Source organism: Flavobacterium sp. PL02, from assembly GCF_035013205.1.
Lineage (GTDB): Bacteria > Bacteroidota > Bacteroidia > Flavobacteriales > Flavobacteriaceae > Flavobacterium.
Window position 1 is genome coordinate 980,413 of record NZ_JAYGJP010000001.1, and the last position, 115,343, is coordinate 1,095,755.

Genomic DNA, 115,343 nt, shown 5'->3' on the forward strand with positions numbered 1-115,343 from the left:
AACTCTAATTACAGAATTGAAAGAGAATAAATAAGAAATTTAAAAAAATATAGAAAGTATGGCAAATAAAGAAGCATATAAAAGTAATGACGTTGATACTGCAGTATTAGAACGTAAAGTAACAGGAGGTTCTTCTATTGAAAAAAACGTTGAAAAACTAGCTAAATACGGTGGGTTTGATTTGTTGGAAATGTCTATTGAAGGAATTCAAAATCTTAATCCAGAGAGAAAAGCAAGAAGAAAAATTTTCCTTGGAGAAGTAAACAAAGCTAAAGAAAGAGAAACACTTTTAAAAACATTAGAACTTTGGGCTTCGGTTTTAAGTAACAATGAAGCTTTGACTGATATGGTGGCTCAAAGTGAAGACAAATGCAAAGAGTCTGAAGTATTATTAAAAAAGAATTTAGTAAAAGCTGTTGAAGATACAAGAGAAATCGAGGCTGCTTATAGAACTGTTGCTTTGTTTTTCAAAAATACTGAAACAGATAAAGTAAAAAATGTTACCATCGTAAATGCCGATTTAGAGCAATTAAAAGACCTTGATAATACTCGTTTTATTGATGCAATTCACTCAGAATTAGTTGATAACTACGATCGTTTAGATCTTAAAAACAACTACGGTATCCTTGTTATTCCTGGTTATTTAGGATCAAATAAAGTAATCGAAAAATGGGCAAAAATTGCACATGAGAACAAAGTAATGTTGGTTACAGATTTTGAACATTTAGATGAACCGGATGATGTAATGGAAATGTTTGATGCTGCCTCTTTAACAGGAGGAGATGTATATCGCTCAAATGTAATTATGACATGTAACTGGTTAGTAGGACGTGGAAGATTTGACCAAATTGGTGAAAACGAAGATTTGCACATTGCTCCATCTGCAGCACTTGCAGGGAAAATTTACAAAACATTAATGTCTCAGGTTACTGCTGGTAAAAAATTCGGTGGAATCAATGAAGTTGATGGTGTAAAATTTGATCTTAAGAAAAGTGAAATTGCAAATCTTGAAAACTTAGGATTAGTTCCTATGGTAAACGAGTATGGTAAAGTAATGGCTTTCTCTGCAAAAACATTATTTAACGGAGACAACTTAGGATTGCAAACATATTCAGTAGTTCGTGTATTTGATTATGTGACTAAAGTATTAATGGATTTCCTTAATCGTCGTGCATTCGAAAACTTTACTGCTAAGACTCGTAAAGAGATAATGAACCAAATCGTTGCTTTCCTTGATGGTATTACAGGTCCAGACAAATTAATCGAGAACTTCGAGATTAGAAGATTTGAGCAAGATCCAATCCAAAAGGATAGAATATATATGGATATCCATATGAAACCATATTTCCCAGCCAAAAATTTCCTTATAAAAATGGATGGTCATAAAGGAGATGATGGAACAGAATGGGATACAGATTACGAACAAAAATAATTGTTGTATAGTAAATTCAAAAAAGGAAACACATATGTTTTGTGTTTCCTTTTTTAAACAAAATATTGATCTTTTGAATGATCAAACCAAATAATTCAAATTCATGAACGTACTTAAAATTTTACTTTTAATCGCATTATTTTCAATTTCAAGTTCGGCTAATGCTCAAAAAATAAGAGCAATTGATACTTTAAATTGCCCTATTTCGCAAAATGAATTATTGCTTTCGGGTAAACTTTTTGCAAGTGCGACACCAATTTTGCTACGTGTTTTTAATGAAGATTATGAATATGCAGTATTTCAACTTGGGAAAAGAAGAAGTAGCATATACTTATATTTTAAAATCTTCACAGATAATGTGTGTGTGAAACAACAGCAACCATTGGAAATTTATTTTAAAAATGGAGAAAGATATATCCTGAAAAATTCATTTGCTGTAAACTGTGATGGGACAGCTGCTTTGGAGCTCAGAAGAAGAGATATAAAGAAATTAATGGCTAATGATATTAATACCATCAAATTTTATACACTTAAAAGAGATTATGAATTTAGTCCAAGTGCTAACGATAATAAAAATATAAAAGAATATTTACATTGTCTGAAATTGTATAGAATCAAGAAAAAATAGAATGAATTTATAATTTCAAAAATAGAGATAATAAGCACCATTCTTAAAAACAAAACTAAAGTTTAATTTATTTAAAAGACTAAATATGCCAATTCCAGAATTAAATCTCTCATTAGGACTTACAGACAATGATGGTTCTGTTTTTTATGCAGGAAGTGGCGAAGGTAAAGTTATTGTTCGTACAGATTCTGCATTGAAACAGCATACTATTAGTATTACAATCTCTGAACAGCAAATAGGATCGGTGAATTTAAAAACACACTTTAAAGGTGCTGAAATTCCTGCTGAAATTGAGATTCCAACGTATCAGATGATAGTTACTGATGATAAAACAGATGAAAAAGAAATATATAAAGTTACCCGAGATACCTATTTCTTTAAAGAACAAACTACCAAAAAAGGATTATGGAGCTTTTTGGGATTAAAATTTTTAGCTACTAAAAATTTCCTATTCGAGAATATTCCTTTTGAACCTTTAAAAGAAGAAATAGAGACATTTGATATTTCTAGATATAGAAAATTAAATCATGATGAACTTACTTATACTTTTCAAAAAGAAAATCAGAATATACAAATTTTTGCAGGAGATATAAATACGCTTAAAGTAGAAAAAGGAACAAGTTATTTTGTTATTGTCGATGAAAAAAAAGGACAACGCTTTATAGGAGATATTCTATATCGAGAGAAATTTTTAAAGCTTACGCCAAAGGTAAAGCTTCACGTAATTAAGAGAAAGCAAGTTTCGAAGGCTATGGAAACAAATAAGCAAGGACAAACAGATCGATTGATTTATATTTAAAAATTAAATAAATGAAAGGAGCTTTTTATAAACTGCCTATAGATTTTAATGCTATAATTCAGAAAAAAGAACTAGAAAAAACTTCTATAGAACATTCTATTGCCCAACAAGTAATATTGTTGGCAACAACCACTTTTGGAGAATGTAAATTTGATGAAACCTTTGGTTCTAAAATCTGGGAGATTGATTTTGATTTGTTAATGAATGAAAATACATTAAAAGAAATAATTTCTAAAACCATGAAACAATCATTACTTCTTCATGAAGGAAGGATTAAAGTTAATGAGCTTAAAGTGGAATTAACCGAGGCAAAATATGTAGTTGATGATGTGAGCAGAGCCAAGAAAAGAGTCGATATTATTATTGAAGCAACAATAAAAAGTACTAATAGGAATTTTGATTTTAGAGGATATTTTTTTGTAGGACCATTATCTTATAAATAAAAGTTACTCGTCTGAGTACTAAATACAAGGGTTCAGCTATGTTTTGATTGCTAAATTCTTAAAATATTGATAATGTAAATAAAATTTTATTAAAAAATATATTATAATAAGATTTTTTTTATATATATTTACAGGATAAATAAATAAATTAATAATTAAAAAATTTTTATTATGTCGTTTTTAACATCGTTGTCAGTAGCCGGAAAGGACTACAAAGTATTAAATGTAAGTTATGATTTAGCTCAAGAAACTGATGCTTCTGGGCGTCCATCTACAGTAACACGTGGTGGTAGAATCATGATCGAAGTAGAATCAACTGGTAGCACAGAATTGTTCGAATGGATGACCAATAATTTCGAAAGAAAAGATGGGTCAGTAAAATTCATCAAACGTGATTCGAATGCTACTTTAAAAGAGTTGAAGTTCACAGAAGCTTACATGGTTAAGTACAAAGAGAATTTTGATCATAACAGTGCTACTCCGTTAACGGAAACTTTTATGATCTCAGCTCGTAGAATCTCGATGGGCGGAGGAGAATTTGATAATGCTTGGGTTTAATCCTTTGGACTTTATCAAACTTAATTAAGCTTGAAACTATTAAAGGAAGTCCATTTATTGGACTTCCTTTTTTGTTTTGATGTGACTACTTAAATCTTTTTTAAGTAGAAGCTTAAACCTTATAACACTACTTTTTAACAATCTAAAAATCAACAAATGAGTTTTTTATCAAAATTACACATAGACGGGGAAGAATATAATGTCCTGGAATTTAATATTAGTTTTAAACAAAAAATCGATACAACAAGTAAACCTACCGGTGATGCCAAAGGTGGTGTTATAAGAATGATTATCGAGGCAAGTCAGAATAGTCATTTTCTATCATGGATGTTAAATAGTGATTTAACTAAAGATGGAAAAATTGTTTTTTATAGAAGAGATGCTTTGAGCAAAATGAAAGAACTTACGTTTGTAAAAGCATTTTGTATTGGTTATGATGAGCAATTTACAAGCACAACCGAAGTACCAATGAAAATAACAATGGAGTTGGTAGCCAAAGAATTGACTTTTGGAGATGCTAAATTTTCAAACAACTGGATTGCTTTAGATTAATTGTAAAGGCTAATTAAAAACAAGGACGCATTATTATGGCACACTTTTCAGAACAAGTACATATATCTATAGGAAGTTTTACCCAAAACGTTGTTTATTATGATTTAAAGCTATCGCAAAAGATGGCTGATCATCATCATTTTTCGTTTATTTGGCAATACACAGGTAAAGCAATAATTAAACCAGCAGACCAAGCAAAAGCTTTAAGAGGTTACTTAGGAGATGAAGTTATTTTTACTTTTAAAAGCCTTACCGGAATAAGATTGATGAGTAAAGGTATCATTACAGAGCTTTCGTCTGTAGATCTTCATGGAAGCCCAGTGGGTTTACACGTAACAGGTGTGAGTCATAGTATTGTTCTCGATGATATGAAAAAAACAAGATCATATCAGGAACGAGGAATGGATGATATTGTACTTAGTATCTTAGCCGAAGGGCCAGGAGAATTTTATCAAAGAGATTCTATAAGATCAACTTATCTTAAGGAATTAAAATACATAGCACAGTATAATGAAACCAGTTTTGAATTTCTTAAAAGACTGGCAACACGTTACGGACAATGGTTTTATTTTGATGGTATGCGTATGCAATTTGGACAAACAAAAACTAGTAAAGTAAAACTCATCAATGGAGCTTCTTTACACAGTTTTAAGATACAGACCAATATGGTGTCGCACAAAATTTCCTTAACAGGTTATGACTATGAAAGTGGAGCTACAATCCGTAATGCAGCTGCAAGAACTTCTGTGGGTAGTAAAGATAGTTTTTCGGCTATTGTAGGCTATAATCAAGGAACTGTTGCACAATCAGATTTAAGTATTAGTGCCTATACAACCAACTCACAGAATAAAGAAGAAATTGATGAAATGGTTACGTTGCAAACAGGAGGTAGCGATGCCAATAGTGTGTATTATAGCGGAATCTCTTATTTTCCTTTAGGAGTAGGTCAAGTTTTTACGATAGTAAATCAAACTGTAGAACATGAACTTATTGTTATAGAAGCCATACACCATTCTGAGGTTCACGGTAACTATTCTTGTGAGTTCAAAGCTATTCCTGCAGATGTTGCTGTACCACATTATACTAATGTACATGTTTTTGCTAAAGCAGAGAGTCAGCCAGCACAGGTAAAAGATAATAGTGATCCCGAAGGATTAGGACGAGTTATAGTACAGTTTTATGGAACAAGTGGCAATGCTGTAAGTCCATGGATACGTATGATACAACCTCATTCGGGTGCAGGAAAAGGATTTTATTTTATTCCCGAAATAGGAGAAGAAGTATTGGTAGGTTTTGAAGGAAATAATGCCCAGAATCCTTACGTAATAGGAACACAATACAACGGACAAGATAAAAGTGGGTATGCAGATGCTCAAAATAATATAAAAGCCATTCATACCCGTAGCGGGCATATAATCAAGTTTACAGAAGAAGAGAGCATAATAATTGCAGATCAAAACGGCAACGAAATACAACTCGATACTGTAGGTGGAAATATAAATATTACCGCATCAAATACAATAACAATGAATGCTACTAACATTATTATGAATGCTTCTGAAAATGTTACGACTACAGCAGGAATGAGTATTATGGAAAGTGCAGGAGCAGACAAAACTACTATGGTAGCAATGATGCTAAATACTAGTGTTGGAGGAGATAATATGCTAAATGTGACGGGGAACTTCACGGAAAATATTCAAGGTAATTTAGAATCTCATACCGAGAAAGAGAGACAAGAAATAGCAGTGAAAGGAATTGATACAAGCAGCGAAGGAGGTATAAATAAGCATTCTAAAAAAGAAATGCAGAATAATAGTGCTGAAAAATCTAAATCTCATTAATACATGAGCAGAATAAGAATTGTAGGAGGTACAATAACAAAAACTACTGTTGGAGATCATAATATATACTCTGAAGGAAATATTGTTTATAATTCAGGTAAAGCAATTACAGAAACAAGCGATGTAGGTATTAGTTATGGGGAACCGAAAGATGCTCCGCCTCCTGAAAAAATCGCAAAATGTTTAGTTGAATATAGACCTTGTAAGGATTGGAAAGGTGAATTCGGTATTGATTGGCCTAGAAAAAAAGACAGTAAAATGGCTGTTGATGTTCCTTATAATGGAATTATAGGGAAATATGGTGCAACTTACGGATCAGAACCTACTGCAATCTTTACTCCAGAGAATAAAGCTTATCTAAACCATTTAAATCAATATAGTTTTTTTAATTGTTATAAAGGAAAATATTATATTCCCAATGTTACTCTTATGAAGGGACAAACAGCCTTTTTTGATGTAATAACTGAAGTTGAAGAAGAACCAGAGAAATTGCATTATGTCTATGATACAGCTGTTTTTGAACTTACGATCTTAAAAAAGTTAACTTCAACAAAAGGGAAACACTATGATGAAAAAGCTTTGAAAATTAAATGTTTAAAACAATTTGATAAAAAACAAAGCATCCGTATTATAGCAACAAAGAAAAAATATTTAGAGAAAGTAGGAGAAATATTCATTTTACCTAACAATAATGTAAAAGAAATTAAAATTCTGTTCATCCCTGTTAGCCATAACGGTATAAAAGGAAGTATAAAAGGAAATGAAGTACAAATTCTTGGTAATGCTTTAAATCAATCTTATATAAAAGGGGATATAAAAAGCATGAAAGAAATAAAAGTTGGGGGTTGGTGGTATGATTTGTTTTTTACTTCAAAGGATAAAAAAGGAAATAAAGTAATGGACACTTCTAATGTAAAATCTATTCATAAAACACTTGATGAGGTATTTTTTGAAAATGAAGAAAATGAAATTTATAAAGATTGTTATAGATTATACATGCTTCCTAATGGTAAATTAAATGGTATAGCAGAAAATGTGGGTGGTAACTCCAGAGTAGCTGTTGTTTATCAAAATAGGAATGATTCTACCGCTCCTCATGAGTTAATGCATGCCATGGGATTGTATCACACTTTTGATAACGATGGTTTGTTTACTTACAAGTTTTGTAAAACAGATAATATAATGGATTATACACATCAAATTGGTAAAGCACGTTTTTCAACAAATAAATGGCAATGGAAGATTCTTAATTCCAGCATACGATGAAAAAAATAAAAAGTATAATATGTCTATGCATTATTGCATTTAATTTAATGTCTTGTGGTGGGCAAACAGAAAAAGGAGTTTATTATCCTAAAGAAAAAATTATGACAACTGATAAGTTTGATTTTGTTAAATATAACCGAATTGTTGAAGAGAAAAGAAAATTAGGAGAGTTTGATCTTTATAATCATATTGAGGTTTTAGCAAATGGAAATGTGGTTGAAAGTTCTCAGGCACAAGATAAATCGGCAACAGTAATAATTTTACCGCCTGTTCCAGAATTAATAGAAACGCATAAAAGTTATCATAAAAATGGTTTCTTAGAATCTGAAACCCGAAGATATATAGGATTGCAGTTAGGTTCTGATATTGTTAAATTTGGTACTTCTAAGTATTATGATAATAATGGTCAATTAGTAAAGGAAGTGGATGAAGCAGCTAAATATGAAAACATAAAAGTGAAGCCACTTAATTTATTTGAAATTTTAAAGAAAGAACCTTTGTTTGTAAATCTAAGCAAAGAAGAGCAAGTTCTTTTTAAAGCTATTTTTGATTTACCACAAAAAGAAAATGAAATTTCACCAGATATCATTTCTAAAATTCTAAAAAAATATACGATACTTAATCCTGCAGATAGAGAAGATGTTAAAAATACGTTTTTAACATTAAGTAATGATGAGAATATGTGGGAGGTGGTTAAAGATATCTATCCTTTTGGAAGAATTGAGTATAATGTAGATTCAAACTCTGGTAAGATAATTAAAAGGAACTATATAAAAGAGACAAGACCATAATGATAATTACGTCTTTGTTTTTGAAAGTTTAAATTTCATTATAGGATAAAAGTAAATCTGAATTTTAAATATTTGGATTGAATTTAAGCTGGATTTTCTTTAGGAAACTATGATTTATCTCGATTAATGAGATAAAAAGAAATCAATAGAGATTAATTGATTTGATATATTTAATACATGTATAAGAGTATAATTATTCCTGCTGTTGCCATTTTCATGCAACTGATGGGCTTTATTCATTTGTATTTAACCTATAAAAATGGAAATAGTCATATACCTGCTGCTTTTATCGAATTGAATTTTTTAGCAGCTTTTAATGCAGTAGTTTTATTGATTGCTTATTTTTTCTTTTTCAAAGCTGCAAGTAAAACAAATTGGTGGGTAGTTTCAATTGGATTATCTGTACTGACTATATTATTTTTAATTATTACGTATTCAATAATGTTCTTTTCTAAATATAAATAAAGAAGATAAGTAAACGAACAATAATTATTTCTGGTTTAAAAAATCTAAATCACACTAAATAAAATTATGAGCAGAATAAGAATTGTAGGAGGTACAATAACAAAAACTACTGTTGGCGACCATAATATCTACTCTGAAGGGAATATTGTTTATAATTCAGGTAAAGCTATTACAGAAACAAGCGATGTAGGTATTAGTTATGGAGAGCCGAAAAGCCCTCCTAAACAAGAAATTGTCGAAAGTAAATATAAACTTGAAAGTACTTACGCACATGATCAACTTTCAGCTTTAGCAAAACAATTAGATGAATTGCCTTTCATGTTTTTTATGGTTGGAGTTTTTGGAGAAGAAATTGAAGCAAGTGCACTAAGTAAGTTATATAGAGGCTTAAGTGATAAATCAATAGTTTCACCAGAAATTATAGTTACTAAGTTTCCTGTAAGAGGAAGAATTGCCAATTATAGCAATAGCCAAAAAAAAATATTGATTTGGGAATATACTTTAGAATTGGCAATAAAAGACAATGACAAGAAAACAGAACTTTTGGCTGCACTGGTTGAAGAATATGGGCATCATATTGATAACCTTCTTCGTACAGAGCTGTCTACTAAGGGGAAAGATGATACAGATAATATTGATGAAGGAGCAAAATTTGCATATGCTTTGTTTAATTTTGATATTTTTACAGAAACAAATCTTAATTATGCCAAAACAGAAACACCTAATTATACAGGGGATTTAATTATCGATTTTTCTACTATACATAAACAGATTAAAGAATATGTAGCAGAAGACCAACAATATGATGCCAACCCTAGTGAAAATGAGGATGGTTTTGGGGCAGGATTTGAGGCTGGTATGCATGGTGGTATTGAAAGAGAAGCATTAAAAGGCCTATTTTCAAGAGAAGAAATGAACCAAATTTATTATGGCAATTGGCTAAGGGATTATTCTCAGGTTATTTTAGAAACTACTATTCGATTAGAGAAGCCTGATATCGACAAAATCAAACAGTCTAAATCAAAACATTTAAATGATTTACTAAAAAGTAATCCCAATAAATTTTCGCATGATACTTGGGTTAAACTATTAGAATTGTTAGCAGCCAAAGAATTTGTGTTTGGTGAGGATAAATTCGCAGATCATAAAAGGTATCTTGATTTGTTCAGAAAACAATATGGTCCATTAACTAAGGATATATTGGGACTTTATAGACCTGAAGAACATATAGATAACCCAAAAGGTTTGAACGATTTTAGTAGCCTAAGTATATCATTTAATTATGAGTATGCCAAGGGATTAACTAAACCCGTAAAGCTCTATGCAGGCGAAATAGCCCAATCTATAGAAGTAGACCCAGAATTTAATATCAAAAATTATATCCATAAACATGGTATTCCAGAAAGGCCATCATCTGATGGGTATATGTGGGATCAAATAAAACTTGCTGTTCAGTACGGTAAAAACAAAGACGGATTTAGACATCTAGGAGCTGCGTTCCATGTATTGGAAGATTATTTTTCACATTCTAATTTTTGCGAATTAATGCTGATAAAAGTCGGGAGTTTACCACAATATCAGATCAATAAAGAGTTATCTAAAAACCTGAAATTGGTCTATCCTTGGGTTGAGGGTATGCAAGGACATGATTATAAAACAATTCCGATTGTAACAGGTAAATTTTTAATGGATGATACCCTAGCCAGCGTATTGCCAAAGGTTGGTGACAAAATGTTTCCTATAGGTATACAAGATTACATACAAAGAAAACCAGGAGATAGAACCTTTACTGATGCTTTTATATTGACTACCCTAGAAGATTTATCCAAAGGGCAAAAAACTGATGGAGTAGAAAATGATCCCGTTTATATGGGTATGACAACATCAGAGTGGCTAGTAGCATATAATAACTACTTAAAATTACTTGATATTAAATCGGCAGGAATGCAATTTCTAGGACCACTAGGAAGATTTATTGACAGAAGCATGAGTTATTTAGGGGATAGTTTGGCTACGTTTTCTAACATTGGTTTTAATTTATTCTTATCTTCGGTAGATGAAGATATAAAAGAAGAACAAACGCTTAATAGTAACAAAAATTATGGAACTGACCCTACTCATACCCAAATAGCTAAAGATGCACTTAACCATCCTTTAAATCCTCTTGCAGCTGAATTAGCAAAAGTAGCAGTTATGGACGTAGCTACACTTATAATGGAAGAGTGGAAAACAAGGAAAGAACCTTCAGGAAAAGAGCTTGCAAAATATGTAGCTAATAAATATACATTACATCCTAAAGACTCCAGAACGGAATGGGCAAACAGTATTGTTTATAAATGGGCAGACGCAAATCCTGATGCTATAATTCGTCTTCAAAGTGCTACTGTGTATGAGCATGCCGAAAAAGTTACAGAACGAGCTATAAACAATGATAAAATACAAGAAATTTTAAAATATTTCAATTGATGAAAACCTTAAAAATAATTGCTTTACTATTTTACACATGTTTGGCTTTGCAATGTCAGACAAAAAAAGAATCAAAAAAAATGGACTCAGAATTTACAATTAATACTCAAAAAGTAAGTTACAAAGACATAGAACTTCCATTAGGGAAGTCACTAAATGAATGGGTAAAAATACTAGGGAAGTATGACAGAGTATTGCCTCCTTTAGAAAAGAAATATATTGTAGAGAGAACCTATACTTGGGATAAATTAGGGATTATGGTTGTCGAATTCGGAGAAGATAATGAAGTAAAAATAATCCCTGAGCTTTATATTTTTTTTAACAATTTAGATAGTCCTGTAGGACAAGCAGGCAAATTGGAATTCGCAAAAGGAAGAGAATCTGCTATTCATACTAAAGAGCGAAATGAAAAACTTGGTTACAAAACTAATATGGAAAGCTACAAACGAATGTTAGAAGAAGAAACAACAGGGTCAGAGGCTCCTAAGAATTATCCATATCCTTTTACTACATATAAAAAATCTCTGAATATAGAAGGAATTGAGATAAGAGAAGGAATGACTATTTCGCAAATTAACAAATTGAGGGAAGAGGCAGATTTACCATTAATAAAATATTGGGATACTGATATGAACAGGAAAGAGGAAGATGGTTCTACGACGACTAAATCTAACGGTTATTTTACTTATTTGTATCCACATAAATTTACATTTGATGAAGGTGAGAAAGCTAACAAATACAATATTTTGTATCGTTATACCGAGCAAGAGCTTGAATATATAAGAGTTGTACATGATACAGGACAAGAATATTAAGTTTAAAAAGTATTTTTTAGCAAATGAAAATTGTCAAAATTCTTAAAAGTAATGATATAACGATTAAAAAATAATTTTCACATTTGGATTGTCAATATTGTTCTTTTTGTTTTTGTTCTTTTCTTTCGTTGATTCTTGGAAAAAAGGAGGTCCAGGAAATCAAAAACCAGCTGAAGATCCGAATTTAACTAAAGGCATAACATTTGTTAACAATGCTGAAAAATCAATAATGGTTATCGTTAATTTTAAATATAGCGATAATGAGTTTGTTGAAAAATCAGCTATTAATATTAAATACAATAAGATTGATAGTCTTTACATTAAAAAAGATAGGGGAGGATACTATTTACTTCCTATTTTTTATAAGGATACAATTAAATTTCCTGAAAAATTTAATATCAAAATTAAAGATTCTTTAGGGAGTATTATAAAGGAGTATGATAATGAAGAGTTCTTTAATAGTATCGAAAAATTAAAATATACAAAGATTAATGATATAGAATGTAAAGAGACAAGTTGGACATTAAAAATAAAATAATATTAACTGGTAAGTTATTATATTAGATATGCAGAAATTAAGCAAATGAAGAGAATAGCTTTAGGTTTGTTAGGAATAATAATTGTCTTTTTTGTGTTTCGCTTTTTTCTTATTACAGTAAGTGATTATACAAATGGAAAAAAATGTAATTCATCCAAATTTGTTGCAGATGGAGGAAGAATTTATATACGTTTATTGAATGTTAGTAATATAGAAACGATAAGGAAATTCTCTATAGTTCTTATAGGAAAAGATGGTGAAATAAAAAAGATAAAATACCAAGAAGAGGCAGGTTTTATAAATACATATTATACATATTATAAGATTTTAAAGTCTGATACTTTATTGATTGAAGACGGGAAAAATCATAAATATAAAATTTATGATTTTAGAAATATAGCAAAACGAATAAAGGCAGGAAAAGATAGAGGTGAATACTATTGTAGTCTTAGTTATAAAGGTGATTATTCTGAAAATGATAACTCATCCAAAGGTGGTTCAGATTCTATTGATACCATAGATATATATTATGACATATTAGATAAAAATTAGAATATATAAAGGCAACACAAGTCCCAATAAAAAAATATAATAATGAGACAAGAACGAATAAAAGATAGAGTATTAAAAAGAGCAGCGAGATCATGGGGCTTTTCGGATGTAGAGATGGAAACATCATTTGATCCTGTTGTATCAATGATGCTAAATGCATTATCGTATGAGCTTGAAAAAGTAGCTCATGAACTTGAAGATTCTAAAACTCGTGTGGTCGAAAGAGTTCTTGAAATTATGTTTCCAGAAGTTAGCGCTGGAGCCAAACCCGCGAGAGCAATCATGCATGCTTTACCTATAGATAATAATATGAAAGTTTCTTTGCTAAACCAAATGTCGGTAAGCAGGAGAATTCATAATATTTATAATCCGTTAGCACCGATCACTAAAGAGATAACGCTTTCGCCAACATTAGAGGTGAAATTAGCTTCTTGTGAGGTTAAGTACATTGCTTACGAAAGAAATCTATACGAAGTTTCAAATCTATTTTACAAAGACTCAGTTCGCGATTATAAAAACTCACTACCTTCAGGAATAGTGTTTTTAGGAATAGAATTAAATAATACTAGCGTAGAAGAACTAGAGGATTTAATGTTGTTTATAGATATTAAAAACACCCACCAAAAAGAAATGTTCCATTATTATTTAAAGCAAATGAAATGCTTTCATGATGATGAGGAAATTAAGATAGAGGAGGGATATAATGTTCCTGTAAACAATCTAGATATCGAAAGTATCATAAACAGAAATTATACTCATCTTAGTGAGTTGATGCAAGAAGTAAATGAATTTTACTTTGATAATTTTTATACGCTAAAAGGAGCATTGAAACATAAGAACATAAGAGATTATGGCTCAGAATATAGATGTTTTGATGAGGTAACAAACAATAATGATAATTCTGTTATTTGGATTAAAATGGTTTTTCCAGAGTCATTAATTCCTCAAATAATAGACAATGTATCTTTTACAGCAAATTGCTTTCCAGTAATTAATAAAAGACGACATATCATAAATAAAACACTTGGAGGTTTCTTGTCTTATGTATCCTTAGATACGGGTAATAATATATATCTTGATGTAGATACCGTAGTTGATCCATTTGATAACCACTATGAAATAAAAGAGTTTAAAGACGGGGTTATCGAAGAAGGAAATGCTGTATTACGTACAGGAGGAGTTTCTCGATTTGATTCCAGAACGGCTTCTGAATTACTTCAGAATGTATTAGACTTATTAAAAGACGAGAGTTCATCGTTTTCGGGTTTAGGAAAAGATTTCATGAATAGTTCATTGGTCGAAATTAATCAACTATTGGCTTCGGTAGAACAACAGGCGAAAGAAAGTAGTTTTTCTAAAAATAACGATCCGTATTTAATGATTAAACCAAAAATTGATGAATCAGTTGGGAAATCATTTATAATAAGTTATTGGTCGACTTGTGCCGAAGAAGGAAATGATATTAAAGCAGGTACAGTCTTAGAGTCTAAAGAAGATTTGTTTTTTGTGAGTAAAGAAGCGGTATTAGTTACTAATACGGTTGGCGGAATGAATAAACAGAATAACAAAGACCGTATTCTGGCTTATCGTAATGCATTATTAACACGAGGACGAATTGTAACTTTTGCAGATATAAAAGCATTCGCTTTTAACCATTTTAAAAGTTGTATTACCGATGTTAAAATAGAAAAAGGAACACGAAAAGAAATCTCTGTAAAAGCAGGTTTCAGTCGAACAGTAGATATTTATCTAAAAATTAATGCAGCCGAAAAAGAACATTTATCGGTAACCGAGTGGGATTATTTGTGTGAGAGTTTTATGAAGAATTTAAAAAACAGATCATCAAATGTATTCCCGTATCGATTATTTATCGAGGATTAATTTTAGGAAACAAATAAATACAAAAAAAGCGCTAAGATATCTTAGCGCTTTTTTTGTTATAAATTAAATCAGTTATGATTTCGATCTCTTTCTCATCTTCATATTAATAAACTCAACTGCCAATGAGAATGATATAGCAAAGTACAAGTAACCTTTTGGTACAGCCCCGATATGTTCTCCTATTAAAGAAGCATTGGATAAGTGCATACTTTCAGTAATAAGCATAAACCCAATTAAGATTAAAAAAGCAAGTCCTAAAATCTGAATAGAAGGGTTTGCATTTACAAAATTTCCAACAGGAACTGCAAACAACATCATAACTGCTACCGAAATAACAACAGCAGTAATCATAATTGTTAAAGCGCCAGTAACACCATTTGTCATTCCTACTGCAGTTAAAATAGAATCTACTGAGAAGATTAAATCGATTAGTAAAATTTGTACAATTACATTCGAGAAGGATTGTTTTGCAACATCTTTTAATGTTTTTTCTTCATCGCCTTTATGGTCAACTTTTTCGCTAATTTCTTTGGTGCTTTTATAAATCAAGAATAATCCACCACCTAATAAAATCAAGGCTTGTCCAGTAAAGTCAGCATTTAGCCAACCCCATTTAATGCTAAAAACTGTTGCTTTCATAGCAATTAAGTATGAAATACCCATTAGCAAAGCAATACGCATGAACATGGCTAAAAACAAACCAATTCTAGTTGCTTTTTTACGACTTTCAGGAGGTAATTTTCCTGTTACTATCGATATGAAAATAATATTGTCGATTCCTAAAATAATTTCAAGAAAAGTCAGTGTTAATAAGGCAACCCAAGCGTCAGGGTTTAAGAATACTTCCATTTAAAAAAGGTGTTAATTAAGGGGTATTAGTATAAAAAATGTAATTTAATCTACTCGAACAACTTTTCCGCGTTGTTTTTGGGTAGAACCAACCATTCCGAACTCAAAAGTATAAGAATCTTTGGTTGTACTCAAAATTTTCATTCCGATAGCTTTCTCTTCTGCTTTGTTCTTTGGATGTTTCTTTTCCAGAACATATTCGCAATCACTTACCCAGCGAATTGTTGCCGTGTCGGTTTTTCCTTCAAAAGTTTCGATTTCAATATCATCTTTTCTTTCAAAAATAGTTGTTTTTTTTACTCCATCAACTTCGTATTCAAATTTGAATTTTCCAGTTTTAAAATCCTTGCAATTGTGTTCCGTATTATAACAAGATGCAACAATAAGTAATAAAGGGAGTAATAGTAATTTTTTCATAATAAGTAATTTGTTTATTTAGGAGCTAATCCTGCTTTTCATTTCAATCTTTTATGTCGAACCCCGACATAAAAGGATTTCCATTGCAATCAGGGCTAGTTTGCAATTGGTTCACAAGAACCATTAGTATTATATTGATTTATTAAGTTTTAAATTTTCTGGATATAAAACTCTTTTAATTTTTTAGATTCTTTAACTTCTTCTCTAATTTCTTCTTTAGATTCGCTTTTTGCTGCTTTTGGCCAGATATGAAAACCACCTTTTGTCATCGCTTTGGCTTGTTGGAAAATTTCTGGTGAAATATCAGCAAAAAAACTCAAATCTTCAGGATTATCCCAAACGCCCCAAATACCATTTTCGTCAATATCTCCGTTATAATTGATGATATGCGTAGGGTAAGTTTTGACCATTTTTAGCTTAAAATGCTCCAGATTATAAGAACCATTCCATCTAAAGGAATTTACATCGTCAGTTCCAGAGCCGGAGATAATAGAATTTGCAAAATTTAATTCAATAGACATTTTATGTTGTGCCGGTGAATTAGAATAACAATAAAATCCTTCCCATTCTCCACTAGGCAAAAAATGATGTGTCTCATTTTTGTTGTCTTTCATATTTATAATTCTGAAATAAATATAATAATAGATTTTATGCTTTCGACTCCGTGTAGTTTTAGAAATATTGTTATTTTAATCTCTTTAACTCATCATCGGTAAAGTTCTTAATTTCTTTTTCTTTAGCAAACTTTCCTGCATTGTAATTTTTAGATTCTTTTCTTGGAATCGATAGACTTTCCCAGCTGCTGTTTTTTAATTGTTTGGCATAAAATACAATTTGACCAACATGATAAGGATAATGTGCTAATTGTCTGTTGATAGCTTCAATAACCGTATGTCCTTCATTTCGGATATATATAATGTCTGAAAGTTGATTGGCTTGTAAATCATTTAGAGCGTCAAAAAGACATTTCCAACCTTTTTCCCAAGCAGTCATTATTTCTTCTTTAGATTGGAAATCATTTTCAAATTCTTCATCACGGTTGCGCCATTCTTTTTCGCCATCGGTAGTAAGGAAATCAGTCCAACGAGAAAGCATGTTGCCCGAAAGATGCTTTACAATAGTTGCTATACTATTTGTATCTTCATTTGTTGTAACAAGAAGTTGCTCTGGCTCGAGTTGTGCGATTGATTTTTCGCCCAGTGTTTTATAATATAAAAATTGTTTTTTTACACTTTCTAAATACGCTTCGGTTGCATTCATAATTATACAATTTTAATGTCATATTTATCTAAAAGGCCTAAAATTCCCTCGGTCGAGAATTGAGCTTTTTTCATGGGATTAAATTCCGGATCAATTTTAAAATTATATGCTGTTTTAAAATTAACACCAGCCAATTGAGTTTCGTTAAAAATTGCTCCTTCCAGATTGCAGTTATCAAAAACAGAACTGGTTAAATTAGTTCCTATAAAAGTTGTTTCTTTCATAGAGCAATTTACAAATTTAGTTTTTGGCATTTTTTTATTAGAAAATAAGGCATAGTCTAAAACCGATTCTTCAAAATATACCTGGAATAAGAAATCTTCACATTCATTAAATGCAATTCCTAGCAATTTACAGTTCTTAAATGTTACATTTTTTAAACTTGTACCTTTTAGACTAGTCATAGATAAATTGCAATCGATAAATTCGCAATCTAAAAAGGTATTGTAAGCAAAATTACTATTAGAGAAATCACAATTTTTAAATACACAATCCTCAAATTCGCGGTTGTTTATTTTTTTATCAATGTAGATAACCTTATCGAATGTTTTTTGAATATGAATTAGACTTTCCATGAATGTTTTTTGGATTTTAGGGCATTATGTCTTACTCGAAGAATTTGGATTGTACGATTGATGATTCGGTATGAAATGCTATAATTATAAATGCTATAAACTCTAAAACTACCATCATTATTAGTTTTTTGTTTGTCAAGTTTAAAAATTTCAGGTTGCGTTTTTAGTATTTCAGTGCTTTCAAAAATATCACTTACTACTTTATCAGCAATATGGATTGACTTACTTTCGAAAAAAATATAAAAATGAATATTTTCTAATTGTTTTAAAGCACTGTTGGACCAAATTATTTTCGACCCCATTTTTTTGCTATTTCTTTGGCTTCCTTTTCAGAATAAAAGTCCCCCTTTTTTATATCTTCCATAGCATTTTCTATGTCTATATTATAAGCTGCATCAGAATCAAGAGTTTGGTTATTGATAGATTGTAAAAGACTTTTTAGTTTTTCAACAAAAGTTGGGTCTTTTACTTTATCAATTTCTTGATGAATCCAATTTATTTCGGCTTGAATATCCATAATTAGCAATTTTAGTAAAGATACAAATTAGTCGTTAAAGAGCCCCCTCATGATTGTTTTTAAACCATAAAAGATTAAAAACATTCCCGCTAAACAGGCAATTATGCCAATAGCCAGAACTAAGTAATGCCAAACGTTTTGTTTGTTCATAAACGCATTGTAAATTACTGCAGGGCCAATAAATAATAGGGGCAAAGAACCCGATAAGTATTTAATTCCTTTTCCTATTAACTCTTTATTTGTTCCCATTTTTTTATTCTTAAAAGTTTAAGGTTTGAAGTTTAAAGTTACGAGAACTAAAAAACTTCTATTTGTTGTTGCATGACAGATAGTATATCCTTGCAATATTTTTATTGAGACTAGTACCAGTAACTGTGACTGAATTACTGTGACTGAAAATTATCTACAGCATTTCTTACACTTCCATATTTGTGTAATAAATCTGATGCTTGCTCGTATGTAACAGGAATTTCTCCCATAATCATTTTTACTCCACGATCAATTAATTTGCTGTTGCTTAATTGCATATCCACCATTTTGTTGCCTTTTACTTTTCCTAGTTTTATCATGGTTGCTGTCGAAATCATGTTAAGAACTAATTTTTGTGCAGTTCCAGCTTTCATTCGAGAGCTTCCTGTAACAAATTCTGGACCTACAACTACTTCTATAGGATATTGGGCTGTTTGCGAAAGCGGACTTTCAGCATTACAGGTTATGCAACCTGTGATTATGTTGTTTTTATTACAAATCTCTAAACCACCAATTACATAAGGTGTTGTTCCCGAAGCAGCAATTCCTATCACAACATCATTTTCGGAGATATTATGCGCTTGCAAATCTATCCAGGCTTGCTTGGGATTATCTTCGGCATTTTCTACCGCTTGGCGAATGGCTTTATCTCCTCCGGCAATGATTCCGTTTACTAAAAATGCTGGAACGCCAAAAGTAGGAGGGCATTCGGATGCATCTAAGATTCCTAAACGACCAGATGTTCCTGCACCTATATAAAATAAGCGTCCACCAAGTTTTAGTTTGGCTACGATTTGATCTACCAAAGCTTCTATTTGTGGAATTGCTTTTTCTACGGCATATGGAACTGTTTTGTCTTCCTGATTTATATTAATCATTAAGTCATGAACACTCATATTTTCCAGATGTTCATATTTTGAGGACTGTTCTGTAGTTTTTGTGAAGGTCATTTTTCGTATAATATCTTGCCCAAAATTAATCTTTTTTCTCGCGATTTCGAAATTTAGAACGTAAGAATTAAAAGATAAAAAAAACTTTTTCTCTTTTAATTTTTATGCAACGATTGCTTTCTGAAATCTCATTAAAAGAACTAAAATATTATATTTGTTAAATAATCAAAAAAATAAATGAATATAGATAGCTTTTTGGGTGTTATGGGCTGGATGTCAGTTTTTGTTTCACTATTGCTGGCATTCTTTTTACTCACTGTGAAAACCCAAAATAAATCAGCAAACCGACTGTTTGTGGCATACTTACTGCTTTTTGCAATTGATAATTCTGGAATTTTTATTAATGAAGCTTTCGTTAAAGACCATCTTAATTTAGAATTTTTCAGATGGGCTAGTTGTGCTTTGATACTTCCTGCTTTTTATCTGTATATAGTATCAGTTTGCTTCACTGATTTTCGATTAAAAACCAAGCATCTAATTCATGCAATTCCATTTATAATCATAAATGCAGTTTTCATACTCAGGATTTACTTTTTAAATGATGTAGATAAAATGCAGTTTTATAATCATCGTAGTGAAATGCCTGAATTTTACGGTTTCCAGTTAATGTTAGGTATGCAAATCGTATTGTATAGTATTGGTGTATTTTGGGTTTTAAAAAAGTATAGAGAAATATATCAGGAAAATTATACCAATCCTAAAACTTCTATTTTTAAATGGTTATTTCAAATATCAATTGTACTCTTTATTTTGTATTATTTATCAATAGCTAAGAATTTTATAAGATATACCGATTTTAATTTACTGTGGATTTGGGCAAATGTAGTAATGCAATTTCTGGCTTTAGTAGTAACCTGCTGGTTTGTCTTAAAGGCTTTAAATTATCCCGAACTTTTTAGAGGAATTGATTCTAAATTGCAATTAGCAAGAGACATTGTTCCTGAGGAAAATGAAAATACGATCGAAATAAAAGAGAATAAAAACGAAGTGATTACGGCTCAAATTTCGACATTGAAACAATATATGACTGAAAAAGAACCTTTTCTTCATCCGTCGCTCACGATTCAGGAACTCTCCAATCAAATCGATATTCCTGTTCGGGATTTATCAGTTTTGATTAATCATCATATGGATCAGCATTTTTTTGATTTTGTAAACGAATATCGCATCCAAAAAGCTATGAGTATTTTAAAAAATCCTTTAAAAAGTGATTTAACAGTTTTAGAAATTCTATACGAAGTAGGTTTTAACTCAAAATCTTCGTTTAATACTTCTTTTAAAAAATATACTAATCTTACACCTACGGCTTACCGAAACGCTTCGTAATTAGCGGTTTGTAAAAAGTCGTACTTCATGCTTAATAAAGTCGAACTGATTTCCTAAAAAGAAATTGGTTCGACTTTTTTTGTCGGTCGCATATCGAAAATTTCTAAGGCAACTTTGCTTCAAATTAATCAAACAAGTTAAAACTAGAAATTATGAAAAAAGTATGCCTCTTTATTTTTATGCTATTGCCTCTCTTTTGTTTAGCACAAACATCCTTTAAATTAAATGGAAAAATTGCCGATGAAAAAACAGCAGTAGCCTGGACAGATGTCGTAATCTTAAATCAAGACGGAAAAATTATAAATGGAGCAACCACAAAAGAAGATGGTAGTTTTGAATTGATTTTGAATAAAGGATCTTATAAAGTAAAAATTAGTTCACAAGGATATTCGGAATTTGATAAAGAAATTACGATTGAAAAAGATACCAATTTGGGTTTGATTATCTTAAAGGAAAATGTAACAAATTTGGGAGAAGTTGTCATTCAATCCAGAAAAAATACGATTGAGCAAAAAACAGATCGTTTGGTTTATAATCTTGAAAATAATGTAACAAACGTTGCTGGCGATGCTTTGAGCGCTATAAATACTGCACCAGGAGTTGCGGTACAAAATGATGTTATTAATATATTAGGAAAGGGAGCTTCTCGTGTGATGATTGATGGAAGAATGATTGAATTAACTGGCGAAGAATTAAACGATTTCTTGAAAACTATCTCGGCAAGTGATATTAAGAATATCGAAATTATAAGTAATCCTTCGTCAAAATATGAGGCTGAAGGAACTGGTGGATTGATTAATGTTGTTATGAAAAAAGGGGCTCGTAATTCTTGGAAAAACACAACAACAGTTTCTTATGATCAAAATAAATACGGAATTTATACTTTAAGGAATAATTTCTTTTATAATAAAAATAAGTTTAGGTTTTCGGCGAGTGTTAATGGAAAAACAGGTTATAAAAATATTAATGAAACTTTGGATATGTATTTCGTTGAAGGGCCTACGAAAATGGATGTGATAACAAAATTAAATGAGGAAAATGTATCTGGAAAGTTAGCTTTAGATTATGATTTTTCAGAAAGAACAACAATTGGTTTTCAATTTTTAAAAGATAAAAGCAATCCGGATTTTGACTCGGATATTAGAATTAATAAATACAATTCTCAAGAGGAATTGGATAGTTATATAATCAATGAGAGCTTTTTAGACAGGAAATCTGGCAATCAAACGTATAATTTACATTTGATTACAAAACTGGATTCTCTCAACCGAAAATTGTCATTTGATGTAGATTACTTTGATTATAATTCAAAATTTGATAGAGATTTTATAGCAAACAATTATTCATCAGATGGAACCTTTATCGATGTAGATCAATCAGGACGTAATCTTTCGAATCAGGATATTGATAATTTAAGTTTTAAGGCAGATATGGAACATCCGCTTCAAGCCGTAAACTTATCTTATGGGGCGAAAGTAAGTTTTACAAAAAGCAATAGCGATGTTATTTTCTTTAATACGATTACTGGAACTCCAGAATTAGATATAAACCAAACAAACCAATTTAAATACACCGAAAATAATCAGGCAGTTTATATTAGTGCTGATAAAAGAATCAATGAAAAATGGAATTTTCAAGCAGGATTGCGTTTGGAAAATACGCAAACAAATGGTTTTTCGGAAAGCCTGAATCAGGAAACGATAAACAATTATCTTAAGTTATTTCCAACGTTTTATGCTTCTTATAATAAAAATGAAAACAACAGTTTTAGTTTAAACTACGGAAGGAGAATCCGTAGACCGAGTTTTTCTTTATTGAATCCGTTTCGAGTTTATATTAGTAGTAATAGTTATTCTGAAGGGAATCCGTTTTTGAAACCTTCTTTTAGTGACAATTTTGAATTTTCTCATTCGTATAAAAAAATACTGCGAACTAGTGTTTTCTTAAATGCGATTACAGATGGTTATGGCGTAATATTTACTGCAAACCCTGAAACATTGACTCAAGTTGTATCGAGAGAGAATTATTTTAAAGGTATTAATTATGGAGTTGGAGAAACGTATTCGGCTAGTTTTACAGATTGGTGGCAGAGTGAGAACTCTTTGTATTTTTTAGGATCAAAAATTAAATTTACTAAAGATATCAATGCAACACCGGCAAATAGTCTTGAAGTTGATTTTTCGACAAATAATACATTTTCATTGAGCAAAGCGACTAAATTGCAAATAGATTTTATCTATACTACGCCTTACAAAAGCGGTTTGTATGAAACTGGGTATACGTCTAGTCTGAATATTGGTTTTAAACAAGATTTGTTAAACAAAACAATGCAGATTGCCTTTTTGGTAAATGATATTTTTAATACATCTTATTTAAAAGATGATGTTTCGATTGTAAATGGCGTAAAACAAGTTTACAGCCAAAATGAAAGCAACCGATTTGCTCGTTTATCTGTAGTTTATAATTTCGGAAACAAAAAGATTAATGTTAACCAACGTGATTTTGGAAATGAAGATGAGAAGAAGAGAGCTAATTAGATAATTTGTCAATTAGATAATTCTGGAATTTACTTGTTCTGTTAAAAAATAATCTTTTATTTATGATGTAGTATCCTAACAAGTTTTTTCAACCTGTTAGGTTTGTTCATTAATGCTTTGAGGATTTACAGTAAGCATTTGATTAATTTCATCTAGTATCTCAAATTCATCAGCAGGAAACATTTCTAACACCATTTCTAAAACGAGCGCCACATTAATAGGTGAGTTTTTAATGGTATCCGAAGTTTTATGTGCTTCGTGATCCAGCGCAACAATGCATAACTTCAGGGTTTCGGTAATAACACAACCAAGTTCAGAATAATTTGACAGTTTAATTTGAGCCGTATAAGTCCCTGTTTTATCCGGAGATGGTTTTAAGGTGTTGAAATATCGCATAGTTAGTTCTCTAAGATTTTTCATTTTTTAGTTTTATTTATTTTTATTTTGATGTTTTTTCTTTCAAAATCAAATGTACGAAAAATTCTAAATAACATACGATAGTATGTTAAAAAGAATAAATAAAAAACGCAAATTGTCTCAAATTAAAAAAAGTGGATAAATCAGATGAATTAAAGCGTTTAGGTGCTCGAATTAAAGAGCTTAGAAATGCCAAAGGATTGACACAAAATAAATTGGGATTACTGATACTTAAAGATCAGCAATCTATACATAAGGTTGAAGCAGGTGAATTCAATCCTACATATTTATATTTACTTGCACTGGCTAAAGGTTTAGGAATATCAGTAAAAGAATTGCTTGATTTTGAATAAAAACTGATAAGATGGATTTACAATCCGTGCTTGTAAACAATATAAAAGACTTTTCTACTTCTTAGTTTTTTACATTTTTGGCATCTATTTTGTCTTGCAAGTTTTTTTAAGCTTGTTGATTTTGAATATATTGTCATGTCTACAAGGTTGAAAAAAACCTTGCAGGAATCGCAATGTTATGTGTAAAAGACTGTATGAAAATTGAATAATAAAATTAACAAAAGAAGTTCTAGTTTTTGCGTGAGGGATAGGAGCTAACTACCGAAGTAGTGCGGATAGCCCGACCGTATTTACAGAAGGCGCATATAAGCGGTTTGCTAAATAGTGCCTTTTGTAAATGTGGTCACGCCCAAACTATATAAAATATGCCAAAGCGATTCCGAATATAATCATCGAAATTTTGGCAATATTAAATTTGTGTCCTTCGCTACTTTCAAAGATTATAGTTGATGAAATATGGAATAATATCCCGATTACTACGGCAGTGATTTCGGTGTAATAATCATTTAAAAATGGTAAATATTCCGATGCAATAGTTCCTAGAGGTGTCATGATTGCAAAGGTTATCATAAATGCGAAAATGGCTTTTTTGTTAAGCTCGGCATTGACGAAAAAAGTGGTCAAAATAATTGCAATAGGCAAGTGATGTATGGCAATTCCTATGACGATATCGTGGTGATGACTCACAGGAAATCCTTCTAGGAAAGCATGAATACATAAACTTATAAAGAGCAACCACGGAATTTGATGCATTTTGGCATGACCATGTACATGTCCGTGCTCGGCTCCTTTAGAGAAAAACTCAAGTATGATTTGGAATAAAATTCCGAGCATTATAAATAACCCAATATTGTGGTTGTGGGATTCGTAAACTTCTGGCAACAGATGCATTACTGTAAGTGATAGCAGGAATGATCCGCTAAAAGCCAATAAAAGTTTAAGATTGGTTTTGTCTTTTGGTTTAAGTACCAATGCAACAATATATCCTAGTAATACAGAAAGTAGGGGTAATAGATAATTCATCTTTTTGTTTAATCGGTTTTTTGTTTAATCGTTTTGTCGATTTTGTTACTTTGCTTAATCGATTAAACAAATTAACAGTTAAACGATTGAACCTATTTAAAAATCATGATTAATCGTTCGCTATCAGTTTTATGGAATTTCTTTAGTTTATAATCACCAAATGTATCCAAAAGGAAAATACCTGCTTGTTCCATTAAGTCTTCGAAATCTTTTAATGTTAGGGCTTTTACTTTTTCGGTAAAATGAAATTTACGTCCTTGGTCTTCAAAATCTATTTCTTTAAAGATATGTCCGTCCTCTACGTATCGTTTGATTTGGAAATCAATATCGTCGACTGTTTTTATTTCTTCGGGAACTAGTGTTTCGATTACTTGTGTTACGTTCATAAAATCGATTACAGCAAAACCATACTCGCTTAAACTTGCTTTTATTGCTTTTAGCGTGGTAAGATTATCGTCGTCACTTTCGAAATAACCAAAACTGGTAAACAAATTAAAAATAGCATCAAATTTTTCTTCGAATGGTTCGCGCATATCATGCACTTTAAAATGCAAAGTTTCATTGCTATTCTTGCTAGCTTCGGCAATACTGTTTTCGGATAAATCGGCTCCTAGAACATTAAATCCTAGTTGATTTAAATAAATAGAATGGCGTCCTTTTCCGCAGGCTAAATCAAGTACATTGGCTTTTTCTGGAAGATTAAGATAATGTGTAAGATTATCCATGAAAATTTGCGCTTCTCTATAATTTCTGTCTTTATATAGTATATGATAATAGGGTGTGTCGAACCAAGAAGTGAACCAGTTTTCGGACGGTTGGTTTGTATTTGGGGTAGATGGGTTATGTGCTTCAGACATTTATTCTTTTTCAATTAATTCAAGTCCCGCAAATTTAGTGTATTTTTGCTGAAAAATAACTATTTTGCAAGTGATAGACTAACAATGTCGCTGTGTAAATTTGAAAATTTTTTATTACAGATTGATTTTAGTTTAAATAAATCTGTTTTAATTTAAATATAAAAATGGAAGATAATTTTAAAATGGTGGCCAAAACCTTTTTTGGCTTTGAAGAAATTTTAGCAAAAGAACTACAATTGCTAGGAGCACAAGATGTTGAACAAGGTGTGAGAATGGTAAGTTTTAAGGGGGACAAAGGGTTTATGTACAAAGCCAACTTATCGTTGCGTACAGCATTGAAGGTGCTAAAACCAATTTACTTTTTTAGAGCAAATAATGAACAAGCTTTATATAAAGGTATTTCGGGGGTAAACTGGTCTAAGCTTATAAACGCTAATCAGACTTTTGTGATTGATGCAACTGTACATTCAGAACATTTTAATCACTCTGAATTTGTTTCTCAAAAGTGTAAAGATGCTATTGTAGATCAATTTAGAGAACGTACTGGGCAAAGACCAAGTATTGATAAAGCACATCCGGATTTAAGGATTAATGTACATATCGATAAAGATCAGGTTTCGGTTGCTTTGGATACTTCGGGTAATTCATTACACCAACGTGGATATAGAACGGCTACAAATATTGCTCCTATAAATGAAGTATTGGCAGCAGGAATTTTATTGCTGTCTGGTTGGGAAGGTCAAGGTCATTTTCTAGACCCAATGTGTGGTTCGGGAACTTTTCTTGCTGAAGCGGCTATGATTGCATGTAATATTCCAGCGAATATTAACAGAAAAGAGTTTGCTTTTGAAAAATGGAACGATTGGGATAATGATTTATTTGATCAGATTGTAAGCAGTTTGATAAAAAAAACTAAAGAGTTTCATTATACTATAAAAGGTTTTGATAAGGCACCAAGTGCTGTTAGTAAAGCTAAAGACAATATTAAGAATGCTAACTTGGAGGATTATGTCACTATTGAAGAGAATAACTTTTTTGATACTGAAAAGACGACTCAAGGAACTTTACACATGGTATTTAATCCGCCTTATGATGAGCGTTTGGATATTCATATGGAAGAATTCTATAAAAACATTGGCGATACATTAAAGAAAAATTACCCAGCAACTAATGCTTGGTTTATTACTGCTAATCTTGAAGCCTTGAAATACGTTGGACTTAAACCATCTCGTAAAATCAAACTTTTTAACGCAAGTTTAGAAGCCAGATTAGTAAAATACGAAATGTACGAAGGAAGTAAGAGAACTAAGTTTCAGGTAACTGAATAATTTAAGGTTCTAAGTAACTAAGATACTAAGTTGCTGAGTTTTTAAGCTTAGCATCTTAGAGCCTGAGGAACTTAGTAACTTTAAAAAATAATAATAATTTAAGGTTGTAAGTGGCTAAGATACTAAATTGTTGAGTTTTTAAAGCTCAGGATCTTAGAGCCTCAGAACCTCAGTAACTTTAAAAAAATGACAAAATTACAAGTAAGAGCTTTTTTATATCAGTTGGGCTGTTTTGCTATATTATTTATATTAGCTCGATTTTTGGTAGCTGAATACTCAGGATTAACAGGATTTTGGGTTCCTATGACAGCATTTGTTATTGGAACTCTTTTGTCTCCAAAATTTCAAGCCGCTAAAACTAAAGATGGTGAGAAACTTTTTATGAAATGGATTTTCATGAAAGGAATTAAAGAAATAGGGTAGTACCTATTTATATTTTACAATTTGGTTATTGTTATATGAATAACCAAATTGTAAGATTATATTATTTTTTGGTTTCTATTTCTGGGATTACTACCTTTTTCTTATAAATAGGAATAAAGTAAGAAACAGTATAGTTGAAACCAATTCCGAAATTACCGTTATATGTTCGGTTGAATCCAGGAATATAAAGATTATCGAAGTTGTCTGGTTTTTTGTTTGTAACCAATGTTTTTAATTGCACGCTGAAGCCTACAAATATATTATTGATTACTTTTACTTTTACTCCTGCATTTACTTCTAGCCAACTAGCAGATAAACCGCTATACTTTGTACCTGAAACCTCAGGAGGAAGTTCTCCCCAATATCTATCTGAATTGTATATTTTATATGTATTTAATTCTTGGCTAAATGTGCTGAAACCATAACGCAAACCGACAGATATTATGTTTTCCATATCAAGCCAGTTTTCATACAAATTGTAATCAAATCCTGCTTTTATGTAGGTACCATTTGTTGTTGAATTAAGTCTGTCATCATCGGTAGTTTTATCTTCGATACCTATTTCGGCAGCCAGATAATATTTTTTGGATAATCGATAATCTCCTACGAATTCTACACCTTTATAGTCCGAATCATATAAGCTGCGAGTCAATTTATACAAATCGACACCAAAACGTACTCCATAACGATCAGTTTTTGCAGGAATGCTGTCTTTTTTAGCTTCCTGTGTAGCTGCTTTTTTAGGAGTAGTTTTTACAGGTTTTGTTTCAGTTTTGTTTGTTAGCGTAGTTTTGGTTGTAGGTGTTTCCTGGGCTTGAACCAAAAACAAAGACAAGATAAGGCAAAAACTAAAAATATACTTTGATGTGTGTCTCATTTTCTAATTCAATATTAAACTTTTCTACATTAACAACCTGCATCCAAAATCCTTCTGCAAGATCAGAATCGGTGTGTATAAATGGTATATTCCTATCTAATTCAAAAGTGGTTTTATAGCCACATGCTCTTGAAACAAAAATATTTTGATGGGTATAATTAAATTTCAATCTATCTTCGTTTATTAAAGCCGTATTTGGATCATTGTAATTTAAAATAAAACGATACGTTGTGCTTTCGGCATTTGTTTTAAGCGGTATAGAAATAGTATTTCCATTAGCGATGTATTTGTCTGCCTCGACAAGAGCCTTTTCATTAAAGACAATACCTTCAGTCATCCCTTCGCCAATCACTTTTAGGTTTCTTACATTTTTAGGAACAGAGGTGTTACCGCGGTCAAAAAAAGAAATTACCAATCGAGGTGTCGTAGGTGTATTAGCATCACAAATATCATCTTTCTCACATCCTGAAAAAGTGAAGGCAATTATGATTATTATAAAAAGTATTTTTTTCATTTATTGTTTGTGATTTATGCTTCACACGTTTTTGTTAACTAGAACTTAGCGAAGTTCCAAAAGTACAACATTTTCTACGTGATGTGTCTGCGGGAACATATCTACTGGTCTTACGCGAGTTACTTTGTATTTTTCATCCATTAATGCCAAATCACGTGCTTGTGTAGCTGAGTTACAGCTTACATAAACTACCTTTTCTGGAGCAATTTTCATAATTTGTTCAATTACATCTTTATGCATTCCGTCACGAGGTGGATCGGTAATAATAACATCTGGTTTACCATGTGTGGCAATAAAACTTTCGTTAAATACAACTTTCATGTCTCCAACAAAAAACTCACAATTGGTAATATTATTGCGTTCTGCATTCGCTTTAGCATCTAGAATTGCTTCTGGAACACTTTCTACACCAATTACTTTTTTAGCTTTTTTAGATACGAATTGTGCTATTGTTCCAGTTCCTGTGTAAAGGTCATAAACTGTTTCGTGACCAGAAAGACCTGCAAAATCACGAGTGATTTTGTATAACTCATATGCTTGATCTGAATTGGTTTGGTAAAAAGATTTTGCATTGATGCTAAATTTTAAACCTTCCATTTCTTCCAGGATGTAATTTCTACCTTTATATAGTTTTACATCCTGATCATAAATTGTATCGTTAGCTTTTCCGTTTACAACATATTGTAGCGATGTTATTTCTGGAAATTTATCATAAAGATGATCCAAAAGTAATTCTCGGTTAGCCTTATCTTCTTCAAAAAACTGAATCAATACCATGATTTCTCCAGTTGAAGCAGTACGAATCATAAATGTTCTTAATAAACCAGAATGTTCTCTTGGATTAAAAAAAGCTAAGTTATGTTCATTTGCAAAAGCTCTGATTTCGTTTCTAATTGCGTTTGATGGATCTTCTTGCAGATGACATTTATTAATGTCTAGAATTTTATCCCACATTTTAGGAATATGAAAACCTAATGCATTACGATTCCCTAAATCTTCGGTACTATCAATTTCTTTTTCGGTTAACCAACGGCTATTCGAAAATGAAAATTCCATTTTGTTTCTGTAAAAAAATTGTTTTTCTGAACCTAAAATATTTTCAAATTCTGGAAGTTCAATTTTTCCTATACGTTGTAAGTGATTTTTAACCTCATTTTGCTTGTAGTACAACTGTTGGCTGTACTTCATGTTTTGCCATTTACATCCTCCACAAACACCAAAATGCTCACAAATTGGTTCTATGCGATGTTCTGAATATTCGTGAAAACGAACTGCTTTTCCTTCATAATACGCTTTGCGTTTCTTAAAGGTTTGTACATCTACCACATCTCCCGGAACTACGTTCGGGATAAATATTACTTTTCCGTCGGGAGCTTTTGCTACCGATACGCCTTTTGCTCCAGCATCAAGGACTTGTATTTGATGAAAGACAACTTTGTCTGTATTTTTTCTTCCCATAGCGCAAAAATAAGGGTTTGTAAACTTTTATAAATTTAATTTCGGAAAAATTTTATCAATTTCTTTTATTTAACATTTATTTTGTGTTTAAAAGTTAACTTTGTTTTAATCTAGAACCCCAAATTCTATGGCTTATCAGGAACTTACACTATTTTTATGAAGTTGTACCACATCTTGTCGAAGATTAGTTTTTTGAAGAAAAGCTATGCGTTCAAATTTCTTTTTGTTGCTTTTATAGGCATTCATATTCCGTTAATCGGAATTTTGTTTTTTGTCCTTTATGGTAACAATACAATTTCGGCCAATTCTATTTTGATTTTTTCTTTAATCATGACCTTATTTGCAACTTTGGTTACATTGGTGGTAATAACTCAATTAATAAAACCAATTGTTGTTGCATCTAAAGCATTGGATAATTACAGAACAGCCCGAAAGTTATCAGTTTTGCCATCTCTATATGAGGATGAGGCAGGATTACTAATGCGTAATATTCAGGAATCTATTGATGAAGCGGAGAGTTTTATAAATGAAAAGCAAGATTTGATTTATATGATTTCTCATGATTTAAGAAATTTTGCAGGAAACCCTCAGGGACTAGCAAAGCTTATTATAGAAGAGAACCCGTCAGAATCGGTTAAAAATATGGCTGAATTAATTTGTGAATCGACAGATTTGCAGTTTCGATATATCGAAAATTTTATTAAATTATTAAAACAACAAGATGAAATTGCTAAATCGAGTTCGGTAATCAAAACAATTCAAATAGCGCCAATTCTTCCAGCTGTAAGAGAGCAGGTATCACAGCTTTTGGCACAAAAAAACATTAAGTTGGTTTCGGATATTACAGTTGATGAAGCTGTACTTAAAATAGATGAAGGGTTGCTAATTCAGGTTCTTGTGAACTTGATTAGTAATGCCATAAAATTTTCTTATTCTGGAAGCGAAATCTTATTGCGTATTTTTGAGGATAATGAGGAGTTGGTTTTTACTGTTTCGGATAATGGGACTGGTTTTGACCAGAGTCGAATCGAAGAGTTGTTTAAAAAATTTACGAAAATGAGTAAATTAGGAACTGCCAATGAAACTTCTACAGGAATTGGATTATATTTATGTAAAAAGATAATCGATAAGAATGGTGGTAAACTAAGTGCAATGAGCCTTGGGAGAAATAAAGGAGCGACTTTTACAATTGTCTTTTCTTATAATAATTCTGAGAAACTTAGTTTTTAAGGTTCAAAGGTTCTGAGTAACAAAGGTTCAAAGTTTTTTTGTGTCAAGTCCAGAGTCTTTGCAATTTTGTATCTTTTTTTAAGGTTCTAAGAAAACAAAGTTGCAAAGATTTTTTTGTAGCAAGCTTTTAAAACCTTAGTACCTCAGAACCTTTGCAACTTTGAACCTTTTCTGTCAATCAAATAAATCTGAAGATAGATAACGATCACCACGATCACAGATTACAGCAACAATTACCCCAGATTCTAGTTGGTTAGCAATTTTTAGAGCTACAGCTACAGAGCCTCCGCTACTCATTCCTGCAAAGACACCTTCTTCTAGCGCTAATCTTTTTGTCATATCGCGTGCTTCTTGTTCGCTTACATCTACAATAGTATCTACTTTTTTAGCATCAAATATTTTTGGTAAATATTCTATTGGCCATTTTCTTATTCCTGGAATTTGAGAACCATCGCTTGGTTGTGCTCCAATAATTTGAATATTGGCATTTTTCTCTTTAAGATAAGTTGATGTGCCAATAATAGTTCCAGTGGTTCCCATTGCCGAAACAAAATGAGTTACTTTTCCATCGGTATCATTCCAGATTTCTGGACCAGTGGTTTTGTAATGTGCTTTCCAGTTATCATCGTTTGCAAACTGATTTAGCATAATATAACCACCTTCGGCAACTTTTCTTTCGGCATAATCTCTTGAGCCGATTATTCCTTCGCTAGCAGGCGTTAAAATAACTGTAGCGCCATAAGCTCGCATAGTTTGTACGCGTTCTTTGGTAGAATCCTCAGGAAGTATCAATTCGATATCAAAACCCATTAATTGTGCGATCATTGCAAGTGCAATTCCGGTATTACCACTTGTAGGTTCGATAAGTTTATCACCTTTTTTAATATCGCCTCTCTCCATAGCTGAAAAGATCATATTATATGCTGCTCTATCTTTTACACTGCCGCCAGGATTATTTCCTTCAAGCTTTAATAAAAGTTTGACGTTTTTATTTTTGACTAAATTCACTGTTTCCATCAAGGGAGTATTTCCTATCAGGTTTACTAATGTATGAGTGTTCATAATTATCTTTTTTCTTTTACTTTAACTTCGGTTGTGGTGGTATTGGTTACGATAGATTTTTCTGGGATAGATTTAGTAATCCACGCATTTCCGCCAATAATACTGTCTTTGCCAATAGTGGTTTCTCCTCCTAATATTGTAGCGTTGGCATAAATACAAACATTTTCTTCGACAGTAGGATGTCTTTTGGCATTTTTCATTTCTTTGGCTATGCTTAATGCTCCTAAAGTTACCCCTTGGTATATTTTTACATGTTTTTTTATAATCGTCGTTTCACCTATTACAATTCCTGTTGCGTGATCGATAAAAAACGGGGAAGCAATCGTTGCACCTGCATGAATATCAGTTCCGGTAATTCGATGAGCATATTCACTCATTAATCTTGAAAACAGTAATAAGTCCAGTTTATATAATTCGTGACTTAATCTATATATTGCAATAGCATAAAAACCGGGATAAGCTAAGTATACTTCTTCGATGCTATTTGATGCAGGATCATTCTCTAAAATATATGTTGCGTCTTGAATTAATTTTTCCAAAACAGTAGGTAGTTTTTCCAGAAACTGTTCCCAAATCGATTCACAGGAATTTTCTGATTTTTTGCAAGCTATTATCGCAATTTCTTTAAAGCATTTTTCAAGTTCATTGATGCTTTTGTCTAAAGGAGCATTAGAGTCGAATAAAGTATAAAATAGCTTCTCTGTAAAATCTTCCGTTTTAGTTTTGATTCCGTAGTTTATAGTAGTGTGGCTCTTTAAAGCATTTATATTTTGGATAATCATATTTTTTGTCACAATTATAAAATTGAATTGTTAGTTTGAAATGTTAAAAGTAATGTGTTTTTTGTAAATAGAGGTAGTAATTGGTTAAAGAAATTTAGTCATTAACATTCTGTTTGCAATAATTAAAAAATTTTAAGCAGTGCTAAAGTTGTTAGTATAAAGCGAATTAAAAGAGTAAATTAGCTTATAAAATTATTAAAATGAAAACAAACGGAATGTTTAAAAGTACACTTTCACATATTTCTTATCCTGAGAGTGAAAAAGTTTCAGGAAAGTCCATTCAGAGCCCAATTTTCGCATTAATTGTTGCTGCTTATCCGTTATTTACCCGAGAAGGATATATTTCGATACATGAATTAAATGTATTTCGGGAAAAATATATTTCGAATTATTTATCCGAAGAGATTGGAGTACTTTCTAATCTTGAAAAGAATGTAATTGGATCTTTAACGGATGAAAAACTTTTAGTAAGTGCTGTTGAAGATGATATGGGGCCAAGAAGTTTTGGTCAAAAAATAGCAGACAAAGTTGCTGATTTTGGAGGAAGCTGGACTTTCATTATTCTGTTTGTAGTTTTTATAATGTTATGGATTTCCATTAATATTTATATTTTGACAAATAAAGGTTTTGATCCCTATCCGTTTATTTTACTTAATTTGATTTTGTCATGTGTTGCCGCTTTGCAAGCTCCAGTAATTATGATGAGCCAAAATCGTCAGGAGGAAAAAGATCGTGACAGAGCTAAAAAGGATTATATGATTAACCTAAAATCAGAATTAGAAATAAGAATGATGCATGAAAAATTAGACCATTTAATTTTGCATCAACAACAAGAATTGATCGAAATTCAGAAAGTGCAAATTGAAATGATTAATGATATTTTGAATCAGATAAAAAAATAATTATTCTGATTTGTGAAGAATTAATAATAGTGTTTGTACGCATAACCTAATATCATTATCACGCTATTTATGATGCCAAAAATCCAAAGAGGTTTTTTGTAATTTCGACTTTTATCAAAAAAATATAAAGCAATAATCATTAAGAATAATAGGCTTGTATAAAGCGCTGGATACATCTCAAAAGCTGCTTTAAAATTACCTTTAAAAAGTAGGAATAAAGCGCGCTGGAAACCACATCCTAAACACTCTATTCCAAAGAGTGTTTTGCTTAAGCATGGCAGCATATATTTTTCTAAATTCAAGAGATTTGGTTTTTACAATTTTACAAAAAATATTCGAATGCGTTTCAAGAATAATTAGATCGTATTTTAAAGTTGATTACTTTTGGATTCTGATAACGTATTAAAATGAAAAAACTAAGAATCCCAATAATGATAATTGCAATTTTAATTGCATTATATGAACAGTCATCTGCGGATAAAAATATTTATATTACAATTATTGCGATTGTAATTTTTATGATAGGGATGATGCAGTTAAGTGCAAAAACGCCAAGTAAAAATCAAGATAAAGAAGAGGAAGATGTTGAATAAAGGAGACAAGGTTTCGGTTCTGGACGAGGCTATAAATGGAGTAGTGTTATCGACTAAAAATAACGAGGTAACGATAGAAACTGAGGATGGATTCGTGATGACATTTTTTGTCAACGAGTTGATTAAGGTTCATGATTCCAGTAACTTAATGAATTCTATTAAAAGAATTGATATAAGTGAGGTTTCAAAAGAGAAAGAAGAGCCAAAAGCAAGGAGTTTTGTAAAAGAACGCAAGGATAAACGTGAAATTCCTGCCCCAGAATTTGATTTGCATATCGAAAAATTAGTACCAAATAAACGCGGAATGTCTAACTATGATATTTTGACTTTGCAGACAGAAACGGCAAAGCGACACATTGAATTTGCAATTAGAAATCGTATTCCTAAAATTGTTTTTATTCATGGTGTTGGCGAAGGGATTTTAAAAGCTGAACTTGATTTTTTGTTAGGACGTTATGACGGAATCAATTTTCAGGATGCCAATTATCAAAAATATGGCTTAGGAGCAACCGAAGTTTATTTTGTACAAAATGCTAAATAAAGTATATTTTAAGGCATAAAATAAATTAGTATTAAGCATAAAAAAAACGTCTGTTTTTAAAAAGAATTTCAGGTTGAAACTCAATTTAAAAACAGACGTTTTTGTAAGAATTATTTTTGTTAATTTATACGAAACAACATTCAAAAAGAATCCTTTTTTGAATATTGTTTTTTGTTTTATATACTACTGGTTGTTATCTGACCTAAGACATAAGTATCACCTAATTTAAATACATTAGTTCCTTTTTGTAATGAAACTTTTTTAAGTGTTATGGTATGTAAAAAACCAGTGTTTCCTATATTTGTAGTTGTAACTTCGATAATACCACTTTCTCCGGCAACACCATTTATACCTGCCCAAAATTGAGTTACTGAAGGAGTAGTTGGAGGGATGATTTTACAGAAAAAATCTTTTGTTAAAACACCACCTTTATAAGTACGATATATTACTTTGTTTGTTGTGTCATTGATTAATCCAGTTCTTGGAGCATCTGGAAGAGTGACTTCGTTTACTATTAAGCTAGGGTCAATGTTATCAATAGTAATTGATTCTCCAGCATTAAAATTATAGACCTGTTTTAATTCGGTACATTGCCCTGCGTTTGTTGCAAGAAAAGGTTGCGCTAAATTAGCTGGGCTTACAGGAATTCTATAACCTCCGAATGAAAATGTTTCATAAGTTTGTGGTCCACCAGGTTTATCAAATGTAATATTTTTGAAAGTGATATTGTAGTTGTAAGCTATTATACGAGTACTATTATTGATTTCATCTTTGGTGTCTATTTCAGGAGCTGTAAGAACACTGATTACCCCAGATGTTGCTATCCATTCTTCAATTACAGTAGGGGTTGCAGGAGGGATAACGGCGCAAATATTATTTTGCTCAATTTTACCATTATAGGCACGATAAATAACGCGATGATCGGTAAGGTTGATATCGTAAAATTTTGGTACTGGATTAGGGTCGCCTGCGAAAATATTCTTAGGGACGTAAAGTAATAATGATTCTTTTTCTTTAAGTTTAAAAATCAGAGTGCTTGTGATCGTTTCATCAGTAGGGCAATTTAAAGTTGTAGTATCTTCAAAATTGATAAGATCAACCGATATATCTCCATCGTCACAACCGTTTAATAGAAAGGCAAATAATAGTATGCTTGCAATTTTTTTCATTATGTTTTTATTTGGGTCAAAAATAGTGAAAAAATTGATAATTGATATTTAAGAATAGACAATTGATATTTCATAACTTTGCGGCAATGAAAAAAGTATACCTCGATAACGCCTCTACAACTGCCATACGTCCAGAAGTCATTCAGGAAATGACAAAAGTAATGACAGAAGATTATGGAAATGCATCATCGCCACACAGTTCTGGACGTAATGCTAAGACAATTTTAGAACTTTCAAGAAAAAGTATCGCTAAACAATTTAATTGTTTGGCACAAGAGATTATTTTTACCTCTGGTGGTACCGAAGCTAATAATTGGATACTTCGTTCGGCTGTAAAGGATTTAAAAGTTGAACGTATTATTACTACCAAAATCGAGCATCATGCCGTTTTGCATACTGTTTTGGTATTAGAATCAGAATATAATATTCAGGTTGATTATGTAAATATTAATTCTGATGGCTCTATAGATTTAACTCATTTGTCAAATTTACTTTCAGATGAGAAAAAAACATTGGTGAGTTTAATGCACGTTAATAACGAAACTGGGACTGTTTTAGATTTAGAAAGAGTAAGTGTTATATGTAAGCAATATGATGTGCTATTTCATTCGGATACGGTGCAATCTGTAGGTAAGGCTAAAATTGATTTACAAAGCAATTTGCTAGATTTTATTGTTGCAAGTGCTCATAAATTTCATGGGCCAAAAGGAATTGGTTTTGCTTTTGTTCGAAAAAATTCGGGATTACAACCATTACTTTTTGGAGGAGAGCAAGAAAAAGGCTTGAGAGCAGGAACAGAGGCTGTACATCAGATTGCAGGTATGGCTAAAGCTTTGACACTTTCGTATGAAAACTTAGAGATTGAAAAAGAATATATTTTAGATTTAAAAACCTATTTAATTACTCAATTAGAGAAAGAGTTGCCAGGTTTTAGAATTAACGGAACAAAAGATGATTTCTATACAATCTTGAATGTAATATTGCCTTTTTCAGTAGACAAAACATCGATGTTGTTGTTTAATCTGGATATGAAAGGAATTGCCGTTTCTAGAGGGAGTGCTTGCCAATCTGGAAGTATTAGACCATCACATGTTTTAAAAGAAATGCTTTCGGAAGCTGATTTAAAACTTCCGAATTTGCGAATCTCTTTAAGTCATTATAATACCAAGGAAGATATCGATTGGTTAATAGAAAGTTTGAAACTAATTGATAATTAACAATTGTTAATTATCAATTAGTTCTAAATTACTTACGGATTACTTTTACTTGAGAATCACTTGTAAGTTTTATAATTGTAGATGGTTTTCCCGCTACTTTATCGTGATATAGGTTTACTACATAATCAACTCCCTTAATGATTTCAGGATTAATGTCTTTGAAAGCTATTGGTGTAGGTTGTCCAGAAATATTAGCCGAAGTTGATACTAATGGTTTTTTCATTCGCTCTAAAAGTTTAAAACAAAAGGGCTCTTTAACGATTCTAATTCCTAGAGAATTATCTGGAGCAATAATATTTGGAGCTACATTTCGGGGTTTGTCTAAGATAATCGTAGTTGGTTTTTCGGATAAATCCATAATTTGCCAAGCTACTTCAGGAATGTCTTTAAAAACATTGTACATCATTTTTTCGCCATTCATTAGGCAAATCATGCTTTGAGTTTCGGCTCTTTGTTTCAGTTTGTATATTTTGGCAACAGCTTCAGGATTTGTTGCATCACAACCAATTCCCCAAACAGTATCGGTTGGGTAAAGTATAATTCCGCCATTTTTAATGACTTCGTATGCGTTGAGAATTTCTTCTTGCATCATTATGTTATAATTTTATTTTGATTACTATATTTTTATTATTTTTTATAAAAGGTGTTTTTATAAGAAGAGGCCAGTTGGTATGTTTCGATATAATGGGGGAAATCGTCAACGTAATATTATTAAAGGTATGTTTTGTGTTTTTTTTATTCCGATTATAAAGATAAATATTTATATTATTTGTGTATTAAGTTGATACTATATGCTATTTGGTTCTATTTTATGGAAATTAACAAGTTTAATATTCTAAATAAAAATAGGGTGATTTTAAAAATTTAATTGGTTTTGTGTAATTCTGTAAAAAGAGATACTTAATCTGTTCTTTGTTTAATAGAAATAAAATTATTCAAGTGATTATTGGATGCTATTTTAGTCTAATGCGCAATCTAAGTTTAAGTATGCTGTATTAATTAAGATGTAATCTAATTCAACTATTTTTAAAGGTTCAAATTATTTAATGAATAATGATGATCTTTTTTTGTTTTGAAAAAGAAGAGACAAATATACTTAATAAAAAATAGAAAGAAATATTTTTTAAAATGTTTATAAAAGCTTAAAATATACGAGATAAAACCTGCATTTTAATTATCTGTTTATTGTTATATTTGCATTCATAAAAAAGAAAAATAAATGCTGAATTATTGGATCTACTTTCTCTATTTTTAGGTAAGTTAAACAATTCAGTGTTTTATGGTTATTTGGTCATAATGCTGATAAATTATTCAAAAATCCTTTTTTATGGGAAACCTTACAAAGGAAAAGCGTAAGAATAAGATTGATAAAATTTTATTTTTTACTTTAAAGCCCTGAGGAACTTAGAGTGTCTTATAGTGTTGAAATGTATCTCAGATGTAGTAGAGTTACCATATAGTATTTTAGATAGAAGTGAAAACAAACTGGATTATCATTCCAATCAACTTCAGGAGGTTTATCTAAGATGGGTTGGACGTTGAAGTTTTTAGTTTTAAAGCACTAAAAGGGGCTGGAAATCAGCTATAGCTACTGCAGATAGAGAACATGTAACAGCTTATATTAGGAAAATGTAGAAATTAAAATTGTAAATAAAGCATATGCTTCATTGCGAATTACTGTTGGTTAACTATCTGATTTTAAAACTGTCAAGTATTTAATTGAAACTCTAGGATCCGATTTATCATGGCAAATTTATGCAGATTATTTATTGCAACATAAAATAATTTAGAATATTAATTATTCTATTTTTAGAAACGAAGGTTATATGAAAAGTAAATTTAACGAAATAGAGCTAAGAAATATTACAAATTTTAAAGTCTCAGATGAATATAGAAAAGCAATCCATAATCTGATTCCTGGAGGAAGTCATACTTATTCTAAAGGAGATGATCAGTTCCCGATTTTATCACCTGCAGCTATTGCAAGAGGCAAGGGCTCACATATATGGGATGTAGATGGTAATGAGTTTTTAGATTGCTCAATGGGATTAACCAGTGTTAGCTTAGGTCATGCTTATGGTTCTGTACTTGATGCTGTTAAAGAGGAATTGGAAAACGGAGTTAATTTTCAACGTCCTTCTGTTTTAGAAAAAGAAATGGCGGAAACCTTTTTAAAATTGGTTCCAGGACATGATATGATTAAGTTTTCAAAAAATGGGTCTATTGTTACTACTGCAGCGGTTAAACTTGCAAGAGCAAAAACAGGAAGGAACCTGATAGCGTTTCCTGTAGATCACCCATTTTATAGTTATGATGATTGGTTTATTGGTTCTACAGCTTGCAACAAAGGAATACCAGAGGATATTTCTAAGCTGTCTGTAACGTTTGAATCTTTTAATATAGAATCCTTAAAAAGGATGTTTGAGCAATACCCGAATCAAATTGCTTGTGTTATTACTGAACCGGAAAAAGGGAACTATCCGCATTTGAATAATTCTGATTTCAAAGTAGAAGCCTTTTTAAAAGAGGCAATTGAACTTTGTCATGCTAATGGAGCATTGTTTATTGCTGATGAGATGGTAACGGGGTTCAAAACGGATTTTCCAGGAACAATTACAAAATTCAACCTTAGGCCCGATATGGCTACTTGGGGAAAGGGTATTGCAAATGGATTTTCATTTTGTGCTTTGACAGGAACCAAAGAAGTTATGGAATTAGGAGGCATTACACGTGAAGGTGAAGAAAAAGTATTTTTAATATCGACGACACATGGTGGAGAAACACATGGTTTGGCAGCTGCAATTGCTACAATAAGGGAATATCAGGAAAAAGATGTAATTGTACACAATCATCAAATTGGAAAGAAACTATCTGACTTATGTAAACGATTAGTTGAAGAAAATGAATTAACAGATTATATAGAAGTTGTAGCTGCAGATTGGATGCCGTTTTTTGTTTTTAAAGATAATAACAGAGCATTCAGTCAGGGATATAGAACTCTTTTTATGCAGGAAATGATAAAAAGAGGAGTGTTATTTCAAGGAGTATTTGTACCATGTTTTTCTCATACAGAAGAAGATGTGTATTATTTTGCTAAAGCCTTTGGAGAATCATTGGAAATATATAAAGAGGCATTAAAAGGGGGATATGAGCAATTTTTAATTGGCAATCCTGCAAAAGCTGTTTTTAGAAAAATATTATAAATATGAATTTATACATAAGAGTAGATGGAAATTCTCAAATAGGGTTGGGACATTTAATGCGTTGTTTTGCATTGGCACAAATGCTTCAGTCAGATTTTTCAATAACCTTTGTATGTAGATTTATTCCCGATAAAATAAAGAATGATATCAAAGAGGTATGTTTTAAATTATTAGAGATTGAAAATGAGGCAGATTTTTTAAAGTTGCCAACAAAGAATGATATTATTATTTTAGATGGCTATCATTTTGATTTATCGTATCAGAAAAGTATAAAAATTACAGAATCAACATTAGTTTGTATTGATGATTTATTTGATAAAGAGTATGTAGCAGACCTTATAATTAACCATGCACCTAATGTTTATCCAGATAATTACACTACTCTTGTAGATACTCAATTTGCATTAGGACCCGAATATGCATTATTAAGGCCTTTATTTTTAGAGCAGGCAAGAAATAAGAAAGAGATTATAGAGATAGAGACCGTTTTTATCTGTTTTGGAGGCTCAGACTTTAAAAATCTTACTACAAATACTGTAAAAGTAATAACAGAATTTTCTGTTTTTAAAAGAATTATTGTTGTTACGGGAATAGCATTTAAACATATAGATGAGTTGAAAATAGCCATTGATTCAGATAAAAGAATTGAGCATTTTAACGGTATTGATGAAAGAAAGATGTTAGAACTTATGAAGGTTTCAGATTTGGCGATTGTACCTTCAAGCGGGATTTTAAATGAAGTTCTTTCGGTTGGATGTCGTGTGGTTTCAGGAACTTATGTTGAAAATCAAAAATTCATCTATGAAGCATATAAAAATGAAAATTGTTTTTATGATGCATATGACTTTGAATCAAAAGGGTTGAACGAAGCTATTGAAAAGGCTATAAGTATGATTCCTTTGAATAAAAATAGCATTGATGGATTATCTAATGAAAGACTTTTAAAGATTTTCAAGAAAATAAAAATGACTAAAGGAATGAGCTTACGCTTAGCAACGATTGTAGATACAGAAATTACTTTTTTATGGGCAAAAAATCCAGAAATACGTCGGTTTTCATTTAATAAAAAGGAAATTTTGTGGGAAGAGCATGTGGCATGGTTCCAATCGAAAATTAATAATCCACAATCTATATATTTGATAGCAGAAATAGAAAATAAATCTGTAGGATCTATAAGATTTGATATTGTAGAGGGAAGTTTTATTATTAGCTATTTAATAGGTTCTGATTATCATGGATATGGATTAGGTAAAGAAATTCTTAAAAAAGGAATAAATTTTCTGAAACAATTTGTTTCGGAAACAAGATTATCAGGTAATAAAATCATAGGTTTTGTTATCAAAGATAATATTCCGTCTTTAAAAGCTTTTAGAGCATTAGGTTTTTTAGAGACAGAAGACAAAGAAAATAGTAAATTTGAAATTTCAATTTAATAATCATGACAAAGTCATTCCAAATAGGTACTTTTCATATTGATGAAAAAAGCCCAGTTTTTATTATTGCAGAGTTGTCTGCAAACCATAATGGTAGTTTGGATAATGCATTAGCTACAGTAAAAGCAGCTAAGAGAGCTGGTGCTGATGCTATCAAGTTACAGACTTATACAGCCGACACTATAACTTTAGATGTTAAAACAGATGATTTTCGCTTAAAGCAAGGAACAATTTGGGACGGGAAATATCTTTATGATTTATACCAAGAAGCTTATACACCCTGGGAATGGCATAAAGAAATATTTGAGGCTGCTAAAAAAGAAGGTTTGGTTTGTTTTTCATCCCCTTTCGATTTCAGTTCAGTAGATTTATTAGAAGAGTTAAATACTCCAGCTTATAAAATTGCTTCTTTTGAAATTACGGATATTCCATTAATTGAATATGTAGCTTCAAAGGGAAAGCCAGTTATAATTTCAACAGGAATAGCTGAACAGGAAGATATTGAACTGGCTTTAGATGCTTGTAAAAGAAAAGGAAATACCCAGATTGTCTTATTGAAGTGTACATCTAGTTATCCAGCCCCGATAGAAGAAGCTAATATGATTATGGTTAAGGATTTAGCAGAAAGATATGGAGTTATTAGTGGTCTTTCAGATCACACTATGGGAAGTACAGTTCCTGTTGTTGCAACGGTTTTTGGTGCAAAAATCATAGAAAAACATTTTATTGTTGATCGTTCTATAGGTGGGCCAGATGCTTCGTTTTCAATGAACGAAGAAGAATTTACGGGAATGGTAAAAGCAGTTAGGGAAGCGGAAAGAGCTTCAGGAACAATAGATTATACATTAACAGAAAAGCAAGCTAAAGGAAGAGAGTTCAGTCGTTCTTTATATATCGCAGAAGATATAAAAGCAGGAGAGATTTTTACAGCTAAAAATTTGCGTTCCGTTCGCCCAGGTTTTGGAGTACATCCAAAATATTACAATAAATTAATAGGAAAAAAAGCTATGATTGATTTAGTTAAAGGAATACCAATGCAATTAAATTTTGCAGATAATAAATAAATTACATTTCAATATATTTTCGAATGACCAATATAGATTCTATTTTCAATAAAGTAATTCTTGTACAAACTACTTATCATCCTACGCCGCATTTAGAGACAGAGATGGAAATCGTAGAAAGACTTTTGGAACAAGGGAATGTTATATATTGGCTTATTTGTAAAAGCGATTTTAAAGTTTGTTTTGAAAACCCAAAACATATTGGTGTTGATTGCAAAGCTTGCTATTCCAGAGTTTTAAATAGCACTAAGTTTATTCAAAAGATAAACCAGAAAGGAGAAAATCTACATGTACTTCATTATAAAGATTTTTTAAATATTGAGGATTTTAGAATTAAGCAATTCAAGGCACCCAATTCCTTTGAAGATATTCAGTCATTAAAAAAGTTCACATTCAAAACCTATGATGCAGGAATGGCTACGGCTTCGTCCCTTGTTTCATATACAAGAAATCATGAACCAAATGTAAAAGAGCATGAGGATTTTATTTCAAGAGGGCTTTTGACTGGTGCATATTTATATGAAACTGTCAAATTAGTTCTTGATAAGATTCAACCAGATTTAGCGCTATTCTTTAATGGTAGATTTATAGAAAATAGACCACTTTTACGAGTATGTCAAGAAAGAAAACTAAACTATGCTACTCATGAAAGAGGAGGGAAAATAGATAGGTTTTTATTTAGAATCAATTCCATACCACATTCTATAGAGACTGTTTCTGAGGAAATGGAGTATTTGTGGGACAATGCAACAGATGATAAGGTAGAAATTGGTAAAACGTTCTATGTAAATAGAATAAAGCGAGTGGAAGATGCCTGGTATTCATTTACAAAAGAACAACAGGAAGGAAGATTACCGGAAAGTATTAATACCGATAAGAAGATTGTTACCATTTTTAATTCATCATTAGATGAATATGAAGGTTTAGAAGGGTTTGGTCCATATTTTTATCCAAATGACAATGAAGGCATAAAAATGATCTGTGAGAGCTTAAAAGGCAATGATAAGATTAAGTTGTATTTACGTATACATCCAAATTTAAAAGGCCTCGATAATAGTCAAAATAGATTTATAAAAGAAGAGATTGAAAAAAAGTATCCTTCAATTGAAATAATTAAAGCAGAAGATAGTATCGATACTTATGCACTAATTAACAAAAGCGATATTGTAATTGTATTTGGATCTACAGTAGGAGCAGAGGCTGCGTTTGCAAGTAAAAATGTACTATTGTTAGGGCATGCTGCTTATGAAAAATTGAACTGCGTTTTTATACCTGAAAATCATGAGGAAGTAATCTCAATTATAAATGACGATAACTTTGTTTTTCCAAAGATCGATGAAGAAGCAACTTTAAAATATGGTTATTGGAATGAGAGTTTTGGTTTTGATTACAGATATTATGAACCTATCAATATTTCAGGAGGTACTTATAGAGGAAAGAGAATAAGAGCAAGCAGAATTTGGAGAAAAGCAAGACATTATGTTAAAAAATTTTCCAGAAAATAAAAACTAGAGTACTAATCTTATTGAAATCAGTACTCTGTCGATCGACTTTATTTTTGAAAAAAAGTATCGTTCATTCTTTAAATATTTTAAAAATAATTTATTATTTGAATGTATGTATTCCAGAAGCCAGAACAAAGAGTGTGGCAAAAATTATGAATTCATTATTGAAATATTCAGCACAGGGAGCTTTAAAATTAGTTAAAGATAAAAATCAAGATAAAACAGAATCTAAAAAAGGAATCAAAGCATTTTTAGCAAATGCTGTTTTTTTAACTAAAATAAAATTTCTTTGGCGTTATATTAAAGCCTAATTATTTCTTGAGGTTAATTATAGATTTAAAGAAAAAAACAATTTTGTCCAGCCTATTTATTTTTCGAAATAGGTTGTTTTCTTTTTTTCTTAAATGATTGTAGTATGAAATGTCGTACTTACTAGCATTACGAATTGTACGTATTAATGTTCTGTTTATATGTTCCTCAAGTTGAGTATGATTAAAATTCTTCAATTTTTCATTTTGCGAAAGTAAAAACTTTGAAGCATTTATGACTTCAATAACTTCGGTAGGGATGAGTCCTCTTTTTACAGAAACGGCATTTATATAGAAATCAATTTTAGGATCTGCAGGATTTATTCCAAATTCAGTCATCTGGTTTGCTTTTACCCTTTTTATAGATTTGTTTACATTATCAATCTTTGTTTTGCTAATGTTATTATTATGCTGTCTATAATTTAATAAAGATTCCTGGATGTTGTGAAATTTAGTTTTAGGTAATAATCTGCTCCATAAATCATAATCTTCTACAGGAACATAATCATTATTGAATTCTAAATTTTTTAAACTTTCTTTTTTAAGCATAACAGTTGGATTTCCTATACCACAGCTATGCAAAAATGAAATTTTTATATGGTCATGATCTTCACCATGTCTGATAATTTTATTTTGCTTTGATCCAAAAAAAGTAAACCATGTTCCACAAACACCAATCTCAGGATTGTTTTTTAGAACTTCTACTTGTTTCTCAAAGCGATTTGGTAAAGCAATATCATCGGCATCCATAAGGGCAATAAAATCTCCTTTAGCAATCTGTATCCCTTCATTTCTAAGGTTTGCAGGGCCAACGTTTATTTTTTTGTCAATTATAATAATTCTTGAATCTTTCTGCTGGCATTGTTTAATTACTTCTAAACTATTATCGGTAGATTTATCATTCAGGATTAATAATTCGAAGTCTTTATAAGATTGGTTTAGAATACTTTCTATGCTTTCTTTTAAAAAAGGCTCTGCATTATATACGGGCATTATAACAGAGATTTTTGGAATGTGCATGATATTTGTTATTAACATAAAAAGACAAATATATAATATTACTTTTTTAATTGAGGATGCGTCTAAAAATAATTTTAATTAATATTTGTACATTTGCATCAATAAATATAGATAAATGAAAAAAATTCAAGTTGGCTTTTTGGTTTCTTATGATTATAGTTATCTTAAAACAGCTCTTCCTCAGGTGTATAAAGAATCGGATTCAATTTTTTTAGCAATTGATAAAGAAAGAAAAACTTGGAAAGGGGAGTCTTTCATCATAGAGGACGAATTTTTTCAATGGATTAAATCAGTAGATGTAGATTCGAAAATCCAAATTATAGAAGAAAATTTTTATTGCCCAGAATTAAACAGTATGGAATGTGAAGTTCGCGAGCGTAAAATACTATCAGAAAAAATGGGCATTGGGAATTGGTTAATCCAATTAGATTGTGATGAGTATTTTTTAAAATTTAAAGAATTTGTTGCTTTTTTAAGAACTAAAGATCATTTTCTTGACAACCCTGAGAAAAATCAAATTCAAATATCTCCTTATCTGATAAATCTCTATAAGAGACTTGATAGTGGTATGTTATATGTTGAAAAAACATCAAAAGTTATTGTAGCTACAAATTATCCGAGTTATAAAATTGGAAGAAGAACACGTAAGAGAGTTATTTATTATAAAGGATTGGTTCTTCACGAATGTGTATCGCGCTCAAAGGAAGAATTAGAGATGAAGTTCAGCAATTGGGGGCATGATTTTGAGATTAATAAAAAGGCGCTTATAGAAAAATGGGAAAGTGTAAATGAGAATAATTATAAAACAATATTCGATTTTTATTATTTAGAGCCAGAAAGATGGAAAAGATTAGAATTTGTTAAAGGAACTACGTTCGAAGAAATAAAAGAGAATCTAGATCTTGAAAAGATAATGCCTACCTCTTTTTTTATATGGAAAAAGAACTTTGGACAATGGTTTAAAGACTTTTTTGTATAATCGTACTGTAGATAAAATTTAAAAAATCATAAAGTAGCAGCAAGTTTTTAGTCAAGACTTGCTGTTTCTTTATACTTTCTTTTATTTATGAAAACAGGATATTAATTTGAAGTGTTAACTTCTATGTATATTTTTATTTTTTATAAAAATTTAGTGAATGAATTTCAAAATAAATCCAGTTTTTGCTAACGAAACGAAATGAATACATGATAAAATTAAAACATTTAATAGCTTAGGTATCTTTTTAGGGAATGATTACTTATTTTTATATTATAATTAAAATATACTTAAGATTAAATTAATAAAATGAAAAATACTGTAAAAATTATTATTCCGATCTATAAAGAATATTTTGGAGAACTAGAAGAGAAGTCTTTTTTACAGTGTGTTAAGGTGCTTAAGAACTATGATATTGTTTTAGTACAACCAGAAGGGTTGGATAATTCTTATATTACTAATGAATTTAATCAAATTTCTTCAATAAGTTTTCCGAAACGCTATTTTGATGGTATTGAAGGTTATAATGAATTATTATTGTCATCATTATTTTATGAAGCTTTTTTGGATAGTGAGTATATATTGATTTATCAATTAGATGCTTTTGTTTATAAAGATGCTTTAACTGAATGGTGTCAGAAAGGATATGATTATATTGGAGCTCCATGGATTGCTACTACAGAAAGTGCAATTTTATTAAAATATTTTAAAAAAATAATTAGAAAATTTAGAACAAAAAAGAAAAAAGAACGAGAACAAATTTTCTTTAAAGTTGGTAATGGTGGTTTTTCTTTACGAAAAACGGAATCTCATTACTTAATTAGTAAAGCTAAGCAAGAGTTCATTTTTGATTTTCTGAATTCTACCAATAAAGAAATCTATGCAATTGAGGATGTTTTTTGGTCTATAAAGGCGCCAGAATTCAATGAAAATTTTAAAATACCTAACTATAAAGAAGCTTTACATTTTGCAATAGATCGAAAGCCAAAAATAGCATTTAAACTAATTAATAATCAGTTGCCATTTGGTTGTCACGGAATTAACAAACCTAAAGTTATTGATTTCTGGAAACCAATATTAAATAAATACTAAACATAAATTTCCATAAGATATATTAAATGACTATAAAGTATAAATTTTCTAATGCATTAAAAAACACAAAAGAAATTCTCTTTTTAATATATAACTTCAATTCTACCAATGGTGTAATTCTTGGTAATGGACAGCGTAATGTTATAAAATTGTTTGATTTAAATGATAAAACTATTAATGTAAAGTCATTTAAAATCCCCAATTTAATAAATAAAATTGCTTACAAATACTTTCGAAAATCGAAAGCAAGGCGTTCTTTTGAGTATGCTACAATTTTATTAGAAAAAGGTATTGGAACTCCATTGCCGATTGCTTATTTAGAGAATTATAATTGGTTAGGACTTAGGGATAGTTATTATGCTAGTGAGCATTTAATAACCGAGCTTACTTTTAGAGAACTTGTAGAGATTCCGGATTATCCAGATCATGAAAATATACTAAGACAATTTACCAGATTTAGTTTTGGTTTACATGAAATAGGAATTGAGTTTTTAGATCATTCGCCAGGTAATACATTAATCAAAAAAAATGCAGATGGTAATTATAGTTTTTTCTTGGTAGATTTAAATAGAATGGAATTTCATAATTCTATGAGTTTTGAGATGCGAATGAAGAATTTATGTAGATTGACACCTGTTAAGGAAATGGTTGCTGTAATGAGTAATGAATACGCTAAACTATATGGCAAATCTGAACAAAAGATATTCGATACTTTATGGAAGTATACTTCAGACTTTCAAGAGCATTTTTATAGAAAAAAACGTTTAAAAAAGAAACTTAAATTCTGGAAAAAATAATTAATGCAATTTATTTCGCTTATACTTGAGAAAATTAATATTGGAAAACATTATCGTATATTACTTTTTTGTCTTAATCAAAATCGATTTTTACTAGACAAATAAGCTTTTTCTAAAAATAATTTACAAACTATTTTTAGAGAGACATAATTGTAACAAAAGATTAAGGATTGAATAATCAAAAAAGTTATATTTTTGTGTTTCATATATTAAATTTTAAAATGAAAATTAGTGGATTGATTATTACTTTCAATGAAGAAAAAAATATAGGAAGATGTATTGATGCTTTATTCAGAATTTGCGATGAAGTAATTGTTGTAGATTCTTTTAGTAAAGATAAAACAGCTTCTATTGCAAAAGAAAAAGGAGCAATTGTTATTGAACAATCTTTTTTAGGAGATGGACCACAACGTACATATGGTTTACCATATTGCAAGAATGATTGGGTTCTGAATCTTGATGCAGATGAATTTTTAGATAAAGACGCTGAAGACTTTATTTTAAAAGAAAAGTATTTAGAAGGCAGTTATGATGCTTTTAGTTTTAGAGTAAAAAACTTTTTAGGAGATAAACTTATAGATTTCTCAGGTTGGTATCCAGATTATAAAGTTCGTTTTTTTAATAAAAAATCAGCCCATCCTTCTAACTCGATTGTACATCAAAGCGTAGTAACTCAAAGAGAGAAAAAAGTTCCTGTACATATTTTACATTATGGATGGGAATCATTAGAGCAAATTATTTCAAAGAAAAACCAATATTCTACTTGGCATGCACAACAACTTTTTGACCAAGGAATAAGAATTTGTTTTTTTAAACCTGTCCTTAACGGAACTGTCGCTTTTGTTCGTTGTTATTTTTTTAAGAAAGGTATCTTTAACGGAATAGACGGATTGTCAATTGCAATGATTCAGAGTTTTTTTTCTTATATGAAATATGCTAAACTTTTAAAGCTACAAAAACGAAAAATATAAAATTCATCAGATTTTTAAAGATTTCGTGTCATGAAAAAATGAATCTGACTCTTAAATAATTCAGGATTTAAATCTTGATAGAATAAAGCTGAATTGCTTTTAATTTCCTTGTGTAGAATGTTGTTAATTAATTCAGGTTTAAAGTCACTTAAATGTACCGAAATATTTTGCAATCCATCCTCAAAGGTTGCCCAGTCATTTTTCGTTACATAAGGTGAAAATATTGTAAAAGTAGGCTTGTTTAGCGCTTTTGCCATGTTAATTGCTCCACCATCATTTCCTATAATTATATCGCACTGATTCATTATACCAATGAATGACCTTAGATTACTTCCTAATAAATCGAAATGTATTTTCTCTTGCGTACTTTTTGAGCATAAATTGAATACTTTTTGAGCATCCTCAATTTGATTTGGAAAATAATTAAAAAGGATGGTTACGTCTTTATTTTCTGCAACATAGTCTACTACTTTTGCCATATAATCTAGAGGGTACGTTTTTGACTTCTCGCTTCCCAAAAGACTTATCATTACAATTTTTCGGTCCTTGCTTACTTTATGTTTGTCTAATAATGCAATTGCTTCCTGATTTTCTTCATTACTTACATATAATTTCGGAAAAGGGTCTATTAATGCGTTATCGATATTTAGGGGGCTAAGCAATAAAATCCTATTGTCTATTGCAAATCCATAATTTGTTTCGTCATTATTCTCCAATCGTTTTATATTGTGATTATAAAATAAAGAAGAATACCATTTATGATATGATATTTTATAATCGGCACCAGAGAAAATAGTTATTAAATTAGTCTCTAATTTGCCGTATACATCGATTAATATATCATACTTATTAGATCTCATTTTAAAAATAAATTTAAACAATGATAAGTATGATTTTCTTATTTTTTCTTCTAATACAATTACAGAATCAATATTTGGATTACCTATTAAAACATCTGTGCAATTAGAATAACACATAAAATCGATAGTCGATTCTGGGTATTTCTTTTTTAGATTGTTACAAAGAATTGTACTAATAAGTACATCACCAATTCTTTTCTGTTGTATAACTAATATTTTCATTATTGGGGACAAGTTTAATAAAAAACTGTATTGTGTTTTTTGTTGGATTCTAGATGTCAAAAATAGCTATTTAATAGCTATTATTCCATTTTATTGTGAGTTAACCAAAGAATCAAATAGCGTTTTAATACTGCAAATGAGTTTATGTAAGCAAGAATGTAACCTTCTTTACCATCAAGAAATCCTAATCGAATAAAATATTGATTTATAAAACAAAAAAAAGGTTTCATTAAAAAATGATAGAAATTTGGTTTTACTTTTTTATCATACAATTCTTGAGCTTCTTTTTTACTTAATAGACTTAGCTGATAATTGTATTCATCGAAACTCTTATAAGCATAAGAGTCTATTCTGTTTTTTAATATGTTAGATTTTCCAAATAATGTAATAGATGGATTACTTTCTTCATTGCCAGAAAAAGAGTGTCTCTTTTTATCAAAAAGAAAAACTCTTTTTCGGTTATTAAACTCTCCATGCTTTATTTTCTTTTTAAAGAAAAACAGGGTTTGTTTAATGTAATAAAGAGCATTGCTTTTTGGATTAGAAATTTTGGTCAAAATTTCATCCTTAAGTTCGGGAGAAATATATTCGTTTATGTCCAACAACAAGATCCAATCATTTTGCGCCTGATTAATAGCTAGATTGTGTTGTAGTGTTTTATCAGCAGTAGTTTGTTCAATAATTGTTGCGCCAAGCTCTTTTGCAATAGCAACTGTTTTGTCTGTACTATTGTTGTCTATAATGATAATTTCATGAGCAAACGACACATTCTCAATAAGTTTCTTGATGTTGTTTTCTTCATTAAAACAAAATGCCAAAATACTAATTTTGGGAACTATTACATTTTGAGGCATAAAATCAATTTTGTGCAATATTAATAATTTTAGATTTATAACTTTGTAAAAAATCAAACAAAATGTCAAGACTCCCAATTTTAATGTATCATAATATTTGTCAATCTGAAAATGAAAGTAATAAGTTGACTATTTCAGTACAAAAACTGGAGCAACAACTTCAGTATCTGAAAGATAATAATTATGAAACATTTCATTTTGCAGAATTAGAAAAAATGAAATCTATTCCTAAAAAGAGTATTGTTCTTACTTTTGATGATGTAACTGAAAATCAGCTTGTTTTTGCAGCACCGTTATTAGAAAAATTTAATTTAAAAGCTAGTTTTTTTATTCCTTTTTCATACATAGGAAAGACAGATTTATGGAATGGTAAGTCTGAATCCTTGGGAGAAAAAATAATGACAATTGAACAATTAAAGGGGTTAAACAATAAAATAGAATTAGGCTATCATTCCTATGAGCATAAAAAATATAGTTTATTATCAGCCTCAGAAATAGAAAATGATTTTCTAAAATGTGAGGAGGTGATTAAAAACAATGATTTAAGAGTATATCCGGCTTTGGCTTATCCATATGGGAATTATCCTAAAAGGGGTGATGAAAATGAGCAATTTAAACAAATAGTCGCTAAGAATAAAATAAAGTTTGGTTTAAAAATAGGGAATCGTCCAAATAATTTTCCTTTTAAAGATAACTACGAAATCAAACGAATAGACATTAAAGGTCAGGATAGCTTGATGACTTTTAGGTTAAAAATAAAATTCGGGAAATTAAAGCTATTCTAAATCTTTTTCGATTAGCATCATTTTTGCATATCTGGAGAATACTCCATAGGCATCTATAGCAGCGGCAGCAAGACCAGGAACTCCATCTAGGTAGACTCTTTTTACGATATATGTATGAAAAAATCGGTAAAATGGTTTAAAAAAGAGTAGAAACAGTGTTACTTTCTTTCCCTTATTGGCACACATCTTTGCCTGAAACCAAGCGTATTTATCTTTTTTACCTATAAAGTGAAATAATCCTTTGTAGGTGTAGTGTACCATATAATTTTTTAATACACCAGGTTTTGATTTTATGATTAATTTTTCATGTACTTCATTTTCAAAAACTAACTTTTCATTTTTCATTAAACGAACAACTTTGTCGGTATAATGAAATAAAAAGCGATTCATGAAAAAATGAGGAAACCAGATTTTATAGGTATCAAATTCATCCCATTCGATGCTTTTTAAAATTTCAGCTTGAAGTTTATCTGTAACCCTTTCGTCTGCATCTAGAAACAATATCCAGTCACCAGTTGCAAAACTTATTGCATGGTTTCTCTGATTACAGTAATTGTCAAATTTTCTAGAAAAAAGTTTAACGCCTAAATCTGTAGCAATTTTTTGCGTAGCATCAGTACTATTAGAGTCTAAAACAATAATCTCATCAGCAAATGAAACAGATTTTATTGCATCGGCAATATAAAACTCTTCATTATAAGTAAGTATGATAACGGATAGTTTTTTCATTTCTTTACTTAACATACTTACTTATAATTATGGAGTTTAATAAAATAATATTATACTGCAACATCGTACTCCCGAAGTGCATTATTTAATGACGTTTTTAAATCTGTAGATGGTTTACGAGTACCAATAATTAAGGCACATGGAACTTGAAATTCTCCAGCAGCAAATTTTTTGGTATAACTTCCAGGAATAACTACTGAGCGAGCAGGAACATATCCTTTCATTTCTACAGGAGTATCTCCAGTTACATCGATGATTTTTGTAGAAGCAGTTAAGCATACGTTTGCTCCTAAAACAGCTTCTTTCCCAACGTGTACACCTTCTACAACAATACAACGAGAACCTACAAATGCTCCGTCTTCTATAATTACAGGCGCTGCTTGTAAAGGTTCTAATACTCCACCAATACCTACACCACCGCTTAAGTGTACATTTTTACCAATTTGAGCACAGCTTCCTACAGTCGCCCATGTGTCTACCATAGTTCCTTCGTCTACATATGCGCCAATATTTACATAACTAGGCATTAAGATAACACCGCTAGAAATATAAGCTCCATAACGCGCTACAGCATTAGGTACTACACGGATTCCTTTTTCGGCATATCCTTTTTTTAGCAACATTTTGTCATGATACTCAAAAATACCAGATTCTAAAGTTTCCATTTTTTGAATAGGGAAATACATTACAACTGCTTTTTTTACCCATTCGTTTACTTGCCAAGCATCACCAACTGGTTCTGCAACACGTAATTTTCCTGTATCCAAAAGTTCAATAACTTCTCTGATAGCATCAGTTGTTGTAGTTTCTTGTAACAAAGCTCTGTTTTCCCAAGCTTGTTCTATAATAGTTTGTAAAGGATTCATAGTACTAAAGATTTTAGGCAAATATAATTCGATTTTTTTTTAAAACAACCCTCATTTCTTTATAGTAGCATTTTTATAAAAAAATATTATTTTTTTATTGTTGTATAGGATTAAGTCTTTTTATTTTAAATAATTTTTCCTACATAAAATATTTTTTATCTTATTCCCTGATAAATATCAATTTTTAACTTTTCTTATAGAATTACTTTTGTAAGACAATTTAACAACAACATAAGGTGATTTTAAATTGTTTGAATTCAATAATTTAATTAGTATATTAACAATGAATCAAGAAAACGAGTCGTTTCACAGACCTACACCAATTGATAAAGAAGTTTCTTGGGATAAAACCCAAGTTATCATGAGTAAAACAAACCCATTTGGAATTATCGAATACGCCAATGAAATTTTTGTTGATGTTTGCGGATATGAAGATTATGAATTAATGGGGCAACCGCATAGTATCATAAGACATCCAGATATGCCACGAGTGATATTTAAAGTATTATGGGAAAATCTTAAAAAAGGAAATAACTTTCATGCTGTTGTTAAAAATCTAGCTAAATCTGGAAGATATTATTGGGTTGTTACCGATTTTGAAATTGCAAAAGATTCAAATGGAGCAATAGCAAATTATTTTGGACGCAGACGTTCTGTGCCACAAGAAGTAATCGCGATGCATATTGAACCTTTGTACAAAAAGTTGCTTCAAATAGAATCTGCTAGTGGAATGGAATTTAGTGAGAAATATTTGATTGGATTTCTAGAAGAGAAAAAACGAACTTATGTTGAGTATATTAAAGAATTAATGTATGAGCATGAAAAAGCACAGACTGCAAATCAACAAACGGAGACTCATGTAGAGGAAGAGGAGGAAAGAGGTTTCTTTAGTCGTTTTTTTGGTAGATAGGATGTAAACGGGGCAATTAAAAGCCTTAAGTTTTTAAAATAAATGGGGTTTAACTTTTTAATTAAGGTTAGACCCTTTTCTTGTGAATATAGGTTGGTAGTTATTGACTTTATTTCCTGATTCTAGATAGTTTTATGTGTGAATATTGATGTGGTTATCTAGATCAGACTGTGCAGAATTATAATTAAACAAAAAAAGGAAAGAGATTTTAAAACCTCTTTCCTTTTTCGTATTATTAAATTGCTTTAGCTTTTTTAAATTAGTTAAATCGCTAATTTATTATTGACTACTCTTTCATTGAAAGATTGTATGTATGCTTTTAAGAATTTTTCAGACTCTTCAACTTTAGCTTTATCCTTTAACATCAAATTGTTTTTTAATAAAGGGTCTTTTTTCCAGTTATATAATCCAATTGTTTTATTATTTGCAAAAGCAAGATAATAATCATCTTTGATGTAATGATATGTTCCTTGGAGGTAATAAACCACATAGTTTTCTTTAGATTTATAACTTTTACCAAAACTAACCATGTCAGTTTTTATATTTAAGTAATCTAGAATACTAGGCATGATATCAATTTGTTGAAAGTTTTTCTCGTTAACACCTGTTAATTCAGGATTAGATGGGTCGAAAAACAAAATCGGAATGTGAAATTTTCCAATATTAGTCTTGTCAATGTCTTTATCTCCTCCAGACGAAGTATGATCAGAAGAAATAACAAATAGTGTGTTTTTGTACCATCCTTGTTTTTTTGCTGTATCAAAAAATCTTCGCAATGCAAAATCAGTGTATGCTATACTTTCTTGAATTTCAGTAGTTCCCTTAGGGAATTTTCCTTTATATTTTTCTGGAATAGTATATGGGCTGTGAGAAGAAATAGTAAATAACGAACTAAAGAAAGGTTGTTTAAACGAAGTTAATTTAGCAGCGTAAAATTGTAGAAAATCTTCATCAAAAATCCCCCATTTACCATCAAAAGATTCTTCTCCTGTATATTGGTCTTTTCCAAAATATTGGTCAAATCCTGCTACTTGAGCATATTGGTCAAAGTTCTGACTACCATTAAAGGCACCATGAAAAAATGAAGTAGTATAGCCTTCTTTCTTGAAAATTTTAGGAAGACCATTTATTTTATTTAAAGAATAACTAGATGTTATAAAAGAGTTATTCATTAAGCTAGGTATGCTTGAGAGGATGGATGGAACAGCGTCAATTGAAACTTTTCCGTTAGCAAACCCATTCTTAAAATAGTATGATTTTGTTATTAGAGAATCTAAGAAAGGAGTTTGTCCACGACCAATGTTTTCATTACCGAAACTTTCCAAAATTAAAATGACTACATTTTTTTTAATAGTTGGTTCGCTTGATTTTAAAGAAATGACAGGGTTATAAATTGAAACTAACTCTTTTTCATTAAAATAATTTACTTTCTCAATATCTTCTTTTTTAACAGCAGATTTTAAGATGCAAAAAGGAGTATTTAAGACTAATGCAGAATTATTTAATGCCCCATATTCAGCAGCATCTACAATTTTAATTGGTTTTTTTCGGAACCCACCACGTCCCATAAGTAAAATTATAACTATCGAAAGAACAAAATATGTGTATTGTTTGTAGTAGTCTTTTTTAGTTGATTTTTCGTGTATTAAATGTGTTTTTAAATTCGGAATCAATTTCCAAAATATAATACTAACGATAAGAAATAACACAAAGATGTACCAGAATTCTTTTAAGAAAGAAGGAATTAAACCTAAGGCTTCGTGTTCCATTCCTTTGGCAGTAATCATCCCAAAAGTACTTCTTCTACCAGTAAAACGATAGTAAATAATGTCTATGAAGTTGGTAGCAATAAAGATAAGGTTAACAGTATAAAAGGAAACTTTTAGGATGCTTTGATATCTCGGTTTGTATTTGAAATTTCCTGGAATCAAATGCGCTAATAAGAAAACAATATTTATATAAGCTATAGCTGCAAAATCAAAAAGAAGACCTCCTAGAAAAGTTTGAAATGTAAAAGGTTCGAATAATTTTGAGTTCATAAGATAGAATAGAACTCTAGAGAATTGATAAATTATGACAATTAAAAAGAATCTTTTTAGAAATAAAATAATGCTATTTTTATAATTATTCATTTGGTATTTAGTGAATTTGGGTATTTGTTTTCGAGTAATTTTCTATAATATGTGGGAAATTTGAAGCAAAAGAACTATTTTTTTTTCAAATTACGATTACTTGGTCAATCTAATTTTATAACAATATAACTCTGATTTAAAATATTTTAAACTTTAAATTTTTGTAATTATTTGGTTTTTAAATTGTTAATTGATTTATATGTGCTATTAAGTGTTGTGAATAAATATCTATAATACGTTAATTCTTTCTTTTGTTCGATGATAATTATCATGAATTAGGGATGTAATTAGGCCTACTTTTGAATTGAAATTATATGCAAGAATATTTTAAAGAGCAAAGTTCTATTTATGGATTGTTTAAAATCTGTGAATTAGTATAAATAGATGGTTAGTAGGTTTTTAAATTAATTTTTTTGATATCGTTTTAATTTTTTTTTGGAAAAAAGTTTAATTAATCCGTTCTGGAATATAGAACGGATTAATTTTTTTAAGGCACAAGGTTTTTACTTTATGTATCTTTGTTCCATTAATATTTAATAAGATGCCAAGAATTCTCGCTATAGATTACGGACAAAAAAGAACAGGAATTGCTGTTACTGATGAACTGCAAATTATTGCCTCGGGTTTAACTACAATTCCATCTAATACAACTATCGATTTTTTAAAAGATTATTTTGCTAAAGAAAAGGTGGAAGCGGTCTTAATAGGTGAGCCAAAACAAATGAATGGAGAGCCATCACAAAGTGCTTCAATTATTAAAGGTTTTGTAACTCATTTTTCGAATATTTTTCCGGATATGAAAGTAGTTCGGGTTGATGAAAGATTTACTTCTAAAATGGCATTTCAAACAATGATAGACAGTGGACTTAGCAAAAAACAACGTCAGAATAAAGGTTTGATCGATGAAATCTCAGCAACGATAATGCTTCAGGACTATTTGTCTCGTAAAATGTTTTAAAAAATCAAAGGATTTAGCTCGCAAACGTTTTAGAAAACTATAACTTTTAAGGTGAAATTTATAGTTTTTTTTTGCAATTTTATGAAGTACCTTTGCACTTTAAAATTTTCTTGCTATGTCCGACAAAACCATACGTTCAAATACCGAAGTAGTACTTATTGGTGCTGGAATTATGAGTGCAACTCTTGGGTTAATCTTAAAAGAATTACAGCCAGATTTAAAAATTGAAATTTACGAAAGATTAGATGTTGCTGCAGCCGAAAGCTCTGATGCTTGGAATAACGCAGGAACAGGGCACTCAGCCTTTTGTGAATTGAATTATACACCAGAAAAAAATGGTAGTATAGATCCTAAAAAAGCAATTAGTATTGCTGAATCCTTTGAAGTTTCTCGTCAGTTTTGGTCTTACTTAGTACAGCAAAATAAAATTACATCTCCTGATAATTTTATAAAAAGTGTTCCTCACATGAGTTTTGTTTGGGGAGAAAAAAATGTGGATTATCTTAAGAAAAGATTTGAAGCACTACAAAAAAATCCAATCTTTAAAGAGATGGTTTTTAGCACCGATTTTGCTCAATTAAAAGAATGGATGCCATTGGTAATGGAAGGAAGAGATGCTACAGATAAGTTTGCAGCAACTTCTATGGCAATAGGAACCGATGTGAATTTTGGAGAGTTAACACGAAGTATGTTTAACTATCTAGGAAAATTAGATGGCGTAACAATACATTTTAATCATGAAGTAAAAAAATTAAAGCAGCGTGAAGATAAATCGTGGAGAATTAAAATCACAGATTTAGCCACCGGACAAACTAGAAAAGTATATACTAAATTTGTCTTTATTGGTGCCGGAGGAGGTTCATTGCCTTTGTTAGAAAAAGCAAATGTTGCCGAAGGAAAAGGATTTGGAGGTTTTCCTGTGAGCGGACAATGGTTAAAATGTACTAATCCAGAAGTTATTCTTCAGCATCAAGCCAAAGTTTACGGAAAAGCTAGTGTTGGTGCGCCACCAATGTCAGTTCCTCATATTGATACACGAATGATAAATGGAGAAAGAGCATTGCTTTTTGGACCATTTGCTGGTTTTTCGACTCGATTTTTAAAGAACGGATCTTATATGGATTTGCCTTTATCTATAAAAACAGACAATATAATGCCAATGTTGGCAGCTGGTTATCATAATATCCCACTTACTAAATACTTAATCGAGCAAGTAAGACAATCACCAAAAGATAGAATGAACGCTTTACGCGAATACTTGCCAAATGCAAAATCTAAAGATTGGAAGTTAGAGCGAGCAGGACAACGTGTTCAGGTTATTAAAAAAGATGAAAAAGAAGGTGGAATTCTTGAATTTGGTACTGAGGTAATTAATACAGATGATGGTACATTGGCTGTTTTATTAGGAGCTTCACCTGGAGCTTCAACTGCAGTTTCTATCATGGTTGGATTAATAGGGAAATGTTTTAAGGATAAAATTAAAACACCAGAATGGGATGAAAAGCTTAAAGCAATGATTCCTTCTTATGGACAGACTTTAAATGATAAACCAGAATTGTTATCTGAAATTAGAAAAAATACCGCTGCAACTTTAAAGTTAGATAACTAAGTAGAGCATACATAATAAGAATAAATACAAAATCCAGATTAATTTAATCTGGATTTTGTGCTATAAACTCTTTTGTAATCGTTACTATTTTTTCAGACAAATCAGTCATCCATATTAATTGTTCGATTACCAATTGGGCTTCCTGCATTTTGGTTTCTCTTGCACTATCATCGAGTTCATTGTCTTTTTCTAATCGACTGAAATTTTTTCTTTTTAATTCTTCAAAATGAAAAGTCAATTGTTCTTTATTAATGTCTTTGTTTTTATATTCAGCTGTGCTTTCATGTCTTAAGATTGCAATAGAATAATTTAAGTTATAAACAACAACGCCAATTACAAAATTAAAAGACTCAGATGCCGATGTCGTTTTATGAGATTGTATATATGTGCCTAATGATGCCGCAGACGAAAGTAAAGAATGATTTAGTACAGCAAGCTTGTTTATTTGCGGAAGCTGTTTTTGCTTCGATTTAGGTTCTTGTACCATTCTCTGGAAAGATGTCATAAGATTTCCTATTTCTATAAAAGCATTTTTTCTTGCCAAACGATACGATGTAGGCAATGTTCCTTTTTTATTATAGTATTCGGCAATTTCTCTTAAATAGTTTCTGTTAGCCTCAATAGATTTTTCTAAAAATGATGCAGCATTTAAGAACTCCCAAGCAGGCCATAAATAATAATTTGCTAAAAAGGCTAGGCTAGCCCCTACAAGTGAATCCAGAATTCTAAACTGAATTACCTCAAGAATATTAGGTGTTAATATTCCGTACACAAAAACCACGTACATGGTAACAAGAGTAGTGCTTATTTTGTAATTGCTCTGCGTAAATGAAATACCGATAAGCATACAGACAATAGCAAATATGCTTATTGCTACATGATTGTGTACCAAGGAGACAATCCCAAAGGCTATTAATCCGCCTAAAATAGTACCAAAAACACGATTATAAGAGCGCTCTTTGGTTAAACCATAGCCAGGACGCATAATTACCACGATTGTCAATAAAATCCAGTATACGTTTTGAAACGGAAGTAGCTTGCCAATTATAAAACCTGCCATAATAGTTATAGTAAGTCGCAGCGAATGCCTGAAAAATGTTGACGAAAAACTGAAATTTTCAATTAATGTACGTATCGGATAATATTGCGGAGTCAGGAATTTTTCAAGTTCTTTATCCTTGTCTTTAAAATCAAAAGATTTAATAGCTAATGAAAAAGCCATTTCTACGATTTTTATTTTTTCGACTTGCTTTTGAGCGTATTTGAGCATATTAGTAAGCATCCAAACTCCTTCAGAAGCTTCTATCTTTCCTAAGTTATTTTGATACGCATCAATAGCAGATTGTAATCCGTCAAGTTCTTTTTTTAAATCATTTAGCGAGATATATTTAGAAGCTTTATGAACACTTTTAGATAATTTTTTTAAAGTTGATGCAAGTTTATAAGCAAGGTTTTGATAGGAACGCAGAACTTCAGGATGATCACTAAATTTTTTGTGCAATTTATCATGGTCAAATGATGTCGATAAAGCTAATTCCTGAATTTCGACTAATGTTATAAAAACAATCAGCATTTTTCGGTTTTGGCTAGAATCGCCAGAAGTGGCTCTGTTGCCAATAAGTACTTGTCGTAAATTTTCGTGAATTTGGTTTAATTCAACCTGAAGATGCAACTGTTTTTCGATAATCTTTTTTCTATCAGCCTCAGGATTCCATAAATCACCCCTAAGTTTTAAGTATTTTGCGGTTAATCGTATTCCGTCGGCAGTTTGTAATTCTATATAACGATACGGTTTTATATAATGAAAGATAAGCGAAACTATTAAATAGAATAATCCACCGGCAAAAATATAGCTAGAATGTAATACAGCTTCCCAGCCTTCGTGTAAATGTGCAAATGATAAAGAGATCGAAAGTAGGGCAGAGAATGATGCCATAGTCGCTCTTTGTCCATAAACAGAGATCATAGAGGACAAGAAAAGTAATATTCCTAGAAACGGATAAAATAGCCAAGGATAAGGATAAACAAGATTAACTAGTAGGTTAACGCCAGAAACAATAAGAGCAGTAACTACAATTCCTTTTATTTTGTGTTTAAGATTACTCGGGATATCACTCGGATAAGTATAAAAAGCACCGAGAGCAATCGTAAAACCAATTTCAAAATAACCTAAGAAGTTAAAAAACAATACAGGAACTACTGATGCAATTGTAACTTTTGAAGCATTGGTAAAAGAAGTACTGTCTGTGAATTTAACGATGCGATCTAACATAGAAATAGGTTTACTAGCAAAGATAAGAATTGTAAGAGTTATTTAGTAATAATAGTGAGTTTGATTTAAATAGAAATCAAAAAGTAGATAATCTGGTTAATAGAATTATTCATTGACTATTTTTTACTATTTTTGCCAACCTAATTCAGAATAATGAAATTCTGGATTAATAGTCGTTAATACATAATACAACAAGAATGATTTTACCAATTATAGGATATGGTGATCCTGTTTTAAGAAAAGTTGGGGAGGCAGTATCGCCAGAACATCCAAATTTGAAAGAAACAATAGCTAACATGTACGAAACAATGTACAATGCTTATGGAGTGGGTCTTGCTGCGCCACAAGTTGGTTTGGCCTTGCGTTTATTTGTAATTGACACAACTCCTTTTAGTGATGATGAGGATTTACCAGCAGATGAACAAAAAGAATTAAAAGGATTTAAGAGAACTTTTATCAATGCCAAAATCTTAAAAGAAGATGGCGAAGAATGGAGTTTTAACGAAGGATGCCTGAGTATTCCAGATGTTCGTGAGGATGTTTACAGACACGAAAGAATTACAATTGAATATTGTGAAGAAGATTTTGTCGTAAAAACCGAAGTGTTTGATGGTTTAATTGCCAGAGTAATTCAGCATGAATATGATCACATTGAAGGAATTTTGTTTACAGATAAAATTTCATCATTAAAAAAACGTTTAATTCAAAAGAAATTAAAAAATATCACCGAAGGCAAAACTTTTCAAGAATACAGAATGAAATTTGCTGCTGCTAAAAAAGGAAGATAGTTTTTGAAGATCTTTAGATAAAAAATAAAATAACCGAATTCTTAATACTAATTATAATAAACATGAATTTAGAAAAAATATTAGCTATTTCTGGGAAACCAGGTTTATACGCATTAAAAGTACAAACGCGTACAGGATTTGTAGCTGAATCATTAATTGATGGAAAAAAAATCACTGTTAGCTTAAAGAGTAATGTAAGTTTATTGTCAGAAATTTCAATTTATACTTACGAAGGAGAAAAACCTTTGTCTGAAGTAATGCAATTAATTGCAGTAAAAGAAAACAAAGGACCAGCTATTTCTCATAAAGAAGATAATGCTACTTTAGGAGCTTATTTTAAAGAAATTTTACCTCAATACGACGAAGAGAGAGTTTATCCTTCGGATATTAAAAAAGTATTGAACTGGTACAATATGCTTCAGGCAAAAGGATTAGTTACAGATTTAGCACCTGCACCTGCAGCAGCTAAAGAAGAAACTCCAGTTCTTGAGGAAACAAAAAAAGCACCAGCAAAAAAAGCTAAAGCAGCTGCTGAAAAAAAATAGTTTCAATTAATTGAACGATATTTAATCCTGTTGAGATGATTTCTTGACAGGATTTTTTACTTTTACATGAATTCGTTACCAACTTAAAATTACTTCAAAAATGAGTAAAGAACTGCAATTACAAGCCTTCGAGAGATTATTAAATATAATGGATGATTTGCGTGAAAAATGTCCTTGGGACATGAAGCAGACTATACAGAGTTTACGCCATCTTACTATTGAAGAAACATATGAATTAGGTGATGCAATTCTGGATAATGATCTGAATGAAGTAAAAAAAGAATTAGGAGATTTGTTGTTGCACATTGTTTTTTATGCCAAAATAGGTAGCGAAACAAATGATTTTGATATGGCAGATGTGTGTAATGAAATTTGCGAAAAGCTTATTCATCGTCATCCTCATATTTATAGCGATACAGTTGTAAAAGATGAAGAAGAAGTAAAGCAAAATTGGGAAAAACTTAAGTTAAAAGAAGGTAAAAAATCTGTTTTAGAAGGTGTTCCAAGAAGTTTGCCAGCATTAGTTAAAGCAAGCAGAATACAAGATAAAGTAAAAGGAGTAGGCTTTGATTGGGAAGAACCGCACCAAGTTTGGGATAAAGTACAGGAAGAATTACAAGAGCTACAAGTAGAAGTAGAAGCTGGAAATCAAGATAAAATTGAAGCTGAGTTTGGAGATGTATTATTCTCGATGATTAATTATGCGCGATTTTTAAATGTAAATCCCGAAGATGCACTAGAACGCACCAATAAAAAATTTATAAAACGTTTTCAATACCTTGAAAGCAAAGCAGGAGAATTAGGAAAGCCATTAATGGACATGACTTTGGCAGAAATGGATGTTTTTTGGAACGAAGCAAAGAAGCTTTAGTTATTCGGCCATTTTCTTTAAGGCACTAATATTTTTAAGGACAATTTTCTTTCCAACTAATTCAATAACTTTTAGTTTATTAAAGTCAGATAATAGTCTGATGCAGCTTTCTGTAGCAGTACCAATCATACTTGCTAGTTCATCTCTGGAAAGTTGAATTTGTAACGTGTTGTCTTTGTTCTCGCCAAATGTGTCATGTAAGTATAATAACGTTTCGGCTAAACGAGATTTAACGGTTTTTTGGGCTAATGAAACAGTATGATTGTCTGATTCTTTTAAATCATCACAAATTGTTTTCATCACATTCATAGAAAACTGATTGTTTTGATTAAAGAAATTGATGATTTCTGTTTTAGGAATAAAACATACTTCCATGTCATCTAAGGCTTTAGCGCTTAAATTAGCAGGTTCATTACTAATCATAGAGCGTTGTCCTAAAAGTTCTCCAGATTTTACAAGCTTTACAATTTGATCTTTACCATTGGCACTTAGCTTAGAAAGTTTACCTACACCATCTTTTACACAGAAAACACCATTAGTAACTTCGCCTTCTTCAAAAATAGAATCACCTTTCTTAATAGTATAAGTAGTTTTACTATTAGCTAATTTTATAACTTCATCTTTGTTTAAAGCTTTTAACGAAGTAAGTTGTCTTACGATACATTGGTCACATTTATTCATAGCAAAGTTATTTGTTTGCAAAATTAGGTATAATTATGTTTTTTTTATCTTATTTTTTATAATAATAACAGAAATATGATTTCTATAAGTTTATTCCCAATTTATTTTATTAAATTTAAAAATGTAATTTAGAGGCTATGATAATTGTCATGTTTTTTAACTAGGCTGTTTGTGACCTTTGCAAAAGCATAAAATGGTTAAATTATGAGTGTACAAAATTGTTTTCATTGCGGTTTGATTATTCCAAAAAATGAAGTAATTGTTTTTGATGAAAAAGAATTTTGTTGCAGCGGATGTAAGACAGTTTATGAGATTTTCAGTCTTAATGACCTAACTTGTTATTATGATTTCGAAAAATCTCCAGGAGCAACACCACAAGATATTCAGGGCAAATATGATTTTCTGGATAATGAAAGTATTCAGGTAAAGTTATTAGAATTCCAAGAGGATACAACAGCTATTGTCTCGCTAAATATTCCACATATTCATTGTAGTTCTTGTATTTGGATTTTAGAAAATTTAAATCGTCTAAAACCAGGAATTAGTGCTTCTCAGGTTAATTTCCCTGAAAAGAAAGTTAGAATTACTTATAATCCAGAAAAAATCAGTCTTAAAGATATTGCTTATACCTTAAGTTCAATAGGATATGAGCCATATATAAGTTTAGAAAACTATGAAGCTGGAAAAAATAATGTAGACAGAAGTTTGACATATAAATTAGGTGTCGCTTTTTTCTGTTTTGGGAACATTATGTTACTTTCTTTCCCAGAGTATTTTGAAGTAAAAGAATTTTGGCTAGATAATTACAAACCCTTTTTTCGTTGGTTGATATTAATTCTGGCAATGCCAAGCTTTTTGTATTCGGCAAGTGGCTATTATGTTTCGGCTTATAAAAGTATCAAAAGTAAAATGCTGAATATCGATATTCCTATCGCTTTAGGAATTATTGTTATGTTTATTCGAAGCACTTTTGATATCATCATGGATTACGGAGGAGGTTTTTTTGATAGCTTAACAGGATTGATTTTCTTTATGTTGTTAGGGAAAATGTTTCAGATTAAAACCTATAGTTTTTTAAGCTTCGAAAGAGATTTTAAGTCTTATTTTCCTATTGCAGTAACCCGAATAAATCCTAATACTAAAGAAGAAAGTATTCCTATTTATGATATTGATAAAGGGGATCGATTATTAATTAGAAATCAAGAATTAATTCCAGTAGATGGAATCTTGATAAGTGATAAAGCCGAAATTGATTATAGTTTTGTAACTGGTGAAGCTGTTCCTATTACCAAAAAATCTGGTGATAAGGTTTTTGCTGGAGGAAAGCAAATAGGTAAAGTAATAGAGATGGAAGTATTGCATACTGTTTCTCAGAGTTACTTGACACAATTGTGGGGAAATGATATTTTCCAGAAAGATGTTCAGCAAAAACACAAGACGATAACCGATACTATAAGTCGTTATTTTACTCCAATTTTATTATTAATTGCTTTTGCAGGTTTTGGTTATTGGATATTTATAGACGCTAATACAGCTTTTAATGTTTTTACAGCGGTACTTATTGTAGCATGTCCATGTGCACTGGCATTGACGGCACCATTTACATTTGGTAATATCTTAAGGATTTTAGGAAAACAGAAATTTTATTTAAAAAATGCTTTAGTTATTGAACAGCTTGCTAAAGTCGATACATTGGTTTTTGATAAAACTGGAACTATTACAACTAATAAAAAATCGAATATTACATACGAAGGAGAAAAACTTTCTGATGTAAACCTTGTAATGCTTAAAAATGTACTTCGAGCTTCAAATCACCCTTTGAGTCGAATGTTATATGAGTTTCTGCCTGAATCAAGCCGAATAAAATTGGATGATTTTAAAGAAATAACAGGAAAAGGAATCTTGGCGGAAATCGAAAATCATCAATTTCAGATTGGATCATTTTCTTTTGTTGCAAATCAAGAAGAAAACTCAATTCAGCAAACATCACTTCATATTAAAATAGATGGAGTTTATTACGGTAAATATATTTTTAATAACCAATATCGAGAAGGGTTAGGGGATTTATTTAAAGAACTAAGTCTTAATTATAAAATCAAAGTATTATCGGGTGATAATGATGGAGAGCGAGAAACTTTAGAAAGTCTTTTGCCTAAAGGAACAGAGCTTGTTTTTAATCAAAAACCGGAACAAAAACTAAACTTTATTAAAGAACTGCAAGACCAAGGGCATAATGTAATGATGGTTGGTGATGGATTAAACGATGCGGGAGCATTAGCACAAAGTAATGTAGGAATATCTATATCAGAGAATGTAAATGTTTTTTCTCCTGCTTGTGATGCAATTCTGGATGCAACCGAATTCCAGCGTTTAAATTATTTTTTAAAACTCTCCAAGAACTCTATTAAAATCATTAAGATGAGTTTTGTTTTGTCACTACTTTATAATGTTGTAGGACTTTCTTTCGCTATTACAGGTAACTTATTGCCTCTGGTGGCGGCTATTATAATGCCTTTGAGTACTATTACGATAGTGAGTTTTGTAACATTAGCATCTAACTATTTCAGTAAGAGTAGTTTAAAATGATTATAAATAATTCAAAGGTTATTTTTTCATAAATTTAACATAACTAGCTAAGGTATGATAAATGTCATATTTTAAAAGAATGTATAAAAGTAATTTTGTTTAACAAATTTCTTAAGTTATGAGCGTAATTTACTTATTAATCTCAGTTAGTATCATCATTGCCATTGGTTTTTTTATAGCATTCGTAATAGCTGTAAAATCAGGACAGTATGATGATGATTACACTCCTTCCGTTCGAATGCTTTTTGATGATGAAATCAAAAAAACTCCCAATAATAAAATAAAAACAACCACAGAAAAACAAATCTAGATTATGGAAATGCAACAATTTTATTACGACAACAAAATTGTAAAGAAATTCATTTATGCTACCATTCTTTTTGGTGTAGTAGGGATGCTGGTCGGTCTTACATTGGCCGTTATGTACCTCTTTCCTAATATTACCGACGGAATCTCATGGTTAAGCTATGGACGATTAAGACCTTTACACACCAACGCAGTTATTTTTGCCTTTGTAGGGAACGCGTTTTTTGCAGGAATGTATTATTCTTTGCAGCGACTCTTAAAAGCTAGAATGTTCAGTGACTTTTTAAGTAATGTACATTTTTGGGGATGGCAATTAATTATTGTAGCGGCAGCAATTTCATTGCCTTTAGGTTATACATCATCTAAAGAATATGCCGAATTAGAGTGGCCAATAGATATTGCTATTACTTTAATTTGGGTTGTAATGGGTATCAACATGATTGGTACAATTTTACGTCGTAGAGAGCGCCATTTATATGTTGCAATTTGGTTCTATCTAGCCACATTTGTTACTGTTGCAGTATTACATATTTTTAATAATATAGAGATACCAGTTTCTGCAATGAAAAGTTATTCTGTTTACGCAGGAGTTCAGGATGCTTTAGTGCAGTGGTGGTATGGTCATAATGCAGTTGCATTCTTTTTAACAACTCCGTTCTTAGGTTTAATGTATTACTTTGTACCTAAAATAGCTAACCGTCCAGTGTATTCTTATAGACTATCGATTATACATTTCTGGTCATTAATTTTTATATACATCTGGGCTGGTCCTCACCACTTATTATATTCAGCGTTACCAAACTGGGCGCAAAATTTAGGAGTTGCTTTCTCTATTATGTTGCTTGCTCCATCTTGGGGAGGTATGATAAACGGACTTTTAACGCTTAGAGGTGCATGGGACAAAGTTCGTGAAGAACCAGTTTTAAAATTCTTTGTTGTTGCAATTACAGGTTACGGTATGGCAACTTTTGAAGGACCAATGCTTTCATTTAAAAAATTTAATGCTATAGCGCATTATACAGACTGGATTATTGCTCATGTACACGTTGGAGCATTAGCATGGAATGGATTTATGACCTTTGGTATGATTTATTGGTTGATACCAAGAATGACAAAAAGTACTTTATTTTCTAAAAAATTGGCAAACTTTCATTTTTGGATTGGTACACTGGGAATTATTTTATATACAGTTCCAATGTATTTTGCTGGTTTTCAACAAGCATCGATGTGGAAACAGTTTAATCCAGACGGGACTTTAACATACGGAAACTTCCTGGAAACAGTTACAGCGATTATGCCATTATATTGGATGAGAGCTATTGGAGGTACTTTATATCTTGTAGGGATGTTTGTATTGGTTTACAACATAATTCAAACAATACGAGTAGGTAACCCAATTGAAGATGAATTGGCAGAAGCACCAGCATTAGAAAGAATTAGCAGTAGTAGAGTTCGTGGAGAAAAATTCCATTCATGGTTAGAAAGAAAACCAATCCAGTTAACAATTTTGGCTACAATTGCTATTTTAATTGGAGGAATTATTCAAATCGTACCTACGATTATGGTAAAATCAAATATTCCGACTATTACAAGTGTAAAACCATATTCACCATTAGAGTTAGAAGGTCGTGATATATACATTCGTGAAGGATGTGTTGGGTGTCACTCACAATCAGTACGTCCGTTCAGAAGTGAAGTAGAACGTTATGGACCACAATCTAAAGCAGGAGAATTTGTATACGATCATCCATTCTTGTGGGGATCTAAACGTACAGGACCAGATTTATTAAGAGTCGGAGGAAAATATAATGATAATTGGCACTTTAATCACTTCTGGAATCCACAAAGTATATCGGCAGGTTCAATCATGCCAGGATACAAATGGTTATTTGATAATAAGCCAATGGATATTTCATTGACACAGAAGAAAATGGAAGTAATGGTTCAACTAGGAGTTCCATATTCTGCTGAAGAAGTAGCAAATGCTCAAAAATTATTAAGAGCACAAGCTTTAAAAATCGAAAAGAATTTAGAAAACGATCCAGACTATGTTGCTAGTTATGCAGATAGTAAGAAAAAAGCTGAAGCAAAAGGGGAGAAATTTATTCCGATGAATGAGAGAGAAATTGTAGCGCTTATTGCTTACATGCAAAGATTAGGAACAGATATCAAAGTAAAAGAGACTTCAAAATAGAGAAATTATGTTTGAACAAGTAAAACACAACTTAGAAACTATTGCGGGCGTACAGATCTTCCCAATACTTTCCTTACTAATATTTTTTATCTTTTTTGTTTGCCTGGGAATTTGGGTGTTTTCATACAAGAAAGAAAAGATTGAAGAAATGAGTCATATACCATTAGACGAAAATTAAATTGTAGAATTAAAAATAATATATAAAATGAAAAAATTAATTCCAGTATATGTACGATTACCACTAATTTTCTTCATCGTTTTTGGTGCAATGGAATATTTTATAGACTCAGGCGATAGGCCAGCATTTATAAAATACCCAATGGTTTCTGTCTTCTTGTTTGTATTTCTTTTTCTTTTAATAGCAATAGAAATTACTGTAAGTGCAATAGATAGCATAACATATAGTTTGCTAACAGATGAACAAAAGGCTAAGCTTGAAATTGATAGTAATTTGAGCTTAAAAGAAAGAGCCTGGTATAAAAATTTGATGCAAAAATTAACAAAGACAGAACCGATGGAAACGGAAGGGACTTTGTTATTGAATCACGATTATGATGGTATCAAAGAGTTAGATAATAACTTACCGCCATGGTGGATTTATTTATTCTACATCACTATTATTTTTGCTGTAGTTTATATGGCACGTTACGAGTTGTTTGGTGGAGACGACCAAGAAATGGAGTTGAAAAAGGAAATGGCTCAAGCCAAGATAGATGTTGATGAGTATCTTAAAACTGCTCCGGATTTAATGGATGAGAAAACGGTTACCTTGCTAACAGATGCTGCTGATATTGCTGCAGGAAAAGAAATATTCACGACCAATTGCGCTGCTTGTCACAGAGCTGATGGAGGAGGGCAAATTGGACCAAACTTAACCGATGATCATTGGATTTTAGGGGGAGGAATAAAAGAAATTTTCCATACAGTAACTAATGGAGGTCGTGACGGAAAAGGGATGATAGCATGGAAAGGAACGTTAAAACCAAAAGAGATACAAAAAGTATCGAGTTATATCTTATCCTTAAAAGGTAGTAATCCTAAAGATCCGAAAGAACCGGAAGGAGATATTTGGATAGGTAAAGATGCACCTAAAACAGACGCAGCAGTAGTTGCAACACAAACAGACACTACACAAGTTAAAAAATAATACAATGTCAAATTTGCCAGACGAAGCTTTTAGAGATACCATTGGAACGATTGATGAAGGAGGTAACAGAAAATTTATTTTTCCTAAAAAACCGTCTGGTAGGTTTTACGAATACAGGAAATGGGTTAGTTATGTTTTACTAGCTATTTTAGTTGCAAATCCATTTATAAAAGTAAATGGAAATCAATTTATGATGTTCAATATATTAGAACGTCGTTTTAATATATTTGGATTCCCTTTTTGGCCTCAGGATTTTTACCTTTTTGTAATTTCGATGCTGGTGGGTATCGTATTTATACTATTGTTCACGGTTGTATTCGGACGTATTTTCTGCGGATGGATTTGCCCACAAACTATTTTTCTAGAACTCGTTTTCCGTCGAATCGAATATTGGATTGATGGAGATAGAGGAGCTCAAACCCGATTAGCAAAACAAGAGTGGAATGGAGAGAAGATTAGAAAGCGCTTAATAAAATGGTTCATCTTTTTTGTGATTTCTTTTTTAATAGCCAATGTTTTCTTAGCTTATTTGGTGGGAAGTGATCAGTTATTTTTAATGATTGAGGAAGGGCCAATAAAACAATCAAGTAACTTCATAGCTTTATTACTTTTTACAGCAGTTTTCTATTTTGTATTTGTATGGTTTCGTGAGCAAGTATGTATTATAGCTTGTCCATACGGAAGATTACAAGGTGTGCTTTTGGATAATAAATCCATTAATGTTGCTTATGATTTTGTACGAGGAGAAAAAGAATTAGGTAGAGCTAAATATAATAAACAAGAAGATAGAGTAGCAACAGGAAAAGGAGATTGTATCGACTGTAAGCAATGTGTGCATGTTTGTCCAATGGGAATCGATATAAGAAACGGAACTCAATTAGAATGTACTAATTGTACTGCTTGTATTGATGAATGTGATACCATAATGGAAAATGTTGGTTTACCAAAAGGACTTATTCGATATGCATCTGAAGATGAAATAGAGAAAAAAGAACCTTTTAAGTTTACTGCAAGAATGAAAGGTTATACAGCAGTATTGATTATCTTGCTTGGAATTTTTGTTGGAATGCTATTTTTAAGAAATGATGTTCAAGCTATAGTTTTACGTTTGCCAGGACAACTTTTTCAACATAAAGGAGATAAGATAAGTAATATTTATACGTACAAAATAGTCAATAAAACAATGAATGATTTTACAGACATTCATTTTGGTTTAATTGATCAAAAGGGAACTATAAAAAACGTTGGAAATCAAAAATTTAAAGTTTCAAAACAAGGGATATCACAAGGAACTCTCTTTATAGAAATTGATAAAGTACTTTTAGAGGGCGACAAAACCAAGGTTCAAATAGGAGTTTATAATGGAGATAAGTTAATCGAAACAACATCAACAAACTTTTTAGGGCCACGAAGTTTTAATTAAAAAAACAATATTATGAAAATTAACTGGGGAACAGCAATTGTAATTGCATTCGGATTGTTTATGACTTTCATTTTATACTTTGTTTTTAAAGTACAATCAGATAGTAAATATGACAATGATTTGGTTGTAGAAGAGTATTATAAGCATGATTCACATTTTGGAGAAGAAATGGAGCGTGTTCAAAATGCGCATGATTTAAAACAAAAACCAACAATTATTACGATGAAAGATGGGATTAAAATTGTTTTTCCAAATACTTTTGAAAGTAAAAATATTAAAGGGGAAGTACTAATGTTCCGCCCATCAAATAAAAAACTAGATTTTAATACAGCAATAGCCTTAACAAATTCTGAATTATTGATTCCTCAAAAGAAATTGATAAAAGGACGTTGGGATGTTAATATGGAATGGCAATATAATGGTAAACAGTATTTAACCAAAGAAGTTGTTTATATTAACTAAAAAGGTTTTTGCATAATTATCTAAATATAGAAAACAATGCTCTATTCTGCTTTTATATTCGGTTTAATCAGTAGTTTTCATTGTATTGGTATGTGTGGTCCTATTGCCATGATGTTGCCAGTAGATAAGCATAATCAAGTAAAAAAAGCACTACAGGTTACAGTTTACCACTTAGGAAGATTAACTGCATATGGAACGATAGGATTAGTTTTTGGGTTATTAGGGAAAGGTTTTTTCCTGGCAGGAATCCAGCAAAAACTATCTATTCTTATCGGTGTGATTATGATAATAGTGGTTTTAACACCCGAAAACATATTTGCAAGATATAATTTTTCAAAACCTGTTTACAGACTTATCTCAAGAATAAAGTCGAACCTAGGAAAACATTTTAGAAACAAAAGTTACAAATCTCTTTTTATTATAGGAATGCTGAATGGTTTTTTACCATGCGGAATGGTATATGTGGCTTTATTTGGTGCGATTGCAATGCAAAGTGCCGAGTTTGGTGTTCTATATATGGTTTTGTTTGGACTAGGAACAGTTCCTTTAATGACCAGTGTAGTATATTTTAATTCCTTTTTAACGCAATCTACTCGAAATAAATTCCAAAAAGTAATTCCTTATGTTGCTATTTTTATTGGGGTATTGTTTATTTTAAGAGGATTAGGATTGGGGATTCCATATCTTTCTCCATCTAATATGAGCTTATTTATACAAGAAACTCCTAATTGTCATTAGGAGTTTTTTTTATTAAATAGTCATTGAGAATAAACTTGTTTCAGGAGCTTTTCTTTTTAAATGTAAATCAAAAGCCATGCAGATATTGCGTACAAAAGGTTTACCAGCTTCAGTAACCTTTATTGTTTCATTTGTAATAGTAAGTAATCCATCATTCTCCATTTCTTTTAACTGAGTTAGAATTTCTGGTATTTCTTTAAAGTAATTACTTTCTTCGCTCCATGTTGTTTCAAAATTGCACATTAAGTTTAAGATGTGTTTTCTAATAATAAGGTCCTCTTCGGTCAGTATATGGCCTTTTACAACAGGAAGTTTGTCCCATTCTAATAATTGATAGTAGTCTTCTATGCTTTTTACATTTTGAGCAAAACTATACCAGCTATCGCTTATAGATGAAACTCCCAAGCCAATCATTAATTGCGTTTTAGATGCACTATATCCCATAAAATTACGATGTAATTTACCGTCTTTAAAAGCAGTATATAAATGGTCAGATTTTAGGGCAAAATGATCCATACCAATTTCATGATATTCGTTTTTATATAATAATTGTTTTCCAATTTCATATAATTTTCTTTTTTCGGCATCTTTAGGAACGTTTTCATCACTAAATCCTCTTTGTCCGTTACCCTTAATCCAAGGAACATGGGCATAGCTATAAAAAGCAAGACGGTCAGGTTGTAACGAATTTGTTTTTTCTATTGTGTCAATTATGTCTTCAACTTTCTGAAAAGGTAAACCAAAAATTAAATCATGACTTATAGATGTATAACCAATTTCTTTAGCCCAAAAAGTTACTTTGGCAACATTATGAAAAGACTGCTCGCGATGAATTGCTTTTTGTACTTTTTGAGAATAGTCCTGAACACCATAGCTAACTCTTCGGAAACCTAAATTATAAAGCTTTTGTAAATGCTCATAAGTTGTATTGTTAGGATGACCTTCAAAGCTAAATTCGTGTTCTTTGGCTTTATCAGCATAAGAAAAAATACCGTTTATCAAATCTTCAAGATTCTTAGGGGAGAAGAAAGTAGGTGTTCCGCCCCCCAGATGAATCTCTTTTATTATTGGTCTTTCGTTAAGAAGTTTGCAGTATATACTCCATTCTTTAATTACTGCTTCTATATATGGATTCTCTACATCATGATTTTTTGTAATTCGCTTATTGCAACCACAAAAAGTACACATGCTTTCACAAAAAGGCAAATGAATATATAGACTAATTCCGTCTTTTTGATTGCTTTCGGCAAATGATCTCTGTAGAGATTCAATCCAAAGTTGATAAGTAAAATCATTTTCATTCCAATATGGAACCGTTGGATAGCTAGTGTATCTAGGTCCTGGAACATTATATTTTTGTATCAACGAATTTTTCATAGCACATTATTTAAGCGATATCAAAATTAATTAGAATACAAAGAGATTAAAATGATAATTATCATAATGTAATCCAAAAAAAAGAGGCTCATGACGAACCTCTTTAGCGAATTAAGAACTAACTAGAAATACAATCTTGGATGATTTGCACCCATTTTTTACCTAATTGTTGATCTTCATGCAAGCAAACTTGCCTTATTTGATCGTCTTCAATGTTGTAAAATGGAATTACAATTTTTTGTCCTGATATCTTGTCTTGAAACTCAAAATCAACTTTTACGATAGTATCGTCTACTTCAGTAGTAGGAACTAATCGACAAGATTTTACATGATTTAAATCTATAAATGAAGCTTCCTCTTTTCCTTTATTAAAGTTCATTACTAAAAAGCCTTTGTTTTTTTTATCTATAGTTAAAATTCTTTTGTTTTGTGATTCTGTTAAATCAAAATCAAAAGCTCCATTTAGGCTATGCTTTTCTTTTATTGCTTTGATTTTTGCTTTGTTTAACGAATTAGAACGTAAAGAAAAATAAAGAGGTAATAGTGTGATTATGGCAAGTGCGATGCCTATTATAGTTACAGATGTATCCATTATTGTTTGTATTTAAGATTTAATTATATAACATGAAATAATAAACCGAATGCAGTTTGCAAACCGGTTGTAAAAGAAGAAACTAATCTTCTATAGCTAGAATCATGTGATTAAATCACCAGAAATAATGGAAAGGGTAGAGCAATATTGAAATCTTTTTGCTCTGATTTAAAGTTTGATTTGCAAAATTGGATATACTTCTTTGAATTTTGCAATCTGGGATTACAATTAAAAAAGTATCAAACCATTTGTTAAGAGTAGGACTCGGATAGTTTGTTTTTACATCGGCTACAACATGAAATCCTGCTTGAGGTTGTATAAAAGCTGAAGTATGGATGCTATCGTGAGTAAAGTTTGAATCTGTTTTTTGAGGTTGAATTACATCAATAGCAACTGTGTCTGCATTATAAGCAGATAAAAAGAGCATTAAAAGCCCAACAAATACGATGGTCTTACGAATCCAATTCATGCTGCAAACTTAATTCATAAAAGGCAATTTATATGCCCTTTTAAGAAAAAAAACGCATAACATAAGACAAATGTTGTTGTTTTAATGTGTTATTGTTGCATTTTAAAATAATAATCGGCAGAATGTTTTCCACTGCCGTAAAAAAAGAAAAATAAACAAACAATAAAGACACAAATTGCTAATAGTAAATTTTGAGAATGCATTTCGCCCATAAAATTTACTAAAATTGCTCCTAATAAGATTGGTAATTGTGCACCAATTGCCCATCGGGTAAGCAATCCAAAAACAATCATGATACCTCCAATCATGTGTGCTGGTGCTATGTAATGTAAAAGGAACATTCCGCCACCAAATTTATCAATTGGAGATATTAAATCATGTAAGTATTGGATGTTTGTTACGAAGAAAACACCTTTCATAAATAAAAATACACCCAAAGCAATACGTAATAAATCTACAGGTAAATAAGTGTGCGCATTTGCCCATTTATTTAAATTTTTTACATTTTCCATGATATTATGTTATTTAAAATAATAGTACTAAGTTACTAATTTTTAACGACATAGTTATTTCTTGGACTGCAAAATTGATTTGGGTAATTTTATCTTTTCTAAGAATTTAGATGTGTTTATACCTGAATAACGCCTAGATTAAATGGTTTTAAAATAGGAGCGTGGTTTGCGGCTTCAATCCCCATAGAAATCCATGTTCGGGTATCTAGAGGGTCGATAATAGCATCTGTCCATAATCGGGAAGCTGCATAATATGGAGAAACTTGTTCATCGTAACGCGCTTTTATTTTTGCAAATAATTCAGCTTCTTTGGCTTCGTCTACAATTTCTCCTTTTGATTTTAAAGAAGAAGCTTCGATTTGTGCCAATACTTTTGCTGCTTGAGTTCCGCCCATTACTGCCAGTTCGGCACTTGGCCATGCAAATATTAGTCTTGGATCGTAGGCTTTACCACACATAGCATAGTTTCCTGCACCATATGAATTACCAACGATAACGGTAAATTTTGGTACTACCGAATTACTTACGGCATTTACCATTTTGGCACCATCTTTTATAATTCCTCCGTGTTCAGATTTAGACCCTACCATGAAACCAGTAACATCTTGTACAAAAACTAGTGGAATTTTTTTCTGATTACAATTAGCAATAAAACGAGTTGCTTTATCTGCGCTATCTGAGTAAATAACTCCACCAAATTGCATTTCGCCTTTGGCAGTTTTTACTACTTTTCTTTGATTGGCTACAATTCCTACTGCCCAACCATCTATTCGGGCATAACCTGTAATTAATGATTGACCGTAACCTTCTTTATAGGCTTCAAATTCCGAATTATCAACCATACGCTTAATGATTTCCATCATATCGTATTGCTCATTTCGTGCCTTTGGCAGAATACCATAAATTTCTTTTGGATCTAAAGCTGGTTTTTCAGCTTTAATACGGTTGTAACCCGCTTTATCATAATCACCAATTTTATCTACAATATTTTTTATTTTATCTAATGCGTCTTTATCATCTTTGGCTTTATAATCCGTAACACCCGAAATTTCGCAATGTGTTGTTGCACCTCCTAAAGTTTCGTTGTCTATAGTTTCTCCAATAGCTGCTTTTACTAAATAACTTCCAGCAAGAAAAATACTTCCTGTTTTATCTACAATTAAAGCTTCATCGCTCATGATTGGTAAATAAGCACCACCGGCAACACAGCTTCCCATTACAGCAGCAATTTGAGTAATACCCATGCTACTCATTATGGCATTGTTTCTAAAAATACGTCCGAAATGTTCTTTGTCTGGAAAGATTTCATCTTGCAACGGCAAATAAACTCCAGCACTATCTACAAGATATATGATAGGTAATCTGTTTTCCATTGCTATTTCTTGTGCGCGTAGATTTTTTTTGGCAGTAATAGGAAACCAGGCACCAGCTTTTACAGTAGCATCATTGGCAACAACTACACATTGTTTTCCTCGTACATAACCTATTTTTACAACAACACCGCCAGATGGACAACCACCGTGTTCAGCATACATTCCTTCTCCAACAAAACCTCCGATTTCTATATTTTTTGAATTTTCATCAAGTAAATAATTAATTCGCTCTCTTGCTGTCATTTTACCTTCGGCATGAAGTTTTTCGATGCGTTTTTCGCCACCACCTAATTTTACTTTGGCAAATTTTTGTTTTAGTTCAGAAAGTAAGAGTTTATTGTGATCTTCGTTTTTATTGAAGTTTAAATCCATAATAATATAGTTTTTTAACAAAATAGTGTGTGCTAATTTACGAAATCGATCGAAATAAACAGTATAATTAATTTGTTTTAAAAAATGTAACTGTAAAGTGTTCAGAAACAGTTATAAACAAAAAAAAACAGAAGCGAACTTCTGTTTTTCTTATATATGAGGAATATTGTTTTATTTTTTAGAATCGCAAACTAATCGTTTTAAGATTGCCCATTGTTTTAAAGCATCACGAGCTTCTACAGCGGGATATCCTAACATAGTTTTGCCAGCAGGGATATCTCCAGTAACTCCAGATCCTGCACCAACAATAGCACCATCTCCAATAGTTGTATGGTCTTTTATCGAAGCACTACCACCAATGATAACTCCGTTTCCTAGTGTTACAGATCCGGCTAAACCACTATTTCCAGCCATGATACAAAACTTACCTAGTTTACTATTATGACCAATTTGAACTAAATTATCAATTTTACAGCCATCTCCAAGAACTGTAGAACTAAATTTTCCACGGTCAACACATGAATTTGCTCCAATCTCAACTCCGTTTCCTATAATTACATTTCCGATTTGTGGAATTTTAACTAATCCTTTTTCGCTACATGGGCGAAATCCGAAACCGTCAGCTCCAATAGTTGCATTAGGATGTATGATACAATCATTACCAATATGACAACGCTCACGAATTACTGTTCCTGACCAAATAATAGTATTTTTTCCGATTGTAGATTCATCAAGAATAGTCACATTTGGATAAATAGTTACATTATCTGCTAGTTTTACTTTTGGGCCTATATAACATCCTGCACCAATACGAACGCCTTCGCCAATAATTGCAGACTCATCTACAACAGCTCTAACATGGATGTTATTATGGAATATAGGTGTAGGCGGGGCAAAAAGAGCTAAGATTTGTGACATTGCCAAATCTGCATTCTTTACTTTTATAAATGCACGGTTTTCTCCTGGTTCTATCGAGATATCTTCATTAACAACAGCTACACTTGCTTTGGAGTCTTGCCAGTGTTTTTCGTATTTTTTATTTCCAATGAACGAAATTTCGGTATTGGTGGCTTTGTCTAATTGTTCAGTTGCGGTAATGTTCTGTGAAGTATTACCATAAATAACACCATTAATTACTTCATTCAGCTCTTGGATAGAATAGGATTTCATTTATTGTTATATAGTTTTAGGGGGTTAGCGGTATTTTTTGCCAAATAAAATCAATTAGTATTTAATTACCTAATTATATTTTGATGTATTTTAATAAAAAGATATAATAACAATTCTATTATTATAAAAACGTTATTAAATCTATTAAATTGTTAACAGTTTTTTGATTTGCTAACTTTAATAGTTATTTTTTTGTTTATCTAGCGATTAGTACTGATATATGGGAAATGGTAGATAAATAAGAGCACAAATAATATAAGATTTTAATGTAAAAATATAAGAGTAACGGCTTTTTAAGCAGTATTTTTATGATAAAATTTAACCAAACATTCATGAAATTATTTTCTATTAAAAACATACTTTTTTTCCTATTATTTAATTCCTTATTTGCTTATTCTCAGGTTAAAGACTTATTTAGTAAGCCTAATAAACTTCATACAATATCCGAGAGATGGGAGTTAACTCCTGAGTCATCTAACGGAACATTTTTAATAACGCCATATAAGTCTATTTATATTTTGCCTGCTAATTGGTATAGTTCGCCAAATGAGCAACCATACTCAGGAAATGGTAAGCCCGAATATGTTGCTCCGCCAGGAACGAACTATAATAATATTGAAACAAAATTTCAGCTTAGCTTTAAAACAAAAATATTTCACAATCTGCTTTTTGGAAAAGGTGATTTATGGGTTGGATATACGCAAGCATCGCAATGGCAGATTTATAACGAGAGTTTGTCAAGGCCATTTAGAGAAATTAATTATGAGCCTGAAGTTATTTTTAATTATCCACTTAACTTTAATGTTTTAGGGTTTAACATGCGAATGGCTGGTGTTGCATTTAATCATGAATCAAATGGTAAAGGTTTGCCTTTTTCCAGAAGTTGGAACAGGATTATATTTCATTTAGGATTTGACCGTGATAATTGGAGTGTTTATGTGAGGCCTTGGCTAAGGCTTCGTTCGGAAAAAGATGATAACCCGGATATTGCTCAATATATAGGTCGTGGAGATATAAATATTATTTATACTAACAATAAGAGCATTTTTACTTTTACAGGAAGTAATAATTTAAATTTTGATAGAAATAGGGGGAATGCGGCATTCTCGTGGTCATATCCAATTGCGGGAAATTTAAAAGGATTTCTTTTGGTTTCGCATGGGTACGGAGAAACTCTAATTGATTATAATAATTTGCAAACTACAGTAGGTGTTGGTGTTTCTTTAGTTGGGCCACTATAGTAAAAGAAAAACCCAGCAAAAAAAATGCTGGGTTAACTATTTGTTTGAGATTAAGATTCTTCTTCTTTTTGTCCCATCATCATTAAGAATGCTTTAAGGAAAGGGTCGATTTCACCATTCATTACGCCATCAACATCGCTGGTTTCATAACCTGTACGAACATCTTTGACTAATTTATAAGGTTGCATCACATAGTTTCTAATTTGTGATCCCCATTCTATCTTCATTTTTCCAGCTTCGATATCGGCACGTTGTGCTTGCTGTTTCTTTAATTCGATTTCGTATAACTGAGATCGTAACATTTGCATGGCACGTTGCCTGTTGTCTTGTTGAGATCTTGTTTCAGAACATTGAATTTGAATTCCTGTTGGTTTGTGGACCAATTGTACTTTGGTTTCAACCTTATTTACGTTTTGCCCTCCTGCGCCACTAGAACGAGAAGTTGTAATTTCAATATCGGCAGGATTAATATCAATTTCGATACTATCATCGACAAGCGGATAAACATAAACAGATGCAAATGAGGTATGGCGCTTAGCATTACTATCAAAAGGGGAAATTCGAACTAAACGATGTACGCCGTTTTCTCCTTTTAAATAACCAAAAGAATAATCTCCTTCAAATTCTAGGGTAACGGTTTTGATACCTGCAACCTCACCAGCCTGAAAGTTAAGTTCTTTTATTTTGTAGCCATAACTTTCGCCCCACATCATATACATACGCATAAGCATTCCTGCCCAATCGCAACTTTCGGTTCCTCCGGCGCCAGCAGTAATTTGTACTACAGCGCTTAAGCTATCGCCTTCGTCTGAAAGCATGTTTTTAAACTCGATATTTTCGATATGTAATTGTGCAGCTTTATAATGCTCGTCTAATTCTTCAGCCGAAAGTCCTCCTTCTCTGTAAAAATCATAGGCAATTTGCAACTCATCAGTAAGTTCGATGGCTTTGTTATAATCTTCGATCCATTTTTTCTTGTTTCTTAGATTTTTTACAATAATCTCGGCTTCTTTTGCATTGTTCCAAAAATCAGGTGCAAAAGTCTTTTCTTCTTCGTTGGCGATTTCAATTAATTTGGCATCAACGTCAAAGATACCTCCTCAACGCACCAAGGCGCTCCACAATACCTTTTATTTGTTCGGTAGTTGTCATAAATTAATAGTAGTTTTATATTTTATAAATAGTACGCTAATTCGGTTTTATGTTACTTATAGATTAGATTTTACAGAAAAGTGTTTTAAAAAAAACTATTAGTAAATACGTAATTATGCTGGACAAAAATAAGATATAGTTTTTAGAATATGGAAATAAATTTCATTGGAGAAAAAGAATACTAAAAGTTTATATTATAGCGTAATAGCACAAATAATAATGGAAAATATAACTTACGTGAATATGTTTTTTTAAATTAGTTAGCCGATTTTAAAATTTATTTAAAACTATTAATGTGTGTTTATATGTTTTTTATAAATAATACGTTAATTTGGTTCTGATGTTATTTACAAGTTAAATTTTACTAAAACTTGCTTAAAATAACTATTAGTAATACGTAATTTTGTTGTGTAAAATTAAGATACAGTTTTTAGAATATGGAAATAAATTTAATTAGCGATACCATTACCAAACCTAGTATTGAAATGTTGCAATACATGTTCAATGCTAAAGTAGGAGATGATGTTTACAAGCAAGACCCGACGGTTATTGAACTTGAAGCTGGAGTAGCAGAAATGTTCGGTATGGAAGCAGGGTTATTTTTTCCATCTGGAACCATGGCAAATCAAACCGCAATAAAATTACATACACAACCAGGAGAGCAATTAATTGCCGATAAATATGCACACGTTTTTCATTATGAAGGAGGAGGAGCTTCGTTTAATAGCGGTGTTTCTTGTTGTTTATTAGATGGACATCGTGGTATGATTACTGCCGAGCAGGTTGCAGCAGCAATTAATGACCCTGAGTTTTATCATAGTCCATTAACAAGTTTAGTATGTGTAGAGAATACTACTAATAAAGGTGGAGGGGCATGTTATGAACTTGAAGATTTAAGGAAGATAAAACAAGTTTGTGATGCTAATAATTTGAAATTCCACTTAGATGGAGCCAGAATTTGGAATGCTTTAGTTGCAAAAAGACAAGATCCGAAAGAATTTGGAAAAATATTCGATACCATTTCGGTTTGTTTCTCAAAAGGATTGGGTGCTCCAATTGGTTCTATGTTATTAGGAACTAAAGCCGATATAAAAAGAGCATTAAGAATCCGAAAAATGTTGGGAGGAGGAATGCGTCAGGTTGGTTATTTGGCGGCAGCTGCAATTTTTTCCTTAGAAAATAACTTAGAAAGATTAGCAGAAGATCATAGAAGAGCCAAAGAAATCGAAGCGGTTTTGTTAACAAAACATTGGGTTGCTTCAGTAGAACCTGTAGAGACAAATATTTTAATTTTCTCATTGCAGCCGAACTTCAGTGATCAGCTTTTGATAGAAAAATTAAAACAAAAAAATATTTCGATAAGTTCAATGGGTAACGGAAAACTTAGGATTGTTACGCATCTTGATTATAGACAAGTAATGCATACATATGTTTTAGAAACGCTTCAGAAGTTTTAGAAAAGGTTTTTTTTAAAAGGTACAGAGAAACAAAGGTTCAGAGGTTCAAAGTTTACTAATTGGTGTAAAATATTTGAGTCTCTGAATTTTTTTATCTATTCTGTTAAGTTTTAAAAGTCTTAGAAATAAAAAAGGTTCAAAGTTTACTAATGATGTAAAACCTTTGAACCTTTGTAGCTTTTTTTAACCTTTGTACCTTACTTAAACAAATCATCCATTCCAGGAATCATTGGCATATCCATTTTTGCGACAGCATCAAGCTCGGTTTGGTTAACATCTGTAGCTTTTTCTATTGCTTTATTTAATGTTACAATCAGGTAATCTTCTAATTGCTCTTTATCTTCTAATAAAGAATCAGCAATTGTAATTGATTTTATTTTTCGGTTAGCTGTCAAAGTAACTTTTAATAATCCATCAGCACTTTGTTCATCTATTAAAACCGTATCTAATCGTTTCTTTGTATCTTCAATTTTTTGTTGGGTTTCTTTAAGTTTTCCCATCATTCCCATTAAATCCATTTTCGGTTGTTTTTAAATTATGGAACGAAATTACTAATTCAAATTTAAATTCAAGTGTTAATTAGATAAAAAAGCATTTAGTTACCCGTTCGTTTATGTTATTTTTGTACTTTCATTTTAAAATTAAAATCCAAAAAATGCCAAATAAAATTGCTGCCCCCATAGCTAAAGAAATTCCTAAGTCATTAAAGAAACATAAAGAAGTTAGAATTGATAATTATTTTTGGCTGAATGATAGAGAAAATCCTGAAGTTATTGACTATCTAAATCAAGAGAATGCTTACTACGAAAGTATGACAGCGCATACTAAAGATCTACAGAAAGCATTATATGAGGAGATGAAAGCCAGGATTAAGGAAGATGATGAGTCGGTTCCTTATTTTTATAATGGATATTTTTATATTACTCGTTTTGAAACGGGCAAAGATTACCCAATTTATTCTCGTAAAAAAGGAAGTTTAACTGCCGATGAAGAAATCTTATTTAATTGTAATGAGTTATCGGTAGGACATAATTACTTTAAATTAGGTGGATTGAGTATAAGTCCTGATAATAAATTTGTGTCTTTTGCACAAGATTTAGTCGGAAGAAGAATCTATACCATTCAGATAAAAAACTTAGAAACTGGCGAAATTCTTTCGGATAAAATAGAAAATGCAACAGGAAGTTCAGTTTGGGCAAATGATAACAAGACTATGTTTTATACAAAACAAGATGAGGTTACATTGCGTGCTGATAAAGTTTTTAAACATAAATTAAATACAGATTCTATAAATGATGTTTTGGTTTTTGAAGAAACTGATGATACTTTTAATGTTTCTGTAGGTAAAGAGAAATCCCGTAAATATATTGTAATTAGTTCAGGAAGTACACTTACTACCGAATATAGAACACTAAACTCTGATAATCCAGATGGAGAGTTTGTTGTTTTTCAACCTCGTGTTCGTGGTTTAGAATACAGTATTTCGCATTTTGAAGACCATTTTTACATTCTGACCAATAAAGATAAGGCGACGAACTTTAAGTTGATGAAAACGCCTGAAAATGCTACTGGAAAGAAAAATTGGAAAGATCTTATTCCGCATAGAGAAGATGTTTTATTAGAAGACATTGAAATTTTCAAAAATTATTTAGTTGTAGAGGAGCGTTCGAATGGGTTAAACCACATCCGAATCATGCCTTGGAACGGAGAACCAGATTATTATTTGCCTTTTGGCAGTGAGACTTACAGTGCTTATACCACAACAAATATCGATTTTGACACGGATATTTTACGTTATGGTTACCAATCGTTAGCAACACCATCTTCGGTTATCGATTTTAATATGAAAACGAAAACCAAAGAAATCCTAAAAGAACAACAAGTTCTAGGAGGGAAGTTTGATAAGGATAACTACATCGAAGAACGTATTTGGGCTACTGCTACAGATGGTGTAAAAGTGCCAATTTCTATGGTTTACCGTAAAGGATTGGAGAAAAACGGTAAAAACCCGTTAATACTTTATGCATACGGATCATACGGAATTACAATGGATACTTATTTCTCTTCAACACGATTATCATTACTAGATAGAGGTTTTGTTTTTGCAATAGCACATATTCGTGGAGGAGAAGATTTAGGAAGACAATGGTATGAAGATGGGAAATTATTGAAAAAGAAGAATACTTTTACAGATTTTATAGATTGCTCTAAACACGTAATTGAGCAAAAATATACTTCACCAGAACATTTATATGCCGAAGGAGGCTCTGCGGGCGGGCTTTTAATGGGCGTTATTGTAAATTGGGCACCCGAATTATATAACGGTGTAATTGCTCAGGTACCATTTGTAGATGTCATGACCACAATGTTAGATAGTAGTATTCCGTTAACTACTGGAGAGTATGATGAGTGGGGAAATCCCAATACAAAGAAATATTATGACTATATGTTGTCTTATTCACCATATGATAACATAAGTGCTCAAAAATACCCTAATATGTACATTTCTACTGGTTTACATGATTCTCAGGTGCAATATTGGGAACCTGCTAAATGGGTAGCTAAATTAAGAAATAAAAAAACTAATGATAATTTATTATTCCTTCATACAAACATGGATGCGGGTCATGGCGGTGCTTCCGGGCGTTTTGAAGCCCTAAAGGAACTTGCCAAAGAGTTTAGTTTTTTATTAGATTTAGAGAAAATTAAAAGGTAATTAGAATTTTTTTGTTAAATTTGCAACCTGTCGAGGTTAATTTAAAAATACCCTCGATTAACTATTTTTTTATGAAAGAAGAAATAACTGCTTACAACAACGTTTTAGAACTAATAGGCAATACACCGCTTATTAAACTAAATAAAATCACTGAAGAGTTAGAAGGCAATTTCTACGCAAAGGTAGAAGCTTTTAATCCGGGACATTCCTCAAAAGATAGAATCGCATTATATATTATTGAAGAGGCCGAAAAGAAAGGAATTTTATCTCCAGGAGATACAATTATAGAAACGACTTCGGGCAATACAGGTTTTAGCTTAGCAATGGTAAGCATTATAAAAGGATATAATTGCATTCTGGCTGTTAGCTCAAAATCATCCAAAGACAAAATCGATATGTTACGAAGTCTAGGAGCCAAAGTATACGTTTGCCCAGCGCACGTTTCTGCAGATGATGAGCGTTCTTATTATAATGTTGCCAAGAGACTACATGAAGAGACCAAAGGTTCGGTTTATATTAATCAATATTTTAATCAATTAAATGTTGATGCGCATTATAACACTACAGGACCAGAAATTTGGGAACAAACAAAAGGTCAGATTACACACCTTGTAGCCTGTAGTGGAACTGGAGGAACAATCTCGGGAACTGCAAAATACTTAAAGGAACAAAACCCAAACATTCGAATTCTAGGAGTTGATGCTTTTGGATCGGTATTAAAAAAATACCACGAAACAAGAGAATTCGATAATAAAGAAATTTATCCATACCGCATTGAAGGTTTAGGTAAAAATCTTATCCCTTCGGCTACAGACTTTGATATCATCGATAAATTTATAAAAGTTACCGATGAAGAAAGTGCTCACTCAGCCAGAGAAATTACCAGAAAAGAAGGTTTATTTGTAGGATATACATCTGGAGCGGTAATGCAAGCGATCAAACAATATGCAGAAGAAGGTGAGTTTACAAAAGACAGCAATATAATTGCAATATTTCCTGATCACGGTTCACGTTACATGAGTAAAGTATTTAGTGATGATTGGATGAATGAACAAGGTTTCTTTGACAGTGTCAATGAAGAAGAAGTTCAAAAAATTGAATTTGTAAAATAGATAAAATATTATTTTAGATATAGATATAGAAAAGCCTCAGATACTTCTGAGGCTTTTTTTTGTTTTAAAGGATATCAGATGATGACAGTTTTTTATTTTATAGAGATAGTGAATTAATAAAAGCAGTTAAATCCAAGTTTTACAATGCAAACTAAATATTAAGCAGAATAAGCGTTGATATTAATGATTTGAAGTTAGGGTAGCTTTTTTTGTAGATAAATCGACAAGAGGGGTTCATGATAGTTTTAAAGTAGTGGATATTGTTGAGGTTGTAAATGAAAGTGCTAAAACAATTGAATACTATTGCCTAAGACAGAAAATAATGGCTAATAATCAGATTTTGATTGAATGGATAGAATAGAAAAGCCTTCTGAAGTTTTAACTTCTGAAGGCTTTTAATTTTATGTTGTATTATATTTATCTTAAATTATAAAATAAACTCTAAATATTAATAATTTAATCTATTCTAAAGTTTTTGTTTAATTTTTTATTATCTAAAATTATTATTGTTTTTATACTTATACGTAAACTCTGTCGATTTCTTATCTCCCGGCAAATTGTATTTCATTACTATTTCATAATTGCCATAGCGGATAAACAAGAAATTACTATTTAGAAAACGGTTTGCAATTGATTCAATACCAGTATCACCATCAATATAGGCATTTATAATCTGATTGTTTAAATCAACCCAATCCTGTTTGTAAAGCAAAGGCATATTATACTTAAATGGGAAATTACCTTTTGTCCATGATTGGTTTACATTATTCTCAATACTAGTCATATAATAAGCATTGAGCGGTATCGCTTTTGCAGGAATCACTCCTAATTCACTAGTATCTCTGTCACTTATAGCATATTTACCATTTAAAGGATAATCTTTATAGAGATACGGAAAGATATCAGTTGCATAATATGCATCATTTAGTTTAGATTGTGCTGTTATCATAGGCTTACTATCGCTATATGTTACTCCTTGCAATTCAACCATATCAAATGCTTCCTGACTTGAAATCGTATTGGTTAAATAGATGACATCTGAAAACAAGACTCCAAAATTGTAACTCTGCGTATTTATCGCATTCATCTTAGAAGTAAAGGTTTTGTACATACTGGTGTTGAATGAATAAGATAGACGATCAATACTACCTTCTGCTTTAGATAATTGATCAGCTTGGTTCTCTCTTACTTGGATGTCATTACCGGCATCACTGATAGTATTCGTTTTTGTTGTAGCTGTTGAATTTCTTGACGGACTTTCTTTCAAACTACTTACTATCGAAAAGTTATATTTCTTGTCCTGATTAATATTAGGTAGATCATAATAGACTTCATTAGAACTGGTATTATAATTAAAAGTCGTAGCTTTTGCATTAGAAACTCCATCTTCATTTACCTTAATACTAGTTTCCCAATTGATATCTTCAAACAAATAATCCTGACCACGTTTAAGCTGAATGTATCCTTTTGGATATTCTTCTTCAAGGAAATATTTCTGATCTACAACCGGATACGAATATTTTATATTGGTAAGTGGAATATGATCGGGAGCTCCTCCCGTTGTAAATAGTCTCTCTTCATATTCTGTTGCCACTTTTCCGTCTATTATTATAGGCTGAAATACACCATTTACCATCTTTTGAAAACTAACCTCTACCTGAATTTTTAATTTCTTGTTCGGGGGTAAAATATCTGTAGAAACAAAATTAGCTTTGTCTTTTGAAGAACCCCATTCTAAGATTCCCTGAATTTCTTTTGTACCATCAAGAACCTTAAATTTTTCTAGTATCACCTTATAGGTAACATCACCTGCATCTTCCGGAATTACAAAAGCTTCATTTACCTTCATTGAAAAAGCGGCTTGAGGTACAGCGAAAACATCTACATCGGTAGAACTTTGTTTTGGAGTCACATCTGTTATCAGTTTAAGTCCACCTAGCGGAGATCCATTCTCAAACTTACATTCTTCCCCTATTTCTAATTTAAAGCGGAATTTACCTTTAATTAACCCTCCTAAAATATTCATGTTTCCACCCACATACCCTCTCATCCAAACTGGATTTGGTAATTTTGCCTGTAATAAAACCGCAGCCCCTCCTGAAACAATTGGAATCTTTAATTTCAAGAATGATAATTTGATTCTAATTCCTAATTCTCCTTGAAGGTAAGCATACGATTGTCCGTTGGCATACCAGCCATTTATACCCACTCGATCTCCTGTATTAGAACATCTGGCCTCTTGATAATCTTTTAGCATGATATCAAATCCCATTCCTGCCTGAAAACGGGCATAAAAAAGTAAGAAACTCAAATCCCCTGTATCAAAATCTAAACTTGCACCAAAGGCTATACCCCCTCCATTTGCCAATGCATTTTCGTCACGCATATAATCTAATTCTTTGGCATCTACCCCCAGAATCTGAGCCACAATAGGGGGTGGGGGCGGGCTTCCAGGCAATAATGTACCTGCCATAAAATAACTGGTTGTTTTAAGGTATAAACCGGCAACTCCTATTTTTATGCCACATCTTTTATCTGGAGTTCCCATGTACATATACCAATCTTTCGGGTCTTTATGAAATACTCCCCAAACTGCCTGCCCGCCAGGTCCAGTACCTGACAGAAAATTTCCGGGAGTATTAATATATACATCCGTTGTGGCATGCATAGAATTATTCTGAAAATCAAACTCTATTGCTGCAGCCATTTTTATGCCTACCGCAGCTGATAAATCTCCCGGAATCGCTGCTTTTGCTTCAGGAATATATTTACTGGCGAAAGAACCTTTAAGATCGCTTTCAGTTATGCCTAAAAAACTTTTCTTTGAAGTAACATCTGAGGCTACTTTTCCCATTAAATCAGTAACGTTTTTAAGTCCTGGTATAGAAGCCATAACATTTGCTTTCCCAAAAATAGCTAATCTATTGATTCCTCCTTTTGAGTTAAAAGCCATTTCAAATCCAGCTTCACCATCACAGATGCTTTCTGAACCAATATTAAAATAAATTAAAGCTTTAATTCCTAAACTTATTTTTTCATCAGGTGTATAACTTAATCCTGAGGGCGAGAAATCTCCAATGGCTATATCTTGATTTCTGTGCATTTTATAATAGGCACCTCCACCAAAACCAGTAATCATAAACGGTGATGGTACTGGAGGAAATTTTACTGCAGCATCAAAATACCAATATCTAAAAGTAGTACGTCCAAAAATAGCTTTAGCCTTTACGTTGACAATTTTTGCGACATCCACTTCTAAGTCAGCATTAAAACCATCTCCGTAGATGGGGTCTTTTTCCATTAGGATAAGACCTCCCTTAATGGTGAGTCCACTAAACTGGCAATCAATATTTATGGCTGATAAATCTAAACCATCATATCGGCTTCGCTGCCTATAACCGTCATCATACATTTTACCTTTTATCCCAATTCGGGCAGTGGCTCCGGCTCCGACACTTTCCATCAAGTTAATTCCTAAATCAAAATCGATTCGGGAATCATTTCCGTTAATGGCAACATTTATATTACCAATTGAAACAGGGAAATTTCCAAAGGCAACAGTACCTTTATAGCCCATATTTCGAACAGAAATAATAGGGGAGACGGTCTGCAATTGTAGATTTTCAAAAGAAATTCCTTTAAAGTCAACTGTACGTTTTCCCTCTACTTCCTTATCATCTGTTGCTCCTTTATTGGTACCAAAAGAAACTGTTCCGTTTAAATTAGCCTTAGGTAAAAACCGTCCATTGACTAATTTTAGTTCAACAGAACTATTAGGCAGCAGCAAAGCTTTTGCTTTCCAAATGTCAAAAGCTATGGAATCTTTTGTAACTACAATCAGCTGCTGTTCATTCATGGATATAAAACCATTATATGCTAAACCTGCTCTATTGGTTTGCGCTGGTTTATCCGGAGTTGGTGTTCCAGTACTTGGTGTTCCAGGAGTTGAAGTTTCTTTTTTCTCTGTTGTTACTTTAGTTATTGGTAAAAGAATCTGACCGCTTAAATTTGCTTTTACAAAAGTATTCGCCGCAATAGTTACATCAATATGATCTAAGGAATAGGCCCATGATTTTTCCTGACTGGTTATACCCCGATCCAGTGGAAACACATTATCGGCATAAAAAGTACCAGAAACCCCATATTTATCAATAATAAGATTTTGAGCTCCTACATAAAGTCGCTCTTTGCTTGATGCCGTATCTGTAGTCTGAAATTCTTTTGGCAGACCTACATCAAAAGTCTGAATGAATATTCCTTTCCATGCTTGGGGATTTGGTACTAAAAGTGTGTTTTTCGCATAATACTCCGGAAAGACGACTGTGGGGTCATTTTTTAAATCACTTAAATCCAATACTGCATTACTGACTAAAAACTGGAAATTACCGTCAAAATCCTTTCCATTTCTTTTATCTTTTAACGTGAAAGGTTGCAAACTTACATTGACTAAAATATCATTCCAACTACTTGCCATTAAGCTAAATTCACCTCTAACTCTGTTTGGTATCTGAACCGTTTTTCCGTTATAATACGTTTTAGGAACAGTTATCTTTGCTTCGTCGACAGTTTTAGTTATAGGATCAATTGGTAATATCAGGTTTCTTGAAAACTCAACGGCTCCCGAAATTTTCATTTCTTTAAAACCATCGCAATCAATTGTTACATAGGTCAAATCATCGACATTTCCGGTTGCCATATCAAAACCGCCGTATAATGAAACCTGCCATTTATTATCACTAAACGGAATATCAACATTACCAAGTAATACCAATTTGGCCTCTCCCATGATACCTCCCTGATGTGATAATTTTACATTATCAGCACCAAAAAATAATTGCATTGGTTGCCCGTCTGGCCCTTTTTGTGGAATATCTACTCTACAAAAAACTGTCAAAGTGGTATACTCTGGTAAAAAAACAGCTTTTGTAATTCCAATAGAATATTGAACATTATTTACTGTATTACGAATCCCTATTGGTAATTCTACCAAATCCTGATTTGAAAATTTATCAACCCAACGCTCAGAGGCTTCAATCTTTTCGATAGCGCTCGAAGCTGCTCCTAATTCTTTTGGTGGTGTAGCATTCTGCCCATAAGAAAAAACAACCGAAAGGATGATAAATAATACCGATAAATGTATTCTGTAAAACTTTTTCATAAGCAAATAATCCTGTTTTTTTGTAAAATAAAGCATAGTAACTTCTTTAATATTATAGCCAAACTTCTTTTTGAAACAATCTGTATCCCTTTGGCTTACATTAAAAAGAGGCATACTCTTTTGATTCTTAATTATTCTTTAGATGTTTAAAATCAACCTCATCGTCTTTAACCTTTTTCGTTGCTAAATCATGGTAAAACGGAATTAGTTTTATTTTTAACTCTTCTATTATTTCTGTATCTGTTTTATTCTCTTTCATCATTTTAAAGAAGTGATTTAATTCTTGTTTATTAAAATTTGAAAGATTTTCGTTTTTATGAATATCATCTGCAGAAGTATTGGCAAGTATTGAAATCTCACTAAGCATCCATCGATGAATTAATAAAGGTTGTAGCTTTTTATTTTTTCTTTCGACTAATTTTAAATAAGATTTATAGCTAATTTTATCGGTTGCATCTTGTTCACTGATCCCATGCATTTTATGTTTATTGACTCTTCCCAATGCCATAACATAATCATTTTCAAACACTGCGTCTTTGCGAATCATTTCTTGATCTAAACTCTGTACCGTTTCAAGAATATATTTGTTGTATTTGTCTAAGATGTCATTATTTAAATCATACTTTTTCAGATAAATCAACGCTTTTTCTTTAAAACTTCCATCATCTGGAGTTAGAGTCGTAAGTGTCAACAAATGTTGCAGTTCGTCCGAATCTTCCTTTGGAATCGGTCGTAATGCAAGTTGAAGTTCTTCTAACTGCTTTATGATTTCATTTCTGGTTCCTTTGTAAGTCTTGTCTTTGTGCTTTATTTCTAAAATAGGATCTGAAACAATTTTCACTTCTTCTTTAGGTTCTTTTTTGGCTGGTAATTTTATTTTATCCAGTGAATAAGAATAATTCAACGTAGCAGTTAAATCATTAAATTTCTTCGCATTAGAACTAGTTCTAAACATTGAAATAATACTCATATTAAAATTGTGTTTTTCGAGCAGCATATAACTATTGTTAAACTTAACTCCAAATACAGAACTTGAATTCATATTTGACTGAGAATTATTATACAGCACTCCAAAATTTGTATTTAGCTTATCTTTGAACAACTTCTTAGAGGCTCCAACGGAACCACCAACCGAAGAATTACTATTTTGACCAACTGCATTATTGGTGTAATTAAGAGAGCTGTTTAATGCTACTTTGGTTCCGATAAAATTTACGGAATGGGACAAATTATAATTCTGCACAGTACTGGCTTGTCCTTTTCTTATAATTCCTCCCTGTTCATTTGCTTGACCAGCAATACTATAATTGAAATTGAAATTTTGATTTCTCTTTTCCCCAAAAGCATAGGACATATTTACATTGGCATTTTGAGATAATTGCCTATAATCTAAAGTATCAGACTGTACTACATTTGGATTATTTATAAGCTCAAACTGATCTAATTTTTTATTCGTGTAAGTAGAGAAATTCGAATAACTACCCGAAATAGTAAGTTGATCTGTTACTGTATAGTTCATATTAATGGAAGCTACAACCCGTTTCGTATCCTGTTTTTTCGCTTTTGCTAAGTCATCTCTTTGAAAACCTAAACTGGTAGATACCGTAATTTTATCCTGATAAAAAGGACGTGAAAAACGCAACGCAATATTTTCTAAATCATTATTAAAATATAGTGCCCCCAATGTATTATAATTAGGATCAATGCGTTCGTACGTTAATCCTATGATACTTTTTTGGATGTTATAATCAAAATTAATATTTAAGGCGTTCATATAACTTGTACTTTCTTTGGCAGAAAATAACTTGTCCCTAAAACTTCCACCTGAAAGATTTGTACTTCGAGTATCATCCGTTAAAACAGACAAAGCATACTCAACATTAAAATTTAAATTTTTTAGTAAAGAGGTACTAAAGGTCAAACTGTTTACAAAATTTTCTTTTGGCGTTACTCCCTTATCATTGGTCATGTTTAGAGAATTCACATTGTCTTTGGCATAAAAACCAATCCAGCCAATTTTATATTGTGGTTGCTCAAAACCTATTTTTGCTCCGTAACCAAAACGCTGATACACTGGAATTCCTCCCATTGCATCTTCTTCTGAAACGGCCTTAAGTAATTGTCCTCCCATTAAAGTGACTTTAAAAGGACTTCTAGGAGTAAGTTCCAGACCAACTCCTTTAAATGGAAAACCACTTAAGGTATAAGGAGAAAAGGTCATACTTACATTACCTATATAGGCTTTTATCCATTTGTATTTGGGCATAATACTTAATCTGTTGAAATCAAACGGGGCTGTATAGCCCAAATTATTTCCTTGATTGGTAATACTATAAAATAGCGGAACACTGAAATTAAAAGCACTAATGTTTAAACTCCCAGAAAGCAGATAAGTAAAAGGCTCACGTGCATTTGGCATATTAGAATTATAATACATCATATTGGCATTAATATTACCTGTAACTTTAAAATTAGGTTTATAAAAACTCTCTAAATCCACATCCTGGGTATATCCTTTGCCGCAAATACAACAGACAAAAACGATACATAACCAAAACAAGATCTTCTTATTCTCTCTCTTCATTTATTGGTTATTGTTTTTGTACTTTGATATCGCATAAAATATAAGAACCTGTTCCGTTCTTTACCATATCTTTAATTTTGATGGCTCCTTTTCGTCCGTCTTGTGTTTTAAACAGAATGATTTTTGGATAAGTAAAGCCAAATTGCTGTTCGCCAGCTGCGTTATAATTTATATTTAAAGATTTTATCGGGGTATCATTTACCATCGCGTCAAATTGGGTTTCGGTGAAATTTAAACCACAATTACACAAATTTTGAGAATTTATAAAAATGGTGCTTTGTGCATTTTGGAGTGTTAAAAAGCCATAATTGTTTCCCTGATCCGGCGATATAAATCTGTTATAGGTAAAATTGTTGTTCAAGCCCTGAAAAACAATATCAATTAAGCTGCTATTTTGATCGTTGATTTCATTTGCCTTGTATACCTGTCTTGTAACTGTTGAAAACATTGCTCCAATAGTATTGTTATTATGTCCTGAATTAATTCCCAATTTAACATTGGTCAAAATACGCAGATTCGTATCTGGCAAAACTGTAATAGTGGATTTAAAAATCTGACTTGTCTTATCGTTAATAGCTTCTAGTGTAACTTCGTGACTGCCTGCACTTGTAAAAACAACTGTAGGGTTTTCTTCTGTTGATGTCGCTGGATTTCCGCCTGAAAAAGTCCATTTGTAGTTTGTCGCACTAGTAGATTTATTGGCAAAATGTATCGTAACCGGAGCCTGAAAATCATCATCTTCGAACTTTGGTTCGTAGGTGAACAAACTCACTAAATAAGGAGCCACAGTGATTGTTTTAGTTTGTTTCTGTGATTCAAAACCATTAGAAACCGTTAGCGTAATGATGTGTTCACCAGGAGTTGTAAACACAGTATTTGGAGGTGTTTTTCCTGCGAAACTTGCAGGGATTCCGTCTTGAAAATCCCACTGAAAAGTTAAGCCCTCCCCAAGGGTAGTGTTCTTTAAAACAACTTCAACCGGAGAATTATTACTCATAATAATTTCATGGGTAAACTGAATGTTGATTCCGTCTCTTATAACAACGGTTTTACTAAATTCTTTATGCTCTCCATCTACATTTGATGCTTTGAGTTTGATTGTATATGTTCCTTGTTTATCATACAATATCTCTCCTGGATTTTTTGAAGATGAAGTACTTGGATTGCCTCCTTCAAAAGTCCATTCGTACGTATCTGCTCCAGTGACTTTATTGTCTATTTTGATAATAACAGGAATTGATTCATCCTCATTTACATACGAAGTCGTAAAATCACCTTCTAAGGCTATAGAAGTTTCCTGATAACACGAAGTAATACCAATAAATAATAGTAAGAGTAAAGTTTTTTTCATTCCATTTATTTTAAAACAGTACAGCTTTTTAGGGCTGTAATGTTTTTATTATACAGTATTCTATCGCTAAATATTACAAATAGCGTTTGATAATCTTATCTGTAGAAAAAGCCCAAACAACATTGTTCTTATATGAAATATTGCGGATAGGTTGGTCGTGTGTGTAGTCAAGTGTCCAAACACTACCACCATTAATTGTTTTATAGATTTTATTATCTAGAATTGCCCAACCTGTATTGGCATCTTTAAAAGTAAATTTGGTAAACATCTCTCCATTATAAATTTGAGACCAAGAGTCACCTCCATTAATGGTTTTAAACAACTTAACATCTAATAATGTTTTTAGATATTTATTGATTAAAAGAAAACCATTTTCAGAATCAACAAAACAAATTTCTCTAGCGTAATAACCTGCAGGTTCCTTTACAAAAGGATACTCTTTCCAACCGTCTGTTGTGTTGTTTTTGAATAAGATAAAAGGCTGATTGATATTACCTTGTTCCTTATATCCAATTGCCCAAATATGATCATTATCAATTTCTGTTGCTTGATAAAGATTGGCTCCATTATCTTCTATTTCGTAAACTTTAGTAAAATCAACTCCATTTTTTGTGGTAAATACTTTTCCTTTTTGAGAGACAATTGTCCCGTCTTTCATATTATCATCTACATAGATAGAATAAGCAGTTCCTACTTTGTTATCTCCAAAATTGGCAAATTCATCTATACCAAGATATCCACCAACTGCTATTTTAGAAATTCCAAAACCAGTATGACACCATCCTTCATCATTTATAGTTGCATGAAATCCAGCACCAAAACCATTATTGGCCCAATCTGTCCAAGTAATACCTCCATCTAAAGTTCTAGAGAGACGTGCACCACTTTGAGTGTAATATAAAATCTTATCACTTAACATTTGTATGCGAGGAATTGCGGAGTCACTTTTTCTATGTATTGGAATAGTGAACCAGCCTGTAGTTGATGGAATTGGTAAAATACCAATGTTGCCATTATAAGTATTTTTTACATCATTAGTTACTATTCTGTTTGCAATTGTTAGAACTAATGATGGTAATAGTTTTTCCGTAGCTGGTAGTGTAAATGATATTTCGCTGGCAGTAGCCGAAAGAATTATTGCAGGTACCCCATCAAATGTTATTTTTATATCACTTACTTTATCCGAAAAATTTTCACCATAGATACTAACAGTTTCTCCAGTTTCTCCAGCATTTTTTGAATAGGATGTTACTTTTGCTGTTTTTATCACTACAACTGGTGGCTCTTGAGTAGGCGAATCATTTCCTGAATCTGAACTACAACTATTCAGCGTTAAAAAAAGTTGTAATGCTACCACTACTAAAATTCTCTTTTTCATTTTTATTTAATTTCTGTTAACTTAATTATTTTCTGTTTTCTAAATATTGACTCCCTAAAGTATATCCGTTACCAACAAGTACTCTCACAATATTCATCGCAGTTATATCTTTGCTCATTCTATATCCAATTGGATTACCTCTATTGTCAAAAGTGGCTTTAAAAACCTTATTATCAAACGTAATAAGTTCTTGATTTAAAAATTTATCATAGCCTGAAACCATAGCTGATTTAGCAAACCAGGTAGCAATTTTATAATTATCTAAATCCATAATTTCATACATCAATTCTCCATTAGTTGCTGGCGATGTCATTTTTATATAACCAATTATTTTATCATCAGGATCCAGGTTTTGTGCCTTTATACTATAAATAACACCTGTATCGTCAATTGCTAACTGATAGCTGTTTATCAAATTGTTCATTACATCCGAATCGTTCTTAATACCTAAAAGTTTATTCGAGACTCCCGTTGGTTCTCCATTAATAAATTTTTCCACGGCTTCTGTATTTAAACCATCAGTATTTAAATAATTATGTTCTATCAACGCATTTACAACGCTCTTCTCATTATTAAAAGGATTGAACTTTCCTGATGTAAAAGCAATTTCATTGAACTTTCCTGTTGTTTCATTTCGTAACTCTATCCATGGAATAGCTGCTGGATCAGAAACTTTTTTTAACTCAGCGGAGATAGTATAGCTTTTATCGAGATTTGAAATTTTAAAAAGCGGCTTTTTACCTTCTATATATCCAATTGTTTTTTCATCCAGCTTTATGTCTCCTTTATCAATCTTGATTTTTTGTGCAAAACCGCAAATACTGATTAGTATAATTATTAGGGTTAAAATATTTTTTTTCATATTTAAAATTTTATTTTTCGACCACTTTATTTGTTATTTTTCTAATCAAAAAAATGATCTTCTTCTTAGCTTTTATTGTCTGTTAACCATTATGTTAACTGCTCTTTTATTAACGTTATGCCTTCCATTCTCCATTGAATCTGATCTAAACTATTAGCATTAAACAAATCACGTTCTATAAATTGATCTTTAATTGTAGAACTTGAAATACTACCAGGACCTGATTTATATTCAACCATTATGTCTTTATCAAATCCTCCGCAATTAATACATAATGCATCAATAGAACTATTGGCGGCTGTTGGTCTTGCATTAGGTATAGAATGTTCAAATTTGATTTTCTTCTCCTTCGTAAAATTTGCACCAATCTTTTACTATATCTTTCATTTAAATGATTAACTGTTTATACTCTTTAAAATCAAATCCTTGTAATTTTGATTCCTCTAATGTTTTTTTCAATTCTTCACTTATTAATATAAGTGGAGTAATATTACTTAGGCTTAAAATGTCATACTTAGGAAAAGTATCTAATAAGACTAACTGTTTTATTTGAATATCTTTTTCAAAATTTAGTTCTCCTTCTAATTTATGTAGCTGGTCGACTGAAGAGAAATTAAATTCTTTTAATATAGTGAATGGCCATTTTTGAAATAATTCAAATGTTGTTTTCTCAAAATCAACATAATTTATAAAACTATCTATAAAGTGAAACCAATAATATTTTAATTGTTTATTATGATGTACAACTTCAGCAGGATAAAAACGATGCGGGGGCAATTTAAATTTACAGAGTAAATCTTTTAATTCATTATCAATTGTAAGCCCTTTAAATCCAGGCAAATAATGAAGTAAATTAGTTGCTACGGCATTATTTCTAATCTTTACACTGTAGATAGGTTCAAATTCTGGAAATTTATTCCAAAAGACATTCCAATAAGAATAAGGAGATGATAAATTGTATTTTTCTGATTTCTCAATCTGAGGATATTCTCCAATAACATTTAGTTCATCGGTATTAAAAAAAGTGTAGTATTTCATTTTAATTAATTCCGTATTTAGGGTTTATAATTTCTTTAAAATATGTATTTAAGTTTTTTGATGTAGAATTTTTTGTATTAAAAATTTCAGCTTTTAATTCCGGGATTAATTGTTTCTGTATAAAATCGTTACATACATCTGGACTTAAATTTCCTTTCTCCATAAACTTATTCATAGTACAATGCATATATTTTTTATTTCAATAAACGTATATTACTTTTATTTAAGTACATTTTTCTCTCGTCCTGCGTAGCGTCGTAGCTTTGTATTCTTTCATTTTTAAACTATTCTCCTAGCGTTGTCGCTACGAAGCTGAGCAGGGGATTTATAAATTCAGTTTCTCCTTAATTAAAGTACTTTTTATTCAAATAACATATTAGCAATGCTAAAAAAAACTATTTTGATTAAGATTTTATCCCAAGTTATTTCTTTAAACTCTTTTTTATAATGCTTAATATTTCTTCCATAATTAATTTGAAATTAAGTAGTTTTCTGTAAAGCTTTATTTATTAATTATTCGGAGTCTCTCTACTCTTTGTACCTTTTCATTTAATCTATTTTTTTCTATTGTTACTGCTACAAAATATAATTACTTCGTACATGGGGTCTCATATCAAATTCACTGAAATTTTAATTTTATTTATTTGTATTATAATTAATATATACTTATTTCTACTTTAGAAATATATTCCTCTTCTAAATCTAAAACATCCTGTCTTAATTTTAGAATATCTTCTAAATGAGCTTCAGTTCTATTAATATAAAAATCAACAACTTCACTTATTTCTGCATTCTCTAATAATTTCAAACTATCTATCTTAATAATACTTTTCCTTAAATGTAATTTGATAATAACTTTTTCATATAGGGCATTATTGATAATTTCTTTTATTCTTGACTCTTCGAAATTATCCGACCTAAAGAAAAATGGTTTTGAAATTTCGGCTCTATTATTATATTCTATATTCATAAAAAAACTAGATTCTGTTTTAACTACAACAATATCACGACCGTAATTTTTATGTTTTGAAATTATCTTCAAATTAAAATAACTGGAATCATCATCTTCATCTTTAATATAAATTGCATACAAATTAGATACATCAAAATTTTTAAAATAAGATTTTGTATAGTTTGTATTGAATACTTCAATTGATACATTGTACTTAATATCTTTCTTATAGTTAGTCTCTATAAAAGGAATATCATCATATTTTGTAACAAATCTTTGAGATATTAAATTGTAATTTCTTAGTCTGTCCATATAACGTGTTCGTGAAGTTTATTATTTTCTAGGTTTATATCATCATATTTGTCAATAGGAAATTCTCCAAAATTAAAATGTTCTTTATTAACTCCACCTCCTACTAAGTTTTCAGCAACATCAGGAAGGTCTTTTCGAACTAATAGTACATGGCTGCCATCCTTACCGGTTAAATAAACTTTTAATTCCAATTGTTTTCCAGTGTGTCTATCTGTAATGTACTTAGTTTCAAAATATTGTGCGTTAAACTTTTTTAACAAATAATTCTCTGCTTCCATCTCATTTCTGACAATATTATATGCTCTATCAATTTTAGATTTATCTTTTACAACTTTTATAATTCTAATATTATCAACCATTTCCTCTTCTACTTTTCCTATATTAATATCAACATTCTTAATCCAAGGAATTAAATTTTCAATTTTATTTGCTAAATCATCTGAGATATTAGTTAAATATTTTCTCAAATTAAAACCAGCTCCCATTACTACACCATCTGAACCTTTACAGCCTGGACACTCATTTACTGGGGAGCCTACTTTAACTGCACTGCCATTTGGTTCAACTCTGTACCAATCTGTTCCTTCGGCTCGTTTAATTCCATCTTTGTAAATGGTAATACTTCCTTCTGTCGTATAGACGGTTTTACCTGTCGCCTCTGATAATGCTTTGGCACTAGCCAAATCATTACAAGATAATAATATAATTTCTTGGTCTTTACTTAACTTTTTGCTTAATAATTCACCTAATTCTTCTGGGCTTAACTCCAGACCATCTACTAAAAATTTACCCCCATCTGTAGCGTGCAAATTTACTAATAGTTGTTTTTCAGATTTTTTAATTATATTATTAAAACTCTTGGTTAGAAACTGTCTTAATTTTATACTAATTTCAGGCTCTAATTTTACTAACGGAGCAATAACGAATCGTCCTGTTTTATTAATCGCCGCTCTTACATATGGACTTGAGAATTTGGCAAATTTACCTATTGCCTGTCCAACAGCATCTAATTTTTCAAGTGTCTGAAAAAATGCAGATGCGCCTTTGATTTCACCCGCACCAATAAAACAAGAAGCAATTACAAAGACTACCTCACCACTTGTATAGTGCACCATACAAGGATTAGCGGTAGATTTTCTCCATTCATCACCTATCATAGTTCTTATGCCATCCCAACTTAGTTTTGATATATTCTCACTAAATTTCTCACGAGCACCATCTTCATTAACAATCAAGCTAAAAATACCTCCTGGTATTTTAATTATCATAGAAGCGCCTGCAGGTAGAGCCTCAACAACACCTATAAATCCATTCCATACACCACAAGTAAAAGCAAAATCTGATCTGCTTGCAGAATATTTATCTGTATAAATTGGATTACCAATTACGGTGTTAATTTTGTCTTTTGCGATGGATAAAGAAACATACGAATATACTTCAGCTGGAAACGAGTTATAATCAGTGGCATCCGGATTATAAAAACGATCTGGTATTGCCAGCTTCCCTATAAGACCAGCCAAACCATCCAACATCGCTGTTAAAGGATTAAAAGCAGTATATTTACCGTCAAATTTAGGTAATACTTCACCTAATAGCTGAAGATATTTGTTCATCTCTGTACTACCTTTTCCTTCTGTTTTATCTCCTAAAACAGTTTTTATAGTTGCTTTTCCTTTTGCATCAAAATCAATCCAAAGCGCAATTTCCAATCCTTTTACACTAGCTAAGTAATCAGTTACTTCTTTACGTTTGGCAGGAAGTGTTTGAGTATCCGTTAAAAATATTTTAGTCGCAATGCCAGAATCAGTTTTGATACCTGCCATTTCAGAAAGAATTTTATTTTTTTCTTTCTCTGTAATAATAGCTGAATAGTCGTAAACATGACTTTCAGCTGCGTTTACATCTACCGGATCATTTTTATAACCTTTATTCGCAAGTTTTCCTAAATTTTCTACATAGTTAACATAACTAACGTCTGTTCCATTACCATCTCCATCATAATTACATCCATTGCAGGCTACATAGCCCCAAAAAGTAGTCCTATCTTCTTTCTCACGTCTAAAGTTATCTTTAGTAGCATATTTATCTATAAAGGCACTTAATTTTTCTGGTACCTTACTATCAAGTACTACTTTTAATTCTTCATTGTAAATGGTTTTAAGATATTTATGTTGGGTAATCGATTTGTCATTATCAAAAATTAACCAAATTATACTCTCTTTTAAAGTTGGTTTGGAAGTTGGTAATTCAAAAACATCCTTTTTGTCTGCATCATTAACATACACTTTGTTTGTCGCATCCCATTTGTATGTTTTTTTACCGTTTTTAAATCCGCCCACGAATCCTTTTTCAGCAACTTCAAGGTAAGCCACAGTTGTTTCGTCTCCATTATTAACAAAACTCCAATTTGGTGCAATACCAAAACCTCCTGCTAACTGCCCACTTTCTTGACTCTGAAAAGCATACAGTTTAAACGCTGGGTCGTTAATTTGTTTCCAATCTTGATGATTCAGGATAGTTCCTTCACTATAATCCATCAACAAATCGGTACCTGATTCTGAAGTCTTGTACTGCTCAAAAGGATGTTGTAATTTAAAAATTCCGTGACCTAATTCGTGTGCAGGAGTTTTAAGTCGCACAGCCTCTGTACGGGAAGGAAATACATATCCAAACTGTCCGTTCAAACGCATATAGCCATCCTGCCCAGTACTTGAAGGTTTATTGGTTATAAACAGTACGTAACTATTGTCTGCATCATGATATAATGCGTTTATATTTTGTTGCTCAGCACTATAGGTAGAGGTAAGGCTGTTTCTTTCTGTTTGAATTGTTTTCCCAGGAACAACACGATCGAAATCTTCTAGTACTTCCTCTTTCTTGAAATTTATTTTGACCCCTACTTTATTATAAATCGCCTGAGTATTAGCAATCACTTCATCAAGCCTATATTTCGAAGTATTATCTGTAGGTACTAGCGCCACATTTACATTTTTTGGCGAAATATGCACCAGCATAAAAGCACCAATAACTTTCCACTTATCCCCTTGTTTTATAGTCGCCAATATTTGATCTTCGGCATAACTCAGCTTTCCTTTTACTGTTAGTACAAATACTTTATCGTTTCTGTCAGCTTGGATTTTTGCTCCATTTTGATTTTTAAAAACGATACTATCCAATTTTATATTGGTATCTGTAACGGTTACAGTGGCTAACATTGTATCTGTATAACCATTTAAAACTGCCTTATAGGGTAGCGCTACATTACCTACCTTTTTATATAGCTTTTCCAGAGCAGCAGGTGGCTCAATTGGCATTACATCAAAAGCATATTTACTGTCATTACCTGAAAAAGCAATCGAGATTCCTTTGGCAGTAAATGCTGTGGCCTGACCACTTTTATCTACACCATCGGTATTCTCAGGAGTTGGTTTTCCTCCCGCTGCGGGCTCTGTAGGTTCGTTACTTCCATTACCATCTTTGTCTACAGTATACGTATTTCCTTTACTATCAGTAATGACAGTATCTTTTCCTCCTGGAATGGTTACTTGCTGTCCATCGTTACCATTTACAACAATATCTCCATTGGGATTAATAATAATGTCTTTGATCTCAAACGGAACAGTTTCTTCTATCTGCCCACCCTGACCTTCACCTGTGAAATCTTCTACATCGGTAACATTTTTCCATTCGGGATTATAACTCGTTTCAACGATACCACTAATTAACTGATAATCGGTATTAACTACGATATTGTTAAATTCAACAGCAATTTTAGTATCTTTTAGATAAGGCACAATAATATAACCTCTCCCGGAGTAAGGACTATTCTCACCTTTGAGTTCAAGAATAGTTACCGGAAAATCTCCTGCTTTAAATGTTTCGCTTTGGATTAAATTGGTAAGCGGTTTTTGATTCTGAATATTTATTTGGGGTATGATACCACAATTATAAGCAGGAACACCACTAGTTTCTGTTGGCGTTGTAAATGTACTGATTCCGGAATAGGTAAACGACTGAACACCATCAGTTGCAGGATCACAACTTGAACCAACTCTAAACTGATAGGTTAAACCTGGCTCTAAATTGGTGATTAAACTTTGCGTGTTTAAACTATTTATCGAAAACCATTGTGCATTACGAACATTTTGTTTTTTATATTGTACCTGATAGCGGGTGTGTTCTGGTATTCCTTCCCATGTTATTTTTACACTTTTAGAACTTTGAGATTCGCTTAACAAAAAGGTGGGAGCTGCACAGGAAGCAGTGTATTTAAATGAATAAATTTCACTATATCCATCATTTTTAAACACGGCGTTCTCTGAAAGTCCTGTTGTCGAAATTGCTCTTACGCGCCATGCATAACGCATTCCCGGCGTAAGAATAGGCATGCTTAAATTATACAGTAAAGCAGTTCCAAAAAGTGTTTCCTCATATAAAAGGGGAGACATCTGAAATGCAAACTGCGGATCTAGTGTAGGATCAATAAGCTGTTTTAATTCGAATTTATACGAGATATTAGTCGCATTCATCTGGCGTGGTGTCCAGGTAAACATAATATTTGGGAAATCGCTTGAAGCTATTTGCTCATTTTTTTGTGGCGTATTTAAAAGTGGAGGATCATTTAAAATCAAATATAAACTAGCACAGCTTTTTTGTGATATTCTTTGATTAGTCATATAATCAAACATTTCAAAACAAAAACTATACATGCCTTCCGGTAATCCGTTGGCGTATTGTAACGCTGTAATTCCTTGCAGGTTTTCTAACCTAAATAAGGCCCCAATATCAGTATTAGTTAAGGTCTGCAATTCGCCTCCATTGATAAAAATGGGACGTTGTCCTACCATATAATCGCTGGTTTGTATGTTGAGTCCGTTACCTTGTATGTACAATTTTAGACGCACCTGTCGTTGCGATATAGAGATATCGGTAGGGTTGATTAACAGTCGCATTTTAGTATCCATACTGGTAGCGTAATCAGATAGTTTGATACTGTACGGGCTATTAAAAACAGGTGTTAACTGGACAGGGAATAATTGGGCATAAGCCCCCCAGCCCCCAAGGGGGGAGCAAAAAAGAGTAAATAATATTATGTTTTTGAAAAAGTTTTTCATTTTCTAATAGATGATAATTTTTTTAACAAGCGTTTGTTGTTCTGTCTCAAGCACCAAAATATACATTCCAGACGGCAATGAAGTATTAAAATCGACTTCGTACTTTTTCTTTCCTGAATCTTTTTTCTGCGTGGTAAATTCTCCCGTAGTAGAAAACAGCCTTAAATTTATAGCACTGTTATTCTCTAAAGTAACAATTGCTTTAAAGTTTCCGTTACTCGGATTAGGTGTTACAATAAAATCAATTATAAACTTAGAACCAATAGCTGCATTAGGAAGCGCGCTTCTTTTTTCTACTGTAATATTTTTATTGTATGTGGCAAAGCAGTCTCCCTGTGTTTGTTGTAAACCTATTGTATAAATACCTGTAGTATCAAATTTAAGTGTAATATATTTTTCTTTTTGCTCTACAATGCTAACACCCTTAGGTAGTATCCAGTGGGTACTTTCTCCAAAAGGATTACTAGTATTTACCAAAATAACTTCTTCATCTGAGTAAGCCTGAGAGCTGAGTAAAAACTCAGAACTGATTACCATCTGATTTGTTTTTATTATAATTTCGTCCTCTCCAATACAACCTAAAACAGAAGTTACTTTTACATGATAAGTTCCAGCTTTGGTCAAACTTACTTTTGCCTGATTTGATGTAAATCCATTTGTAGAAGTCCAGTTGTACTGTGCTTTATCATCTGAGATTGTAGCATCTAGATCTAATACCTGATCGTTGCATAAAGTTCTGTCTTTCCCTAAATCAACCACAATTGGGTTTGGATCTTTTAAAATAAACTTCTTTTTGTAAACACAACAATCCGTGCAGGAAATAGTTACTTCATAATTTCCAGTTACCAGATTATTTAGATCTTTGGTAGTAGCTCCTGTATTCCATAAAAAACTATAAGGTAAATTTCCACCAGTAACATTTAGTTCTATTGAACCATCATTACCACTATAACAAGTTGGATTTGTTACTGTTTCGGTAGTGAATATCCCCTTCGGATCACCTACAAAAATGCTCCCCTGAATGACACAGCCTTTTGCGTCGGTTGCAATTACAAAGTAGTTGTTTGTTGTTATGTTTTCAATTCTTGCCGTTGTTTCACCATTTGTCCACTCATATGTATAAGGCGGAGTTCCACCGGAAACGTGTGCTTCTGCCCAACCATCATCTCCATTGTTACAACTGGCATTCGCTTTTGTAAAAGTCAGATTAAGTTTTACTGGTTCGGGCATATACTGAGTAACATCTACTTCTTTTACTAAAATATTATTGACATACGTTCCGAGTTTTATTCCGTTGGCATCTTCAATATTTAAGGCATACGTTCCATCAGATAAGTTTTCGGCTGTTTCATCCTGATCGTTCCAAATAATCCATGAACCATCTTTTTGCTGTTTCTTCCAGGTATAAAAATAGGGTAGTGCGTTGTTTTTGTCTGCCTTTAACTGAATTCCTCCCTTGACATGGGCCACTAAAATTCCGTCCTGAGATTCGTCTCTTTGGTTGTCTTGTGGATTAGCATCGGTCTCGTTTCCAAACTCATTACTTACATTACATGAAATAGTACGAACTACTTCAAAAGTAACTTCAAGCGGATCCGGATCATCTAAAGCTGTAATTGAATTTGCCACCGTACAACTTATTTTATTTGTTGCAGCGTTATAATTAGCATCACGAACTGTTAGGCTATAGGTTTCTTCAGGAAGTCTGTTTAGAGAGATAGTATAAACGCCATTACTAAAGCTCGTTGAGGTTGTAGTTTGTGTTATTCCTTTACTGTTTTTCCATTCAAACCAATAAGAGTTGTTTGAGGAAATTGTTCCACCTGTAACTTCCACTACAATTTTTCCATTGGTTGCTTTATAAAAAGTAGGATTAAAAACTTCTGTATATTTTATGGACAAGGGAGCTGCAGGTTGCAAGATAGTGACACTTTCCTGTGTTGTACATCCTTTAGCATCTGTAATAAACACCCAGTATTTGCCTGCTTTTAGAATCGTATTTTTATCAATATCTACTTCATTAGACCATTTATAGTCATACGGAGGCGTTCCTCCCACGACATTTGCTGTAGCCCAACCGTCATTTCCGTCATTGCAAAAAACATCTCCATGGGTTATAGTCACAGATAATTTTGGAGGTTCCTGCATCAATTGGGTAACGTCAATTTCCTGTGTGAGAACATTGTTAACATAAGTCCCTAACATGATCCCGTTTCTGTCTTTTATATTTAAAGCATAATTTCCATGAGAAAGGTTTGAGGCTGTTTCGCTTGTAATGTTAGCTAAAACCGTCCAAGAACCATCATTCTGTTGTTTTTTCCAGTAAAAATAATAAGGCAATCCATTATTTGCAGAAGACGCCAGTGGAGTTCCACCAGAAACATGAGCGACTAAAATACCATCTTGCGACTCGTCACGCTGACCATCTTTAGGTGTCGTATCTTTATCATTACCAAACTCATTATTTGTATTACAAGAAATAGTACGAACAATTTCAAAAACAACTTTTAAAGGATCAGGTTCGGTCAATGCGACTTTTGACTCTAATATGGAACAATTAATAATTTGATTTGTACTCTCGCTATAATTTTTATCCTTAATCGTTAAAAAATAATCATCGGCAGGAACTCCATTAAGAGTAATAGTATAAAATCCATTTTTTAATTCTGCAGTTGTAGTTTGAAGTATTCCTGTGGAGTTTTTCCATTGATAATAATATGATTTATCATCATTTGGTGTTCCTCCTGTTATCTTAGCCACAATTCTTCCGTTGGTGGCTCCTGAAAAGGTAGGAGTGAAAATTTCTATATACTCAATTGCGACAGGGAATTCAGGTTCACTTATCACAATACTCCCTTTAGTAAAACAGCCTTTTGCATCAATAACTTCAACAGTATAGGTACCTGCAGTTAAATGAGATATTTTATTAACGTCAATAATTCCTTCACCTGTATTGTACCAAGTATAAGTATAAGGACTAGATCCTCCTGTGACATTTGCTTGAGCCCAGCCGTTATTGCCTACATGACAAGAAACATTTCCAGAATTGAATGATAATTCCAATTTAGTAGGTTCTACCATTTCTTTTGTTGTTGGAATTGCTGTTACTAAATCTGTAGTATTATAAGTTCCTTGTACTATGCCGTTAGCATCAATAATATTTAATGAATAGTTTCCTTGCGAAAGATTCTCAGCTGTTGCTGTTTTATATTCTGACAATTCCTCCCATAACCCTGTTATAGTATTATATTTTGACCAAATAAAGATATAAGGTAATCCATTATTTGCTGTTCCTGTAAATGGAATACCGCCACTTACTGTTGCTTTTAAAATCCCGTCTGAGAATTTATTTACATCTGATTCTGAATTTTCAGTGTTACAAGAAATAGGTTGTGTTTCTTGTAAAGTGATTTTAATTTTTTCGGGCTGCGTTAATATTTGAGAGGACTCGATAATAGAACAGCCTTCTTTATTTATGGCGTTATTGTAATTTTTATCTTTTACAGTTAGTTTGTATTCTCCCTCAGGAGCATTTTCTAATGTAATATTATATGTTTTATCAGCAGAATTATACTGAGCTGTTGCGGGCATAACAACACCAATACTATTTTTCCATTCAAAACTATAGGATTTGTCATCATTAATAGTCCCACCAGATATGGCGGCAACTAATTTTCCGTTGGCCGCTCCGTAAAAAGTTGGATCATTTTTGAGGGTGTAGTTTATGTATACAGCATTCGCAGGTTCCTCGATTGTGACTGACTTTGATAATTCGGCTCCTAATTCAATTTTCCCATCAACCACTTTCTGAATTTTGGCAACACAGCCATTCATGTCTTTCACATTTATAGCATAATCAATAGATAGACCAGAAATGGGATATAAACCATTTATAGGATGAGTATTACTATTGGTATTGCTAAAAGGAACCCATGTGGTCCCATTGTCAACGGAATATTGATATCCTTTTCCTGTTCCACCTGATGCATTTATGGTTATTGTTCCGTCTTTACCGCCGTTGCATCTAACATTTGTTTTCGATAAATTAAAATCGACGGGACTAGGTGAACCAATTGTAAAATAAGTTTTGATTTCTGTTGGTACTCTTGTATTGTAACCATCATAAAATCCAATCAACTGAAACTCATAGTTACCTCGGGCCAAATTGTTTCTAGTCATAAATTTATCTCCATCCATAACGACAGCTCCATTTACGTCTACAGGTGTACCAGTATCTGTATTAATTAAAGTGTAATTTAATGTCTCCTCTGGTAATAGTGATTTATCAAATTGTATTTTCACACTACCATCCTTGCTTTCGAAATCATAGCAGCTTACATTAGCAGGAAGCGCAGATATTACTGCAGGTGAGGTCTTTAAATATGTAAAAGGAATCTCGTTTGAATTCAAACTTTGGTGTGTTTTTTCTAATTCATCAGTATATGCTTCATTATAATGTGTAGTATAATTAGTAGCACAATTTCGGATGCATTTAATATAATTAGTAATTGGAAAACTAGGGCGACACTTACTGGTACATTCATTAACTTTATAATACGCTTCTCTACGAGCATATCCTTTAGCCAGTTCACTTCCTGCATTACAATTCATATTTACCCAAACGTAAATAATTTTACCAAAATCCTCAGCTTTTAAAAAATCTTCACCTTTTATGTCTAGAACAGGCTTATTATTAAAAGCTGCCGGAATGTCTTTTTCAGGTCCGGTACCTACTCTAAACTTCCAATTGTAATAGTTTGGAGTCAAATTATCGGGAAGTTCAATTTTCAAAACTCCAGTATCCCCCAAATATTGAGGCTCCGCTGGTTTATTAATAACAACAACAGGTTTAACGGTAACTGTTAATTCACGCAATTCACTTCCTGCATTAGCTTGATAAGATGAGAAACAAGTATTGGTAATACTCACATTATCATAATTTCGGTTTGGTCCGCCATTACAACCAAAAGTAGTTTCCCAACGAACTATTTTATGGAACTCTAAATTAACAATAGGATTATTTTTAGTAAAAGTTTCTTCATGATCTACTGGTTGATAAATTTTTCTTCCTTGAAAAAGATTAGAATGATTCCCATCCTGATAAGTTGCTCTGATATAAATTAATCCATCAATATCTCCGCATCCGTCACTATCTCTACTTTGATAACCTACAATATTTAACTTATATTTGGTGTCCCCAACTAAATTAATCTGTCCATATCCAAATACAGAAACCAATAAAATTAACAATAAGTAAAACTTCTTCATAGGCTTAATATATAACTGTTAGGGTTTCGACTTTTGTAGGGCTATCATTTTCTAAATTAGGAATTAAATGATATTCATATTCCGAGTTTATATTTAAATTTTTATCTTCTATAGTAAAAACATCACCATTTAATTCTTTCCATAATGTTGGCGGTGTACCTTTTAAATTTTTATAAATACTCAAACTGATTACTTTGTCCTTACTTTTATTGTAATTCCATGTCAGGACTATTTTTTTATTCTCTCGATCAGGTAGTCCTTGCAAAAATATAATTATTTTTACAGGTGTAAAATCCAAAACTTGTACTGTTATTGTAGAATGATCTAATGATGACCACAGATTACTTTTATCCCTAGCCAGAATAGCGTATTGATATGTCTTTTTATTCTCTACCCTGTCATCTGTATATTCCTGAATGGTGTCGTTTATTTGTTTAATCTCCAGCCACTTTTCCTGTCCTTTTTCTCTTCTTCTTAGACTATATCCTATTACATCTTCACTAAAACTGCGTATCCACTTTAAGTGTACTTTTCCATCTTTATTATCATAGTCTTTAAAAATGGGTGCAGCAGGGGGAATTTTATCGGGTTTATCTAAAACTAAAATATCGGATGGTTCTGAAATATTAAACCTCATGTCCTCCGCAGCAATTCTATAATACACTTTACTATTTGTCATTTTCAGGCTCACACTGTCTTTATAATCATTGCCTACATAGGATTTATGATAAATGTCTACAAATTCTTCACCAGCATTATTGGCTTTTAAAATTCGGTATCCTCGTAAATCTTTTTCCTGATTTGGTTTCCATTTCAATCGAACCACTCCAAGACTATCAATTACACCTTCAAGCCCTATTGGTTTTGCTGGTGGTATAGAATCTACAGGCTGAACCAACATACTCTGAGAGGTTAAGCGCTGATTATTCTTACCCACTACAGATATGGTAAAATAATTAGATGGAAATAAATTTTCTTTATAATTGAGCTTTCTCTCCGATGGAGGAATCATTTTAGAAACTACTTTATAGGGACCTTTATCATTATCCGATAGGTTAATTTCATATCCCTGAATAAAACCTTCTGAGGCTGCAGGATATTCCCATTCAAGGTTAACTTCATTGGAATTTACAATATTATAATCCACAAGCCTTGCAGTGGTGACCATAGCATCTACTCCAATTGCACTAATTGATTTCGTTAATTCGCCCTTTTCTCCAAATGAGGTAATGCCGTATAATCTATATTGATATGTTTTATCGTTTACACTAAGTGTATCTATATAATACATAGTTTTAGACGGATGCTCATCTTTGTCATTTAAGTTTACTAAAGGTGTTGTTGCTATTGGAGTATAATTGATCCCATCAGAAGATTTCTCGACCATGTAAGAAGTATATATTCTTTTGAATGTTTCATAATCCCAGGAAAGCAGTACTTTTTTATCATCCGGAATCGCAATAAAATCTGCTGGTGGGGGTAAAGCTCCATAATCTTTCAATCCAATCATATAGGAAGCAGACTTTATCTTCGGTGTTTCAAAAACAACTACCTGATAAGCATACACCTCGTTTGCTTTAACATTGTTATCTACAAAACCCCAACCTGCTTTTAACGCTCCTTCAAAACTCATGTCTGCTGCATACAAACCAAACGTATAGCGTTGATTAAGTTCTTCGGACATACTTACTATTTTAGCAAGTTCACCTTCTTTGGCACCAGTTACTTCGAAGCTTTCTCCATAGATAGATTGTGCAATTATAGCTGCATAATTGTCCTTTTGAGCCAAATCCATCCAAGAATCAAGAATCTCTGGCAATAGAGGAGTGGGAGTTAATACTTTTTTTTCTGGTTTAGGGATTGTTTTACCATCTCTTAGAATAGTAAAACGAGTAAGAGTAAAACCTTTTTTGTGTGCTTTTTTCCATTCGCTAGGCGTGCTTATTGCCCAACGAATCAATATTCTATCTTTTTGAGCTCTGGCATTTACCATTACTTTTGCATCTTTGCTTTGACTGTAACCTAATGAGCACGAAATAAATAATAAAAAAAGTAGTTTTATTTTCAACATTATATGGGGTTAATTAAAAAGCCACAAAACTAGCTTTTAATATTTAATTAATAATATTTTTACGCTTAAATACTCCAGAAATAAAGGATTTTTGTGATTTCTGAATGTCGGGATCTCTATTTAGTAAAATTGATTTGTTCAATTAACTTTTATGCTAATACCACAATAAATTAGATTTTTGTTTTAAACAAGGAATCCGGCGAAAATAGGAGGCTTTTTATGTTTGTGCAATACCCACTTTTAGTGATTTTGATCTTAATTGGTAAAAATTAGATTTTGGACAATAGTAAGCGCTTAATATAAATTTTGTTATTTTAAGTTAATTGAATAAATGCAATAAATCGATTTTAAATCGACTGCAAATTAAGTGCTAAGTTTTAAATTAAAGAGCTAATATAAGTTGTAAAAATATTATAATGAGGCTTTAATTGTTTCGTTCTTTTGCTCAACAAATTAGTAAACAAAAAAACTCCAGATTTCTCTGGAGTTTAGTTATAGTATAAAAGTAAAAATTACTCTTCTTTCATCGTATGATATACGTTCATAACGTCATCATCTTCTTCAATTTTTTCGATAAGTTTTTCTACATCAGCAATTTGAGCTTCAGTAAGTTCTTTCGTTATTTGTGGGATACGTTCAAAACCAGAAGATAAGATTTCAAGACCTCTATTTTCTAGTTCTTTTTGGATAGTTCCAAAACTTCCAAAAGGAGCATAGATTAAAATTCCGTCTTCATCCTCAAAAACCTCTTCAGCACCAAAATCAATTAATTCTAGTTCTAATTCCTCAGGATTAAGATTACCTTTAGGGATTCGGAAATTACAAGTATGGTCAAACATAAATTCAACCGAACCTTGTGTTCCCATAGTTCCGTTACATTTGTTAAAGTAACTACGAATATTGGCTACAGTACGATTATTGTTATCAGATGCAGTTTCTATTAATATTG

The 115,343-nt window shown here is 31.6% G+C and carries 102 protein-coding genes (2 of these 102 only partly in view); 54 read left to right on the forward strand and 48 right to left on the reverse strand.

Annotation, left to right across the window (positions count from 1 at the left end):
- From SHI72_RS04105 to SHI72_RS04180, 16 genes are all read left to right on the forward strand, one after another.
- A protein-coding gene (locus SHI72_RS04105; RefSeq protein WP_082001795.1) for a hypothetical protein crosses the window boundary here: on the forward strand, positions 1–34 show its 3' end. Its footprint begins 416 nt before the window's first position; the window shows 34 of its 450 coding nt (coding positions 417–450); its start codon lies beyond the left edge, outside the window; it ends in the stop codon at positions 32–34.
- A 24-nt stretch (positions 35–58) separates the two neighbouring features.
- On the forward strand, positions 59–1,432 hold the full coding sequence (locus tag SHI72_RS04110; RefSeq protein WP_039112697.1) for a DUF5458 family protein: 1,374 nt from the start codon (positions 59–61) through the stop codon (positions 1,430–1,432).
- 103 nt (positions 1,433–1,535) lie between these two features.
- On the forward strand, positions 1,536–2,060 hold the full coding sequence (locus SHI72_RS04115; protein ID WP_039112698.1) for a hypothetical protein: 525 nt from the start codon (positions 1,536–1,538) through the stop codon (positions 2,058–2,060).
- 85 nt (positions 2,061–2,145) lie between these two features.
- Positions 2,146–2,859: a hypothetical protein gene (locus SHI72_RS04120; protein WP_039112699.1), complete on the forward strand. Its 714-nt coding sequence runs from the start codon at positions 2,146–2,148 to the stop codon at positions 2,857–2,859.
- A gap of 11 nt (positions 2,860–2,870) precedes the next feature.
- Positions 2,871–3,302 (forward strand): GPW/gp25 family protein, encoded by a 432-nt coding sequence (locus tag SHI72_RS04125; protein WP_323489136.1) that lies wholly within the window; start codon positions 2,871–2,873, stop codon positions 3,300–3,302.
- A gap of 171 nt (positions 3,303–3,473) precedes the next feature.
- Positions 3,474–3,860, forward strand: coding sequence for a type VI secretion system tube protein TssD (gene tssD / locus SHI72_RS04130; RefSeq protein WP_035627552.1), 387 nt, complete (start codon positions 3,474–3,476; stop codon positions 3,858–3,860).
- A 156-nt stretch (positions 3,861–4,016) separates the two neighbouring features.
- Complete coding sequence (gene tssD / locus SHI72_RS04135; protein WP_039112701.1) at positions 4,017–4,412, forward strand: type VI secretion system tube protein TssD; 396 nt, start codon at positions 4,017–4,019, stop codon at positions 4,410–4,412.
- A 35-nt stretch (positions 4,413–4,447) separates the two neighbouring features.
- Positions 4,448–6,256, forward strand: coding sequence for a type VI secretion system Vgr family protein (locus SHI72_RS04140; protein WP_323489137.1), 1,809 nt, complete (start codon positions 4,448–4,450; stop codon positions 6,254–6,256).
- Positions 6,257–6,259: 3 nt separating this feature from the next.
- Entirely contained in the window at positions 6,260–7,522 is a 1,263-nt protein-coding gene (locus SHI72_RS04145) for a hypothetical protein (RefSeq protein WP_323489138.1), read from the forward strand.
- The gene (locus tag SHI72_RS04150; RefSeq protein ID WP_323489139.1) at positions 7,519–8,313 is read left to right on the forward strand and encodes a hypothetical protein; all 795 of its coding nucleotides are present in this window, start codon (positions 7,519–7,521) and stop codon (positions 8,311–8,313) included. Before SHI72_RS04145 ends, SHI72_RS04150 begins: the two co-directional genes overlap by 4 nt.
- Before the next feature lie 177 nt (positions 8,314–8,490).
- On the forward strand, positions 8,491–8,778 hold the full coding sequence (locus tag SHI72_RS04155) for a hypothetical protein (RefSeq protein WP_323489140.1): 288 nt from the start codon (positions 8,491–8,493) through the stop codon (positions 8,776–8,778).
- Positions 8,779–8,844: 66 nt separating this feature from the next.
- Complete coding sequence (locus tag SHI72_RS04160) at positions 8,845–11,244, forward strand: HET-C-related protein (protein WP_323489141.1); 2,400 nt, start codon at positions 8,845–8,847, stop codon at positions 11,242–11,244.
- Entirely contained in the window at positions 11,244–12,059 is an 816-nt protein-coding gene (locus tag SHI72_RS04165) for a hypothetical protein (protein WP_323489142.1), read from the forward strand. Before SHI72_RS04160 ends, SHI72_RS04165 begins: the two co-directional genes overlap by 1 nt.
- Positions 12,060–12,165: 106 nt before the next feature.
- On the forward strand, positions 12,166–12,597 hold the full coding sequence (locus SHI72_RS04170; RefSeq protein WP_323489143.1) for a hypothetical protein: 432 nt from the start codon (positions 12,166–12,168) through the stop codon (positions 12,595–12,597).
- Positions 12,598–12,642: 45 nt separating this feature from the next.
- Positions 12,643–13,149 (forward strand): hypothetical protein, encoded by a 507-nt coding sequence (locus SHI72_RS04175; RefSeq protein ID WP_323489144.1) that lies wholly within the window; start codon positions 12,643–12,645, stop codon positions 13,147–13,149.
- Between the two features lie 42 nt (positions 13,150–13,191).
- On the forward strand, positions 13,192–15,030 hold the full coding sequence (locus SHI72_RS04180; RefSeq protein WP_323489145.1) for a type VI secretion system baseplate subunit TssF: 1,839 nt from the start codon (positions 13,192–13,194) through the stop codon (positions 15,028–15,030).
- A 72-nt stretch (positions 15,031–15,102) separates the two neighbouring features.
- Here SHI72_RS04180 and SHI72_RS04185 read toward each other — a convergent pair whose 3' ends face one another.
- The 9 genes from SHI72_RS04185 to murQ all read right to left on the reverse strand — a co-directional run bounded on the left by SHI72_RS04185 (position 15,103) and on the right by murQ (position 19,847).
- A complete protein-coding gene (locus SHI72_RS04185) occupies positions 15,103–15,879 on the reverse strand; it encodes a TerC family protein (RefSeq protein ID WP_039112712.1) in 777 nt (258 codons plus the stop codon).
- A 45-nt stretch (positions 15,880–15,924) separates the two neighbouring features.
- Positions 15,925–16,296 (reverse strand): hypothetical protein, encoded by a 372-nt coding sequence (locus SHI72_RS04190; protein WP_039112713.1) that lies wholly within the window; start codon positions 16,294–16,296, stop codon positions 15,925–15,927.
- A gap of 149 nt (positions 16,297–16,445) precedes the next feature.
- Complete coding sequence (locus SHI72_RS04195) at positions 16,446–16,910, reverse strand: hypothetical protein (RefSeq protein WP_086896104.1); 465 nt, start codon at positions 16,908–16,910, stop codon at positions 16,446–16,448.
- Between the two features lie 70 nt (positions 16,911–16,980).
- Complete coding sequence (locus SHI72_RS04200; protein ID WP_323489146.1) at positions 16,981–17,556, reverse strand: DUF1572 family protein; 576 nt, start codon at positions 17,554–17,556, stop codon at positions 16,981–16,983.
- A 2-nt stretch (positions 17,557–17,558) separates the two neighbouring features.
- Positions 17,559–18,131, reverse strand: coding sequence for a pentapeptide repeat-containing protein (locus SHI72_RS04205; protein ID WP_323489147.1), 573 nt, complete (start codon positions 18,129–18,131; stop codon positions 17,559–17,561).
- Positions 18,119–18,433, reverse strand: coding sequence for a type II toxin-antitoxin system RelE/ParE family toxin (locus tag SHI72_RS04210; RefSeq protein ID WP_323489148.1), 315 nt, complete (start codon positions 18,431–18,433; stop codon positions 18,119–18,121). The genes SHI72_RS04205 and SHI72_RS04210 overlap by 13 nt, the downstream gene beginning before the upstream one ends.
- A complete protein-coding gene (locus SHI72_RS04215; RefSeq protein WP_323489149.1) occupies positions 18,418–18,648 on the reverse strand; it encodes a hypothetical protein in 231 nt (76 codons plus the stop codon). Before SHI72_RS04215 ends, SHI72_RS04210 begins: the two co-directional genes overlap by 16 nt.
- A 27-nt stretch (positions 18,649–18,675) precedes the next feature.
- A complete protein-coding gene (locus SHI72_RS04220) occupies positions 18,676–18,897 on the reverse strand; it encodes a DUF6095 family protein (RefSeq protein ID WP_039112716.1) in 222 nt (73 codons plus the stop codon).
- A gap of 134 nt (positions 18,898–19,031) precedes the next feature.
- Positions 19,032–19,847, reverse strand: a complete 816-nt coding sequence (murQ, locus tag SHI72_RS04225) for an N-acetylmuramic acid 6-phosphate etherase (RefSeq protein ID WP_039118829.1) — start codon at positions 19,845–19,847, stop codon at positions 19,032–19,034.
- 177 nt (positions 19,848–20,024) lie between these two features.
- Between murQ and SHI72_RS04230 the strand changes: the two genes are divergently transcribed.
- Together SHI72_RS04230 and SHI72_RS04235 are read left to right on the forward strand one after the other, a co-directional pair.
- A complete protein-coding gene (locus SHI72_RS04230; RefSeq protein ID WP_323489150.1) occupies positions 20,025–21,173 on the forward strand; it encodes a helix-turn-helix transcriptional regulator in 1,149 nt (382 codons plus the stop codon).
- A gap of 152 nt (positions 21,174–21,325) precedes the next feature.
- Entirely contained in the window at positions 21,326–23,710 is a 2,385-nt protein-coding gene (locus tag SHI72_RS04235) for an outer membrane beta-barrel family protein (RefSeq protein WP_323489151.1), read from the forward strand.
- 96 nt (positions 23,711–23,806) lie between these two features.
- Here SHI72_RS04235 and SHI72_RS04240 read toward each other — a convergent pair whose 3' ends face one another.
- On the reverse strand, positions 23,807–24,130 hold the full coding sequence (locus tag SHI72_RS04240) for a hypothetical protein (protein WP_323489152.1): 324 nt from the start codon (positions 24,128–24,130) through the stop codon (positions 23,807–23,809).
- 131 nt (positions 24,131–24,261) lie between these two features.
- Here SHI72_RS04240 and SHI72_RS04245 point away from each other — a divergent pair, with 131 nt between their 5' ends.
- A complete protein-coding gene (locus tag SHI72_RS04245) occupies positions 24,262–24,480 on the forward strand; it encodes a helix-turn-helix transcriptional regulator (protein WP_323489153.1) in 219 nt (72 codons plus the stop codon).
- 354 nt (positions 24,481–24,834) lie between these two features.
- On the opposite strand, the gene SHI72_RS04250 is transcribed toward SHI72_RS04245, so the two are convergent.
- Together SHI72_RS04250 and SHI72_RS04255 are read right to left on the reverse strand one after the other, a co-directional pair.
- Positions 24,835–25,503 (reverse strand): ZIP family metal transporter, encoded by a 669-nt coding sequence (locus SHI72_RS04250; protein ID WP_039115151.1) that lies wholly within the window; start codon positions 25,501–25,503, stop codon positions 24,835–24,837.
- Positions 25,504–25,595: 92 nt separating this feature from the next.
- Positions 25,596–26,360 carry a class I SAM-dependent methyltransferase gene (locus SHI72_RS04255; protein WP_323489154.1) on the reverse strand — a complete coding sequence of 255 codons (765 nt, stop codon included), beginning with the start codon at positions 26,358–26,360 and terminating at the stop codon, positions 25,596–25,598.
- Between the two features lie 164 nt (positions 26,361–26,524).
- Here SHI72_RS04255 and SHI72_RS04260 point away from each other — a divergent pair, with 164 nt between their 5' ends.
- Positions 26,525–27,688 carry a THUMP domain-containing class I SAM-dependent RNA methyltransferase gene (locus SHI72_RS04260; RefSeq protein ID WP_323489155.1) on the forward strand — a complete coding sequence of 388 codons (1,164 nt, stop codon included), beginning with the start codon at positions 26,525–26,527 and terminating at the stop codon, positions 27,686–27,688.
- Between the two features lie 186 nt (positions 27,689–27,874).
- Positions 27,875–28,111 (forward strand): hypothetical protein, encoded by a 237-nt coding sequence (locus tag SHI72_RS04265; RefSeq protein WP_039115145.1) that lies wholly within the window; start codon positions 27,875–27,877, stop codon positions 28,109–28,111.
- 61 nt (positions 28,112–28,172) lie between these two features.
- Here SHI72_RS04265 and SHI72_RS04270 read toward each other — a convergent pair whose 3' ends face one another.
- From SHI72_RS04270 to rlmD, 3 genes are read right to left on the reverse strand one after another with little or no spacing between them, the layout of a single operon-like run.
- A complete protein-coding gene (locus SHI72_RS04270; protein WP_323489156.1) occupies positions 28,173–28,988 on the reverse strand; it encodes a DUF6048 family protein in 816 nt (271 codons plus the stop codon).
- Positions 28,960–29,502: a DUF6452 family protein gene (locus SHI72_RS04275; RefSeq protein WP_323489157.1), complete on the reverse strand. Its 543-nt coding sequence runs from the start codon at positions 29,500–29,502 to the stop codon at positions 28,960–28,962. The genes SHI72_RS04270 and SHI72_RS04275 overlap by 29 nt, the downstream gene beginning before the upstream one ends.
- A gap of 45 nt (positions 29,503–29,547) precedes the next feature.
- Positions 29,548–30,960 carry a 23S rRNA (uracil(1939)-C(5))-methyltransferase RlmD gene (gene rlmD, locus SHI72_RS04280; protein ID WP_039118823.1) on the reverse strand — a complete coding sequence of 471 codons (1,413 nt, stop codon included), beginning with the start codon at positions 30,958–30,960 and terminating at the stop codon, positions 29,548–29,550.
- A gap of 330 nt (positions 30,961–31,290) precedes the next feature.
- On the opposite strand from rlmD, the gene SHI72_RS04285 reads away from it, so the two are divergent.
- Entirely contained in the window at positions 31,291–32,190 is a 900-nt protein-coding gene (locus SHI72_RS04285; protein ID WP_323489158.1) for a HAMP domain-containing sensor histidine kinase, read from the forward strand.
- A 174-nt stretch (positions 32,191–32,364) separates the two neighbouring features.
- On the opposite strand, the gene cysM is transcribed toward SHI72_RS04285, so the two are convergent.
- Positions 32,365–33,252, reverse strand: a complete 888-nt coding sequence (gene cysM, locus SHI72_RS04290; RefSeq protein ID WP_323489159.1) for a cysteine synthase CysM — start codon at positions 33,250–33,252, stop codon at positions 32,365–32,367.
- Positions 33,253–33,254: 2 nt separating this feature from the next.
- The gene (gene epsC, locus SHI72_RS04295; protein ID WP_039115136.1) at positions 33,255–34,046 is read right to left on the reverse strand and encodes a serine O-acetyltransferase EpsC; all 792 of its coding nucleotides are present in this window, start codon (positions 34,044–34,046) and stop codon (positions 33,255–33,257) included.
- Positions 34,047–34,234: 188 nt separating this feature from the next.
- Between epsC and SHI72_RS04300 the strand changes: the two genes are divergently transcribed.
- Positions 34,235–34,936 (forward strand): DUF1003 domain-containing protein, encoded by a 702-nt coding sequence (locus SHI72_RS04300; protein WP_039115134.1) that lies wholly within the window; start codon positions 34,235–34,237, stop codon positions 34,934–34,936.
- 20 nt (positions 34,937–34,956) lie between these two features.
- Here SHI72_RS04300 and SHI72_RS04305 read toward each other — a convergent pair whose 3' ends face one another.
- On the reverse strand, positions 34,957–35,238 hold the full coding sequence (locus tag SHI72_RS04305) for a DUF2752 domain-containing protein (RefSeq protein WP_323489160.1): 282 nt from the start codon (positions 35,236–35,238) through the stop codon (positions 34,957–34,959).
- A 105-nt stretch (positions 35,239–35,343) separates the two neighbouring features.
- Here SHI72_RS04305 and SHI72_RS04310 point away from each other — a divergent pair, with 105 nt between their 5' ends.
- Entirely contained in the window at positions 35,344–35,529 is a 186-nt protein-coding gene (locus tag SHI72_RS04310; protein ID WP_039115131.1) for a hypothetical protein, read from the forward strand.
- Positions 35,519–36,070, forward strand: a complete 552-nt coding sequence (locus SHI72_RS04315) for a Smr/MutS family protein (RefSeq protein WP_323489161.1) — start codon at positions 35,519–35,521, stop codon at positions 36,068–36,070. The genes SHI72_RS04310 and SHI72_RS04315 overlap by 11 nt, the downstream gene beginning before the upstream one ends.
- A 176-nt stretch (positions 36,071–36,246) precedes the next feature.
- Here the strand turns inward: SHI72_RS04315 and SHI72_RS04320 are convergent, their stop codons facing one another.
- Positions 36,247–37,239: a hypothetical protein gene (locus tag SHI72_RS04320; RefSeq protein WP_323489162.1), complete on the reverse strand. Its 993-nt coding sequence runs from the start codon at positions 37,237–37,239 to the stop codon at positions 36,247–36,249.
- Between the two features lie 86 nt (positions 37,240–37,325).
- Between SHI72_RS04320 and SHI72_RS04325 the strand changes: the two genes are divergently transcribed.
- A complete protein-coding gene (locus SHI72_RS04325; protein WP_323489163.1) occupies positions 37,326–38,456 on the forward strand; it encodes a cysteine desulfurase family protein in 1,131 nt (376 codons plus the stop codon).
- 28 nt (positions 38,457–38,484) lie between these two features.
- Here SHI72_RS04325 and SHI72_RS04330 read toward each other — a convergent pair whose 3' ends face one another.
- Complete coding sequence (locus tag SHI72_RS04330; protein ID WP_323489631.1) at positions 38,485–39,045, reverse strand: L-threonylcarbamoyladenylate synthase; 561 nt, start codon at positions 39,043–39,045, stop codon at positions 38,485–38,487.
- Between the two features lie 1,237 nt (positions 39,046–40,282).
- On the opposite strand from SHI72_RS04330, the gene SHI72_RS04335 reads away from it, so the two are divergent.
- From SHI72_RS04335 to SHI72_RS04355, 5 genes are read left to right on the forward strand one after another with little or no spacing between them, the layout of a single operon-like run.
- A complete protein-coding gene (locus tag SHI72_RS04335) occupies positions 40,283–41,659 on the forward strand; it encodes a glutamate-1-semialdehyde 2,1-aminomutase (RefSeq protein ID WP_323489164.1) in 1,377 nt (458 codons plus the stop codon).
- A 2-nt stretch (positions 41,660–41,661) separates the two neighbouring features.
- On the forward strand, positions 41,662–43,092 hold the full coding sequence (gene pseG / locus SHI72_RS04340) for a UDP-2,4-diacetamido-2,4,6-trideoxy-beta-L-altropyranose hydrolase (protein WP_323489165.1): 1,431 nt from the start codon (positions 41,662–41,664) through the stop codon (positions 43,090–43,092).
- Positions 43,093–43,097: 5 nt separating this feature from the next.
- Positions 43,098–44,156 (forward strand): pseudaminic acid synthase, encoded by a 1,059-nt coding sequence (gene pseI / locus SHI72_RS04345; protein WP_323489166.1) that lies wholly within the window; start codon positions 43,098–43,100, stop codon positions 44,154–44,156.
- Positions 44,157–44,179: 23 nt separating this feature from the next.
- Positions 44,180–45,661: a hypothetical protein gene (locus tag SHI72_RS04350; RefSeq protein WP_323489167.1), complete on the forward strand. Its 1,482-nt coding sequence runs from the start codon at positions 44,180–44,182 to the stop codon at positions 45,659–45,661.
- A gap of 53 nt (positions 45,662–45,714) precedes the next feature.
- Positions 45,715–45,972, forward strand: coding sequence for a hypothetical protein (locus SHI72_RS04355; protein ID WP_323489168.1), 258 nt, complete (start codon positions 45,715–45,717; stop codon positions 45,970–45,972).
- Here SHI72_RS04355 and SHI72_RS04360 read toward each other — a convergent pair whose 3' ends face one another.
- Positions 45,973–46,989 (reverse strand): glycosyltransferase family 2 protein, encoded by a 1,017-nt coding sequence (locus SHI72_RS04360; protein ID WP_323489169.1) that lies wholly within the window; start codon positions 46,987–46,989, stop codon positions 45,973–45,975.
- A 115-nt stretch (positions 46,990–47,104) separates the two neighbouring features.
- Here SHI72_RS04360 and SHI72_RS04365 point away from each other — a divergent pair, with 115 nt between their 5' ends.
- The 4 genes from SHI72_RS04365 (at position 47,105) to SHI72_RS04380 (ending at position 50,825) form a co-directional block, all read left to right on the forward strand.
- Positions 47,105–47,968 carry a hypothetical protein gene (locus SHI72_RS04365; protein ID WP_323489170.1) on the forward strand — a complete coding sequence of 288 codons (864 nt, stop codon included), beginning with the start codon at positions 47,105–47,107 and terminating at the stop codon, positions 47,966–47,968.
- Between the two features lie 306 nt (positions 47,969–48,274).
- Positions 48,275–49,057 (forward strand): DUF5672 family protein, encoded by a 783-nt coding sequence (locus SHI72_RS04370; RefSeq protein WP_323489171.1) that lies wholly within the window; start codon positions 48,275–48,277, stop codon positions 49,055–49,057.
- Positions 49,058–49,083: 26 nt separating this feature from the next.
- Positions 49,084–49,854, forward strand: coding sequence for a Kdo domain containing protein (locus SHI72_RS04375; protein ID WP_323489172.1), 771 nt, complete (start codon positions 49,084–49,086; stop codon positions 49,852–49,854).
- A 221-nt stretch (positions 49,855–50,075) separates the two neighbouring features.
- Positions 50,076–50,825, forward strand: coding sequence for a glycosyltransferase family 2 protein (locus SHI72_RS04380; protein ID WP_039118799.1), 750 nt, complete (start codon positions 50,076–50,078; stop codon positions 50,823–50,825).
- A gap of 14 nt (positions 50,826–50,839) precedes the next feature.
- Here the strand turns inward: SHI72_RS04380 and SHI72_RS04385 are convergent, their stop codons facing one another.
- Positions 50,840–51,907, reverse strand: coding sequence for a glycosyltransferase family 9 protein (locus SHI72_RS04385; protein ID WP_323489173.1), 1,068 nt, complete (start codon positions 51,905–51,907; stop codon positions 50,840–50,842).
- Positions 51,908–51,987: 80 nt separating this feature from the next.
- Positions 51,988–52,761 carry a glycosyltransferase family 2 protein gene (locus SHI72_RS04390; RefSeq protein ID WP_323489174.1) on the reverse strand — a complete coding sequence of 258 codons (774 nt, stop codon included), beginning with the start codon at positions 52,759–52,761 and terminating at the stop codon, positions 51,988–51,990.
- A gap of 83 nt (positions 52,762–52,844) precedes the next feature.
- On the opposite strand from SHI72_RS04390, the gene SHI72_RS04395 reads away from it, so the two are divergent.
- The gene (locus SHI72_RS04395; protein ID WP_323489175.1) at positions 52,845–53,546 is read left to right on the forward strand and encodes a polysaccharide deacetylase family protein; all 702 of its coding nucleotides are present in this window, start codon (positions 52,845–52,847) and stop codon (positions 53,544–53,546) included.
- Here the strand turns inward: SHI72_RS04395 and SHI72_RS04400 are convergent.
- A complete protein-coding gene (locus tag SHI72_RS04400; RefSeq protein WP_039115183.1) occupies positions 53,538–54,275 on the reverse strand; it encodes a glycosyltransferase family 2 protein in 738 nt (245 codons plus the stop codon). The two genes, SHI72_RS04395 and SHI72_RS04400, sit on opposite strands and share 9 nt — an antisense overlap.
- Positions 54,276–54,325: 50 nt before the next feature.
- The gene (locus tag SHI72_RS04405) at positions 54,326–55,141 is read right to left on the reverse strand and encodes a 2,3,4,5-tetrahydropyridine-2,6-dicarboxylate N-succinyltransferase (protein ID WP_039115113.1); all 816 of its coding nucleotides are present in this window, start codon (positions 55,139–55,141) and stop codon (positions 54,326–54,328) included.
- A 283-nt stretch (positions 55,142–55,424) separates the two neighbouring features.
- Here SHI72_RS04405 and SHI72_RS04410 point away from each other — a divergent pair, with 283 nt between their 5' ends.
- Positions 55,425–56,051 (forward strand): PAS domain-containing protein, encoded by a 627-nt coding sequence (locus SHI72_RS04410; protein ID WP_039118793.1) that lies wholly within the window; start codon positions 55,425–55,427, stop codon positions 56,049–56,051.
- 263 nt (positions 56,052–56,314) lie between these two features.
- Here the strand turns inward: SHI72_RS04410 and SHI72_RS04415 are convergent, their stop codons facing one another.
- Positions 56,315–58,090 carry an LTA synthase family protein gene (locus tag SHI72_RS04415; protein WP_323489176.1) on the reverse strand — a complete coding sequence of 592 codons (1,776 nt, stop codon included), beginning with the start codon at positions 58,088–58,090 and terminating at the stop codon, positions 56,315–56,317.
- Positions 58,091–58,724: 634 nt separating this feature from the next.
- On the opposite strand from SHI72_RS04415, the gene ruvX reads away from it, so the two are divergent.
- Positions 58,725–59,141 carry a Holliday junction resolvase RuvX gene (ruvX, locus tag SHI72_RS04420; protein ID WP_039115109.1) on the forward strand — a complete coding sequence of 139 codons (417 nt, stop codon included), beginning with the start codon at positions 58,725–58,727 and terminating at the stop codon, positions 59,139–59,141.
- A 115-nt stretch (positions 59,142–59,256) separates the two neighbouring features.
- Complete coding sequence (locus tag SHI72_RS04425; RefSeq protein WP_039118791.1) at positions 59,257–60,750, forward strand: malate:quinone oxidoreductase; 1,494 nt, start codon at positions 59,257–59,259, stop codon at positions 60,748–60,750.
- Between the two features lie 43 nt (positions 60,751–60,793).
- Here SHI72_RS04425 and SHI72_RS04430 read toward each other — a convergent pair whose 3' ends face one another.
- Positions 60,794–63,022 carry an FUSC family protein gene (locus SHI72_RS04430; RefSeq protein WP_323489177.1) on the reverse strand — a complete coding sequence of 743 codons (2,229 nt, stop codon included), beginning with the start codon at positions 63,020–63,022 and terminating at the stop codon, positions 60,794–60,796.
- Positions 63,023–63,219: 197 nt separating this feature from the next.
- Between SHI72_RS04430 and def the strand changes: the two genes are divergently transcribed.
- From def to mazG, 3 genes are all read left to right on the forward strand, one after another.
- Complete coding sequence (gene def, locus SHI72_RS04435) at positions 63,220–63,810, forward strand: peptide deformylase (RefSeq protein ID WP_035621249.1); 591 nt, start codon at positions 63,220–63,222, stop codon at positions 63,808–63,810.
- A 62-nt stretch (positions 63,811–63,872) separates the two neighbouring features.
- Positions 63,873–64,355, forward strand: a complete 483-nt coding sequence (locus SHI72_RS04440) for a DUF5606 domain-containing protein (RefSeq protein ID WP_039118789.1) — start codon at positions 63,873–63,875, stop codon at positions 64,353–64,355.
- A 100-nt stretch (positions 64,356–64,455) separates the two neighbouring features.
- Positions 64,456–65,226 (forward strand): nucleoside triphosphate pyrophosphohydrolase, encoded by a 771-nt coding sequence (mazG, locus tag SHI72_RS04445; protein WP_086895254.1) that lies wholly within the window; start codon positions 64,456–64,458, stop codon positions 65,224–65,226.
- Here mazG and SHI72_RS04450 read toward each other — a convergent pair whose 3' ends face one another.
- On the reverse strand, positions 65,227–65,907 hold the full coding sequence (locus tag SHI72_RS04450; protein WP_039115097.1) for a Crp/Fnr family transcriptional regulator: 681 nt from the start codon (positions 65,905–65,907) through the stop codon (positions 65,227–65,229).
- A 204-nt stretch (positions 65,908–66,111) separates the two neighbouring features.
- Between SHI72_RS04450 and SHI72_RS04455 the strand changes: the two genes are divergently transcribed.
- From SHI72_RS04455 to SHI72_RS04490, 8 genes are all read left to right on the forward strand, one after another.
- The gene (locus SHI72_RS04455) at positions 66,112–68,493 is read left to right on the forward strand and encodes a heavy metal translocating P-type ATPase (protein ID WP_323489178.1); all 2,382 of its coding nucleotides are present in this window, start codon (positions 66,112–66,114) and stop codon (positions 68,491–68,493) included.
- 118 nt (positions 68,494–68,611) lie between these two features.
- Entirely contained in the window at positions 68,612–68,803 is a 192-nt protein-coding gene (ccoS, locus tag SHI72_RS04460; protein ID WP_039115094.1) for a cbb3-type cytochrome oxidase assembly protein CcoS, read from the forward strand.
- A 3-nt stretch (positions 68,804–68,806) separates the two neighbouring features.
- Complete coding sequence (ccoN, locus tag SHI72_RS04465; protein WP_323489179.1) at positions 68,807–70,993, forward strand: cytochrome-c oxidase, cbb3-type subunit I; 2,187 nt, start codon at positions 68,807–68,809, stop codon at positions 70,991–70,993.
- Positions 70,994–71,000: 7 nt separating this feature from the next.
- Complete coding sequence (locus tag SHI72_RS04470) at positions 71,001–71,171, forward strand: CcoQ/FixQ family Cbb3-type cytochrome c oxidase assembly chaperone (protein ID WP_082001838.1); 171 nt, start codon at positions 71,001–71,003, stop codon at positions 71,169–71,171.
- A 27-nt stretch (positions 71,172–71,198) separates the two neighbouring features.
- Positions 71,199–72,140 (forward strand): cbb3-type cytochrome c oxidase N-terminal domain-containing protein, encoded by a 942-nt coding sequence (locus SHI72_RS04475; RefSeq protein WP_323489180.1) that lies wholly within the window; start codon positions 71,199–71,201, stop codon positions 72,138–72,140.
- A 4-nt stretch (positions 72,141–72,144) separates the two neighbouring features.
- Entirely contained in the window at positions 72,145–73,563 is a 1,419-nt protein-coding gene (gene ccoG, locus SHI72_RS04480; protein ID WP_039115089.1) for a cytochrome c oxidase accessory protein CcoG, read from the forward strand.
- 12 nt (positions 73,564–73,575) lie between these two features.
- A complete protein-coding gene (locus tag SHI72_RS04485) occupies positions 73,576–74,025 on the forward strand; it encodes a FixH family protein (RefSeq protein ID WP_039115087.1) in 450 nt (149 codons plus the stop codon).
- A gap of 36 nt (positions 74,026–74,061) precedes the next feature.
- Positions 74,062–74,763, forward strand: coding sequence for a sulfite exporter TauE/SafE family protein (locus SHI72_RS04490; RefSeq protein ID WP_323489181.1), 702 nt, complete (start codon positions 74,062–74,064; stop codon positions 74,761–74,763).
- Positions 74,764–74,775: 12 nt separating this feature from the next.
- On the opposite strand, the gene hemN is transcribed toward SHI72_RS04490, so the two are convergent.
- The 6 genes from hemN to lpxD form a co-directional block, all read right to left on the reverse strand.
- Positions 74,776–76,140, reverse strand: coding sequence for an oxygen-independent coproporphyrinogen III oxidase (hemN, locus tag SHI72_RS04495; RefSeq protein WP_323489182.1), 1,365 nt, complete (start codon positions 76,138–76,140; stop codon positions 74,776–74,778).
- A gap of 118 nt (positions 76,141–76,258) precedes the next feature.
- Entirely contained in the window at positions 76,259–76,732 is a 474-nt protein-coding gene (locus tag SHI72_RS04500; protein ID WP_039115078.1) for a hypothetical protein, read from the reverse strand.
- Between the two features lie 115 nt (positions 76,733–76,847).
- On the reverse strand, positions 76,848–77,201 hold the full coding sequence (locus tag SHI72_RS04505; RefSeq protein WP_323489183.1) for a hypothetical protein: 354 nt from the start codon (positions 77,199–77,201) through the stop codon (positions 76,848–76,850).
- Positions 77,202–77,290: 89 nt separating this feature from the next.
- Positions 77,291–77,713 carry a DoxX family protein gene (locus SHI72_RS04510; protein WP_035621274.1) on the reverse strand — a complete coding sequence of 141 codons (423 nt, stop codon included), beginning with the start codon at positions 77,711–77,713 and terminating at the stop codon, positions 77,291–77,293.
- Between the two features lie 116 nt (positions 77,714–77,829).
- Positions 77,830–79,458: an acyl-CoA carboxylase subunit beta gene (locus SHI72_RS04515; protein WP_039115071.1), complete on the reverse strand. Its 1,629-nt coding sequence runs from the start codon at positions 79,456–79,458 to the stop codon at positions 77,830–77,832.
- A gap of 171 nt (positions 79,459–79,629) precedes the next feature.
- A complete protein-coding gene (gene lpxD / locus SHI72_RS04520) occupies positions 79,630–80,628 on the reverse strand; it encodes a UDP-3-O-(3-hydroxymyristoyl)glucosamine N-acyltransferase (protein ID WP_039115069.1) in 999 nt (332 codons plus the stop codon).
- Between the two features lie 332 nt (positions 80,629–80,960).
- Here lpxD and SHI72_RS04525 point away from each other — a divergent pair, with 332 nt between their 5' ends.
- Complete coding sequence (locus tag SHI72_RS04525) at positions 80,961–81,869, forward strand: phospholipase A (RefSeq protein ID WP_039115068.1); 909 nt, start codon at positions 80,961–80,963, stop codon at positions 81,867–81,869.
- Positions 81,870–81,919: 50 nt separating this feature from the next.
- Here SHI72_RS04525 and prfB read toward each other — a convergent pair.
- Positions 81,920–83,021 (reverse strand): peptide chain release factor 2 gene (prfB, locus tag SHI72_RS04530; RefSeq protein WP_117590113.1). Its coding sequence is split into 2 segments (ribosomal slippage): positions 81,920–82,957 and positions 82,959–83,021, totalling 1,101 coding nucleotides; the frame shifts between segments, so codons are not numbered across the junction.
- Positions 83,022–83,458: 437 nt separating this feature from the next.
- Between prfB and SHI72_RS04535 the strand changes: the two genes are divergently transcribed.
- The gene (locus tag SHI72_RS04535; RefSeq protein ID WP_039115063.1) at positions 83,459–84,478 is read left to right on the forward strand and encodes a threonine aldolase family protein; all 1,020 of its coding nucleotides are present in this window, start codon (positions 83,459–83,461) and stop codon (positions 84,476–84,478) included.
- A gap of 197 nt (positions 84,479–84,675) precedes the next feature.
- Here the strand turns inward: SHI72_RS04535 and SHI72_RS04540 are convergent, their stop codons facing one another.
- Positions 84,676–84,996 (reverse strand): YbaB/EbfC family nucleoid-associated protein, encoded by a 321-nt coding sequence (locus SHI72_RS04540; RefSeq protein ID WP_039115062.1) that lies wholly within the window; start codon positions 84,994–84,996, stop codon positions 84,676–84,678.
- Positions 84,997–85,133: 137 nt separating this feature from the next.
- Here SHI72_RS04540 and SHI72_RS04545 point away from each other — a divergent pair, with 137 nt between their 5' ends.
- Entirely contained in the window at positions 85,134–87,194 is a 2,061-nt protein-coding gene (locus SHI72_RS04545) for a S9 family peptidase (RefSeq protein ID WP_323489184.1), read from the forward strand.
- 71 nt (positions 87,195–87,265) lie between these two features.
- The gene (locus tag SHI72_RS04550) at positions 87,266–88,306 is read left to right on the forward strand and encodes a PLP-dependent cysteine synthase family protein (protein WP_039115060.1); all 1,041 of its coding nucleotides are present in this window, start codon (positions 87,266–87,268) and stop codon (positions 88,304–88,306) included.
- Between the two features lie 490 nt (positions 88,307–88,796).
- Here SHI72_RS04550 and SHI72_RS04555 read toward each other — a convergent pair whose 3' ends face one another.
- The 12 genes from SHI72_RS04555 to SHI72_RS04610 form a co-directional block, all read right to left on the reverse strand.
- Positions 88,797–93,464, reverse strand: coding sequence for a hypothetical protein (locus tag SHI72_RS04555; RefSeq protein WP_323489185.1), 4,668 nt, complete (start codon positions 93,462–93,464; stop codon positions 88,797–88,799).
- Between the two features lie 127 nt (positions 93,465–93,591).
- Positions 93,592–96,048: a hypothetical protein gene (locus tag SHI72_RS04560; RefSeq protein ID WP_323489186.1), complete on the reverse strand. Its 2,457-nt coding sequence runs from the start codon at positions 96,046–96,048 to the stop codon at positions 93,592–93,594.
- 7 nt (positions 96,049–96,055) lie between these two features.
- Complete coding sequence (locus SHI72_RS04565; protein WP_323489187.1) at positions 96,056–97,399, reverse strand: PKD domain-containing protein; 1,344 nt, start codon at positions 97,397–97,399, stop codon at positions 96,056–96,058.
- 73 nt (positions 97,400–97,472) lie between these two features.
- The gene (locus tag SHI72_RS04570; protein ID WP_323489188.1) at positions 97,473–98,777 is read right to left on the reverse strand and encodes an IPT/TIG domain-containing protein; all 1,305 of its coding nucleotides are present in this window, start codon (positions 98,775–98,777) and stop codon (positions 97,473–97,475) included.
- 25 nt (positions 98,778–98,802) lie between these two features.
- Entirely contained in the window at positions 98,803–99,639 is an 837-nt protein-coding gene (locus tag SHI72_RS04575; protein ID WP_323489189.1) for a hypothetical protein, read from the reverse strand.
- Between the two features lie 387 nt (positions 99,640–100,026).
- A complete protein-coding gene (locus SHI72_RS04580) occupies positions 100,027–100,677 on the reverse strand; it encodes a hypothetical protein (RefSeq protein WP_323489190.1) in 651 nt (216 codons plus the stop codon).
- Position 100,678: 1 nt separating this feature from the next.
- A complete protein-coding gene (locus SHI72_RS04585; RefSeq protein WP_323489191.1) occupies positions 100,679–100,852 on the reverse strand; it encodes a hypothetical protein in 174 nt (57 codons plus the stop codon).
- Positions 100,853–101,332: 480 nt separating this feature from the next.
- A complete protein-coding gene (locus SHI72_RS04590; protein ID WP_323489192.1) occupies positions 101,333–101,941 on the reverse strand; it encodes a hypothetical protein in 609 nt (202 codons plus the stop codon).
- The gene (locus SHI72_RS04595) at positions 101,929–107,055 is read right to left on the reverse strand and encodes a fibronectin type III domain-containing protein (RefSeq protein ID WP_323489193.1); all 5,127 of its coding nucleotides are present in this window, start codon (positions 107,053–107,055) and stop codon (positions 101,929–101,931) included. Before SHI72_RS04595 ends, SHI72_RS04590 begins: the two co-directional genes overlap by 13 nt.
- A gap of 3 nt (positions 107,056–107,058) precedes the next feature.
- Complete coding sequence (locus tag SHI72_RS04600; RefSeq protein ID WP_323489194.1) at positions 107,059–112,323, reverse strand: T9SS type A sorting domain-containing protein; 5,265 nt, start codon at positions 112,321–112,323, stop codon at positions 107,059–107,061.
- A gap of 4 nt (positions 112,324–112,327) precedes the next feature.
- Positions 112,328–114,394, reverse strand: a complete 2,067-nt coding sequence (locus SHI72_RS04605) for a fibronectin type III domain-containing protein (RefSeq protein ID WP_323489195.1) — start codon at positions 114,392–114,394, stop codon at positions 112,328–112,330.
- Between the two features lie 512 nt (positions 114,395–114,906).
- A protein-coding gene (locus SHI72_RS04610; protein ID WP_323489196.1) for a YebC/PmpR family DNA-binding transcriptional regulator crosses the window boundary here: on the reverse strand, positions 114,907–115,343 show its 3' portion. It continues 277 nt past the right edge of the window; 437 of the gene's 714 nt are visible here — the last part of the coding sequence; its start codon lies off the right edge, out of view; it ends in the stop codon at positions 114,907–114,909.

Bases quoted from the DNA above. Each gene is read 5' to 3' on its own strand.
- SHI72_RS04475 (WP_323489180.1), top strand. From the start codon at position 71,199: ATGAAAAAATTAATTCCAGTATATGTACGATTACCACTAATTTTCTTC.
- SHI72_RS04375 (WP_323489172.1), top strand. From the start codon at position 49,084: ATGACTATAAAGTATAAATTTTCTAATGCATTAAAAAACACAAAAGAA.
- tssD (WP_039112701.1), top strand. From the start codon at position 4,017: ATGAGTTTTTTATCAAAATTACACATAGACGGGGAAGAATATAATGTC.
- lpxD (WP_039115069.1), bottom strand. From the start codon at position 80,628: ATGAAATCCTATTCTATCCAAGAGCTGAATGAAGTAATTAATGGTGTT.
- SHI72_RS04270 (WP_323489156.1), bottom strand. From the start codon at position 28,988: ATGAGACACACATCAAAGTATATTTTTAGTTTTTGCCTTATCTTGTCT.
- SHI72_RS04410 (WP_039118793.1), top strand. From the start codon at position 55,425: ATGAATCAAGAAAACGAGTCGTTTCACAGACCTACACCAATTGATAAA.
- SHI72_RS04525 (WP_039115068.1), top strand. From the start codon at position 80,961: ATGAAATTATTTTCTATTAAAAACATACTTTTTTTCCTATTATTTAAT.
- rlmD (WP_039118823.1), bottom strand. From the start codon at position 30,960: ATGGGAAGAAAAAATACAGACAAAGTTGTCTTTCATCAAATACAAGTC.
- SHI72_RS04545 (WP_323489184.1), top strand. From the start codon at position 85,134: ATGCCAAATAAAATTGCTGCCCCCATAGCTAAAGAAATTCCTAAGTCA.
- SHI72_RS04500 (WP_039115078.1), bottom strand. From the start codon at position 76,732: ATGGATACATCTGTAACTATAATAGGCATCGCACTTGCCATAATCACA.
- SHI72_RS04335 (WP_323489164.1), top strand. From the start codon at position 40,283: ATGAAAAGTAAATTTAACGAAATAGAGCTAAGAAATATTACAAATTTT.
- tssD (WP_035627552.1), top strand. From the start codon at position 3,474: ATGTCGTTTTTAACATCGTTGTCAGTAGCCGGAAAGGACTACAAAGTA.
- ccoN (WP_323489179.1), top strand. From the start codon at position 68,807: ATGGAAATGCAACAATTTTATTACGACAACAAAATTGTAAAGAAATTC.
- SHI72_RS04175 (WP_323489144.1), top strand. From the start codon at position 12,643: ATGAAGAGAATAGCTTTAGGTTTGTTAGGAATAATAATTGTCTTTTTT.
- SHI72_RS04120 (WP_039112699.1), top strand. From the start codon at position 2,146: ATGCCAATTCCAGAATTAAATCTCTCATTAGGACTTACAGACAATGAT.
- SHI72_RS04575 (WP_323489189.1), bottom strand. From the start codon at position 99,639: ATGAAAAAAAATATTTTAACCCTAATAATTATACTAATCAGTATTTGC.
- SHI72_RS04165 (WP_323489142.1), top strand. From the start codon at position 11,244: ATGAAAACCTTAAAAATAATTGCTTTACTATTTTACACATGTTTGGCT.
- SHI72_RS04195 (WP_086896104.1), bottom strand. From the start codon at position 16,910: ATGAAAGACAACAAAAATGAGACACATCATTTTTTGCCTAGTGGAGAA.
- SHI72_RS04205 (WP_323489147.1), bottom strand. From the start codon at position 18,131: ATGGAAAGTCTAATTCATATTCAAAAAACATTCGATAAGGTTATCTAC.
- SHI72_RS04570 (WP_323489188.1), bottom strand. From the start codon at position 98,777: ATGAAAAAGAGAATTTTAGTAGTGGTAGCATTACAACTTTTTTTAACG.
- SHI72_RS04535 (WP_039115063.1), top strand. From the start codon at position 83,459: ATGGAAATAAATTTAATTAGCGATACCATTACCAAACCTAGTATTGAA.
- cysM (WP_323489159.1), bottom strand. From the start codon at position 33,252: ATGAACACTCATACATTAGTAAACCTGATAGGAAATACTCCCTTGATG.
- SHI72_RS04370 (WP_323489171.1), top strand. From the start codon at position 48,275: ATGAAAAATACTGTAAAAATTATTATTCCGATCTATAAAGAATATTTT.
- SHI72_RS04210 (WP_323489148.1), bottom strand. From the start codon at position 18,433: ATGGGGTCGAAAATAATTTGGTCCAACAGTGCTTTAAAACAATTAGAA.
- SHI72_RS04190 (WP_039112713.1), bottom strand. From the start codon at position 16,296: ATGAAAAAATTACTATTACTCCCTTTATTACTTATTGTTGCATCTTGT.
- SHI72_RS04485 (WP_039115087.1), top strand. From the start codon at position 73,576: ATGAAAATTAACTGGGGAACAGCAATTGTAATTGCATTCGGATTGTTT.
- SHI72_RS04255 (WP_323489154.1), bottom strand. From the start codon at position 26,360: ATGTCTGAAGCACATAACCCATCTACCCCAAATACAAACCAACCGTCC.
- SHI72_RS04455 (WP_323489178.1), top strand. From the start codon at position 66,112: ATGAGTGTACAAAATTGTTTTCATTGCGGTTTGATTATTCCAAAAAAT.
- SHI72_RS04125 (WP_323489136.1), top strand. From the start codon at position 2,871: ATGAAAGGAGCTTTTTATAAACTGCCTATAGATTTTAATGCTATAATT.
- ccoS (WP_039115094.1), top strand. From the start codon at position 68,612: ATGAGCGTAATTTACTTATTAATCTCAGTTAGTATCATCATTGCCATT.
- SHI72_RS04580 (WP_323489190.1), bottom strand. From the start codon at position 100,677: ATGAAATACTACACTTTTTTTAATACCGATGAACTAAATGTTATTGGA.
- SHI72_RS04275 (WP_323489157.1), bottom strand. From the start codon at position 29,502: ATGAAAAAAATACTTTTTATAATAATCATAATTGCCTTCACTTTTTCA.
- SHI72_RS04515 (WP_039115071.1), bottom strand. From the start codon at position 79,458: ATGGATTTAAACTTCAATAAAAACGAAGATCACAATAAACTCTTACTT.
- SHI72_RS04250 (WP_039115151.1), bottom strand. From the start codon at position 25,503: ATGAATTATCTATTACCCCTACTTTCTGTATTACTAGGATATATTGTT.
- SHI72_RS04330 (WP_323489631.1), bottom strand. From the start codon at position 39,045: ATGCAAGAAGAAATTCTCAACGCATACGAAGTCATTAAAAATGGCGGA.
- SHI72_RS04430 (WP_323489177.1), bottom strand. From the start codon at position 63,022: ATGTTAGATCGCATCGTTAAATTCACAGACAGTACTTCTTTTACCAAT.
- SHI72_RS04265 (WP_039115145.1), top strand. From the start codon at position 27,875: ATGACAAAATTACAAGTAAGAGCTTTTTTATATCAGTTGGGCTGTTTT.
- murQ (WP_039118829.1), bottom strand. From the start codon at position 19,847: ATGACCTTCACAAAAACTACAGAACAGTCCTCAAAATATGAACATCTG.
- SHI72_RS04360 (WP_323489169.1), bottom strand. From the start codon at position 46,989: ATGCACATTCCAAAAATCTCTGTTATAATGCCCGTATATAATGCAGAG.
- SHI72_RS04605 (WP_323489195.1), bottom strand. From the start codon at position 114,394: ATGTTGAAAATAAAACTACTTTTTTTATTATTTATTTCGTGCTCATTA.
- SHI72_RS04450 (WP_039115097.1), bottom strand. From the start codon at position 65,907: ATGAATAAATGTGACCAATGTATCGTAAGACAACTTACTTCGTTAAAA.
- SHI72_RS04560 (WP_323489186.1), bottom strand. From the start codon at position 96,048: ATGAAGAGAGAGAATAAGAAGATCTTGTTTTGGTTATGTATCGTTTTT.
- SHI72_RS04470 (WP_082001838.1), top strand. From the start codon at position 71,001: ATGTTTGAACAAGTAAAACACAACTTAGAAACTATTGCGGGCGTACAG.
- def (WP_035621249.1), top strand. From the start codon at position 63,220: ATGATTTTACCAATTATAGGATATGGTGATCCTGTTTTAAGAAAAGTT.
- SHI72_RS04315 (WP_323489161.1), top strand. From the start codon at position 35,519: ATGTTGAATAAAGGAGACAAGGTTTCGGTTCTGGACGAGGCTATAAAT.
- hemN (WP_323489182.1), bottom strand. From the start codon at position 76,140: ATGAAAAATTCGTTGATACAAAAATATAATGTTCCAGGACCTAGATAC.
- SHI72_RS04415 (WP_323489176.1), bottom strand. From the start codon at position 58,090: ATGAACTCAAAATTATTCGAACCTTTTACATTTCAAACTTTTCTAGGA.
- SHI72_RS04565 (WP_323489187.1), bottom strand. From the start codon at position 97,399: ATGAAAAAAACTTTACTCTTACTATTATTTATTGGTATTACTTCGTGT.
- SHI72_RS04325 (WP_323489163.1), top strand. From the start codon at position 37,326: ATGAAAAAAGTATACCTCGATAACGCCTCTACAACTGCCATACGTCCA.
- SHI72_RS04180 (WP_323489145.1), top strand. From the start codon at position 13,192: ATGAGACAAGAACGAATAAAAGATAGAGTATTAAAAAGAGCAGCGAGA.
- SHI72_RS04425 (WP_039118791.1), top strand. From the start codon at position 59,257: ATGTCCGACAAAACCATACGTTCAAATACCGAAGTAGTACTTATTGGT.
- ccoG (WP_039115089.1), top strand. From the start codon at position 72,145: ATGTCAAATTTGCCAGACGAAGCTTTTAGAGATACCATTGGAACGATT.
- SHI72_RS04185 (WP_039112712.1), bottom strand. From the start codon at position 15,879: ATGGAAGTATTCTTAAACCCTGACGCTTGGGTTGCCTTATTAACACTG.
- SHI72_RS04590 (WP_323489192.1), bottom strand. From the start codon at position 101,941: ATGGACAGACTAAGAAATTACAATTTAATATCTCAAAGATTTGTTACA.
- SHI72_RS04215 (WP_323489149.1), bottom strand. From the start codon at position 18,648: ATGGATATTCAAGCCGAAATAAATTGGATTCATCAAGAAATTGATAAA.
- mazG (WP_086895254.1), top strand. From the start codon at position 64,456: ATGAGTAAAGAACTGCAATTACAAGCCTTCGAGAGATTATTAAATATA.
- SHI72_RS04600 (WP_323489194.1), bottom strand. From the start codon at position 112,323: ATGAAGAAGTTTTACTTATTGTTAATTTTATTGGTTTCTGTATTTGGA.
- SHI72_RS04490 (WP_323489181.1), top strand. From the start codon at position 74,062: ATGCTCTATTCTGCTTTTATATTCGGTTTAATCAGTAGTTTTCATTGT.
- SHI72_RS04160 (WP_323489141.1), top strand. From the start codon at position 8,845: ATGAGCAGAATAAGAATTGTAGGAGGTACAATAACAAAAACTACTGTT.
- SHI72_RS04440 (WP_039118789.1), top strand. From the start codon at position 63,873: ATGAATTTAGAAAAAATATTAGCTATTTCTGGGAAACCAGGTTTATAC.
- SHI72_RS04400 (WP_039115183.1), bottom strand. From the start codon at position 54,275: ATGAAAAAACTATCCGTTATCATACTTACTTATAATGAAGAGTTTTAT.
- SHI72_RS04110 (WP_039112697.1), top strand. From the start codon at position 59: ATGGCAAATAAAGAAGCATATAAAAGTAATGACGTTGATACTGCAGTA.
- SHI72_RS04115 (WP_039112698.1), top strand. From the start codon at position 1,536: ATGAACGTACTTAAAATTTTACTTTTAATCGCATTATTTTCAATTTCA.
- SHI72_RS04540 (WP_039115062.1), bottom strand. From the start codon at position 84,996: ATGGATTTAATGGGAATGATGGGAAAACTTAAAGAAACCCAACAAAAA.
- SHI72_RS04260 (WP_323489155.1), top strand. From the start codon at position 26,525: ATGGAAGATAATTTTAAAATGGTGGCCAAAACCTTTTTTGGCTTTGAA.
- SHI72_RS04505 (WP_323489183.1), bottom strand. From the start codon at position 77,201: ATGAATTGGATTCGTAAGACCATCGTATTTGTTGGGCTTTTAATGCTC.
- SHI72_RS04320 (WP_323489162.1), bottom strand. From the start codon at position 37,239: ATGAAAAAAATTGCAAGCATACTATTATTTGCCTTTCTATTAAACGGT.
- SHI72_RS04200 (WP_323489146.1), bottom strand. From the start codon at position 17,556: ATGAATGCAACCGAAGCGTATTTAGAAAGTGTAAAAAAACAATTTTTA.
- SHI72_RS04150 (WP_323489139.1), top strand. From the start codon at position 7,519: ATGAAAAAAATAAAAAGTATAATATGTCTATGCATTATTGCATTTAAT.
- SHI72_RS04365 (WP_323489170.1), top strand. From the start codon at position 47,105: ATGAAAAAAATTCAAGTTGGCTTTTTGGTTTCTTATGATTATAGTTAT.
- SHI72_RS04390 (WP_323489174.1), bottom strand. From the start codon at position 52,761: ATGCCTCAAAATGTAATAGTTCCCAAAATTAGTATTTTGGCATTTTGT.
- SHI72_RS04385 (WP_323489173.1), bottom strand. From the start codon at position 51,907: ATGAAAATATTAGTTATACAACAGAAAAGAATTGGTGATGTACTTATT.
- SHI72_RS04300 (WP_039115134.1), top strand. From the start codon at position 34,235: ATGAAAACAAACGGAATGTTTAAAAGTACACTTTCACATATTTCTTAT.
- pseI (WP_323489166.1), top strand. From the start codon at position 43,098: ATGACAAAGTCATTCCAAATAGGTACTTTTCATATTGATGAAAAAAGC.
- SHI72_RS04230 (WP_323489150.1), top strand. From the start codon at position 20,025: ATGAATATAGATAGCTTTTTGGGTGTTATGGGCTGGATGTCAGTTTTT.
- SHI72_RS04140 (WP_323489137.1), top strand. From the start codon at position 4,448: ATGGCACACTTTTCAGAACAAGTACATATATCTATAGGAAGTTTTACC.
- ruvX (WP_039115109.1), top strand. From the start codon at position 58,725: ATGCCAAGAATTCTCGCTATAGATTACGGACAAAAAAGAACAGGAATT.
- SHI72_RS04155 (WP_323489140.1), top strand. From the start codon at position 8,491: ATGTATAAGAGTATAATTATTCCTGCTGTTGCCATTTTCATGCAACTG.
- SHI72_RS04395 (WP_323489175.1), top strand. From the start codon at position 52,845: ATGTATCATAATATTTGTCAATCTGAAAATGAAAGTAATAAGTTGACT.
- SHI72_RS04350 (WP_323489167.1), top strand. From the start codon at position 44,180: ATGACCAATATAGATTCTATTTTCAATAAAGTAATTCTTGTACAAACT.
- pseG (WP_323489165.1), top strand. From the start codon at position 41,662: ATGAATTTATACATAAGAGTAGATGGAAATTCTCAAATAGGGTTGGGA.
- SHI72_RS04550 (WP_039115060.1), top strand. From the start codon at position 87,266: ATGAAAGAAGAAATAACTGCTTACAACAACGTTTTAGAACTAATAGGC.
- SHI72_RS04240 (WP_323489152.1), bottom strand. From the start codon at position 24,130: ATGAAAAATCTTAGAGAACTAACTATGCGATATTTCAACACCTTAAAA.
- SHI72_RS04595 (WP_323489193.1), bottom strand. From the start codon at position 107,055: ATGAAAAACTTTTTCAAAAACATAATATTATTTACTCTTTTTTGCTCC.
- SHI72_RS04510 (WP_035621274.1), bottom strand. From the start codon at position 77,713: ATGGAAAATGTAAAAAATTTAAATAAATGGGCAAATGCGCACACTTAT.
- SHI72_RS04585 (WP_323489191.1), bottom strand. From the start codon at position 100,852: ATGAATAAGTTTATGGAGAAAGGAAATTTAAGTCCAGATGTATGTAAC.
- SHI72_RS04555 (WP_323489185.1), bottom strand. From the start codon at position 93,464: ATGAAAAAGTTTTACAGAATACATTTATCGGTATTATTTATCATCCTT.
- SHI72_RS04405 (WP_039115113.1), bottom strand. From the start codon at position 55,141: ATGAATCCTTTACAAACTATTATAGAACAAGCTTGGGAAAACAGAGCT.
- SHI72_RS04310 (WP_039115131.1), top strand. From the start codon at position 35,344: ATGAAAAAACTAAGAATCCCAATAATGATAATTGCAATTTTAATTGCA.
- SHI72_RS04285 (WP_323489158.1), top strand. From the start codon at position 31,291: ATGACCTTATTTGCAACTTTGGTTACATTGGTGGTAATAACTCAATTA.
- SHI72_RS04220 (WP_039112716.1), bottom strand. From the start codon at position 18,897: ATGGGAACAAATAAAGAGTTAATAGGAAAAGGAATTAAATACTTATCG.
- SHI72_RS04235 (WP_323489151.1), top strand. From the start codon at position 21,326: ATGAAAAAAGTATGCCTCTTTATTTTTATGCTATTGCCTCTCTTTTGT.
- SHI72_RS04380 (WP_039118799.1), top strand. From the start codon at position 50,076: ATGAAAATTAGTGGATTGATTATTACTTTCAATGAAGAAAAAAATATA.
- SHI72_RS04145 (WP_323489138.1), top strand. From the start codon at position 6,260: ATGAGCAGAATAAGAATTGTAGGAGGTACAATAACAAAAACTACTGTT.